101 protein-coding genes, 1 tRNA gene and 3 pseudogenes (1 of these 105 cut by a window edge) are annotated in these 115,343 nt (G+C 63.8%); 45 read left to right on the top strand and 60 right to left on the bottom strand.

Annotation, left to right across the window (positions count from 1 at the left end):
• The 5 genes in view from C450_RS08900 to C450_RS08880 are tightly spaced (each overlapping or abutting the next) and all read right to left on the bottom strand, a layout consistent with a single transcriptional unit that may run on beyond the window.
• Window positions 1-1,232 carry the 5' portion of a lysine N(6)-hydroxylase/L-ornithine N(5)-oxygenase family protein gene (locus tag C450_RS08900; protein ID WP_005042798.1) on the bottom strand. The gene continues 139 nt to the left of window position 1, outside the view, so 1,232 of the gene's 1,371 nt are visible here — the first part of the coding sequence; the start codon lies at window positions 1,230-1,232; its stop codon lies off the left edge, out of view.
• Window positions 1,225-1,881 (bottom strand): GNAT family N-acetyltransferase, encoded by a 657-nt coding sequence (locus C450_RS08895; protein ID WP_005042791.1) that lies wholly within the window; start codon window positions 1,879-1,881, stop codon window positions 1,225-1,227. Before C450_RS08895 ends, C450_RS08900 begins: the two co-directional genes overlap by 8 nt.
• A complete protein-coding gene (locus C450_RS08890; protein ID WP_005042789.1) occupies window positions 1,878-3,692 on the bottom strand; it encodes an IucA/IucC family protein in 1,815 nt (604 codons plus the stop codon). The genes C450_RS08895 and C450_RS08890 overlap by 4 nt, the downstream gene beginning before the upstream one ends.
• Window positions 3,689-5,173, bottom strand: coding sequence for a pyridoxal phosphate-dependent decarboxylase family protein (locus C450_RS08885; protein WP_005042786.1), 1,485 nt, complete (start codon window positions 5,171-5,173; stop codon window positions 3,689-3,691). Before C450_RS08885 ends, C450_RS08890 begins: the two co-directional genes overlap by 4 nt.
• Entirely contained in the window at window positions 5,170-6,543 is a 1,374-nt protein-coding gene (locus tag C450_RS08880; RefSeq protein WP_005042783.1) for a diaminobutyrate--2-oxoglutarate transaminase, read from the bottom strand. Before C450_RS08880 ends, C450_RS08885 begins: the two co-directional genes overlap by 4 nt.
• 485 nt (window positions 6,544-7,028) lie before the next feature.
• On the opposite strand from C450_RS08880, the gene C450_RS08875 reads away from it, so the two are divergent.
• From C450_RS08875 to C450_RS22080, 5 genes are all read left to right on the top strand, one after another.
• Window positions 7,029-7,451 (top strand): carboxypeptidase-like regulatory domain-containing protein, encoded by a 423-nt coding sequence (locus C450_RS08875; RefSeq protein ID WP_152424457.1) that lies wholly within the window; start codon window positions 7,029-7,031, stop codon window positions 7,449-7,451.
• 804 nt (window positions 7,452-8,255) lie between these two features.
• The gene (locus C450_RS08870; RefSeq protein WP_005042775.1) at window positions 8,256-8,726 is read left to right on the top strand and encodes a hypothetical protein; all 471 of its coding nucleotides are present in this window, start codon (window positions 8,256-8,258) and stop codon (window positions 8,724-8,726) included.
• Window positions 8,727-8,954: 228 nt separating this feature from the next.
• Entirely contained in the window at window positions 8,955-9,470 is a 516-nt protein-coding gene (locus C450_RS08865; protein ID WP_005042773.1) for a DUF7342 family protein, read from the top strand.
• Window positions 9,467-9,910 (top strand): hypothetical protein, encoded by a 444-nt coding sequence (locus C450_RS08860; protein WP_005042770.1) that lies wholly within the window; start codon window positions 9,467-9,469, stop codon window positions 9,908-9,910. The genes C450_RS08865 and C450_RS08860 overlap by 4 nt, the downstream gene beginning before the upstream one ends.
• A gap of 468 nt (window positions 9,911-10,378) precedes the next feature.
• On the top strand, window positions 10,379-10,636 hold the full coding sequence (locus C450_RS22080) for a hypothetical protein (RefSeq protein ID WP_161606950.1): 258 nt from the start codon (window positions 10,379-10,381) through the stop codon (window positions 10,634-10,636).
• Between the two features lie 1,016 nt (window positions 10,637-11,652).
• On the opposite strand, the gene C450_RS08850 is transcribed toward C450_RS22080, so the two are convergent.
• From C450_RS08850 to C450_RS23695, 3 genes are all read right to left on the bottom strand, one after another.
• Window positions 11,653-12,126: a hypothetical protein gene (locus C450_RS08850; RefSeq protein WP_241430299.1), complete on the bottom strand. Its 474-nt coding sequence runs from the start codon at window positions 12,124-12,126 to the stop codon at window positions 11,653-11,655.
• 280 nt (window positions 12,127-12,406) lie between these two features.
• On the bottom strand, window positions 12,407-13,969 hold the full coding sequence (locus C450_RS08845) for an acyl CoA:acetate/3-ketoacid CoA transferase (RefSeq protein ID WP_005042766.1): 1,563 nt from the start codon (window positions 13,967-13,969) through the stop codon (window positions 12,407-12,409).
• A 253-nt stretch (window positions 13,970-14,222) separates the two neighbouring features.
• Window positions 14,223-14,381 (bottom strand): DUF7563 family protein, encoded by a 159-nt coding sequence (locus tag C450_RS23695; protein WP_440717292.1) that lies wholly within the window; start codon window positions 14,379-14,381, stop codon window positions 14,223-14,225.
• 726 nt (window positions 14,382-15,107) lie between these two features.
• Here C450_RS23695 and C450_RS20765 point away from each other — a divergent pair.
• Window positions 15,108-15,545, top strand: a complete 438-nt coding sequence (locus tag C450_RS20765; RefSeq protein WP_193790512.1) for a hypothetical protein — start codon at window positions 15,108-15,110, stop codon at window positions 15,543-15,545.
• 322 nt (window positions 15,546-15,867) lie between these two features.
• On the opposite strand, the pseudogene C450_RS08840 reads toward C450_RS20765, so the two are convergent.
• The 7 genes and pseudogenes from C450_RS08840 to C450_RS08810 all read right to left on the bottom strand — a co-directional run bounded on the left by C450_RS08840 (window position 15,868) and on the right by C450_RS08810 (window position 25,329).
• Window positions 15,868-16,578, bottom strand: a pseudogene (locus C450_RS08840) (IS6 family transposase).
• 286 nt (window positions 16,579-16,864) lie between these two features.
• Window positions 16,865-17,089, bottom strand: coding sequence for a hypothetical protein (locus C450_RS08835; protein WP_005042764.1), 225 nt, complete (start codon window positions 17,087-17,089; stop codon window positions 16,865-16,867).
• Window positions 17,090-17,214: 125 nt separating this feature from the next.
• Window positions 17,215-18,921: a sodium:solute symporter family transporter gene (locus tag C450_RS08830; RefSeq protein WP_005042763.1), complete on the bottom strand. Its 1,707-nt coding sequence runs from the start codon at window positions 18,919-18,921 to the stop codon at window positions 17,215-17,217.
• Window positions 18,918-19,346, bottom strand: coding sequence for a DUF4212 domain-containing protein (locus C450_RS08825; protein WP_005042761.1), 429 nt, complete (start codon window positions 19,344-19,346; stop codon window positions 18,918-18,920). Before C450_RS08825 ends, C450_RS08830 begins: the two co-directional genes overlap by 4 nt.
• 98 nt (window positions 19,347-19,444) lie before the next feature.
• Window positions 19,445-21,424 (bottom strand): acetate--CoA ligase, encoded by a 1,980-nt coding sequence (gene acs, locus C450_RS08820; protein ID WP_005042760.1) that lies wholly within the window; start codon window positions 21,422-21,424, stop codon window positions 19,445-19,447.
• A gap of 223 nt (window positions 21,425-21,647) precedes the next feature.
• Window positions 21,648-23,303: a bacterio-opsin activator domain-containing protein gene (locus tag C450_RS08815; protein WP_005042759.1), complete on the bottom strand. Its 1,656-nt coding sequence runs from the start codon at window positions 23,301-23,303 to the stop codon at window positions 21,648-21,650.
• A gap of 112 nt (window positions 23,304-23,415) precedes the next feature.
• Complete coding sequence (locus tag C450_RS08810; protein WP_005042753.1) at window positions 23,416-25,329, bottom strand: acetate--CoA ligase; 1,914 nt, start codon at window positions 25,327-25,329, stop codon at window positions 23,416-23,418.
• A gap of 419 nt (window positions 25,330-25,748) precedes the next feature.
• On the opposite strand from C450_RS08810, the gene C450_RS08805 reads away from it, so the two are divergent.
• Window positions 25,749-26,804 carry a tartrate dehydrogenase gene (locus C450_RS08805; RefSeq protein WP_049910017.1) on the top strand — a complete coding sequence of 352 codons (1,056 nt, stop codon included), beginning with the start codon at window positions 25,749-25,751 and terminating at the stop codon, window positions 26,802-26,804.
• A gap of 9 nt (window positions 26,805-26,813) precedes the next feature.
• Here C450_RS08805 and C450_RS08800 read toward each other — a convergent pair whose 3' ends face one another.
• From C450_RS08800 to C450_RS08790, 3 genes are all read right to left on the bottom strand, one after another.
• Entirely contained in the window at window positions 26,814-28,421 is a 1,608-nt protein-coding gene (locus tag C450_RS08800; RefSeq protein WP_049909987.1) for a BCCT family transporter, read from the bottom strand.
• A 491-nt stretch (window positions 28,422-28,912) separates the two neighbouring features.
• On the bottom strand, window positions 28,913-29,299 hold the full coding sequence (locus C450_RS08795) for a RidA family protein (RefSeq protein ID WP_005042749.1): 387 nt from the start codon (window positions 29,297-29,299) through the stop codon (window positions 28,913-28,915).
• A 9-nt stretch (window positions 29,300-29,308) separates the two neighbouring features.
• A complete protein-coding gene (locus tag C450_RS08790) occupies window positions 29,309-30,691 on the bottom strand; it encodes an aspartate aminotransferase family protein (RefSeq protein WP_005042747.1) in 1,383 nt (460 codons plus the stop codon).
• Between the two features lie 169 nt (window positions 30,692-30,860).
• Between C450_RS08790 and C450_RS08785 the strand changes: the two genes are divergently transcribed.
• Complete coding sequence (locus C450_RS08785) at window positions 30,861-32,039, top strand: M24 family metallopeptidase (RefSeq protein WP_049909982.1); 1,179 nt, start codon at window positions 30,861-30,863, stop codon at window positions 32,037-32,039.
• 16 nt (window positions 32,040-32,055) lie between these two features.
• Here the strand turns inward: C450_RS08785 and C450_RS08780 are convergent, their stop codons facing one another.
• Window positions 32,056-33,018 (bottom strand): D-2-hydroxyacid dehydrogenase, encoded by a 963-nt coding sequence (locus tag C450_RS08780; protein WP_005042743.1) that lies wholly within the window; start codon window positions 33,016-33,018, stop codon window positions 32,056-32,058.
• Between the two features lie 96 nt (window positions 33,019-33,114).
• Here C450_RS08780 and C450_RS08775 point away from each other — a divergent pair, with 96 nt between their 5' ends.
• Complete coding sequence (locus tag C450_RS08775) at window positions 33,115-34,395, top strand: amidohydrolase (RefSeq protein ID WP_005042742.1); 1,281 nt, start codon at window positions 33,115-33,117, stop codon at window positions 34,393-34,395.
• A complete protein-coding gene (gene ilvA / locus C450_RS08770) occupies window positions 34,382-35,632 on the top strand; it encodes a threonine ammonia-lyase (protein ID WP_005042740.1) in 1,251 nt (416 codons plus the stop codon). The genes C450_RS08775 and ilvA overlap by 14 nt, the downstream gene beginning before the upstream one ends.
• A 12-nt stretch (window positions 35,633-35,644) precedes the next feature.
• Here the strand turns inward: ilvA and C450_RS08765 are convergent, their stop codons facing one another.
• Window positions 35,645-36,985 carry a class-III pyridoxal-phosphate-dependent aminotransferase gene (locus C450_RS08765; RefSeq protein ID WP_005042737.1) on the bottom strand — a complete coding sequence of 447 codons (1,341 nt, stop codon included), beginning with the start codon at window positions 36,983-36,985 and terminating at the stop codon, window positions 35,645-35,647.
• 232 nt (window positions 36,986-37,217) lie between these two features.
• On the opposite strand from C450_RS08765, the gene C450_RS08760 reads away from it, so the two are divergent.
• The 3 genes and pseudogenes from C450_RS08760 (at window position 37,218) to C450_RS23465 (ending at window position 39,832) form a co-directional block, all read left to right on the top strand.
• Window positions 37,218-37,868 (top strand): hypothetical protein, encoded by a 651-nt coding sequence (locus tag C450_RS08760; protein ID WP_005042734.1) that lies wholly within the window; start codon window positions 37,218-37,220, stop codon window positions 37,866-37,868.
• Between the two features lie 124 nt (window positions 37,869-37,992).
• Complete coding sequence (locus C450_RS08755) at window positions 37,993-39,354, top strand: NAD-dependent succinate-semialdehyde dehydrogenase (protein WP_005042723.1); 1,362 nt, start codon at window positions 37,993-37,995, stop codon at window positions 39,352-39,354.
• 218 nt (window positions 39,355-39,572) lie between these two features.
• Window positions 39,573-39,832 (top strand): annotated as a pseudogene (locus C450_RS23465) (Glu/Leu/Phe/Val dehydrogenase dimerization domain-containing protein).
• A gap of 151 nt (window positions 39,833-39,983) precedes the next feature.
• Here the strand turns inward: C450_RS23465 and C450_RS22890 are convergent.
• Window positions 39,984-40,079, bottom strand: a pseudogene (locus C450_RS22890) (IS6 family transposase); the annotation flags it as partial.
• A gap of 100 nt (window positions 40,080-40,179) precedes the next feature.
• Entirely contained in the window at window positions 40,180-40,374 is a 195-nt protein-coding gene (locus C450_RS22885) for a hypothetical protein (RefSeq protein ID WP_049909980.1), read from the bottom strand.
• Between the two features lie 286 nt (window positions 40,375-40,660).
• On the opposite strand from C450_RS22885, the gene C450_RS22565 reads away from it, so the two are divergent.
• The 5 genes from C450_RS22565 (at window position 40,661) to C450_RS08725 (ending at window position 45,525) form a co-directional block, all read left to right on the top strand.
• Window positions 40,661-41,248 (top strand): hypothetical protein, encoded by a 588-nt coding sequence (locus C450_RS22565; protein ID WP_193790510.1) that lies wholly within the window; start codon window positions 40,661-40,663, stop codon window positions 41,246-41,248.
• A gap of 192 nt (window positions 41,249-41,440) precedes the next feature.
• Window positions 41,441-43,237, top strand: coding sequence for a S9 family peptidase (locus C450_RS08740; protein ID WP_005042719.1), 1,797 nt, complete (start codon window positions 41,441-41,443; stop codon window positions 43,235-43,237).
• A gap of 177 nt (window positions 43,238-43,414) precedes the next feature.
• Window positions 43,415-43,930, top strand: a complete 516-nt coding sequence (locus tag C450_RS08735; protein ID WP_005042717.1) for an NUDIX domain-containing protein — start codon at window positions 43,415-43,417, stop codon at window positions 43,928-43,930.
• A gap of 95 nt (window positions 43,931-44,025) precedes the next feature.
• Entirely contained in the window at window positions 44,026-44,784 is a 759-nt protein-coding gene (locus tag C450_RS08730) for a CAP domain-containing protein (RefSeq protein ID WP_005042716.1), read from the top strand.
• A gap of 255 nt (window positions 44,785-45,039) precedes the next feature.
• Window positions 45,040-45,525 (top strand): hypothetical protein, encoded by a 486-nt coding sequence (locus C450_RS08725; RefSeq protein WP_005042714.1) that lies wholly within the window; start codon window positions 45,040-45,042, stop codon window positions 45,523-45,525.
• On the opposite strand, the gene C450_RS20750 is transcribed toward C450_RS08725, so the two are convergent.
• Both C450_RS20750 and C450_RS08710 read right to left on the bottom strand, forming a co-directional pair.
• Window positions 45,507-46,381, bottom strand: a protein-coding gene (locus tag C450_RS20750; RefSeq protein WP_085945724.1) for an IS1595 family transposase whose coding sequence is annotated in 2 segments (ribosomal slippage) — window positions 45,507-45,928 and window positions 45,928-46,381 — 876 coding nt in all. Because the reading frame shifts where the segments join, the coding sequence is not laid out codon by codon here. The two genes, C450_RS08725 and C450_RS20750, sit on opposite strands and share 19 nt — an antisense overlap.
• Window positions 46,382-46,978: 597 nt before the next feature.
• Window positions 46,979-49,546 carry an ATP-dependent DNA helicase gene (locus C450_RS08710; RefSeq protein ID WP_005042711.1) on the bottom strand — a complete coding sequence of 856 codons (2,568 nt, stop codon included), beginning with the start codon at window positions 49,544-49,546 and terminating at the stop codon, window positions 46,979-46,981.
• A gap of 161 nt (window positions 49,547-49,707) precedes the next feature.
• On the opposite strand from C450_RS08710, the gene C450_RS08705 reads away from it, so the two are divergent.
• Complete coding sequence (locus C450_RS08705; RefSeq protein ID WP_005042710.1) at window positions 49,708-50,727, top strand: AIR synthase family protein; 1,020 nt, start codon at window positions 49,708-49,710, stop codon at window positions 50,725-50,727.
• A 55-nt stretch (window positions 50,728-50,782) separates the two neighbouring features.
• Here C450_RS08705 and C450_RS08700 read toward each other — a convergent pair whose 3' ends face one another.
• From C450_RS08700 to C450_RS08690, 3 genes are all read right to left on the bottom strand, one after another.
• Window positions 50,783-51,841, bottom strand: a complete 1,059-nt coding sequence (locus C450_RS08700) for an NAD(P)-dependent glycerol-1-phosphate dehydrogenase (RefSeq protein WP_005042707.1) — start codon at window positions 51,839-51,841, stop codon at window positions 50,783-50,785.
• Between the two features lie 131 nt (window positions 51,842-51,972).
• Window positions 51,973-52,920, bottom strand: coding sequence for an ABC transporter ATP-binding protein (locus tag C450_RS08695; RefSeq protein WP_005042705.1), 948 nt, complete (start codon window positions 52,918-52,920; stop codon window positions 51,973-51,975).
• Window positions 52,917-53,780 carry an ABC transporter permease gene (locus C450_RS08690; RefSeq protein ID WP_005042703.1) on the bottom strand — a complete coding sequence of 288 codons (864 nt, stop codon included), beginning with the start codon at window positions 53,778-53,780 and terminating at the stop codon, window positions 52,917-52,919. Before C450_RS08690 ends, C450_RS08695 begins: the two co-directional genes overlap by 4 nt.
• A 219-nt stretch (window positions 53,781-53,999) precedes the next feature.
• Between C450_RS08690 and C450_RS08685 the strand changes: the two genes are divergently transcribed.
• A complete protein-coding gene (locus tag C450_RS08685; RefSeq protein ID WP_005042700.1) occupies window positions 54,000-54,881 on the top strand; it encodes a winged helix-turn-helix domain-containing protein in 882 nt (293 codons plus the stop codon).
• Between the two features lie 17 nt (window positions 54,882-54,898).
• On the opposite strand, the gene C450_RS08680 is transcribed toward C450_RS08685, so the two are convergent.
• Complete coding sequence (locus tag C450_RS08680; RefSeq protein ID WP_005042697.1) at window positions 54,899-55,888, bottom strand: NAD-dependent epimerase/dehydratase family protein; 990 nt, start codon at window positions 55,886-55,888, stop codon at window positions 54,899-54,901.
• A gap of 215 nt (window positions 55,889-56,103) precedes the next feature.
• On the opposite strand from C450_RS08680, the gene C450_RS22075 reads away from it, so the two are divergent.
• Window positions 56,104-56,268, top strand: coding sequence for a hypothetical protein (locus C450_RS22075; protein WP_161606949.1), 165 nt, complete (start codon window positions 56,104-56,106; stop codon window positions 56,266-56,268).
• Window positions 56,269-56,332: 64 nt separating this feature from the next.
• A complete protein-coding gene (locus C450_RS08675) occupies window positions 56,333-56,848 on the top strand; it encodes an SHOCT domain-containing protein (RefSeq protein ID WP_005042694.1) in 516 nt (171 codons plus the stop codon).
• 156 nt (window positions 56,849-57,004) lie between these two features.
• Here C450_RS08675 and gltB read toward each other — a convergent pair whose 3' ends face one another.
• Both gltB and proS read right to left on the bottom strand, forming a co-directional pair.
• The gene (gltB, locus tag C450_RS08670) at window positions 57,005-61,618 is read right to left on the bottom strand and encodes a glutamate synthase large subunit (RefSeq protein WP_005042692.1); all 4,614 of its coding nucleotides are present in this window, start codon (window positions 61,616-61,618) and stop codon (window positions 57,005-57,007) included.
• Window positions 61,619-61,764: 146 nt separating this feature from the next.
• The gene (proS, locus tag C450_RS08665) at window positions 61,765-63,225 is read right to left on the bottom strand and encodes a proline--tRNA ligase (RefSeq protein WP_005042690.1); all 1,461 of its coding nucleotides are present in this window, start codon (window positions 63,223-63,225) and stop codon (window positions 61,765-61,767) included.
• Window positions 63,226-63,379: 154 nt separating this feature from the next.
• Between proS and C450_RS08660 the strand changes: the two genes are divergently transcribed.
• From C450_RS08660 to C450_RS08650, 3 genes are all read left to right on the top strand, one after another.
• Window positions 63,380-64,693 (top strand): TAXI family TRAP transporter solute-binding subunit, encoded by a 1,314-nt coding sequence (locus tag C450_RS08660; protein ID WP_005042686.1) that lies wholly within the window; start codon window positions 63,380-63,382, stop codon window positions 64,691-64,693.
• A 121-nt stretch (window positions 64,694-64,814) separates the two neighbouring features.
• A complete protein-coding gene (locus C450_RS08655; protein WP_005042684.1) occupies window positions 64,815-65,324 on the top strand; it encodes a DUF1850 domain-containing protein in 510 nt (169 codons plus the stop codon).
• Window positions 65,324-68,155 carry a TRAP transporter permease gene (locus tag C450_RS08650; RefSeq protein WP_005042682.1) on the top strand — a complete coding sequence of 944 codons (2,832 nt, stop codon included), beginning with the start codon at window positions 65,324-65,326 and terminating at the stop codon, window positions 68,153-68,155. The genes C450_RS08655 and C450_RS08650 overlap by 1 nt, the downstream gene beginning before the upstream one ends.
• A 37-nt stretch (window positions 68,156-68,192) precedes the next feature.
• Here the strand turns inward: C450_RS08650 and C450_RS08645 are convergent, their stop codons facing one another.
• Entirely contained in the window at window positions 68,193-70,124 is a 1,932-nt protein-coding gene (locus C450_RS08645) for an ABC transporter ATP-binding protein (protein ID WP_049909972.1), read from the bottom strand.
• 114 nt (window positions 70,125-70,238) lie between these two features.
• Window positions 70,239-70,733, bottom strand: a complete 495-nt coding sequence (locus C450_RS08640; RefSeq protein ID WP_005042678.1) for a hypothetical protein — start codon at window positions 70,731-70,733, stop codon at window positions 70,239-70,241.
• Window positions 70,734-71,042: 309 nt separating this feature from the next.
• Here C450_RS08640 and C450_RS08635 point away from each other — a divergent pair, with 309 nt between their 5' ends.
• A complete protein-coding gene (locus C450_RS08635; protein WP_005042676.1) occupies window positions 71,043-72,950 on the top strand; it encodes a beta-CASP ribonuclease aCPSF1 in 1,908 nt (635 codons plus the stop codon).
• A 450-nt stretch (window positions 72,951-73,400) separates the two neighbouring features.
• Window positions 73,401-73,802, top strand: a complete 402-nt coding sequence (locus C450_RS08630) for a disulfide bond formation protein B (RefSeq protein ID WP_005042673.1) — start codon at window positions 73,401-73,403, stop codon at window positions 73,800-73,802.
• A gap of 3 nt (window positions 73,803-73,805) precedes the next feature.
• Here C450_RS08630 and C450_RS08625 read toward each other — a convergent pair whose 3' ends face one another.
• From C450_RS08625 to C450_RS08605, 6 genes are all read right to left on the bottom strand, one after another.
• On the bottom strand, window positions 73,806-74,621 hold the full coding sequence (locus C450_RS08625; RefSeq protein ID WP_049909970.1) for an endonuclease III domain-containing protein: 816 nt from the start codon (window positions 74,619-74,621) through the stop codon (window positions 73,806-73,808).
• A 30-nt stretch (window positions 74,622-74,651) separates the two neighbouring features.
• The gene (locus tag C450_RS08620) at window positions 74,652-75,065 is read right to left on the bottom strand and encodes a DUF371 domain-containing protein (protein ID WP_005042668.1); all 414 of its coding nucleotides are present in this window, start codon (window positions 75,063-75,065) and stop codon (window positions 74,652-74,654) included.
• Between the two features lie 24 nt (window positions 75,066-75,089).
• Window positions 75,090-75,248, bottom strand: a complete 159-nt coding sequence (locus C450_RS22360) for a hypothetical protein (protein WP_005042666.1) — start codon at window positions 75,246-75,248, stop codon at window positions 75,090-75,092.
• 694 nt (window positions 75,249-75,942) lie between these two features.
• The gene (locus C450_RS08615; RefSeq protein WP_005042664.1) at window positions 75,943-76,953 is read right to left on the bottom strand and encodes a zinc-dependent alcohol dehydrogenase; all 1,011 of its coding nucleotides are present in this window, start codon (window positions 76,951-76,953) and stop codon (window positions 75,943-75,945) included.
• Window positions 76,954-77,147: 194 nt separating this feature from the next.
• Window positions 77,148-77,780 carry an HAD family hydrolase gene (locus C450_RS08610; RefSeq protein WP_005042663.1) on the bottom strand — a complete coding sequence of 211 codons (633 nt, stop codon included), beginning with the start codon at window positions 77,778-77,780 and terminating at the stop codon, window positions 77,148-77,150.
• A gap of 22 nt (window positions 77,781-77,802) precedes the next feature.
• Entirely contained in the window at window positions 77,803-78,903 is a 1,101-nt protein-coding gene (locus C450_RS08605) for an NAD-dependent epimerase/dehydratase family protein (protein ID WP_005042661.1), read from the bottom strand.
• 162 nt (window positions 78,904-79,065) lie between these two features.
• Between C450_RS08605 and C450_RS08600 the strand changes: the two genes are divergently transcribed.
• Genes C450_RS08600 through C450_RS08590 form a run of 3 tightly spaced genes read left to right on the top strand, consistent with a single transcriptional unit; the run spans window position 79,066 to window position 81,679 of the window.
• A complete protein-coding gene (locus C450_RS08600; protein WP_049910015.1) occupies window positions 79,066-79,986 on the top strand; it encodes a UbiA prenyltransferase family protein in 921 nt (306 codons plus the stop codon).
• Window positions 79,983-80,639 carry a PHP domain-containing protein gene (locus tag C450_RS08595; RefSeq protein ID WP_005042657.1) on the top strand — a complete coding sequence of 219 codons (657 nt, stop codon included), beginning with the start codon at window positions 79,983-79,985 and terminating at the stop codon, window positions 80,637-80,639. The genes C450_RS08600 and C450_RS08595 overlap by 4 nt, the downstream gene beginning before the upstream one ends.
• Complete coding sequence (locus tag C450_RS08590) at window positions 80,639-81,679, top strand: lysylphosphatidylglycerol synthase transmembrane domain-containing protein (protein ID WP_049909968.1); 1,041 nt, start codon at window positions 80,639-80,641, stop codon at window positions 81,677-81,679. The genes C450_RS08595 and C450_RS08590 overlap by 1 nt, the downstream gene beginning before the upstream one ends.
• Before the next feature lie 39 nt (window positions 81,680-81,718).
• Here the strand turns inward: C450_RS08590 and C450_RS08585 are convergent, their stop codons facing one another.
• From C450_RS08585 to C450_RS08570, 4 genes are all read right to left on the bottom strand, one after another.
• The gene (locus C450_RS08585; RefSeq protein ID WP_005042651.1) at window positions 81,719-83,110 is read right to left on the bottom strand and encodes a hypothetical protein; all 1,392 of its coding nucleotides are present in this window, start codon (window positions 83,108-83,110) and stop codon (window positions 81,719-81,721) included.
• Between the two features lie 108 nt (window positions 83,111-83,218).
• Window positions 83,219-83,542, bottom strand: a complete 324-nt coding sequence (locus C450_RS08580; RefSeq protein WP_005042650.1) for a DUF5785 family protein — start codon at window positions 83,540-83,542, stop codon at window positions 83,219-83,221.
• 221 nt (window positions 83,543-83,763) lie between these two features.
• Window positions 83,764-83,846: transfer RNA gene (locus tag C450_RS08575), tRNA-Ser, on the bottom strand.
• A 26-nt stretch (window positions 83,847-83,872) separates the two neighbouring features.
• Window positions 83,873-84,649 carry a DUF2064 domain-containing protein gene (locus tag C450_RS08570; RefSeq protein ID WP_005042647.1) on the bottom strand — a complete coding sequence of 259 codons (777 nt, stop codon included), beginning with the start codon at window positions 84,647-84,649 and terminating at the stop codon, window positions 83,873-83,875.
• 150 nt (window positions 84,650-84,799) lie between these two features.
• On the opposite strand from C450_RS08570, the gene C450_RS08565 reads away from it, so the two are divergent.
• The 3 genes from C450_RS08565 (at window position 84,800) to C450_RS08555 (ending at window position 85,800) form a co-directional block, all read left to right on the top strand.
• On the top strand, window positions 84,800-85,258 hold the full coding sequence (locus tag C450_RS08565) for a DUF7344 domain-containing protein (RefSeq protein ID WP_005042644.1): 459 nt from the start codon (window positions 84,800-84,802) through the stop codon (window positions 85,256-85,258).
• A 22-nt stretch (window positions 85,259-85,280) separates the two neighbouring features.
• Window positions 85,281-85,478 (top strand): hypothetical protein, encoded by a 198-nt coding sequence (locus tag C450_RS08560; RefSeq protein WP_005042642.1) that lies wholly within the window; start codon window positions 85,281-85,283, stop codon window positions 85,476-85,478.
• 82 nt (window positions 85,479-85,560) lie between these two features.
• Window positions 85,561-85,800, top strand: a complete 240-nt coding sequence (locus tag C450_RS08555) for a DUF7127 family protein (RefSeq protein ID WP_049909967.1) — start codon at window positions 85,561-85,563, stop codon at window positions 85,798-85,800.
• 52 nt (window positions 85,801-85,852) lie between these two features.
• On the opposite strand, the gene C450_RS08550 is transcribed toward C450_RS08555, so the two are convergent.
• The 7 genes from C450_RS08550 to aroA form a co-directional block, all read right to left on the bottom strand.
• Window positions 85,853-87,526, bottom strand: a complete 1,674-nt coding sequence (locus C450_RS08550) for an acyl-CoA synthetase (protein ID WP_005042636.1) — start codon at window positions 87,524-87,526, stop codon at window positions 85,853-85,855.
• Between the two features lie 43 nt (window positions 87,527-87,569).
• Complete coding sequence (locus C450_RS08545) at window positions 87,570-88,043, bottom strand: hypothetical protein (protein ID WP_005042634.1); 474 nt, start codon at window positions 88,041-88,043, stop codon at window positions 87,570-87,572.
• On the bottom strand, window positions 88,040-89,611 hold the full coding sequence (locus C450_RS08540) for a sodium:solute symporter family transporter (protein ID WP_005042632.1): 1,572 nt from the start codon (window positions 89,609-89,611) through the stop codon (window positions 88,040-88,042). The genes C450_RS08545 and C450_RS08540 overlap by 4 nt, the downstream gene beginning before the upstream one ends.
• Window positions 89,611-90,084 (bottom strand): hypothetical protein, encoded by a 474-nt coding sequence (locus tag C450_RS08535; RefSeq protein WP_241430291.1) that lies wholly within the window; start codon window positions 90,082-90,084, stop codon window positions 89,611-89,613. The genes C450_RS08540 and C450_RS08535 overlap by 1 nt, the downstream gene beginning before the upstream one ends.
• A 177-nt stretch (window positions 90,085-90,261) precedes the next feature.
• Window positions 90,262-91,452 (bottom strand): chorismate synthase, encoded by a 1,191-nt coding sequence (gene aroC, locus C450_RS08530; RefSeq protein ID WP_005042629.1) that lies wholly within the window; start codon window positions 91,450-91,452, stop codon window positions 90,262-90,264.
• 335 nt (window positions 91,453-91,787) lie between these two features.
• A complete protein-coding gene (locus C450_RS08525; RefSeq protein ID WP_005042627.1) occupies window positions 91,788-93,053 on the bottom strand; it encodes an alkaline phosphatase family protein in 1,266 nt (421 codons plus the stop codon).
• A 71-nt stretch (window positions 93,054-93,124) separates the two neighbouring features.
• Window positions 93,125-94,417, bottom strand: coding sequence for a 3-phosphoshikimate 1-carboxyvinyltransferase (gene aroA, locus C450_RS08520; RefSeq protein ID WP_005042626.1), 1,293 nt, complete (start codon window positions 94,415-94,417; stop codon window positions 93,125-93,127).
• A gap of 254 nt (window positions 94,418-94,671) precedes the next feature.
• Between aroA and C450_RS21575 the strand changes: the two genes are divergently transcribed.
• From C450_RS21575 to C450_RS08470, 10 genes are all read left to right on the top strand, one after another.
• Window positions 94,672-95,685 carry a hypothetical protein gene (locus C450_RS21575; protein ID WP_005042625.1) on the top strand — a complete coding sequence of 338 codons (1,014 nt, stop codon included), beginning with the start codon at window positions 94,672-94,674 and terminating at the stop codon, window positions 95,683-95,685.
• Between the two features lie 27 nt (window positions 95,686-95,712).
• Window positions 95,713-95,910: a hypothetical protein gene (locus tag C450_RS08510; protein WP_005042624.1), complete on the top strand. Its 198-nt coding sequence runs from the start codon at window positions 95,713-95,715 to the stop codon at window positions 95,908-95,910.
• Window positions 95,911-96,195: 285 nt separating this feature from the next.
• Complete coding sequence (locus C450_RS08505) at window positions 96,196-97,359, top strand: M24 family metallopeptidase (RefSeq protein ID WP_005042622.1); 1,164 nt, start codon at window positions 96,196-96,198, stop codon at window positions 97,357-97,359.
• A 52-nt stretch (window positions 97,360-97,411) separates the two neighbouring features.
• Window positions 97,412-98,200: a hypothetical protein gene (locus C450_RS08500; RefSeq protein ID WP_005042621.1), complete on the top strand. Its 789-nt coding sequence runs from the start codon at window positions 97,412-97,414 to the stop codon at window positions 98,198-98,200.
• Window positions 98,201-98,242: 42 nt separating this feature from the next.
• Window positions 98,243-99,049 carry a prephenate dehydrogenase/arogenate dehydrogenase family protein gene (locus tag C450_RS08495; RefSeq protein ID WP_005042619.1) on the top strand — a complete coding sequence of 269 codons (807 nt, stop codon included), beginning with the start codon at window positions 98,243-98,245 and terminating at the stop codon, window positions 99,047-99,049.
• The gene (locus C450_RS08490; RefSeq protein WP_005042618.1) at window positions 99,046-100,458 is read left to right on the top strand and encodes a small ribosomal subunit Rsm22 family protein; all 1,413 of its coding nucleotides are present in this window, start codon (window positions 99,046-99,048) and stop codon (window positions 100,456-100,458) included. The genes C450_RS08495 and C450_RS08490 overlap by 4 nt, the downstream gene beginning before the upstream one ends.
• A gap of 106 nt (window positions 100,459-100,564) precedes the next feature.
• Window positions 100,565-101,488: a nucleoside hydrolase gene (locus tag C450_RS08485; RefSeq protein WP_005042617.1), complete on the top strand. Its 924-nt coding sequence runs from the start codon at window positions 100,565-100,567 to the stop codon at window positions 101,486-101,488.
• Window positions 101,489-101,571: 83 nt separating this feature from the next.
• Window positions 101,572-102,369 carry a 5'/3'-nucleotidase SurE gene (gene surE, locus C450_RS08480; protein WP_049909962.1) on the top strand — a complete coding sequence of 266 codons (798 nt, stop codon included), beginning with the start codon at window positions 101,572-101,574 and terminating at the stop codon, window positions 102,367-102,369.
• A 168-nt stretch (window positions 102,370-102,537) separates the two neighbouring features.
• Complete coding sequence (locus C450_RS08475; RefSeq protein WP_005042615.1) at window positions 102,538-102,783, top strand: AbrB/MazE/SpoVT family DNA-binding domain-containing protein; 246 nt, start codon at window positions 102,538-102,540, stop codon at window positions 102,781-102,783.
• Window positions 102,780-103,145 (top strand): PIN domain-containing protein, encoded by a 366-nt coding sequence (locus C450_RS08470; RefSeq protein ID WP_005042614.1) that lies wholly within the window; start codon window positions 102,780-102,782, stop codon window positions 103,143-103,145. The genes C450_RS08475 and C450_RS08470 overlap by 4 nt, the downstream gene beginning before the upstream one ends.
• Before the next feature lie 51 nt (window positions 103,146-103,196).
• Here C450_RS08470 and C450_RS08465 read toward each other — a convergent pair whose 3' ends face one another.
• Window positions 103,197-103,502, bottom strand: coding sequence for a chorismate mutase (locus C450_RS08465; RefSeq protein WP_049910014.1), 306 nt, complete (start codon window positions 103,500-103,502; stop codon window positions 103,197-103,199).
• Window positions 103,460-104,350: a shikimate kinase gene (locus C450_RS08460; protein ID WP_005042612.1), complete on the bottom strand. Its 891-nt coding sequence runs from the start codon at window positions 104,348-104,350 to the stop codon at window positions 103,460-103,462. The genes C450_RS08465 and C450_RS08460 overlap by 43 nt, the downstream gene beginning before the upstream one ends.
• An 85-nt stretch (window positions 104,351-104,435) precedes the next feature.
• On the opposite strand from C450_RS08460, the gene C450_RS08455 reads away from it, so the two are divergent.
• A complete protein-coding gene (locus C450_RS08455) occupies window positions 104,436-104,864 on the top strand; it encodes a DUF5796 family protein (RefSeq protein WP_005042611.1) in 429 nt (142 codons plus the stop codon).
• A gap of 33 nt (window positions 104,865-104,897) precedes the next feature.
• On the opposite strand, the gene C450_RS08450 is transcribed toward C450_RS08455, so the two are convergent.
• From C450_RS08450 to C450_RS23190, 3 genes are all read right to left on the bottom strand, one after another.
• Window positions 104,898-105,260, bottom strand: a complete 363-nt coding sequence (locus C450_RS08450) for a hypothetical protein (RefSeq protein ID WP_005042609.1) — start codon at window positions 105,258-105,260, stop codon at window positions 104,898-104,900.
• Window positions 105,260-105,499, bottom strand: a complete 240-nt coding sequence (locus C450_RS08445) for an amphi-Trp domain-containing protein (protein WP_005042608.1) — start codon at window positions 105,497-105,499, stop codon at window positions 105,260-105,262. Before C450_RS08445 ends, C450_RS08450 begins: the two co-directional genes overlap by 1 nt.
• A gap of 126 nt (window positions 105,500-105,625) precedes the next feature.
• On the bottom strand, window positions 105,626-105,760 hold the full coding sequence (locus C450_RS23190; protein WP_005042607.1) for a DUF7128 family protein: 135 nt from the start codon (window positions 105,758-105,760) through the stop codon (window positions 105,626-105,628).
• A gap of 79 nt (window positions 105,761-105,839) precedes the next feature.
• On the opposite strand from C450_RS23190, the gene C450_RS08435 reads away from it, so the two are divergent.
• Window positions 105,840-107,996: an AAA family ATPase gene (locus C450_RS08435; protein WP_005042606.1), complete on the top strand. Its 2,157-nt coding sequence runs from the start codon at window positions 105,840-105,842 to the stop codon at window positions 107,994-107,996.
• A 15-nt stretch (window positions 107,997-108,011) separates the two neighbouring features.
• Here C450_RS08435 and C450_RS08430 read toward each other — a convergent pair whose 3' ends face one another.
• The 6 genes from C450_RS08430 to C450_RS20745 form a co-directional block, all read right to left on the bottom strand.
• Window positions 108,012-108,290 (bottom strand): hypothetical protein, encoded by a 279-nt coding sequence (locus tag C450_RS08430; protein WP_241430290.1) that lies wholly within the window; start codon window positions 108,288-108,290, stop codon window positions 108,012-108,014.
• A 126-nt stretch (window positions 108,291-108,416) separates the two neighbouring features.
• On the bottom strand, window positions 108,417-109,298 hold the full coding sequence (locus C450_RS08425; RefSeq protein ID WP_005042602.1) for a DUF7351 domain-containing protein: 882 nt from the start codon (window positions 109,296-109,298) through the stop codon (window positions 108,417-108,419).
• 98 nt (window positions 109,299-109,396) lie between these two features.
• Window positions 109,397-110,809 carry an aryl-sulfate sulfotransferase gene (locus C450_RS08420; protein WP_005042600.1) on the bottom strand — a complete coding sequence of 471 codons (1,413 nt, stop codon included), beginning with the start codon at window positions 110,807-110,809 and terminating at the stop codon, window positions 109,397-109,399.
• A gap of 97 nt (window positions 110,810-110,906) precedes the next feature.
• Window positions 110,907-113,744, bottom strand: coding sequence for a DEAD/DEAH box helicase (locus C450_RS08415; protein ID WP_005042598.1), 2,838 nt, complete (start codon window positions 113,742-113,744; stop codon window positions 110,907-110,909).
• A gap of 66 nt (window positions 113,745-113,810) precedes the next feature.
• Window positions 113,811-113,948 (bottom strand): hypothetical protein, encoded by a 138-nt coding sequence (locus tag C450_RS22070; RefSeq protein WP_161606948.1) that lies wholly within the window; start codon window positions 113,946-113,948, stop codon window positions 113,811-113,813.
• Window positions 113,949-114,116: 168 nt separating this feature from the next.
• Window positions 114,117-115,145, bottom strand: a complete 1,029-nt coding sequence (locus C450_RS20745) for a DUF2332 domain-containing protein (protein ID WP_005042596.1) — start codon at window positions 115,143-115,145, stop codon at window positions 114,117-114,119.
• Between the last annotated feature and the right edge of the window lie 198 nt (window positions 115,146-115,343).

Raw genomic sequence — 115,343 nt, 5'->3', positions numbered from 1 at the left:
TTGACGAACTTCGTGTTCCGATAGCAACCGAGCCCGAGGTCGGGAACACCGACCCCGTGGGTGTGGAGTTCGGCGTTCTGGAGGAACACGTCGCCCGTCACGTCGATGTCGAGGTGATGGTTCGGCGTCACCTCGAATCGGCCCTTGTCGTCCCAGTTGATCGCTTCCTTGAGCGGTTCGAGGAAGCCCGGAATCGGGCGCTCGTATCCGGTCCCGAGGACGACGACCTCGCTTTCGTGGACGAACGACTCCTCAGCCTGCCACTGGTGGCAGTCGAGGGCGTATGCCTCACCCGTGTCGGCGATGTCCCGCACCTCGGTCATCGCGAAGAGACCGACGTCGGGATCACAGTCGCCGATCGAGCGCCGATAGAGGAGGTCGTAGATTTCCGCGCTCGTTTCCGGGTCGACGCCCTTGTAGAGCAGCTCCTGGTTCGGAATGAGGTCGTCTTTCACTCCTTGAGGAAGGTCGTAGACGTACTGCTCGTACTCGGGCGTGAAGTGTTGCAGCCCAAGCTTGGAGTATTCCATCGGAAAGAAGCCGTCCGAGCGCGTCAACCAGTCCAGTCGATACCGTCCCTCTGGCTGTCGTTCCAGCAGGTCCTGGAAGACTTCGGCGGCGCTCTGGCCTGATCCTACGACGGTGACCGACTCGGCATTCAGTACACGCTCGCGGTTGTCGCGGTAGCGTGCCGTGTGGAAGACGTCCTCGTCCGGATGGCCCTGGAGCGATTCCGGAATCTGAGGCCGCGATCCGATCCCGAGCGCGACGTTTTCGCCGCGGTACTCGAACCGGTCGCCGGTCTCAGGATGGCGGGCCGTGACGACGTAGTGATCGCGCTCCTCGTCCCACCGGAGTTCGGTCACCTCGCGACTGAACCGACAGCTGTCAACGTTCTCGCAGACCCACTGCAGGTAGTCGTTGTACTCGCGACGGAGCGTCTGGAACGTCTCGTAAAAGTAAAACTCGTAGATGCGCCCCGTTTCCCGCAGGTAGTTGAGATAGCTGTGTGGGTTCGTCGGGTCCGCGAGCGACACGAGGTCGGCAAGGAACGGCACCTCGAGGGTCGTTCCCTCGAGCAGCATTCCTTCGTGCCAGTTGAACTCGGGCTCTCGTTCGAGTAACGCGGCATCAACGGATTCCTCGACGCCGTCCAACAGGGCTGCGAGACCGAGATTGAATGGTCCCAGTCCGACGCCGACGACATCGTGTACGAGGTCCGAATCAGTCATCGGGACTCACCTCGCTGCGGTCGTCCGCCCCCGTTCGGGGCGCAGCGGTCGCGTCAACGAGTACATCGGTCTCGAACCGCTCTCGCTCGCAGACCATCAGTACGGCGTCTTTCTCGGCCTCGTCGAAGCGGAACTCCCGTCGCGGTTCGAACCCGCACTGCTCGAAGACGTGGATGACGCGCTCGTTGCGAGCGTCCGGTTCCGCGACGACGCAGTCGGTCTCGGGGTGGCGGAACTGTATCCCGACTACGGCTCGCATCAGGGGTACCGCGTAGCCTTGTCCCAGATACTCCTCGGGGCCAATGAGCAGGTGGACGCCCTGGTCGGTCGGCTCGGCGTCGTAGTGGTTCGCGACGTCGTCCTCGGCCGCCCAGTAGCACTCCCAGTAGCTCATCGGAACGTGGTCCAAACACCCGATGTAGGGCGTCAGATGACCATCCGCGAGTTTCCCGGTGAGGCGGTCGCAGAACGCCGGCAACGGCAGATCGAGCTCCCAGTACGGTTTCACGTGGTCGCTCGCCAGCCAGGCGTGGAGCCGACCGAGGTCGCGGTCGAACGTCGCCTGCCGGAGCGAGATGGTCTTCTCGATCGTCGGGTCGTAGGTCTGGTAGTCGTAATCAGTCGCGATGGTTGCGTCGGGTCCGGTCATGAATCGAGTTCGGTGACGAGGGGGTTCTTCACGTCCGTGTAGACGGACTGGTTCTCAAGGTCGTTCTCCAGTTCGTCCAGTCCCCGGAAGCGCGTCAGTAAGTTGGCTTTACAGGGGACGGTCGGCGACTCCAGCAGCGGGGCGAGAAAGTCCGACGAGGGACGGTCGTAGCGGTCGCGAGCCCGTTCGAGTTCGTCGCGGAGGAGCGCCAACAGCTGCCGCTCGTCGACGAGCCCGGCGCTTCCGAAGGCGTTGACGACGTCGAGTGCGTTGTTCAGGACAACGTAGTAGCGGAGCCGCTCGTCGGCGATGGAATCGGCACAGACGGTATCGGCGCGCTCGCCGACGCCTGGGAGGTAGGCGTCGACCTCGGGATACTGCGATTCGGGGAAGTAGAACCCCTGGTTGTCGCGATAGCGGAACTCGCTCGGGTAGCCGGCCTCGTCGAGCGTGAGTACGGAGTTCTGTTGGTGCGCCTCCACACCGACGCCCTGATCGAGATAGAGCCACAGCACCGGGCGAATAGCGATTTCCAAATACCGGCGGAACCACTCTTCGCTGACCGCTTCGGTATCACGTCCATCGCGTTCGGCGATGGTCGTGACGAGACGACCGAGACGAGATCGACCCACAATAGCGTCCTGACAGAGCGATACCAGGGGTGTAGAACGCTCTGCCAGATCGCCGTGGAAGGGATTGGCCCGGAGAACCGTCTCCAGTCCGGACTCGCGTTCGTCGCCGATGTCGAGCGCGAGGAAGGCGGGGTCGCGAACGATATCGAAGTTCGGGAACCCATCGGCGAGTTCGTCGCCGAACGCGGTGTCGAGAAGTTCCGCGACGGCCACGCCTCGGTCGAGCTCCGGGCGTTTGTTCGTCCGCACGGAGTTGGTGATCTTCACGTGCAACGACGATTTCACCATGAACGGGGCGTCGGGAGCGTAGAGAGTCCGGACCGAGGTCGTCGGATAGAACTCCTGCCCGACGGCACCCAGGTGCTCGATTCCGTCTCCGAGGTGCCGCTGGACGCGTGACTGGTCGAGGAGGTACTCCGCCTGCCAGGGGTGGACCGGCAACAAGGCGTCTCCGCTGTCGACGTGTTCCTCGACAAACGACGTGGGCACGCTGTCGTCGTCGCGGAGGGCATCTTTCACCCAGGTCGTGGCGCACCGATCGAGCGCCGAGTCCGACGTGATGAGGTCGGGATCGGCACGGAAGTAGTGAAGCGGGAACGACCCGCGAAGCTCGGGCGCGAACGTGTCTTGGTTCCGGGTAGCGATGCCCTGACGACTCTTGGGCGTCGGATGACGGTGATGCCCGAAGACGAGCGCCTGCTCGGTGTCGCGGAACGACAGCCGCTCGCCGTAGAGTCGCGCGTCGTCACCCTCACGTGCTCGGACGAAGGTCTCGACGTTTCGCTTGCTCCGGAGGACTCGCTCTAAGAGCTCGTCCGGAGCGGAGCCGTCTGGTCGGTCCAGCGAGAGGTCTTTCACTACGAGTGATGCGAGGGTCGCGGCGTCGGCCCGGCAGACGGTCCCATCGGGGAGACGATACCGAACGGGCATGTCGAACAGATGGCGCTCGGTCGGCGACCGGTACTCGAGGGGTGCCAGTACGTCGATCCGCTGTTCGAGAAGCCGAGTCCGAAGCAGGCCCTCGGGACCGGGCGCGACGTCTGCAACGGACTCGTCGGAGACCGTATAGTCGCCAGTCTCGCGGAGGTAACAGTTGAGGAACGCGTGTATCGCGGCGTCGTCGGCCCGTTCGGCGGGATCGACGTCCCGGTCCGCACGACCGTCGAACGACAGTGTCATGCGACCACCTCCTCGTCTCGGACGACCGCCGCGCCGCAGTCCCTGATGACGTCTAACATCTCGGCGACGTCGTCCAGCGTCGCGGTCGGATTCAGCAGCGTGAACTTCAGACTGGTCACGCCCGTGACCTCCGTCCTGGCGACGACGGCCCGACCGTCGTGGAGCAACTGTTCTCGAACGTTCGCGTTCAACCGGCTCACAGCGGCGTCGGACATCGCTTCGCGCGGGCGATAGCGGAAGACGACCGCGTTCAACGTCGGCTCGTGCAACAGTTCGAAATCGGTCGCCTCCTCGATGAGCGATGCAGCGTCTCGGGCCAAATTCAGGGTCTCCTCGACGAGAGCTGCCATTCCCTCGCGACCGATTGCACGGAACGCGACGTAGGGTTTCAGCGCGTCGAACCGACGCGTCGTCTGGACGGACTTCGCGACGAGGTTCGGAACGCCGGTTTCGTCGTGCTCCTCCGGATTGAGGTAGGCAGCATTGCGCGCCATCCACCCGAAATCATCCCCGTCGCCCAGCAGGAACGCGCCGCAGCTGATGGGCTGGTAGAACAGTTTGTGGAAGTCCACGGCAACAGAATCGGCGCGCTCGATGCCGTCGAGCAGGTCGGCGTGGCCAGTCAGAGCGAGGGCACCGCCGTATGCGGCATCGACGTGGTACCAAAGGTCGTACTCAGCCGCCCGGTCAGCGAGTTCGGTTAGCGGATCGATGCTGCCGAAGTCGGTGGTCCCGGCAGTCCCGACGAGCGCGAAGGGGTTCGCGTCACCGGTGTCGAGTTCGGCGAGTATCGCGTCGAGCGCGTCCGTATCCATCCGGCGGTCCTCGTCGATGGGGACAGTGACGACCGCGTCTTCGCCGAGTCCGAGGTGATGGGCCGCCTGCTTACCCGTGAAGTGGGCTTCCTCCGAACAGAGAACGCGAAGCGATTCGGCTTCTGGTGGAAGTCCGCCCGACTGCACGTCGCGGCCGAACTGTCGATGACAGTAACGGTCGCGGGCCAACAGGAGGGCCTGGAAGTTCGACTGCGTCCCGCCGCTTGTGAAGACGCCGTCCGAGACGTCTGGAAGATCGAACAGTCCGCAAAGGGCATCTACGACCTCTCCTTCGAGGACGGTCGCGGCGGGCGCCTGATCGAAGGAGTCGAGCGACTGATTCGCCGCAGTGAGCATCGCCTCCGCAGCGAGCCCCGGAATCATGGGCGGACACTGGAGGTGAGCCGCACACCGCGGGTTCGAGGTCGCGACGGAATGTGCGAGAATCCTCGTGGCGGCCTCGTCGATAGCGGCCTCGAGACCCGTCCCGGTTTCGGGAATGACGGGGTCTTCGAATGCCCCGGAGAGCGCTTCTGGCGACCGCCCGGAGTAGGGGTTATCGGTGCTGTCGAAGCTACTCACGACGGCGTCGGTCGCCCGCTCCATGGCCTCCCGGTACGCGGTAGTACCTGTCTCGGAGCCGAGGAACAGTTCGTCCCCGCTCATGCGGCCACCTCGGCTGGTTCCGCGTCGGTCTTGGTGACGGCGGCGACGGCCTCCTCGAAGATGGCGGCGATCTCGTCGATCTGGGACACGGAGACGATCAGTGGCGGGAGGAACCGGGCGGTCGCGCTCTCGCGGCCACCGAGTTCGACGATAAGTCCGCGGTCGAAACACTCGGCCTGAACTGCCGCCGCGAAATCGCCGTCCGGAGCGTGCGGACCCGGACCCTGCCAGTCGGCGTCGGTGTCGACGAACTCGACGCCCAGCATCAGCCCGCGACCACGGACGTCTCCTATCGAACCGAACTGCTCGGCCGTCGATTCGAGATGCTCTCGGAGACGTGCACCCGCGTTGGCAGCGTGGGCGTCGAGATCGTTCTCGAGTACGTAGTCGATGGTCGCTTCTCCGGCCGCCATCGCGAGCTGGTTTCCGCGGAACGTTCCTGCGTGCGCGCCCGGCTCCCAGACGTCGAGCTCCTCGTCGTAGACGACGACGGCGAGCGGGAGCCCGCCGCCGATGGCTTTCGAGAGCGTGACTACGTCGGGTATTATGCCGGCGTGCTCGAAGGCGTACGTCTCGCCGGTCCGCCCGAGACCCGCCTGAATCTCGTCTAGGATGAGCGGGATGTCGCGCTCGCGCGTGATGCGACGAATCTCTCGGAGCCACGCATCGGGTGAGGGGATCGTTCCCCCTTCTCCCTGAACGGGTTCGAGAATCATCCCGGCAGGGTCGGTGATTCCACTTTCATCGTCGTCGAGAAGGTTCTCGACGTAGTCGCTTCCGATCCGGTGACCGGTCTCGCCGCCGACGCCGAACGGACACCGATAGTCGTACGGGAACGGCAGGTGGTGGACCTCGTTCATCAGTCCCGGAATGGGCTCCTTGGCGTCGGTGTCGCCCATCAGCGAGAGCGCCCCGCTCGTCATCCCGTGGTAGGCGCCCTGGAATCCGAGGATGCTCCGGTTCCCGGTGGCCGTCTTGACGAGTTTGAGAGCCGCTTCGACGGCGTCGGTTCCGGCCGGACTACAGAACTGCACCTTCGCTCGCTCGCTGAACTCGTCGGGCAGGCTCTCGAACAGCGAGTCGACGAACCGCTCTTTCGCGGGCGTGGAGATGTCGAGCGTGTGGAGCGGTCGACTGGTCTCGAGCGTGCGCTCCATCGCTTCGACGATTCGCGGGTGATTGTGGCCGAGGGCGAGCGTCCCCGCCCCGGCAAGACAATCGTAGTATTCGTTCCCGTCCATGTCCGTTACGGTGACTCCCTGTGCCTCGCGGATAGCCAGCGGGAGATGGCGGGGATACGTCCGCGCGTTCGATTCACGCCCGGCTTGCTGGGAGAGGATGGCGCTGTTATCCTGCTCGAGATAGCTCATCGTGCTCCACCTCCACGACGAGTCGAAACCGTTGCACGGAGTGCGGGTGCTCGCGTATCTGGTTGTCGCATATATTCTTAGGCTAACCTAAAAATGCATAAAACCGTCGATTTTCAGGCCGGCCTAAAACAACCCGGATCCAAATCTCGTAGTGACAGTTGACATGAAACCCGTTCGGACGGGAGGTCGCGGAGACTCCGACGGGAGTTTGTTATAGGGATTATCGGAGCAATCCGTAGTTTTGCACGAGTCCCCTCCAACAGTTGAGAGATGCAGCGTGCGAGATACAGGGCGCGTATCTTGTAAATCGCCCGCGCTCAATACTGTATCCGAATTTGGATACGGTTCGCCAAAGAGTGAGAGTAGTCCAGAATTTGTCCGAGAGAATCGCACGGACAGAACGCAGTTTTCAAGCTATATATCATAAACACAAATATCTTTCTAGAAACATTATTGGAGGAGGAGATCAGTGAATGTATTGAGCTATGACAAACTGGATTCGCTGGGGAGGTGTTTTCGCCTGCACAGCGTTGGTACTCAGCGGAAGTTTCGTCATAGCTGAGGAATTCAGGGTGAGTGCTGCAGGGGTAGTGGATTCTGATCCGAGTACAGGGTCGTTGATCGTGGACATCACCGACCAGAACGGCGCTGGTGTCGGGAACGAGACGGTCGTCATTACGGATGCTATCACGGGCGAGCAGGTGTTCAACGGGGCCACCAACAACGCTGGTCAGATCGAAACCAACCTGTCAGCGGGATCGTATAATGTGGAAGCCGGCGGAACCACGAAAATCGTTACCGTTGTGGGCGGCAGCACGGTTTCGCTGAACTTCAACGTCGCTGTCGAAGATGTTCCCGATCCGACCCCGCTTGAAGGGTCAGCGTCCACTCCCTCTTTCTGCTGTTGATGGTGTAGTGACTACCCCGTAACGTTTGATTACCGTTCATCAGTAAATAGCTGCTATTCGACAGGACGAATGATCTGTCGCAATAGCCCTACACCAGCAGAAATCGAGTAGATGGTGCCCTCATGGCCCTTTTGCTGACTACACGCTCTGTATCTCGCACGCTGGTCTCAGCCAGATGGATTTGGTACGTTAGAAAGTATGGACACCACTGCGAATCCCTATAGGCTAGCCTAAAATAACCCAATGGTTCCAGATCCAAGTGATGCCGTGGCAGATCGCGGTTCGAGGTTTCGCGCAAGATCGGCGAGTGATCGCGGCAGCAGAAGCAGAGGGGCCGACCAGGCTACCAGATCACGTATTCCGTGCGATCGCCGGTAACCGTTCAGTCATCAGTCGAGTATCTTGACTGTGGGCCGGTCGCCGGGGTCTTATCGGGGTTCCACGCGCCGTAATGAATCAGTTCGTCACCGTCGATACGCTCACGCTAACCCTAAAGAAATTCGGTGGGTCGGTGCGTGAACTTGAACGACCACGAACTGTTTTCGTGGAGAAACGTCGTGGTTGAGTTATGAATCCAGAAGACGTCTTCACCCCAGATCGCTATCCGGAGAACAACTTCATCCCCGTGAAGAGCACCAACTGGAGGAAACAATCCAGTGGACGAAGTGAACAGCTGCACCGGTCCATTTAGTCGACCCGGCCGATAGCGAGAAGACGAGTCTCGCCAAGCATACAACAGCAGATCAACCACTTCTCACGATCCGAGGAAGCGAAATCAGTCAGGAGGACGATGTTGCGAGACAGTTGTTCGCCAACCTCATCGCCGAGGGCAGTGCTGTCCCGCCGACGTTGACGCCATCCGAGGAGAGAATCGAGCAGGTACGTGACAAACTCAGAGACCAGATGCGAGTCGTGAAGGACGTTTTTCGCGCTGGCGAGGTTGCCGTCCTCTACGACGATTTTCACGCCATCCTGGACGACCTGCAAGTGTACGTCGCCAACCCGGTCAAGGCCCAGTTTGACCGTGGAGTTGACATATTCGTCACTTCCACGCAGTCGGGGAGAGGTGATCTCACTCTCGCTGATGGGGATCTCTCCGGGCGGGTCTGCTCGGTCGATGTACCGACCTGGACGACTCGTGACCTCGAGTTGATTGGTCGCAATGGCTTCGATATGCTTGATGCCAGCGTCGACGAGGGAACAATTACGAGCGTCGCCGAACGCGCGGATGGCTCACCGACCGAGATGCATCGACTCTGTCTGGCGGCTCTGTAACCGACGATCGTATCCTGCTTGACGACACGGAGAATGCGGGCCATGCATTGAAATCACCAGTCGCAACTACCACTCTCGGAATTCGAAATGGATTGTCTCCCTCATCGAGCGTCTTTACTGTACGATTTAAATCGAATGACGCTATCGAACGCGTTGGCTTCAAGCTGATGGGTAGATATAATCCGATCCGCCTCAATTTATTTCCATTAGGAGTGCGTAGGCAGAGACATGAGTGGTGATCCGAACCGCGACTGGACCGAAGGCCTGTCCGCGGCCGAGCGCGTCGAAGCTGTCGCGCTCACGGTCAGCGAACCACAAACAGCCAATTGGGTCGCTGCAGAAGCAGAAGTTGCCCACGAGACCGCAACGAAGTACCTCAGCCAACTCGCAGACGACGGAAATCTGATCGCCGATTCACAGGGTCAACAAACCACTTACGAGCCCGATCCCGTCGGTCAGTACCTCATCGAAATGCGCGAACTCTACGAGCACTACTCGCCAGATGAGCTCGCTCGGAGTCTTGAGGAGATGAACGAGCAGATTCGCGCGTGGAAATCCGAATACGATGCCGAAACATCCAATCAGCTGCGAGCAAGCCTCGCAAGCGAAGATATCGGAGACGAGCGTGAACGCCGTCAGGCCGCACGTGAGTGGGACCACCTCGCCACGCGTCGCCGGCTCGTCGAAGATGCCCTTCGACTCTACGACCGCTTCCCTGGTGAACCGCGCTCTGCCTCCGCATGAATGAACCAGGAGCAGAAAATCAAGCCCTCTATCGGACGCTCAAGGATATCCTGAACCGCCAAGCCGAGGTGATTTCAGTCTGGTTCGAGCCAGACGCGATTCAAAAACGGTACCTGGCTGCCGAGGTCGACCCACAGCGCGTCGTTCCCTCAACCGGTCCAGAGTCTCCAAGACTTGGGGTCCATTGGAAGCTTACGCCGCCGCATGACGTCTTTCGGGTTGACTACGCCGATCCAAACCTCGATTTTCACTGTGGCTGGCATCAGGACGAAGATCACAGTAACCTCGGCGCAGCGCACTTTCAGTACCAGACAGCGTCGATGGAGACACCACACCACGAAGGAGTCGTCTTCGAAGCAGAGTCGCCTCCGAAACTCCTCTGGGAGTGCTGTAGTGAACTCTTCGAGGAGATTCTTTTCACCGATACGGAAGAATTCTAATCCGAATCGGAGTCGCTGACTCGCCAGCGTACGTACTGACGCGATAGCGTTCGGTTTCGAATAATACCACGATAGCTCGAATCGTCTACATCGAGAGGTAGCCTCATCTACCGTCGCCTGTTCAACAAACCTATTACAGATTATCCGTAATCCATAAATACGGGAGTCACCCCTGTCACAGACCGTCTCACGTCAGGAGGGAGAGATCATTCGCGATTTTCTCTCGATCGCCGACCGCCTCGCGTAAGCGCGGGATCGCCCGCCAACAGGCCCGATCCATCATTTTTGTAGGCTAAGGGCTGCTCCGATAGATACTGTGCTGTCATCTCTGCTTGTGATTCATTTACATCGCTACGGTCACAGGGAGTCGTCTTGCGATCCACCGCCGTCAGCGAATACAGATGGTGATGACACCTATTGCGGCGTATCAAGGGAAGCCGTCAGCTTCTGCTGTGCGTCAAGGCCTGCGTGAAATCGATCAACAATCTCTACTTGGTGCTCCGGACACGCAAGGGCGGCAACTGCTCCGTCCTGCACCGGGATCAGGGGTTGATTCGGGTTGTGGGGCGCGAGGTGACAGCTGGGACAACTGATACCGCCGGCTGGTCGGTGATCCAGGAGTTCAGCTGTGTGTTCAGTAGTGAGTCCACAGACGTCGATGAACTGTTTGAGATGGTTGTCACAGCCAATGAGAGGGAGCGTGAGGTGATCCAAGAGGAGGAATGAGATCGTGTGACTTCTGTGAGAGTGGAGAGCAGACTCGCACGCATCACACGGGATGGGCGGATGACTTTGAAAGTCTTCGTGCTGTTGCTGGGAGTCTTCTGCTGGAGGCACAACTCGGTTTCGCCCGCCAAACGGGTAAGTAATGGGAACCTCACGACCTCACCGAACTCAGTAGCCAGTCCGGCGAGGACGGCATCGCTCTTCACGGTATCAACACTGGACTCCGAACCGGCGAGTGGGCTAAACGCCAACCCAGTCGACTGAAGAAGGACGTTCTGCAAAGCGTAGACGAGACGTCGCTATGTCTCTTTAAGTAGTTCTGGCGACAAGGTGAAGATACGAGAGAGGTACGCTGGGTTCTACGCGGAACAGAAGTCTACAAAATATCTCCTTCACCTCCCAGTAGTCAGTATGCTCTGCGCTCCGTGAACAGCACAGTAAATCCTCGAGATCGAAGCCACGATGAGTGCGTCGGCCTGCTTCCGAAGAGGACCCTAACGGGTGGCTGACTGGAAAATGGGCCGGTCGGTTTGACCCCCGGCCCGTGGTTCGCGTATGCTCCTACGCACGGCATTCCCGTGTTGACCGCACGTAGCACAGGCAAACACACCTGCACGTCTCTATACAGATTCCTATTTCTTAGTTCTTGTTGCCAATTAGCATTGAAACACTGGTAGGAAAGAGTGTGAGAGAAGTACACCGACCACGCAGACATCCTCCGCAACTCGGTGTACCACACGAGCCGAGGAAGTAACACCGTGTTCGTGATGCAGGACCGGTTGTCGGCCGAGCAGGCAGTCGAACAGGGTGCGATACCGCTTGCCGACTCGGACACCAGCTTTCGATTGTAACCCGACAGTTCCAGAGAAACCGGGCGAATCATCACTGGCTCACCCAGAAAGCGTGCCTGAGCGTGTTCATCACGCATCTCGTGAGGGGAAACAGTGGCATACTCGCCCGCAACGGTCCGCTTGACAACGTCACCGCGTCCTCAGGGTGGATGCGACTAACGGCGTTCATGCACTCTCACCACCACCGTCGCAAACGATCCACATCCAGTGGCGTGCGGTCTGGTCCCGCTCGATCGTGAGGTCGTCGGGCTGGGGGCAGTCGCCTTCGGCGATCGCCGTGAGAACTCTGCCGACGCGCTGGGCAGAGATACCGGTTGCGTCCTCGATCTCGTAGGACTTGACACGGATCCGGTCGCCGTCCCACTCGTAACGATCCGCGTAGCGTGCGCGGAGGTCCGTGAGTATCACCTCGCGAGCGGTGGGAACGCCCGCGGCAATGAGGACGTCATTCCACGAGGTGTCGGTGTCGTGACGGTGATCGAGCGTCGAGCGGTTGTGTGGGCCGTACTCGGCAGCTTCGGCCCCGCTCGGTGGATACCCGAGTCGATTGTATGCCCGACGGATCTGTCGGGCGATATCTCCCGCCGGGACGTCCATATCCGTTGTCGCGCTGCCGGAGGTCTTAGTTTCGGCGCTCATCGCCTCAACCCCACAGGGTTCGTCTGTAGTTTGGTGCCTTCATTGTCAGAGGGAGTGAGCAGAAATGCCGTGGGATTTTCATTCGAGCGGTGTCCAGAAGGAATTCCTTCCTGACCCCAGTCCAGAACCCCTGATTTTCATATGGCCATCAAGGGCATCAGAAGGGAACGAATTCAGCCGCTATCTACGCCCGCGCCATCCTCTACGATTCGAGCTCGCATCCGGACTCAGACGCTCGTTCGCTACCCCTGTATGGCCGTCTCAATCGAGAGCAACGCCCTCACTCGACGTAGCCCCGAAGGGCAAACGCCGATTCCTCGAACAGCGCCTGCGGCATCTCTGAAACCTCATCGGCGATGATTGGATCGAATCCCATCTCTCCAAGCACCTCCGTCTCGATGTCGATTCCCGGGGCAACTTCAACCAATACAAGGCCCGAGTCGGTCAGTTCGAAGACCGCCCGCTCGGTGACGTACGTAATCGGCTGGTTGATTTCAACAGCGTACTCGCCACTGAATGTTACCTGCTCGACCTGCTCGACGAACTTACGGTTCGTTCCCTCACTTCGAATGTCTATCTCACCGTCGCCAACAGCAACGTCGAGGTCACCTGTCGTGAGCGTTCCACAGAAAACCACCTGTTCTGCGTTCTGTGTGATGTTGATGAACCCTCCACAGCCCGGGATGTCGGCACCGAAGCGGCTGACATTGACGTTGCCAACGGCATCGATCTGTGCCATCCCGAGGAACCCGATATCCAGCCCACCCCCATCGTAGAAGTCGAACTGTTCGGGCGAAGTAACGAGTGCGTCGTGGTCGACAGCCGTCCCGAAGTTGATACCACCCGACGGTGACCCGCCGATAGGGCCTGCTTCGACGGTTTGTGTGATCTCATCGCCGACGCCACCTTCGGTCGCGACCGTCGGGACCAGTTCCGGGACCCCGACCCCGAGGTTGACAACAGCATCCGGAACCAGCTCCATCGCCGCACGGCGTGCGATGACCTTCCGTTCGGTGAGTGCTGGCCGATCCCCATCGCTATCGCTCTCGGGGACTCGAATTTCACCACTCAGTGCACCACTGTAGTCTTCACCATACGTCTGGCGGTGGTGGGACAACGGAGCGTCAACGACTGCATCCACGAGAACACCCGGAAGATCCACCTCACGCGGGGGGAGCGTCCCCGCTTCGGTTACACGCTCGACCTGTGCAATGACCGTTCCCCCGGAGTTGTGTGCAGCCTGTGCAGTCGCGAGCATATTCGCCGTGAGTGCCTCACGTTCCATCGATATGTTCCCATTCTCGTCGGCCGTTGTCCCACGTACGAGGGCCACGTTGAGCGGAATCGAACGGTAGAAAAGGTACTCCTCGCCGCCGAATTCCATGACCTCGATAAGGTCCTCCGTCGTGGCGTCGTTCACCTTGCCACCGTCCTGTCGCGGGTCGACAAACGTCCGCAATCCGACGTTCGTGATCGTCCCTGGTTTTCCGGCGGCTGTGTCACGGAGCAGGTGGTCCATCACCCCGAATGGGAGATTGTATGCCTCAACGTCACCCGCGGCAATGCGTTCCATTAGCTGTGGAACGAATCCCCAGTGGCTTCCGAAAACGCGTTCGAGCATCCCCTCATGGGTGAGATGTGAGACTCCCCGTCCCTGCCGGTCACCTTCAGCGGCGGGATGATACAGCGTGAGATCACCGGGCGATCCGGTTTCACTGTAGCGGGTCCCCAGCGCCTCAAGAAGATACTCTGGTAAACCAACGGCAACGAAGCCACCAACTCCGATGGTGTCACCCGTATCGACTTGTTCGACGGCTTCGTCGACTGAACACACGATATCCATCATATTTCCCTGTTTGTCGGTGGCCAATATACCTTGCTGTCCAGCAGATTCAGCTCAGTTTTGCACGTTGATGGGGTAACATTTTGATCTCGAAAACGGACATGAGAAACGGTCTCCTGGTGGATCCCCGTAATCAGTGGAACGGTGAGTCGGCCTTCGCTGGGGGACGGGGTTCGGTTGTCACTACCGTCGCGGAGACGTCGAAACTCCTCACCAGCCCTCCGTCCCTACACCCGTCTGCTACTCGTGCGTGTCAGTTGCGCCGTTGGGACTTCGCCTCTCGAACACCGCCGTTCTCACGGATCATATCCGGACAGTTCGGGCACACCCGCACGGTAGCCATCTCGGGCGGAGCAAACACTCGCACGTACTGTTCAGTCACGAAGTCACCACAGTTCTCGCACTCCGGCATGTCCGGGTGCTCTCACAGCGCTCTGATGAGCCTACCGACTCACACCGATCCGTACACCAGGGTGGGCACCGTCCAGGTTTCGAACGCCCACCTTATCGCCTCACTCTCGCAGTATTGCTCTCGGTAAACGACTGGTCGATGGTCAACCGCCGCTTGAGTCCCATTACTACTCGTCCAACTAACGTTCCAGAGTGTATATCGAGACCAGCCGAGCGACCGGCTTGCGCTCGTTCAACGCTATACCCACCACACTCCGGACAGATGTACTGCTCCAGCTCGAGCGCTTCACCGCAGCCACGGCAGATGTACACGGGATCGGCTCCATCCACCTGTTTTCGATTGGTGAGCATCCCCATGACCCGTAGCTATACAGTAACATACGACCATAAAATTTTTTATATATTGTGGGAAAGCACATCAGAGTTCGCGCATTCTCGTTCCCCTCCCACAGACCGATCAGTGCAGGGAGATCGTATATAGATCTCAGAGACACTCGACCCCGAAATCGTATCACTCTGGGACTAATTAGAGTTCAGTAACTGGATCCCTGAGTATGATCACGAGAGCCAATACCGACCGAAGTGACTGATGGAAAGACGAACCTATCTTCGAGTGCTTGGAAGCGTCCCGTTGATCGCGAGTGGAGTCTCGGGATGTCTCTCCAACATAACAGGTGGAAACGGAGCCGACAGCACAGGTGGCAATGCATCGGCGAACGTGACCGGGATGGCAACCCGAGCCATTCAGGCTCGAGATATCGGTGAAGCGTGGACATTCACCGAGTCTGGGACGCCGACAGTCGCTGACAACGGTACTGTCGTTGCAGAATACCGTGCTAGTGACCCGTATTCACGGGCTGTGAGGCTTCGCCTGTGGCCCTGTGAGGGTGAGACGCTTGACGCACTCGGATCCTGTTCGTTGGGTAATCTTCCAGACCAAAAGCGGGCCAACGAAAGCGTTGAGACGGCAGATCGCTCGTTCGGAGAAAACGCCTTCCTCTGGTGGAGTGGCGTGAACACGGATATCGAAGTCGTCACTGCAAACAATGTGTTCCGACTCACGCATATGCCTGCTGTTGAATCCACCCAAGAAATCCCCTCTCGCGATGCCCGGATCGAGGAACTGACCCAAATCGCTCGGTTGCAAGCAAATCAACTCAACTGAATCGTGGGAGGTAGTGTCGATTATCGATCCATCGGGTCGGGCAGTCGGTCTATGATGCTGGTTTCACCTGCCACATGGTCCCTCCCAGAATCATGTGAACACCCTCAGTACGGCTGTGCATCCGCAAGCGTAGAGGGGTGATACGCCGAAAAGAGTGAACCCGATTCCGGTGAGTCGGTTCGAATCCATAGTAACCATTCGCTGGGTGGAATTTTCAGTTTGGTGTTGGTAGTGGTATGGATCGTCACGGAGAAGTCTCGCTCAAGAATGACACATCTGCACATGGGCGTGTTGCTACGCGCGTGTTCTCCATCGGTAGTGTTCAGACAAGCAGATTCCATGCGACGGCGAACGATCGCAACCACTCGTCGGCAGTTGCTGCGCCGGCATGACTGAAACAGTTCGAGAACGAGGCGGTACGTCGTTTCACCTCACAGAAGACACGTCCGGCGCTGTTACGATTTCCGTGTCGTTCGGAGCGGAAATCGAGGCCGTGGCGGCGGCAGGCTTCATGTAGCGGTGTCGCGCCGTCGATGAGAAACGTGGCGTCATCGACGTGGTGCTTCTGACGGAGTTCGGCGAAGAAGCCATGAGCGAGAGCGGTGTTTCTGGTCGGTTCAAGCTTCGTGTGCAGCAGTTCGTTCGACTCGGGATCAACCACGGCGTACAGCCAGTAGCGCTCGTCGTCGAGTCGGATCACGGTCTCNAGCAGTTCGTTCGACTCGGGATCAACCACGGCGTACAGCCAGTAGCGCTCGTCGTCGAGTCGGATCACGGTCTCGTCGACCGCGACGTGATCCGGCGTTTTGCCGGACTCGGGCTGTAGCTCCGCCTTGTGAACCCAGTTATGGATGGTGGATCGAGCGCGACTAACGCCGAATACGTCGAGAATCGAGACAGTGTTCGAAAGCGAAAGGCCGGCGAGATGCAACTGAATACTCTGCTTCATCAACAGCCGCGGCGTTGCTTCTCGCTTAACAAAACCTCACTCGATCCCGTCCAAACAACCGTTGAGGCGGGTGGATTTCCGCATGGATCACTGAAATCACACCGCGCCTCACTGTTCAGCCGTATCTGAACACCGCNGTCCAAACAACCGTTGAGGCGGGTGGATTTCCGCATGGATCACTGAAATCACACCGCGCCTCACTGTTCAGCCGTATCTGAACACCGCCGTTGTGACTCTCGTGTGGGCAACGGAAGCCTCCCGAAGCTCTCAGATCACGGATCGGTGATCCGTCGCCGAATCGCCTCGCCATCGGATCCAATCAACTATCGCAAATATCTTCCTCGGGCGTGTCGACGAGGGTTTCGGACACCTACGAGATCGTCTCGTTGTCTCGTGCGATCGCCACGGACGCGAAAAACCCGTAGTAGGCAACTACACCCGCGAGCATACACAGGTAGTAGGCCCACTGTGGACCATCGAGCAGCCCGAACAGAACGGTGACCATCGTCACCCAACTGCACGCGAACACCAGATCGACGAGCATGCCGGAGCGGTGTTCGCTGACGTGGTGTTCGAGGGCTTCACGGAAACCCATCTCATCGGCCTCCGAGCGGGGCAATCGCTCCGGTCGAGGCCGACGGAGTGCGCCACCGGTGAGGGCCGCTCGTGCCGGCATCGATGGTTGCAGGGAACCGAAGCGCCGAGACGCTTCGACCGTTTTCAACGAGAACGGTCATCGTCTCCCTCATCGGTAGCGCCTCGTGCTGACGTGGCTCGCGCTCTGTCGGTGTGCTCGCCACCGTCGGTGGCAACCTCTTCGGCACTTTCCATCCGGCTCATCGGTTCTGGGCTGTGACACTGGCGAACCAGACGCTTGACCTCTTCTGGCGGATCGTCAGTGACCAGTGAGATCGCGACGATGACGGCCATCACGACCGGCACGCCGATGAGCGCCGTCGACGTCGCGGGCAACACTGCGTTGAGTGCTGGCACGAGAGGACCCTCGCCACCGATCACCTGTGCAGCGTAGTCGTTGACGATGGTCACGACGGAGATCGCCAGTCCGACAAGCATCCCGGCGAGCGCGCCCTCGCGGGTGGTGCGCTCCCACCAGAGCCCGAGGAAGAACACGGGGAACATCACGACACCGGCGATCGCGAACGCCACGGCGACGAGGGAGGCGATGACGCCGACGTCGGCGATCGCCGTCGCCGCGACCAGGATCCCGAGTCCGAGTATCGTCAGCCGGCCCACGATGAGCTGCTCGCGCTGGGTCGCCTCGGGTTTGTAGAGGTTCGTGTAGATGTCGTGTGCGGCAGCCGACGAGCCGGAGATGAACAGCCCTGAAACCGTCGCCAGCGCCGCTGCGACCGCTCCGGCGGCGACGAGACCGACGAGCCACTCCGGAAGGTTGGCGAGCTGTGCCGTGAGAACGACCACGACATCACCCTGCTCCGAGGTGAAGGGGAACGACAGCGCTTCGCTCCGGTCGAACAGCAGCGTGCCGAACGCGGAGTACGCGGCAGTGCCCCAGTACAGCAGGCAGATGAAAAACAGCCCCCAGACACAGGACCACCGAGCCGTCCGCTCGTTGTCGACCGTGTAGAAACGCACCAGCACGTGTGGCAGCCCACAGGTGCCGACGATCAGGGTGAAACACAGCGCCACCCACTCGTAGTAGCCGGCGTTGGCGAAGGGAGCCGTGAACTCGCGAGCGATCTGCTCCGCGACGATCGTCGCCTCGTCACCGAATTCGAGATACGGCAGCACCGTCGAGTAGCCCTGCGTCCAGCCGACTGCGTACAGTCCGCCGAGGAAGGCAATGATGAGAATGACGTACTGTATTGCCATGTTCTTGGTCGTGCCAAGCATTCCCGAGAGGGCAACGTAGACGATGGTGACGCCCATGAGGAGGATCACGCCCTGTGTGTAGCTCGTGCCGAAGAGATACATCGACATCAGCCCCATGCCACGTCCCTGGCTAACGGCGTACACGTACGCGATGAACAGCGTCGTCACCGCCGCGATGGCGCGGCCGGTGTCGGAGTAAAACCGGTCCGCGACGAAATCCGGTGCCGTGTACTTACCGAACCGACGGAACTGCGAGGCGAGGAAGATGAGGAGGATGAAATACCCCGCCGTCCAGCCGACGAGATACGCCAGCCCGAAGTACCCGAGCGTGGCGATGGTCGCTGCGACGCCGAGATACGACGCCGCCGACATCCAGTTGGCACCGATCGCCATCCCGTTCTCGATGTTTCCGATCGAGCGGCCAGCGACCCAGAGATTGTCCGTGTCGGCTACGCGGAAGAAAAAGCCGACTGCGAGGAAGGCCACCAACATCCCGATGGTCGTGAGCGCCGGGATGAGTTTGAAGCCGACGTTGAGTCCGTCGGGCGCGATTTGCAACAGAACATCCATGATCATGCGTTCTCACCGCCGTCAGTTGCTGCCGTCGAGTCTGTCGCTGTCCCCGTCGATTGTCCGTGCTCGATGCCGTATTTCTCGTCGAGTTTGTCGCGTCGGTAGGCGTACACCGCCGACAGGACGAGCGCGCCGAACGGCGCGCCGATACCCGTCAGGAGAACGTGCAACTGAAAGCCGAGAACGATCGTCTCGGTCATCAGGTCGGGAGCGACGAGCGCAGCCGTCACCGGCCCGAAGACCGCGACCGTCCACGCGAGAAACGTCGCCCAGATCAGTTTCAGGTGATCCCGCATGAACGCCGTCTCCGGCCTGAAGATGTTCACTTCCGCATCGAGGTAGTTCGTGGGGTTCTGCTCCGTCGTCACCCCACCATCAGTCTCGACCGTTCCAGAATCGTTCGTCGTCCGTGCGCGGTTATCCGTCATTGGTGAATCTCTCCATCGCTGTGTCCGTCCGGTTTGACCGTCCGTCGCTGTGCGGCGTCGTCCACTCGACGTCGTGGTTTCGGGCGCGACATTTCGACTCAGCTCCCCCCGACGTGCTGCTGAATCTCTTCGACGATCTCCGGGTTGCGGAGCGTGTTCGTGTTGCCCAGTTCCTCGCCGTTGGCGATGTCCTCCAACAGCCGGCGCATGATCTTCCCCGAACGGGTCTTCGGGAGTTCGGGGGTGAAAACGACCGCCTCGGGACGCGCAATGGGGCCGATCCCGTCTTCCACACCGGCGATAATCCCATCCCGCATCCCGTCGTCGCCCGCGTAGCCGTCCTCGGTGATGACGTAGGCGTAGACGGCCTCGCCTTTCACCTCGTGGTCGCCGCCGACGACCGCAGCCTCGGCGACGCCCTCGACGCCGACGATCGCGCTCTCGATTTCCATCGTCCCGAGGCGATGACCGGAGACGTTGATGACGTCATCGACGCGACCGAGGACGGTGAGATAGCCGTCGTCATCGATTTTCGCCCCGTCTTCGGGGAAGTAGACCCAATCGTCGGGGTCCTCGGAGTCCGTATCGGAGTACTCCGCCCAGTACTCCTCGATGAAGCGCTCGTCGTTTCGGTACAGCGTTCGTAACATCCCGGGCCACGGTTTCTGGATGGTGAGATAGCCCGCCTGCCCGGCTGCGACCGTCTCGCCGGCGGCATCGACGATATCGGCATCGACCCCTGGCAGCGGCGGGCCGGCCGAACCGGGTTTCATGTTCCCGACGCCCGGCAACGTCGTCACCATCATCCCGCCGGTCTCGGTCTGCCACCACGTATCGACGACCGGGCACGACTCGCTCCCGATGTGTCTGTAGTACCATTTCCACGCGCGCGGGTTGATCGGCTCGCCGACGGTGCCGAGCAGCCGGAGGCTCGATAAGTCGTGGCGAGCGGGGTACTCCTCGCCCCACTTCATGAACGACCGGATCGCCGTCGGTGCCGTATAGAGCTGGGTGACGTCGTACTCGTCGACGATCTCCCAGAGTCGGTCCTTGTCGGGGTAGTCAGGTGTCCCCTCGTACATCACCGTGGTCGTTCCTGAACTCAGCGGCCCGTAGACGATGTAGGAGTGGCCAGTGATCCAGCCGATGTCGGCCGAACACCAGTAGGTGTCCTCGGGTTTCACGTCGAGCACCGCGTGACTCGTCCACGCCACCCACGAGAGATAGCCTCCGGTGGTGTGTTTGACGCCTTTCGGCTCGCCGGTCGTCCCCGAGGTGTACATCAGGAACAGCATGTCCTCGGCGTCGCGGGCGACCGGTTCGACCTCGCTTTCGGCATGGTCCGCAACCAGCGCGTCGTAGTCGTGGTCCGTCTCCCGCATCGGGTGGTCGTACTCGTCGCCGAGACGATCGACGACGACGCCCGTCACGTCGTGACCGACGCCCGCCACTCCTTCGTCGGCTTTCGGCTTGTGTTCGAGGGCCTCTCCGCGGCGGTAGTAGCCGTCACAGGTCACCAGCACCGAGGAATCGGCGCTTTCCATCCGAGTCGCCAGCGCGTTGGCGGAAAAGCCGGCGAAGACGACCGAATGGGGTGCGCCGAGTCGGGCGCACGCGAGCATGGCGATCGGTAGCTCCGGCACCATCGGCATGTAGAGGGTGACGACGTCGTCCGCCTCGACACCCTGCTCGCGGAGAGCCGCCGCGAACTCGTTGACCTCGCGGTGGAGGTCACGGTAGGTGTAGGTGCGCGTCTCGCCGAGTTCGCCGATCCACTCGATGGCGGTCTCGTCACCGCGCTCGTCGAGATGGCGGTCGAGACAGTTCGCGGATGCGTTGAGTTCGCCGCCGGTGAACCACTCGTAAAACGGCGGGTTCGAGTCGTCCAAGACCTGCTCGTACGCCGTGGACCAATCGAGAAGGGCCGCGGCGTGTTCCCAACACCCCGGCCAATCCTCCGCGAATTCGTCGTAGATCGACGGATCGGACACGTTTGCCTGTTCGACGAACGATCCCGGCGGCTCGAACTCGTCCTGTTCGGCCAGCCGAGCTTCCAGTTCGATGTCTTGCTCCGACATTGACGAGTCCCCCTCCCGATGGATCCATCATAAAGAAAGCTGCTAATTATTCCAACGACCTCGTTGCTACCACCGTTTCCGGGTGATTCGTGGGTTTGGGGACCGCTACCGTGAGCTGAGTCGACAAATCGAACGGTAGTATCTCACACGGGTACCGTTCTCGTGACAACGACCATCCTAGATGCTTAGGTTCGAGTGTCCACGGCTGCATCGTGGCCTCGTGCTACACGCCGTCGTCGAAGAACGAACGAAGCAGTTTCTGCTGGGCGATGCGAAGGTGATGGTGGAGCGTCGGCGACGAGACGTCGAGTGAGTCGGCCAGTTCCTCGGCTGTCGAATCACGCGGCCACTCGAAGTAGCCACCGAAGTAGGCCGATCGAAGCGCCGCAGTCTGTCGCTCGGTGAGCTCGTCGGCCAGCGTCTCGCGAAATCGGATGTCGGTCGTGGCCTCGGGTTCGGTTTCCCGTTTCGCCGTCAGGTGGACCGTGGAAAACGCGTCGGTCACGGTCTCGACGATGTGTCGAACGTTTGCATCGGTCGATACCTCCCCGACCAGTCGTCCACCTTGCGAACTGATCTCGTAGGAGCGAATCTGACCACCGGCCTTCGCGAGCGTCTGGATCGGAGAACGCTGGAGCATGAGTTCGAGCAGCAGGCCCGTCTCGTCGTCGCTGACGAATCGAACGTCGCCCACCGCATCGGTAGCGCTCGCGCGCTCGAAGACCGCATCCGGCGTGACCGTTCGGGTCGTGACGTAACAGAGCACCCCCTCGTCGGCGGGGACGATGCCGACGAGTTCGAACTCACAGTCGAGTGTGGCCGCGGTTTCGGGCAGGAACGCCGCTTCGCGCCCGATATCGAACGTCAGCTCGGTCACTGTATCGGCGAGCAACAGCCGCCGATGTTCGAGCACGGCGAGCGCGTGGCCGACCTGTGCACCGAGTGCGCCGAGTAAGTCACGCTCGATAGCGTTGACGTCCTCTCGAAACGTTCCGATCCCGAGCAGGCCACGGGTCATCTCCCCGACGAGTGGAACGGCGAGTAGCGTGGTGTCCCCGACATCTACGGCGCGGACGCCCTGCTCTCCGACCACGTCGGTGACGAGGTCGCTCCGGTCGGCAAGCGTTCGATCGACACTCTCGGCTGTGGTACCGGCGTGTGCCCGAACCGCGAGCCCGTCGCCAGTCGTCTCCGCGATCCAGGCGAAGCGATAGCCGTCCGTCTCGGCCAGTCGATCACAGACCATCTCGTAGATATCCGCTGCGCTACTGTCGACCGCGAGTGTCTCCCCCACATCGGCTGCGACCCGTGCTGCTCGCCGGAGCCAGACGGGCAGGCCGTCGGCTGTCGGTGTGTCCCCCTCCGCGAGAGCCGTCGCGACCGCTTCACGATCCGGGGCCGGGAGGTAGGGTTCCAGCGCAGCAACCCGTTCGTAGGCGGTCACTGCGAGGACGATTCGTGTATCGACTCCATCGTGAAACAGTTGACGGGCGTGAGCGGCCCGGAGGTCCCGCGTCGAGACGTCCCGGAATCGGTCGTCATCGGTCGCATCAGCGGCTCGCGTGCCGCTCTCGCTGACCAACATCTGGATGCGACGCTCCGAGACATCCACGAGTGGGTCGGTGTCGTCGACCGACTCGGCGTACTTCTGTATCGAATGGGCCACCGCTGCCGGAACGAATGCCTCGCGGTCTCCAACGTCGAGCAGCCGTGTTGTACCTGTCTGGCGAACATCAGCGGGACTGACGGCAACCACTTCACTCGGCTGGAGCCCGACCTCCCCACACAGTCGGACAACGAGGTCGCCACGGTGGGTCCGGGTCGCCCGACGAAGACGCTCGTAGCCACCCGCACAGAGGAACTCGGCTAGCCCATCCATCCTGTTTCGTCTCTATTTGGAGAAGCGAAATAGGTGCTGCGGTCGCTACGCCCGCTCGCCGCTGTTGGCTTCCGAGTGGCTCTCCAAAACTGTATGGATGCTTCGGAATGAGCTATCCATCCGAAATTCCATCGTCATTCGAGCGGAGCTCGCCGACGACTTCGGGGTTGCGGAGCGCGCTGAGGTCGCCGTAGTCCTCATCGTTGGCGACGGATTCCAACAGCCGGCGCATGATCTTCCCCGAACGGGTCTTCGGGAGCTCTGGCGTGAAGATGACCCGTTCGGGACTGGCCATTGGTCCGATCGCCTCCTCGACGGCGGCGATGACCGCCTCGTGGAGTGCATCGTCGGCAGCCTGCTGTGTCGCCGGGTTGACGTAGGCGTACACCGCCGTCTCCCGCGTCGAGTGATCGACGCCGACGACTGCGGCCTCGGCGACGCCCTCGACGCTGACGACGGCGCTCTCTATCTCCGCGATCCCGATTCGCTGGTTGGCAACGGTGATCGCGTCGTCCCGCCGACCGAGAACACGAATATACCCGTCATCGTCGGCGACCGCCTCGTCGCCCGCGATGTACCGCCACTCGCCGTCCGCAGCGGCACTCGCCCCCCAGTCAGTCGCCGCCGCAAGCTCGCGGGGCATTCCCGGCCACGGCGTCCGGATCGCGAGCATGCCCCGCTCGCCGGCCGGCTGCTCGCTGCCGTCCGGGCCGACGACGGCAACGTCGATACCCGGCAGCGGCGGGCCGGCAGAGCCTGGTTTCATCGCGTCGACACCGGGCAGCGTCGAGACGAGGATGGCCCCCGTTTCGGTCTGCCACCACGTATCGACGACCGGGCACGACTCGCCCCCGACGTGGGTGTAGTACCACTTCCACGCTCGCGGGTCGATGGGTTTGCCGACGGTGCCGAGTAGCCGGAGGCTCGATAAGTCGTGGCGAGCGGGGTACTCCTCGCCCCACTTCATGAACGACCGGATCGCCGTCGGTGCCGTATAGAGGACGTCGACAGCGTTGCGTTCGATGATCGAGAAGAGCCGATCTTTCCGGAGGTGATCGGCGGTGCCTTCGTAGAGCATGGTCGTCGTTCCTAAACTCAGCGGCCCGTAGACGATGTAGGAGTGGCCGGTGATCCAACCGATATCGGCCGTACACCAGTAGGTGTCCGTGGACGTGATATCGAGCACGTTGCGTGCGGTCCACGCGACGTGAGCGAGATAGCCACCGGTGGTGTGCGTGACGGACTTCGGCTCTCCGGTCGTCCCGGAGGTGTAGATCAAAAACAACGTCTCCGTCGAGTCGCGGGCGACCGGTTCGACCTCACACCCAGCGTTGGCAGCGAGCAACTGACTGTACTCGTACTGGTTGGCTCCGAGTTGGGCGTCTCCGAGTCGTTCGACGATGACAGTGGCTTCGAGATCGTGGTCGATGGCCAATCGAGCGTTGTCCGCACGGCGCTTCTGGTTGACCGCGTCACCGCGTCGGTAGTACCCATCACAGGTCACGAGAAAGCACGAATCGGCACGCTCCATCCGTGTCGCCAGCGCATCGGCCGAAAAACCCGCGGAAACGACGTTGTGCGGTGCACCGAGGCGCGCACAGGCGAGCATCCCCACCACCAGTTCGGGGACCACCGGCAGATAGAGCGTGACGACGTCGCCTGCCCCGACACCGCGCTCACGGAGGGCCGCTGCGAACTCGTTAACCTCGCGATGAAGGTCGAGGTAGGTGTAGGTGCGCGTCTCGCCGAGCTGCCCCTCCCAGCGGATCGCGAGACGATTTTTCCGCTCGTCGAGATGGCGGTCGAGACACTCGTGACTGGCGTTGAGCGTGCCACCACCGAACCATTCGAACGGCGGTGTTTCGTCGTCGAGAACCGCGTCGTACGATTCGAACCAATCGAGGAGATCGCCGGCGGCGTCCCACGCTTCGGGCCACTCGTCGCTGAAGCGCTCACGGGGGTCACTCGTCAGCGTGGCCCGTTTGCGGAACGTGGGTGGTGGGTCAATCGCGTCGTCGGCGTCCATTGATTCGAGTGTCAGGCGACCCACGACTAAAGTTGTGGGTCTTCCACATACCGCGCCAGCCACCGTACTGTTCCTGGTGAGCGATCGATACGGTGGCGGTCACTGCCCGTCTTTTCCGCCGACGCCAACAAATCGCCAATCGTCGGTGTGGCTGCTCCAACTGTTTCGAGCGGTGCTACTGACGGATATGCGACCGGGGAACTGCTAGATTGAGGCTGAACTGAGCGGAGTTCTTCGAGCATGGTTCCACTTGCCTCGAAGAACTCCGCTCAGCTCAGCCACCCTCAATTTTCACACTAACCTGATTGGCCGTCCAGTCAGGTACTGATCACTCTCTCGACTAGTGGATGGTTATCGAGCGCTTGATTCGATCTGACTCGACGAGAATCTTTTTCACCCGGATCGGCGATGATCGGCGTGTGCCATACGAAGTAGCCCTTCTCCCGGGAGACGGCATCGGCCCGGCGGTCGTCGATGCTGCGCTGCCGGTGTTCGAGGCGGTCGCGGATCGACATGGTTTCACCCTCGAAACGACAGTATTCGACTGGGGCAGCGAACGCTATCACAGCAAGGGAACGATGATGCCCGATGACGGACTCGATCAGTTGGAGGGCTATGACGCCATCCTGTTAGGTGCTGTGGGCGACCCGTCCGTACCCGATCACGTGACGCTCAATGGGCTGTTGATTCCGATCCGGAAGGGGTTCGAACAGTACGTCTGTAAGCGTCCAGCCACTCTCTTTGCTGGCATCGAATCACCCATTCAGAACCATACCGATGACATCGATTTCGTCGTCTACCGCGAGAACACCGAAGGAGAGTACTCCGATATTGGCGGTCGCGAACACCGTGGAACGGATGCCGAACTCGCCGTTCAGAGTGCGGTGTTCACGCGTACAGGTACCGAACGTATCGTCCGACAGGCGTTCGAGGCGGCGACCGCACGTGAGGGAAAACTCACCAGCGTCACGAAATCGAACGCACAGGCCCACGGAATGGTTTTCTGGGACGATATTGTCAATGAGGTCCACGAGGAGTTTCCGGAAGTCGAGGTCGAGCGCCTTCTCGTTGATGCTGCCAGCATGGACCTCATTCGTCGTCCCGAGGCGTTCGACGTGCTCGTCGCTTCGAACCTTTTCGGGGACATCCTCACCGACATCGGAGCTGTCGTCTCCGGCGGAATGGGTCTCGCACCCTCGGGAAATATCAACCCGACAATGGAGTACCCGTCGATGTTCGAACCAGTACACGGAAGCGCACCGGATATCGTTGGACAGGAAATCGCCAACCCGATCGCGACGGTACGTTCGGGAGCGATGCTGTTCGAACATCTCGGCGAGAGCAGCGCTGCGGAGACACTACGAACGGTCGTTGAGAACCATCTTGCGGACGCTGCGGCCCCGCGAACGCCGGACCTCGGCGGGGCGGCATCGACCACCGACGTTACCGAAGCACTCGAAGAGCGGATAGAATAGGGGTAACGCTCAGTCGTCGTTGACCTCCGGTCGCGTGCCGGAATCGGTTTGCTTGCTCGAACGACTCGTGCCGAACAGCACCGTCTCCTCCTGGAGGAGGATGTTACCGGACTGTTCTCGGAACGAGCGCGCCAGTCCGATGACGGCGATGACACCGACGATGGCGAACGGTCCCCCGGTGATGATGGCCGCCGACTGGAGCGCATCGACCCCGCCGATGATCATCAGGATCGAGGCGACCGCACCGAGCATCGCTCCCCAGAACGCGCGGATTATCGTCGAGGGGTGTTCCTTCCCGCCCGTGGTCATCATCGCGACCGCGAGCGTCGAGGAGTCGGCCGACGTGACGAAAAACGTCGTCACGAGGACGACGAAGCCGATGAGCAACAACGAGCCGAGCGGCAACGCACCGTACAGGACGTAGCCCGAGACGGCTTCGCTGTACTGATTTATCGGTCCGAGTAGGTTCGCGCCGCCGGTGTTCTGGAGCCAGACACCGGTACTGCCGAGGATGAGAAACCACGGAACCGTCGCCATCGCGGTCGCGCCGATACCGGTGAAGGCGACCTCACGCACGGAGCGTCCGCGCGAGATGCGTGCGATGAACAGACCCGCAAAGGGCGACCACGCCAGCGGCCACGCCCAGTAAAAGACCGTCCACGCGTTCACCCACGAGCCGTTGTTGGCGACGTCGATGAACAGACTCATCGCGACGAAATCCGAGACGAACCCGCCGAGCGCGTCGGTACTTGTCTGCAGAATAAAGAAGGTTGGGCCGACGATGAGCGTCGCAACCATCAACACGAAAAAGAGCACCATGTTGAAGTTCGAGAGCCGGCGAATCCCCTTATCCACCCCGAGCACCAGCGAGAGGGTGAACAGAACCGTCATGCCGGTGATGACGCCGAACGTTCCGATGTTGCCCATCTGGATGCCCCACTGGAATTCGAGACCCGTGAGGAACTGGCTGCCGATGAACCCAAGTGAGGTGGCCACCCCGCCGAGGGTGGCGAACACCGCGAGGATGTCGATGGCCTTCGCCCAGTAGCTGTCCTTGATGTTGTCGGCCCCAATAAATGGTGTGAGCACCGACGAAACGCGCAGCGGCGCGTCGTAGTTGTAGACGTAGTAGCCGATGCCCAGCCCCATCACGGTGAAACACGCCCACTGAGTGAGCCCCCAGTGGAAGACCGCGTACTGTACTGCAATCGGCATCGCAGCCGTTGATTCGGCGGCCACCCCGCCGTAGAGCGGGGGCACGTTCGCATAGTGGATGAGCGCTTCGGCCGGACCCCAGAAGACGATTCCCGCCGCAAGCCCCGCCGAGTACATCATTGTGAAGTACGAAAAGAAGCTGAACTCCGGCGACTCGTCACCGAATCGGAGACTTCCCCACGGGCCGAGAATCAGGAAAAACAGGAACAGCAGGAAAAACAGCATGATGACGAGGAACGCCCAGTTGAAGTGCGCGAGAACGAACTGGTTGGCCCCCGAAACGACCGTCGCGGCCGTCTCCGGAGCCAGCGCGAACACGGCGACGAACAGCAGCGTGATGCCCGCACCGAAGGCGAAGATCACTGGCTCTACCTCGTCGCGAAACTCCTCAATGGGCCCCATATCGGAGCTGCTCACGGCGCATCACACTCCGTTTCAGACCTCTCGGTTTCGGGACAGTGCCCCCAGCGATTCCTTGATCGCGGGGTCATCCCGGTTCGGGGCGGTCGGTCGCCCGAGGATCCGTGTGAGTCGGGCCAGCGCCGAACGCTCGTTTCGATACCACCGCCGAACGGCCATGTGCCTGTGTACCGTGTCATCTGGGTACCTCTACCACTTCATCGGGAAAGACCCTGTTAAACCTTACGGGATTTCGTACCCGGTGTAAACGCTTCGTGTTAATGAAGCGGCCCGCACGGTCCTCCGGTATCGGAAACCATCGTCGGCGGCGCTATAGAGGCTCCCTGAGATACTCGTCAATTCCTGTTCGCAATCGCTATCATTGCCTACTCAGAGTGACTTCACCGTCGCGTTGCTGGATGCATCGAAGGGAGACTCCGTGAATCAGTGCTAGCCTCGATGGGGGAGGAGACCGGCCGACTACGATCGCAGGCTTACGAGTCGCCGAGATACGCGATGGCGTCCATCTCGATGCCGACGTCGTCCGGCAGGCGGGACACCTCGACACAGACGCGAGCGGGCGGCGTTGCGGCAAACCGGGCCCTATAGGCGTCGTTCATCGCGTCGTAGTCGTTGAGATCGGTGAGATAGACCGTCGTTTTCACGATGTCGGCGAGCGAACCACCCGCGGCCGCGACGGTGCGATCGACGTTTTCGAGAACCTGTTCGGTCTGTGCTCCAACATCACCTGCAACCGCCTCGCTGGTCGCGGGGTCAACCGGGCCGTAGCCCGAGACGTAAAGCGTGTCGCCGGCGCGGACGGCCTGCGAGTAGGGGTTATCATTTCGCGGCGCGTCGTCGGTGGTGATTCGTTCGGTCATCGCGGGATCTCAGGCGGTTGGCTGTTCGGCTGTCGTCACCTGCTCGATGGCATCAGCGACGACATCAAGTGCGGTGTCGGCGAGGTCATGGGTGAGGACCAGCGGCGGCAGGAGCCGCAACACGTTTCCATGACGTCCGGCAGTCCAGACGAGGACACCGTGCTCGTAGCAGTACTGCTGAATCGAATCGACGATAGCTGAATCCGGATCCCCGTTGTCATCCACGAACTCCGCGCCGATGAACAGTCCCCTTCCGCGAACTTCGCCGAGATGGCTGTTGCCGTCGGCGACATCCTTCAGACGTGCGCGGATGTCCGCACCGAGGTCGCGCGCATGGGCGAGTAGGTCGTGTTGTTGGATGTATTCGATGGCACGGCTGCCGGCTCGCATCGCCACGACGTGGCCGCGATAGGTGCCAGCGTGGTCGCCCGCCTCCCACGTATCGAGTTCCTCGCGGTAAATGGTCGCAGAAAGCGGGAAACCGACGCCGCCGAGAGCCTTCGCCGTGGTCATGATATCGGGCGACACACCTTCGTGTTCGCCGGCCCACCACTGACCGGTACGCCCGAACCCGCTCTGAATCTCGTCGAATATCAATGGAACACCGTTGTCGTCAGCGATGTCACGCAGCCCTGAGAGGAAGCCTTCGGGGGGCGTGACGACACCGCCCTCGCCCTGAATCGGCTCGACGAAGATGCCCGCCGGGTTCGCAAGCCCGCTGTAGGGGTCCTCGACGATGGCCGTGACCTCTTCGATCGCGTGCGCGACCGCCTCTTCGGCAGACTTTCCCTGTTCGAACGGGTTCGGATAGGGCGCATGCACCACGTCCGAAAGCAGCGGCGTGTAGTGGCTCTTCGCGCCGGTGTTCGAAGTGAGGCTGAGCGCGCCGCTGGTCATGCCGTGGTAGGCTCCCCGAAAGGCGATGAGTCCGTCGCCGCCGGTGTTGTATTTGGCGAGTTTGATCGCCGCCTCGATGGCGTCGCTCCCGGTCGGTCCCCCAAACACGACGCGGTTGTTTCCTTGAAGATCGCCGGGTGCAATCGCGTCGAGCTTTTCGATGAGCTCGAGGCGCGCTTCGGTCGGGAAATCGACCGTGTGCACCAGTTTGTCAGCTTGTTCGTGAACCGCTTCTAGTACATAGGGATTGGCGTGACCGACGTTCAACACGCCGATGCCGCCGAACATGTCGATGAAGGTGTTGCCGTCGGCGTCGCGTACTGTCGCACCCTTGCCTTCCTCGAAGGCGATGGGGATATCCTCGGGATAGGCCACAGCGCTGCTATCGATGTTGCGTTGTTTTTCGAGCAACTTCTCCGATTCGGGACCAGGCACGTTCCCAACGCTCGGTGCATCGTCGAAGTGCAGGTCGTTGATGGGTGGACTATCGACCATGATAGAGGCCATGACGAACGGACGTAAATAGTTTATCCACAGATACCATTATACGTGTACACAGAAATTGTAATTCTCCGTGGCCATCACTGCCCCGTTTGTCATGAAATCTGTTTCCGACGTACACAAAATTTATGAGTGAATTCGCCGAAGACCGAGTGAGAGACTCATGCCCATGGATGTGTTCGAACAGTCGGAGTACGAGCGGCGTATCGAGCGGACGAAAGAACGGATGCTCGAGCGGGAACTGGACGCACTCGTGATAACTGACCCCTCGAACATGAACTACCTCGCGGGCTACGACGGCTGGTCGTTTTACGTCCCGCAAGCGGTCATCGTCACCCACGAACGCGATGAGCCGGTGTGGGTCGGTCGTGGAATGGACGCCAACGGCGCGCGGGCGACGACATGGCTCGCCGAGGAGAACATTCACTCGTACAGCGACGACCACGTCCACTCTCCGTATGACCTCCATCCGATGGACTACGTCGCCGGATTACTGGACGACCTCGATGCCGGCGACGGGACAATCGGAGTCGAGATGGATGCGTATTATTTCACCGCGAAGTCATACCAGCGCCTGCGCGAGAAGCTCCCCGAAGCGAGTTTCGAGGACACAACGCTGCTCGTCAACTGGATTCGCATCTACAAATCCGAGCAGGAATTGGAGTACATGCGACAGGCCGCGCGCATCGCCGAGAACGCGATGCAGGCCGGACTCGATGCCGTCGGCGAGGGCGTGCCCGAGTACGAGGTCGCCGAGACGATCTATTCGGCGCTTATCGATGGCACCGACGACTATGGCGGCGATTACCCCTCGATCGTCCCGCTGCTCCCCTCGGGTGACCACACCGGCACGCCGCATCTCACGTGGACCGACCGCCGCTTCGAGGACGGCGATCCGGTCATCATCGAGCTGTCCGGCTGTCGCCATCGCTATCACTCGCCGCTCGCGCGCACCACGTTCGTCGGCGACCCGCCTGAGAAGCTGACGAACACAGCAGAGGTTGTCATCGAGGGAATCGAGGCTGCGCTTGACGCCGCCGAACCGGGCGTCACCTGCGAGGAAGTCGAGCAAGCGTGGCGCGAGGTCATTCAGTCGTACGGCATCGAGAAGGAGGACCGCATCGGCTACTCGATGGGGCTTGGCTACCCGCCTGACTGGGGCGAACACACCGCGAGCCTCCGGCCCGGCGACGACACGGTGCTGGAGGAAGACATGACCTTCCACATGATTCCGGGCATCTGGCAGGACGACGTCGGCGTCGAGATCAGCGAAACCTTCCACGTGACCGCGACGGGTGCGGAGACGCTTGCCGAGTTTCCCCGAGAACTGTTCTCGACCTGATTGAAGACACCCTGATTCAGGGCACGCGGACTGCGTTTTCCAACTCCTCGCCTGTATCGAGCCGTTCGACGTTGCGCGCGACGATGCCGGCAAGGCGTTCCCAATGGCGTGGCGTGTGGCCACCAGTATGGGGCGTGATGAGGCAGTTTTCGAGCGTCCAGAGCGGATGGTCTTCAGGGAGGGGTTCGGGGTCGGTCACGTCGATCGCCGCACCACGGATGGCTTCCGACTGGAGAGCGCTCACGAGCGCGTCCGTATCGACGATGCCACCACGGGCGGCGTTGATGACCACTGCTGACGGCGAAAGCGTTGCGAGCGCGTCGCCGCCGACGAGTCCGCGCGTCGTCTCGGTCAGCGGGCAGGCGATGGCGAGGTAATCGGTCCGCGCGAGCGCGTCGTGGAACTCCTCGTCGTCGAACCCACACACCTCGTCGGTCGGGCCACCCTTTGCGGGCGTGTAGCGAACCCCGATAGTCTCTACCTCGAAGCCCTGCAGTCGCTGGGCGAGCGCCTCGCCGATGGCACCGAGACCGACGATGGTCACAGTGCTGTCGGTGAACTCGTGGGACTGGAAATGTCGCCATTCGCGATTTTGCTTTCGCCGCCAGCCTTCGTGGAGTCGCCGGGCGAACACCAGCATGTTTCCGATGGCCTGTTCGGCGATGCCAGGTGCATGAATGCCGCCGGCGTTCGTGACGGCGACGCCACGCTCTGTGAGCGCATCGACTGGCACGTGGTCGGTGCCGGCGAACGTACACGCGAATAGATCGAGGTTTTCGGCCGCGTCGAGGAGTCGTTCGTCGAGGTCGATACCGGTGACGACGCGCGCGTCCCGAATCGACTCGCGTTCCTCCGCCGGAGTTCGGGCGAGTTCGACGTTCGTATCGGGGAGTCGCTCACGGAGTTGCTCGGCGTACGCTGCCATCGACAGTCCTTCCGTTCCCTCACGGAGCACGAGGATGTCGGTATCGGTGGGCATGGTCGCATCCCTCGACCGACGCCGACTTATCGCTTTTGCGTGACAGCCTCAACAGTAATCGTGTACTATTATGATGATGGAGCAGTATTATCCGGTATGACAGCAGCGATTTCCAGCCGACTCACGGACATTCGTCGACGCCTGCACCGATTTCCCGAGCCAGCGTGGCGGGAGTTTCGCACGACGGCCACGCTCGTCGAGGAACTGCGGACCATCGGCGTCGACGAACTCGCCGTCGGTTCCGATGCCTACGATCCCGACGACCGCATGGCCGTTCCGAGCGAATCCGAACTCGCTCCGTGGTACAGCCGCGCCCGTGAGGCCGGCGTTGACGAAGAACTGCTCACGCGGATGGACGGCGGCAACACCGGCGTCGTCGCCGTGCTCGAACAGGGGGCGGGACCCTCGATCGGTCTCCGCGTCGATATCGACGGGCTATTTATCGAGGAGTCAACCGAAAGCGGCCATCACCCACAGGCGGAGGGGTTTCGCTCGGAGACAGGTGAAACGATGCACTCGTGTGGACACGACGGCCACATGACCATCGGTCTCGGCGTGCTCGAAGCCATCAAAGAGAGCGATTTCTCGGGGACGCTTACCGTGTTCTTCCAGCCAGCAGAGGAAGAATCGGGCGGCGGCAATCCGATGGCCCAGAGCCGCTTCGCCGACGGGCTAGACTATCTCTTTGCTGTCCACCTCGGTCTCGACCATCCTTCCGGTGAGGTCGTCGCGGGCATCGAAAAACCCCTCGCGATGTGCCACCTCACCGCCGAGTTCATCGGTACGTCCGCCCACGCCGGCAAGGAGCCTCAGCAGGGCGACAACGCGATACAGGCGATGGCGACCGCCATCCAGAACATCTACGGGATTCCACGCCATCGCGACGGAATGACGCGGGTCAATGTCGGCAGAGCCGACGCCGGCAGCGCGAGCAACGTCATCGCCGAACGGGCGAAGATATGGGGCGAGGTGCGCGGCGAGACGACGCCGCTGCGCGAGTATATGAAGACGGAGTTCGAGCGTACCCTCTATGCGGCAGCCGAGACCCACGACTGTGATGTGGATTTCAACATCGTCAGCGAATCGCCCAGAGCCGACAGCGACGAGGAACTTGCGGACATCGTCTACGAGGTCGCCGACGGCATAGAGAGCGTCGATTCGCCGGTCCGTCGTGCGGCCTTCGGCGCGAGCGAGGACGCGACCTTCCTGATGGAACGCGTTCAGGAAGAGGGTGGACTGGCGACGTATCTCATCGTCGGCACCGACCACCCGACGAGCCACCACACGCCCACCTTCGACATCGACGAGCGGAGCCTCGAAACCGGCATTGACGTGCTGACCGATTCGATTCTTGCGACGGCCGATGAGCGGGTCTGAGCGCGCCGCCGAGGTCGTGACGCTTGCCGACATCGAGGCGGCCCACGAGCGCATCGCCGACGTCGTCCACCGCACGCCGCTCGACACCTCGCGGACGTTTGCGGGGATGAGCGGCGCTGGATCGGTCGGCCTCAAACTGGAGACGATGCAGCGCACCGGCTCGTTCAAGATCCGTGGGGCGTACAACCGTCTCTCACAGCTCTCGATGGCCGAGCGAGCGAACGGCGTCGTCGCGTCGAGCGCGGGCAATCACGCCCAAGGCGTGGCGCTCGCCGGACAACTGCTCGACATCGACACCACCATTGTCGTCCCGGAGATAACGCCTGCGGCGAAAATCGACGCGACGCGAGGCTATGGAGCGGAGGTCATTGTCGAGGGCGACTGCTACGAACAATCGTACGAACACGCGCTCGATATCGCCGACGAGGAGAACAGGGAGTTCGTCCATCCCTTCAATGACGGGGCCATCATCGCCGGGCAGGGGACTGTCGGACTCGAACTCAGAGAGCAGTTTCCCGACCTCGATACGGTCCTCGTCGCCATCGGCGGCGGTGGCCTGATTTCGGGCATCGCAACCGCACTCAAGGCGCACGACCCCGAAATCCGCGTCATCGGTGTGCAGCCCGAGGGCGCGGCCCACGCCAAGCCGTCGCTCGAACGGGGCGAGATCCACCGACTTTCGACGGTCGATACCGTTGCCGAAGGCATCGCCGACGCACGACTACTGGAGAAGACCTTCGCCGTCGTCCGTGAGCGCGTCGATGACGTGGTGTCGGTCTCCGACGACGAACTGAGCGCCGCGGTGGCGCTGATTGCCGAGCGCGCGAAAATCGTCGTCGAGGCCGCAGGCGCAGCCCCGGTTGCAGCGCTTCTCGCCGACGAAATCGATGTCGAGGACGAAAGCGTCGCCGCACTTCTCTCCGGCGGCAACGTAAATCCCAGTGAGCACGCCGAACTCGTCCGCACCGGGTTGATGGAACGCAGTCGATATGCGACCGTGCGCCTCGAAATCCACAACTGGCCGGCGGACATCGCCGCGGTCGTCGACGCAATCGAGGAGCACGGGGCCGAACTCGACGAACTGGCGCGCGCACGCCGCACCCACGAGGACAAGCCGAATCGCACGCCCGTCGAGCTCGCCGTCGCGGGCAGCGGTCGAGATCACCTCGAAGCGGTCGTCGGTAGACTCGACGACATCGAGGAGTCAACGGTACGTTACTGCTCCCTGGCTGAGTAGTGTCGAACGCGCTCAGGCGGCGTCGATAGCGTCGTTGAGGATCGCCGTTCCGAGATCGATTTCACGCTCGGTGACGTCGAGCGGCGGCAGCAGACGGAGGGTTTTCGCGCCACAGCCCAGCGTCAACATGCCACGGTCGAGCGCCTCTTTCACGACCCTATCCCGGCGCGAGCCGGTGTCGAACTCGACGGCAAGCATCAGGCCCTTCCCGCGCACGTCGACGATTTTTTCGGTGGTGTGCTCGGGCAGCGTCGCCGTGGCCTGCTGGCCGCGCGCGACGGCGTTGGCCATGAGGTCGTATTCGTCGATGGCTTCGAGGGTGAACAGTCCCTGCATCGACGCGAGGATGTCGCCACCACCGAACGTCGACCCCAGACGGTTCTCTTCGTCGGGAAACATATCGTGTCGTGCGACCGTCGCGCCGACGCGGAGCGCCTTCGCCGCCGCGATGATGTCGGGTTCGATGGGGTAGTGATCTGACGCCCACATTTTTCCCGTGCGCCCGACGCCCGACTGGATTTCGTCGACGATGAGCGGGATATCGTACGTCTCACAGACGTCACCGATTTCCGCCATGAAGGCGTCGCTCGGGAAACGGTAGCCCCCGACACCCTGAATCGGTTCGAGAATCACGAACGCGATCTCCGCAGGGTCGATGTGACCACCCTCGGGCGCGAGCGTGTTCCGGAACACCGAGCCAGTGCCCGTAAAGAAGCCACAGCTGCAGGTCTCGGCCGCACAGTCACACTTCTCACAGAACGGAATCGTCTTGATGCCGGCCAGTTCAGGATAGTGGCGCGTGTACACCGGCTTCGCGTTTGTCGCTGAAAGCGTACCGAGCGTTCGCCCGTGGAAGCTGCCCGAAAAGCTATAGCCGTATTTGGCCGCCGGACGATTATTGTGCGCGATTTTCATCGCATTTTCGACGGCTTCCGCGCCCGAATTCGAGAGAAAGACGGTATCAAGTCCGTACTGAGTGGAGCACTCGGCGAGTGTTGCCATCAGATGGCTCGATGAAGGGAAACGCGCGTCCGCGGGGTCTTTGCCCGCCCCGAAGTAGAGGTCCTGTCCGGCGATTTTCAGTGGATCCACGAGGTCGAACTTTCGAAGCTTGCCGAGTATCTTCTCGTTGTTGTATCCGAGCGGTGCGGCACCGATGTGACAGGTGAAATCGAGGAGGACATTACCATCGACGTCGGTGACGAACGGCCCGTCGGCCTCACGAGTGATGTCCCAGACGAAATCGTGTGAGTGTTCGCTGGGCGCGGCGTGTTCGCGACTATGTTCGACCCACCGACGCGCCGCCGCCCCCGGAATCGCCGTCGCATCTGGCTTCGCGTTCTCTCGATCCATATACAAAATACGTGTACGCCATAGTCCAAAATCGTTGCGGTTGTGCGGGTGGTCCCGAGCGGTCGGGGGCCAAGTAGTAGCTACACTGTCTGACACCGGTTCGTGAGGACATGGATAGCGTTTCAGTATAAAATGCAATCATCCAACAGGAGTTCGGCACCGGGCACCCCAGTCCAACAGTGTATTCTCCCCCTGCGGAACGCTTAATGGCTGTGATACACGCTATCTGTGTATGAACGACGACAGCGAAAGCGACGCGTCCGAGCGGCTCGCCTACTCGGCCGACCGAAAGCGTGGTATCCTCACACCAAGCGACCGGGAGTTTCTCCTCAAACGAAAGACCGACTATACCGAACACTCAAAAAAGCAGAAGCGAAACCGAATCCGTCGTCGTTTGCGGAACGCGCTGCTCGATTTCACCATCCTGTTCGCACATCTCGAAGAGCGCGACCGCGAGACCGTCTTCGACCCCAACGACGACGCGCGCGAAGCCTACACGCAGGGCATCACCGATCTGCTTGGCTTCCTCCATCTGGGGACTATGGGCTATCACGTGCCCTTCAAGGACATGCTCAGTCAGGGCGTGAGCCGCGCCGAACAGGAACTCTCCGGGTCTGACTACCGGATGGTCAACGTCGAGTTCAACGTCGAGCCGGTCGGCCAGATCGACGTCGACGAAGTCATCGACAAGCTCGATGCGGGCGCACTCGACGACATCACCGACGAGGAACTGCGGGCGTTCATGCGCCTGCTCGCCGACTCCGAGGAGTTCTCCGCGACGGAGCTACGAACGGGGATGAAAGAGCAGATGCTGGAGTTCATCGAGGAAGTGAACGACGCTACCGAGCAGTACGACCAGCGCATCGAGAATCTCAGCGACTGAAACGGTCGATATCCCCACACGACGACGTATCCGATACCGTGGCTGGATTCGTTGCTGTTTGCATCGAACCGAGCGGTTGAGAACTACCAAAACGTTAATGGCGTATACGAATAGTGATTACGTCATGGAGACGATCAACCCGGCCACCGGCGAAGTCGTCGAGTCCTACGAGGAGGACAGCGCGAGCGACGTCGGTAGCGCGCTTGAGCGTGCCGAGGACACCTTCGCGGAGTGGCGCGAGGTGCCCATCCGCGAGCGCGAACAGCTCATCGAAGCCGCTGGCGATGTGCTCCGAGAGAACGAGCGCGAGTACGCCGAGCTCATGACCGAAGAGATGGGAAAACCCATCTCACAGGCACTCGCCGAGGTGCAGAAATGCCAGTGGCTCTGTGACCACTACGCCAAACACACCAGTGAGTATCTCGAAGCCGAAACCCATCCGAGTCCGCCCGGCACCACCGTGAAAACCGTTTACGATCCGATGGGACCTGTACTGGCAGTGATGCCGTGGAACTTCCCGTTCTGGCAAGCGATGCGCTTTGCGGTTCCATACTTGGCTGCGGGCAACGTCGGCCTGCTCAAACACGCCTCAAACGTTCCCGGTAGTGCGCTGGCAATCGAAGAAATCTTCGAAGAAGCCGGATTCCCCGACGGCGCGTTCCAGACCTTGCTGGTCGGCTCGGAGAAGATCGACGATGTGCTCGCCGACGAACGGGTGCGTGCGGCGACGCTCACAGGAAGCGGTCCGGCCGGCCGCGCCGTCGCCTCCACGGCGGGGGAGAATCTCAAGAAAACAGTCCTCGAACTCGGAGGAAGCGATCCGTTCGTGGTGCTCGACGACGCCGACATCGACGCGGCCGCCGAGACCGGAGCGTGGGCGCGCAACCAAAACGGCGGCCAGTCCTGCATAGCCGCCAAACGCTTCATCGTCCACGAAGACGTCTATGACGACTTTCTCGACCGATTCGTCGAGGAGTGCGAAGCGCTCACCGTCGGCGATCCGATGGATGAGGATACCGACATCGGTCCGCAGGCCCAATCCCACCTGATGGAAGAACTCCACGAGCAAGTTGAGCAAAGTGTGGACGCTGGCGCAAACGTCGTCATCGGCGGCGAACCGCTCGACCGTGACGGGCCATTCTATCCACCGACCATCCTCACTGATATTCCACAGGGTTGTCCGGCTGACACAGAGGAACTGTTCGGACCGGTCGCGTCCGTGTTTTCGGTCGCGGACGAGGATGCGGCCATCGAGACAGCAAACGATACGCAGTTCGGACTCGGAGCGAGTATCTGGACTGAAGATCGCGATCGAGGTCAGTGTGTTGCTCGCCGTATCGATGCCGGCTGCACGTACATTAACCAGCTCACGAAATCCGACCCACGGGTTCCCTTCGGTGGGGTGAAAAGCTCTGGATACGGTCGTGAACTCTCAGAAGCCGGTATCAAGGAGTTTGTCAATCGTAAGACTGTGTGGACTGAGTAAACGCTTTAAGCACGACTGAAACCGACCTCGTTGGAACCAGAACTGGTTCAGATACTGAAGTAGACGAACCGGAATCAGCGCTGGCGACCGCTCGTCGTCAACTGAAACGAGCGGCTCCTCACGTCGATGTTGACACGGGTATTGTTGAGCGGCTCAAACATCCAACCAGGATCCAGCGTGTTTCCATCCCGCTACGTCGTGATGACGGATCTCTGGAAGTGTTCTCTGGATTTCGTGCCCAGCATGACGATGTCCGTGGACCCTACAAGGGCGGCATCCGCTTCCATTCGGCGGTGGGAAAGGCGGTATCGCTGTCGATCCGAAAACTCACTCAGAAGGTGAAACCGAGCGTCTCACTCGTCGTTTCGCTGAGGAACGTCGAGACATCGTCGGTCCCAAACAGGACGTTCCGGCACCAGATATGGGGACTGCGCCGCAAACGATGGCGTGGTTCATGGATGCGTACTCGATGCAGTAAGGTGAGACGACGCCGGGTGTGGTTACCGGAAAGCCTCCCGTTATCGGCGGCTCGCACGGTCGTGAGGGAGCCCCCGGCCGCTCAGTTGCTCTCATTACGCGTGAAGCCATAAACTACTACGATCGAGATATCGCAGAAACCACTGTCGCTGTCCAGGCTTCATCAACAGTCGCGGCGTTGCTTCTCGCTCCACAACATCCACGTGTATTTCGTCCAAACAACCGTCGAGGTCAGTGGATTTCCGCATGGATCACTGAAATCACACCGTGCCGCACTGTTCAGCCGTATCTGAACACTACCGTCGGGTGGGCCGTTAGTGCTCACGGACGGTGCGTGACCTGCTCGACTCACTCTCCATCGATCTCTCCCGTCGTCCCCGTTTCGTCGGTCGTTTCCTCTTCGCCAGTCGTCTCCTCCTCGTCAGTCGATTCCTCGTCTTCGGCTTCGTCGGTATCATCGCGCTCCGTGGTCGTGGCCGCCTCCCCACTCCGTTCGCTACTCGTCGATGACAGTGGCGACGTAGTGGTTTGACTCGCTGTCACCGTGTTCGTCGTCGCCGTGGTCGTTGCCGTCGCTGCTGACGTCGTGGTTGTCGACGAGGCGGTTGTCGTTGCGGTCGGCGTACTCGTCGTCTGACTCGCTGTGGCCGTTTCCGTAGCGCTCGGTGTACCTGTATCCGTCGGTGTGTCGGTATCCTCGGTCTCCGATGTCGCCGTAGCCGTCTGCGTTGGTGTTGGTGTCGCTGTCGGCGTCGGGGTTTCCGTCGGCGTCGGGGTTTCCGTCGGCGTCGGGGTTTCCGTTGCCGTTGGTGTCTCGGTCGCTGTCAGTGTGTCGGTAGTCGTCGACGAGGCTGTCGCCGGGGTGTCGCTGGGTGTTGGCGTCGCGGTTGGTGACGGCGTGGGTGCGGTCGTTTGGGTCGCTGTCGGTGTTGCTGTTGGCGTCGGTGACGGCGTGGGTGTCGGTGTAGCGGTGGCGGTCGGCGTCGGTGTGGTCGTCGCCGTCGAGGATGCGGTGGCTGTGGCGGTCGCCGTATCGGTAGGTGTCGGCGTGTCGGTGGATGTCGGTGTGGCAGTTGCCGTTGCTGTCGCAATCGATGTCGTCTGTGAGGGCGTGGACGATGCGGTGACTGTCGGCGTTGGCGACGGTGTCTGCGACGGTCGTTCCGTCGTGGTTGGTCCCGGTGTCGTGGTGGTTTCGTTCGTGGACCGTGCCGTTGGTTCCGTCGTCACGGCCGGCGTGGTCGTGGCGTTCGCGCCGTCGACGATCGGACCAGCTGCGGCCGGGTCGGTTTCACTCCCGCCGGGATCGTCGAGCACGCTCGTGAGGAGAAACCCGACGCTTGCGAGGAGAACGACGATCACGAGGACACCGACCGCGGGTGCCAGCCACCGCTCGATGGCGGACAGGTCGTCCTGATCGAGCAGCTCCGATTCTGGGCCCGGTTCGATCACTTGAAGGACGTACGTCGCTCGACCTTATCTGCCTTGTCGTGGCGTACGAAGGCCCGATCGCTGGAAACAGCTCTCGGTGCACCTCTCGATCGATGGTTCCCGTCGTTCGGTTTTCCCCCAACCGAAACGGTTTGTAAGTGGTCCGTGAACACCGGTCGTGCTCTCTGACATCGAGCGCTACCTCAACGTCCGCAGCGCATCGACCGGGTCGTTCGCGCCCTCGGGTGACCTCGCTTTCCTGCTCGACACCACCGGCACGCCCCAGATCTGGACCCTTCCCGAATCCGGCGGCTGGCCCGACCAGCGAACGTTCGCCGACGAGCGCGTCACCTTTGGGTCGTTTTCGCCGACACGCGACGAACTGATCTTCGGGCGGGACGAGGGCGGTAACGAGCGCGTCCAGCTCTCTCGACTCGATCCCGACGGCTCGGTGACGCCGCTCACCGACCGTCCCGCAGCCAAACACCGATGGGGCGGCTGGAGCCACGACGGCGACCGGTTTGCGTTCACCGCCAACCGGCGCGACGAGTCGGTGTTCGACGTCTACACCCAGGCACGCGACGCGACGGGCGACAACGCCGAACTCGTCCACGAGGGCGACGGCTGGCTCACCGTCGCCGGCTTCGGCCCCGACGACGATCGCCTCGTCGTGAGCGAGGCGCATTCGAGCTTCGATCAGGACCTCTCCGTACTCGATCTCGATACTGGAGCACTCGAACACGTCACGCCCCACGAGGACGACGTGCGCTTCATGGGTGTCGAATGGGGGCCCGACGGCGACGCGCTCTACTGCCTGACCGACCGCGACAGCGACACCCTCTCGCTCGCACGGCTCGATCTCAGTAGCCTGGAAATCGAACCGATCGTCGACGATCCGGAGTGGAACGTCGATCGATTCGTGCTCGACGGAGACACCGGCCGGCTGGTCTACGGGCGCAACGTCGACGGTTATACCGATCTCACGGTCGGGCGACTCACGGACGAGACGACGATCGAGACGTTTCCGACGCCCGATCTCCCCGACGGCCTCGCGGGCGCGATCGAGTTCGACGACGACGCCGAGCGCTTCGCGATCACGGTGACGGGTCCGTGCGAGAACGCGAACGTCCACGTCGTCGACATCGCGTCCGGCGAAAGCGACCGCTGGACGCACGCCTCGACCGCCGGCCTCGCCGAGGATCGGTTTCACGACTCGGAGCTCGTGCAGTTCGAGAGCTTCGACGGCCGGGAGATTCCGGCGTTTTTCTCGCTGCCCACCGATCCCGCTGCGGGCGACACACCGGTCGTCGTCGACATCCACGGCGGCCCCGAGAGCCAGCGCCGGCCACGATTCAGCCCCGTCACCCAGTACCTCCTCGATCAGGGGTACGCGGTCTTCGAGCCGAACGTCCGGGGCTCGTCGGGCTACGGGACGGCGTACACCCACCTCGACGACGTCGAAAAGCGGATGGACTCGGTCGCCGACATCGAGGCGGGCGTCGAGTGGCTCGCCGAGCTCTCACCCGTGGACCCCAACCGGATCGCAGTGATGGGTGGCTCCTACGGCGGGTTCATGACGCTCGCGGCGCTCACCGAGTATCCCGATCTGTTCGCCGCCGGGGTCGACATCGTGGGGATCGCGAACTTCGTCACCTTCCTCGAAAACACCGGTTCGTGGCGGCGCGAACTCCGTGAGGCCGAGTACGGGTCGCTGGAGGAGGACCGCGATCTCCTCGAATCCATCAGCCCGATCCACCGCGCCGACCGGATCGACGCGCCGCTGTTCGTGCTCCACGGCGAGAACGACCCGCGCGTTCCGGTCGGCGAGGCAGAACAGATCGCCGAGCGCGTCCGCGAGCAGGGTGTACCCGTCGAGAAACTCCTCTTCGAAGACGAGGGCCACGGAATCTCGAAGCGCGAGAATCGGATCGAGGCCTACACCGCCATCGCGGGATTCCTCGACGAGCACGTCTGACTCGCTCGCCCTGACCGTGATAGCCCCGATAGCCCCAATGGTCGCGGGCGATAGTGGTTTCATCGACATAAAATCATGTGAAACGAACGAAAACGTCAGAGCGATCTGACACCACCAGACGGGACGGCGATGAAAGATACGGCGGGTTTATTCCGCTGGCGGGAAATCGTCCGTAGTATGGATGCCGCCGGTCGTTCGGAGCAGTGGGTCGAAGATCAGCTCGGGAGGCTGACCGACGAGTACGACTCGTCGTCGGTCCACCAGACGAGCTGGGCGGTGCCGGCGGAGCGCTACGAGCGGATCGCGGGCGTCGCGGCCGACGAGCGCGCCGCGGCAGGGGTGCGCGTCACGAACGAGGACAGCGAGGTGCTTCTCGTTCAGGATCGGCGCGACGAATGGGCCGCCCCGCGGGGACGAGTCGAGCCCGACGAATCGCTCGAAACCGGAGCCATTCGGAACGTGCGCGAGGCGACCGGCGTCGAGTGTGCGATCGAGGACGTCGAACGGATCTCGATCGTGGGCGTCGGCGACGAGACCGACCGCGACCGCGACCGCTCCTCGATCTACTGCCTCGTGGTGCTGTTCGCCGGCTCGTGTGGCCCCGACGAACGCGTCGATCCCGCCGAGACGCCCGTGCGGTGGCGGCGGAGCCGGCCAACCGACGGCCTCGATCCCGGCGTGCTCGCGATCTGACCGCAAACGATTCGTTTTTTCCATAGCTGGACCGGCGGCGGGGGACGGCGAACCGACGGACAGATACATACTCGCGGGGCGCGAACCCCGAACCGATGCTTCGATCGGTCGCCGGGCTGCTCGCGTGGGTGGTCTCGGTCGTGTTGCGGCTCGCGTTCGTGGTCGTCATAATCGGCCTCGCCGCCGGATTCGCGTTCGGTGGGGGCGATCTCCCGACTTCGGTCGACGAGCTGAGCGAGGACGTGCGCGGGCTCGGCGACGCTGCCGCCGACAGTGTCGGCGAACTCGGTGGCGTCGGCGGCGTGAGCGGCGTCGAAAGTGGCGATGTCGCCGGCAACGCGAGCGTCCCACAGATCCCGGATTCGGACGCGAGCGAACTCAACGGAACGCGGGTCGAGTATCTCGTCCATCAGGAGGTCAACGAGGAGCGCGTCGAGCACAACCGTTCGAAACTCACGTTCGACACCGAACTCCGTCCGGTCGCCCGGTACCACAGCGCCGACATGGCGAACCGGAGCTACTTCGCCCACGTCGGTCCGGAGGGCGAGACGCTCGGCGATCGCTACGCGAAATTCAACTACCAGTGTCGCGTCCCCACGAGCGGGTTCAAGTACGCGACCGGCGGCGAGAACATCCTTTACACCTACTACGACGCACCTGTCAGGATGGACGACCGGTCGGTCAACTACGACACGCCCGAGGCGCTCGCCCAGGGGATCGTGAACGGCTGGATGAACTCCACGAGCCATCGGGAGAACCTCCTCAAGCCCTACTGGCGACAGGAGGCGATCGGCGTGTACGTCCAACAGACTGACGGCCGGACCCGGGTGTACGCCACCCAGAACTTCTGTTGAGTCACACGCCGCCATCGCCAGGCAGTTCGCGATTGTTCCAAGACGCCGCGAACTGCGAGTCGAGCAGCGGGGGCTCTTATTCCAACATCCGCTAGTAGAACACCACAAAAACTCAATACACCAACTGGTGTGTTTTAGATACGTCTTCTATATGGTTCATAGCAAGCGCGGAGACTGGTGCTCTGGATGGGGTGTGAGGTGACATTCTGGTTCCACAGAAACTATTAACAGATTGCAGACGATTGCTGGAAGCGTATGCCATTGGATGATTGGGATCCCGAAAACCACCCGGATTCAATTCAAGTCGACGCATTAGACGAGACGGTTGCAATGCCGTTTGGACAGACAACCGATATTTATGGCCAAATTGCCCTAAGTCCCATACAGCAACTGGAGGAATTATATGACAATATGACGAATGTATTGGAGGGTCAAGAATACGCTACCGATGCACACGCGGATACAATAGGTCAGTATAACCGCATCATTGCTGAATTAGACAGTACTGGGGATGAGGCGGATCTTGATGAATTTTTGCTCCGACTCATGAGAGAGGGGTTAGTCTCTGATGTGTATGCCTCTGAAATAGATGCCTACGAGGAACGACTTCCGAAAGAGCAGAACGAAGTCGTAAATGAAATTTCGAAGAGTGTAACCGATAAACCCAGGGAAGAGGTATCAGTAGATAACATCCAAAATTCATTGCGGGAAAACATCCACGCTCATCCCGATACATCGTAACACAGCAGTTTCTCGAACCAATCGTTCGGTGAGTTGAGCTTCAGTTCGAGGAAGCCGAGGTATTTCTGGAGGTGATGTTTCGAGACACCTCGGAACTTCGCCAGCCACTGGCGGAGGAAGCTATGGCGGTTCTCGCAGGTGTTCGTGTGAGCGTCACCGATCACGTAGGTCTCGGAGTGGGTGACGGCCAGATGGCCGTCCACCCCCTCCTTGTCCTCGATGTCGTCGTAAATCGTGTAGCCATCGGTGCAGAGGATGACGCTTCCATCGCCGTACTCGGCGATATCTTCGTCAGCATCTTGTAGGTTCTCACAGACCAGAAACCGAACTCGTCCGTCATCCCGACGGACGAGTGTCAGGACTGGCGGTTTGTCTGATCCGAAGGTTCCGCGTCCTTTTTTGAGAGTCCGCGCGAGCGCGGACTCCCGTTCTCGTCTTCGAGTCCTTTCTCACCAGCCGTGACGTAGACCTCATCGGCTTCACACACGTTGTAGAGGTCGAATTCGTCGATATCACCGCTGACGTCCTGGACTTTGTGGACGAAGTTNGCCGTGACGTAGACCTCATCGGCTTCACACACGTTGTAGAGGTCGAATTCGTCGATATCACCGCTGACGTCCTGGACTTTGTGGACGAAGTTAAGGACGGCTTCGTAGTCTCGGTCAAGGTCCCGAGCGATCTGAGCGGTCGGCTCAGATCGCATCTCCTTGACGATGTAGAACATCTCTTCGAGTCCGAACCGATGCTGCCAGAAGATCGTNACACACGTCACCGTCTCGCCGAAGCGGGCGAGACGGAGACGCTCGAAGCATCGCTCACGCGGTGGAAGGAAGACCTGAGCTGACTCCTCGTCCATCGTTAGCCGATGTTTGATCCTCCAACGGAATTGGCGTTACGATCTATCGAGATGAGCGAACATCCAATCATTGAGAGAGTCTACGTCGTATGATGCGACTTTTATAGGATCTGTCGGTTCAGAGCCGATTCTGACGTATTTTGCGACGGTAGTGGGAGTGATTGAACACCGTACCAGTTGGATCATCCATGAAAGGTTCATTGATGACGAATACAAAGAGGACCCAAAGGACTCCAATAACTCAGAGACATGGGAACTGATTCGTGGTGTTAGCGGCCTAAATGAATCCCAAAGAGAACGATGGCTACTTCGAACCGGAGTCATTGATGAGGGTCTGCACGGAAATTTGGCAGCGATTAGAGGAATGAGGAATGAAATTGTGCATGATCCTCTTGCGCCTGCTATGGTGTTTGCATCCCCTAATGAGATTCAGGAAATCGGAGAAAAGGGCTTGACAGCGGCTCGGAAGTTAACAGAGAAACTGAACGAAGAGGTAGTGGACAGCACGCATTAACTGGGGTGAGCATCCAATTGTTCTGATCTTCTACTATTGGGCCATGAGATTTCTCAGAGAGGAATCAGCGGGGAGATGGAAACTCACTCATATCCCCACTCTGGATGTTCTTCAGCGAATTCTTCTACTAGCTGTTCTAGAAACATCGGCGTCATCGTGGTCCACTCCTCACGCTCCTCGGACGGGAGATACTCGTGGACCGACCGTGGCGCATCGAGGGTGTAGCGCTCGTCGAGAAACGCCCGAACGCCGACCTCCTCGGGCCCTCGGATGACCCGGCCGATGGCCTGGCGTGCGCGCCGGACCGCGGGCACGGTGAGCGCGTACTCGAAGGCCTTGTCCTCCCCGAACGCCGCGCCGTAAGCCCGCCGCACGGCGCGAATCCGCGGCGAGGCGACGTTCACGAGCGGGACGCCGACGACCGCGCAGGCGCTTAGTTTCGCGCCGTCGTAGTCCACGCCCTCGGTCAGCGTCCCGCGTGTCGAGGTGACGAGCACCTTCCCATCGTCGGCGAAGAAATCGCGTTTGAGGGCTTCGGTGGTCTCGGCGCTCGACGGTTCGTCGACGAGGACGGGTTTTGCGACCGACTCCGCGAGGCGCTCGGCTGCCCACGCTGCCTCGCGGTAGCTCGGCATGCAGACGAGCACGTTGCCCGGACTCTGCGCGATCTCCCGGAGCGCGTAGGCGTAGGTCTCGCGGACCTCGCTTTCGGAGTCGGGCGGGCCGCGATTTCGTGCGGTGAACGCCGGCACGTCGACGATCCAGCTCGCGCGGTTTGCGGCGGGGAAGGTCAGATCGTACGTCCGCTCGGTGATCGGTCGCTCGACTTCTGAGTGTTCGTCGCTGGCCGACTCGGCCCCGGCAGCCTCGCCGTCAGCGTTCGCCGCCCCGCCGTCACCGTCGCCCGATTTCGGACCCTGGAGATCGACGCCATCGGGAACGTCCGGGATGTCCGGGGCGTCCGGGGCGTCGGCTCCATCGGCCGAGTCGGTCACGAGTCGGTCGAGCCCGACACACTCCCGAAAGACGTCCATCGGTTCGAGTGTGGCGCTCATCAACACTCCACCACCGAGGTCCGCAAAGCGCTCGCGGAGATCCGCCGCCGGCAGGCAGTCGTAGCATTCGAGCGCCGCGGTGTAGTGGCGTCGCCATTTGTCACTGTGTTCGCGGTCGGTGCGTTCGAGTGTCACCTCCCGAAAGTACGCAGCGTGGTCGTTGGTCCACCAGTTTCTCATCAACCGGCCGACGCTGCCGCAGACACAGCTCCGATCCGGATCGACCGTTTCGAGCACGTCCTCGACTGCCGCACCCACAGTATGAAGCGATTCACAGAACGCCTCGGAGTAGCCCGCCTCGGCCGCCCACTCGGTGAAGTCGTCGGGCTCGTCGACCGCGGGATCGCGGAGCGGGATCTCGGTTCGCTCGGGGAGGTCGCCGCGTTCGGCCGCCCGGTCGAGGTCATCGAACTCCTCGTCGAGGTGGGACTCGACTCGGCGATCGAGCCAGTCGATGGCGTCGTCGTAGAACTCTCTCGTCTGTGCGAGCGCGTCGGTCGAGAGTTCCCAGCTCGCGAGCTGGCTGGCGATCGCCTCGCGATTCTCTCGCGACTGGCGCGCGTACGAGGCGAGCTGGGCGACGTCGTTTCGCGCGCGCCGGAGCGACACGCTACCGATCCGGTCGCTCAGGAGGTCCCGAACCCGCCCTTCTAGCCTGTGAGCCTCGTCGACGATCACGAACGTCCGCTCGTCGACCACGCCGTCGGTCAGAACGCGTGTCCGGGGGTCGAACAGATGGTTGTAGTTGCCGACGACGACGTCCGCATCTTCGAGCAGCGCCCCCATCGCCCGATGGGGGCAGGTTCCTGCGGGGACTGCGCCGGCGAGCAACTCTTCGGTCGTGACGACGCCGCTCTCACCGTCGGCGAAGCTCACTGGCGAGCCCTTCTCGCGGGCGTACCAGTCCGCCTCGAACGGGCAGAACACCTGCTCGCGGTCGCTCTCGGTCATCGCCTCGGGGGCTGCTGGCCGGCCCGTCGAGTACGGTGCGTCGACGCCCGCCGTCGAGAGCCCCTCGTCGAGCGTGCGCCACGAGTCGGCGTCGATCTTGGCCGAGTCGACGAGTTCGGCCGCGCGGCCGGCGTCCCACCACGCCTCGCCGCCGTCGTCGCCCGCGACGAGCCCCGCGGTGGTCTCCCGAAGGTCCTCGCAGGCGTCCTGCACCCCGCGGTCGAACGCGTCCGCGCGCTCGTACGGACAGAGCGCGGGCTTGCCGACGAGTGCGAGTCCCGCAAACGGCTCGTCGAGGTCGGCGTTGATCGCGCGGAGGTCCTGGATGAACTGTCGGCGTTGCTGTTTGACCGGCGTCGCCACCACGACGTTGTCGTAGCGGTCGGTGTTCCGGAGGAGGTGGCCGGCAGCCGCGAGCGCGGCCATCGTCTTCCCGGTGCCGCAGGCACCCTCCATGACGAGGTAGCCCCCCTCCTCGCCGGCGTCGATCGCGGCCTCGATCGCGTCGGCCTGGTTCGCGTACGGCTCCTCGTAGCCGAAGAACCCGTGCCAGTCGTGTTCGCTCTCACGATCGCCCTCGGCAGCGTGGCTGGCGGTCCCATCGCCCGTGACGGCTGTCTCGTCTCGACGTTCGTCGCCGCTCATCGATCGTAGTCTGGATTCCGGCGGCATCCGTTATAGACTGTCGGTCCGCGAAACGGCCACCGCTGTTCGGCGTGACGGTTCGCGCCCTTCTGTCCCGAACGGAGGCCCGGTGCTGGCGCATCGATGGACACGGTTTTGTCGGTACTCGCCCCCGTTTCCGCATGGCCGACTACGGAAAGGTGGACGCCGACTTCTTCGACGAGCACATCTATCCGCGCCTCGGCGCTGATCGGGCAGATGTCGCACTCGGACCGCAGCACGGGGTCGATTTCGGAGTTCTGGAGATCGGTGAACGGGGCGTCGTGGTCGCGACCGATCCGATTTCGATCCTTCCTCAGTTGGGGTTCGAACGGGCCGGCCGGTTCGCGCTCGACGTGGTGCTCGCCGACGTGGCCGTCAGCGGCCTTCCACCCTCGTTTCTCTCGATCAACTTCAGCTTACCCCCGGAGATAACCGACGAGGAGTTCGCGACGCTCTGGGCGGCGATCGACCGCGAAGCCACCGATCTCGGGACGAGCGTCGTGGCGGGACACACGGCGCGGTATGAGGGCTGTTCGTTCCCGTGGGTCGGCGGCGCGACCGCGCTCGCGGTCGGCGATCCCGACGAAATCGTCAGGCCCGACGGCGCGCAACCAGGTGACCGACTCGTGCTCACGACCGGCCCCGCCGTCGAGGCGGTCGGCCTCCTGACGACGCTGTTCGGCGATCGAATGGACCTCCCTGCAACGACACTCGAAACCGCCAGGAAACGACTTGACGACACCGACACCGTTCGGGACGCGCTCGCCGCCGCGGCCGCTGGGCCGGTCACCGCGATGCACGACGTCACGGAAGGCGGGCTTGCCAACGCGCTCTGTGAGGTCGCCGGGAGCGCGGGCGTCCGCCTCGATGTCGACCGCGAGGCAGTGCCAATGAGGCCCGGCGTCGAGCCCGTCTGTGAGTACCTCGACATCGATCCGTGGACGGCGACCAGCTCCGGCTCTCTCCTGATCGCGGTCGATTCGGAAAACGTCGAAAGCGTTCTTGCGGCGCTCGACGATCGGGAGACGACTGCGGCCGTCGTCGGCACCGTTGCCGAGGGAGCCGGCGCGCACGTCGACGGCGAACGGATCGAGCGCCCGGCCGTCGATTCCTCGTGGGGCGTGTACGCCGACTACGCCGCCGGGGAGAAGGAGTCGTAGTCGTAGTCGTCGCGTCGCTCGAAACGTCGCGTCGGCCGACGTCGTTTTCGGTGGCTCAGACGACGCCGGTCACGCTCGCAACCTCGCGCGCGGCGGCCTCGTTCATCCCGTTGCCGAGAATGGTGTAGCGATCCCGGATCCCGTGGGCGGTCGTGAGCGCCTCGATCACGTCGGCCTCGTCGATGCCGAGATCCTCGGCGGTGGTGGGTGCGCCGATCCTGGCGAGCGCGTCGCGGACGTTCCGCCACTGGCCCTCGTCGCCGGTGTGGAGATACTCAGTCAAGATCGAACCCACACCGACCTGGTGGCCGTGGAGCGCCGCGCCCGGCGCGATTCGGTCGAGCTGGTGGCTGAAGAGGTGTTCAGCGCCGCTGGCCGGCCGCGAGGAGTCCGCGATACTCATCGCGACCCCCGAGGAGACCAGCGCTTTCACGACGACCCACGCCGACTCCTCCAACCCCTGCTTGATCGAGTCGGCGTTGTCGACGAGCATCTCGGCGGTCATCCGGCTGAGTGCACCCGCGTACTCCGAGTATTCGACGTTCTGGAGACGGTTTGCGAGTCGCCAGTCCCGGACCGCGGTGTAGTTCGAGATGATGTCGGCACAGCCCGCCGTCGTCAGCTCCCACGGCGCGTCGGCGATGATCTCGGTGTCGGCGATCACCGCCAAGGGCGGCTCGGCGGCGACCGAGTGGCGGGTGTCGCCCTCGGGAACCGAGCCACGCCCCGAGACGATCCCGTCGTGGCTCGCGGCGGTCGGCACCGAGACGAACCCCATGCTCAGCGAGTCACTCGCCATCTTCGCGATGTCGATCGGCTTGCCGCCGCCGACGCCAACGAGAAAGCCCGCCTCCTCCGCCTCGGCGGTCTCGATCACCCGCTCGACTGCCCCGAAGCTCGCCTCCTCGACCACGACCGTCGCGGGCTCCGTTCCCGTGGCGGCGAACCCCTCGACGACACGCTCGCCGGCCACTTCCTGAGCTGTGGGGCTGGTGACGATCAGGGGTCGTCCGGCGAGATGGAGCTCGGCCACGGCCTCAGTGGTTTGCGAGAGGACGCCGTGGCCAACCACGACGTTTCGTGGGAGACGGATCCACGTCGATTTGTCGAACATGACGCGTTCTCGGTGGCACGAGCCAAACCGTTTTCTCTCCGGATCGGGAATTCACCACACAAATCGTCTCCCGGACTCCCTCTCGGTACCGTCCACAGTGAGCGAGAATCACCTGCCGGATCACACAACCATCAGGTTCGTTCGTCCGACACGACGTGGGCGTAGTAGTTGAAGAGATCCGTCCACGACGGCTCCTCGATGTGTATCCCGTCGTCGGCTGCGGCCCGCTCGGCCTCGACATCGGGTCCGAGGAATCCGCGGCGGCCGGCGTCACCCTCGAAAAATCGCCCGGTGCGAACCAACTCACGGACTTTCTCAATGTCAGCACGGGCCGTCGTCCGTACGATCGGCGGTACACCATCAAGCAGCGCCTCCGAGCCGTCGTCCGCGACGATCCGACCGTCCGCGACGAAGACCACTCGGTCGGCTGCGCGGGCGTCCCGGGGTGTGTGACTCGTCATGACGACCGTCGCTCCATCGTCCGCCCGTTCTTCGAGCAGCGCGTGGAACCGATCGACCGTCGTGAGATCGAGTGCCGCGGTCGGCTCGTCGAGTAGATAGAGCGGCACGTCGACGCTCAGCGTGGCCGCGAGTTCGAGCTTGCGAACCATTCCGCTGGAGTAGTCCCGCACCTTGCGGTCGAGATCGTCGGCGAGATCGAGTCGCTCCGCGATCGCTCGCCATTCACCGGTTGCGGCGGGATGGAGGTCGGCGTAGTATTCGAGGTTCTCCCGACCGGAGAGTTCGGGGATGGCGAGGGCGTTCTGGAGCATGAAAGAGAGCTGCGCGCCGGCGAACGAAGGTTGCTTGCCGAACACTCGTATCTCGCCCGCCGACGGATGGAGGCCGCCCGCGAGACACGCCAGGAGCACCGTCTTGCCGACACCGTTCGGTCCCATCAGTACCGTGGTCTCGCCGTTCCGGACGTCGAGATCGATCCCGCTGAGAACCCCTCCGCCGTCACCGTCGAAACGTTTCGTCACGCCGCGAGCCTCGATGACGGCCTCGGAATCGGTTCGGTCGATCTCGTGATCCCCGGCGTCCGTGGCAGCCGTCGTTCGATCGTCAGTCACGTTCATTCACCCCCGTCGCCTGCATAGATGTAGCGGCGCATGACCACCGATGCGACCGCTCCGATGACGACGGTGTACCCAGCGAGCAGCGCGAGATACTCCGGCCCGGTCGGCAGCGGGGGCGGCGAGAGCGGTCCGTTCGGCCCGATCGTCGTGAGGTGATAGATCCCGAGCCGCGCCGCGAGCGCGTTCGGGACGTAGTTGACGAGTCCGGGCAGCGGTTCGGGCATCAGTCCCGGGACGAGGCCGTTGTAGCCCGTCACGAAAAAGAGGCCGAGCACGAGCATGTTCGTCACGCCGACAATGTACTCGCCCTCGTCGATCACCGCCGCGACCAGCACGGCGGCCGCCACCGAGAGCAGACAGAACAGAAACAGGCTCGTCAGCACGATCGGTATCGATAGCAGTCCCCGGAGCGCGAACGACGCTCCGGTGACGAGCCCCACCGCCAGTACGAGCGAAAACGATACCACAGCAAGGGCGAACCCACCCACGAATCGGCCGAGAACGTCGGCTGACGGCGCGATCGGCAGCGAACGAAGCTTCCGATAGCGCTTGTTGGTGAGATCGGCGCTCAACGTGGCAGCGAAGATGACGAGTGTGACGCTGAACGCTCCGAACACCCCGAACGCGACGGCGTTCGACGCCTTGTATGCGCCCGAAGACGGGCCCTGTGGAACGATGACGCCGAACAACACGTAGAAGAATACGGGCGAGACGAGGCCCCAGAACAGGGCGCTCCGGTTGCGGAACAGTTCCCGGAGCGTCCGGAGCGCGAACGCCTTCACCTGGTGAAGCCACGGGACGGCCGTCGTCGGTTCGTATCGGTCCTGGACGGTCGTGGTGGGTTCGGTGTCCGTCGCCATCGTTATCGGTTGGGCCCAGGACAGACGACCGAAACGGCGGTGTCGTCCGTGTCAGTCGGTTCGTCCAGCCTCGCGTCTGTTCGTGCGAACGATCCACATTGATTCATTCGATCAGCACGTCGTTGGTTCGTCACTTATCGCTTTCCGGGAGAGCACTCCAGTTACGGATTTGAACTGTATGCGCAGAAAGGTTTTGCACGACGCCCCGCCAGTTCAGGTATGAGCGCTCAAGCGGAGCGGCGACCCACGCCGACGGAGGCCTTCGAGGTGCTAGGCCACGAGACACGGCTGGCTATCATCGAGGAGTTAGCGAAGCCCCGGCGGACCGAGTGGCGCGTTGCGGGCCTTCCGTTCGCCGAACTCCGCAAGGCGGTCGGTGTCGAGGACGCCGGAACGTTCAACTACCATCTGCAGGCGCTTCAGGACCACTTCGTCGGGAAACTCGACGGCGAGTACGTCCTCCGGAACGCGGGCTTTTACCTCGCCGGCGCGATCCGCGCGGGAACCTACACCGAACGCATCGAACCACGTCGGACGGAGACCGATCAGGAGTGTCCGGAACACGAGGCGGCCATCGAAGCGGTCTACGAGGATGGGTTCTTCCGGCTCGAATGTCCCGAGCACGGGATGATCAGTGCGAACGCGCTGCCGCCCGGTGCGGCGCTCGGACGCACGATGGACGATCTCCTCGCGCTCGCAGACCGAGACACGCGGCGCATGGTCGAAAAGATCCGTGAAGGGTCCTGTCCGCACTGTTGGGGACCGATGGAGACAACCGTTCCCTCTACGCCGTCGCCGCGACTCGCCGAGGGGGAGACCACCGAGGTACTGTTCGCGCGGTTTTCCTGCGCTCGGTGCGGAATGGATGCATGGAGTCCGGTCTCGATCGCCGTCCTCGACCACCCGGCAGTGGTCTCGTTTTACCACGAGCACGGCATCGACATCCGGAAGCGTAGCACGCTCGAAATCAGCTTTCAGGACAGTTCAACCGGCACCGTTCTCACTGAGGATCCGATCCGGATCGCCATCGAGTTCGAACTCAGCGGAGACGTGCTTCGGCTAGTTCTCGACGACGAACTGGCGGTCGTCGACACCGACTGATTGGACGAGCCCGTCGTTCAGAGCGTATCCAACACCGAGAGCACGCGCTCCTCGGCCTCTCGATCGGGGCCGTTCTCACGGCCGGTGCGATCGCTCGCCTGGTGGTCCTCGACCGTCCGTTCGAGCGCCGTCCCGATCGGCGTCGCTTCCCAGCCCAGCTCCGCGAGTTTCGCGGTCGAGAGGACGTGGGGATACGACCGGTAGAGCGGGAAGTCGTCGGGCGCGAGGTCGGCCGCACCGAGTTCGCGCTCGTTCGCCGTCACGATCTCGATCTCGGTGTCGAGGGTGTCGGCGATCAGCTCGACCCACTCCGAGAGCACCGGCAGTCGGCGGTCGCCGGTGTTGTAGGTCTCACCAGGCGTGCCTTCCTCGGCCACCGTTCGGAGGGCGCTCGCCACGTCCGGTGCGAACACGAGATGCCAGAGGGAGTCGCCGTCGCCGGGGACGATCACGCGGTCGTGATTGACTACTCGATCGATCCAGTAGTCGAACCGCTCGGTGTAGTCGTGTGGTCCGTAGACCACGGGCGGGCGGACGCTCATCGCGTTCACGCCCTCGTCGGCGGCCGCGGCGACCGCGCGATCGATCTCGGCTTTTCGGGGGCCGTAGCTGTCCATCGAGTCGTCGGCCGCCTGCTCGTCGGTGCAGCCGTGGAGCGCGGTCGTGTCCTCGCGTTTCGGGATCTCTTCGTCGTCGTAGGCCGACCCGCTCGAAATCACGACGTAGGCCTCACAGTCGGCGAACACGTCGGTCGCGTGGCGCACCTCGCCCGGATGGTAGGCCACGCAGTCGATCACGATGTCTGGATCGACCTCGCGGGCGGCGCGTTCGACCGCGTTCTCGTTCGTCCGGTCGCCCGCGACGTGCGCGACGGCCTCGTCGTCGGCGAACGGGTTCTCGTGGTTCCCGCGGTTGAAGACGGTGACGTCGTATCCGTCGTCGAGTAGCTCCCGGACCGTGTGGCGGCCGATGAAGCGCGTGCCGCCGATGATCATGGCGTGAGACATCGACGACCCTGCGGGCGGCCGCGAGATAACAGTTGTCGGTCGCGACGACTGGTTTCACTCGGTGTGAACGGCTCGTCGTGCTCACGGTTCCGGTGATCGGGGGTCGCCCTCGGTCTACTGTTCACCGTGTGCGAAACTCACTATGTAACCCACTATTTTGCCAATGGCAAACTTTATCTAACAGAAGTTAAATCCCTCCGGAGCTAACCAGGTGTATGGAGAAGCGATCCACGCAGAAGAACGACCGAAACGAGTTCAGACCATATCTTCCGGCGATGCCCCAGGCGTCCGCCGAGCCGACTCGAATCGAGCGGTTCCTGACGCGGCTGTTCCGCCGTCGTGGCGGTCTCCGGCGCGTCGTCCGACCGAAGCACCGCTAGCCGACGCCGCCATCGAACGGCGACGAGCGTGAGATATAGATAGCTGGCCGACGCCGATCACCATATGGACTGGCTTCGGGACAACGCGCTCGCCGTCTGGCTGGGGGTGTTGCTCGTCTCCGGTATTCTTCTGACCGTCGTGCTCGGGTACGTCGGACTCGTGGTCTCGACCGCACTCGGCAGCGGGGCGGGAGCCGTCGGCGTTCTGTCCGGGCTCGCGTTTCCCTATCTCCCCATCGTGGCCGTGCTGGTGGTGACCACGGTGATCTCGGGGCTCGGATTCAGTTGGTCGCTGCTGCGCCGGCTGTCGATCCCACGGAGCAAGCGGCTCCAGTCGGCGGCCGAGCGCGTCGAACGCAAGTACCCGGCGATCGACGGAGTCGGGCTGTCGGGAGTGGTTTCGCCGCCGGAGCCGTCGGCCGAGGACGCCCTCGACGACCTGAAACGCCGGTACGTCGCGGGCGAGATCGACGAGACGACGTTCGAGCGCAAGCTTGACCGCCTGGTGGCGAACGAATCGGTCGACGACGCCACCGCCGCCCGCGAGCGCGATGCCGTTCTGGACGAGCGATCGTCCTGAGCGACAGTCGATTTCGGGGCGTTCGGACAACCGATCCATCACTTTCACACGGAATCAGTCGCGCGAAACACGTCCGCTACGAATCACGGTACAACTGAGAACCGCAGGCCACGCGCTCCCGCGCGCCGGCTGCAAAGTCGATCGTCGCTGGCCGTCTCAGTCCGCGCCGCCCTCGACGACCGGCCGCTCGCCGCCCGCGGTCGTCGCGTGGGCGGGCGGCTGCGTTCGCACGTCGGCGCTCTCGCGCTCGGCGATGACCTCGGCGTAGGCGTCGGGCATCACTTTCACGACGTGTTCTAGCTCCGACTCCCAGTTGTCGAGGACGTACTCGCCCCGATCCGAGCCGGTGTAGGCGACGTGGTTCTCGACCAGTCGACGGAGCATTTCCTCGTCTTTGTCCTCCAGTTCCCGAGTGGTGCTCACCATGCCGTGGTTGACCGACGACTCGAAGTCGCCCTCGCGGTCGAGGACGTACGCGACCCCGCCGGACATTCCGGCAGCGAAGTTTTTGCCTGTCTCGCCGAGCACCGCGATCGCCCCGCCGGTCATGTACTCGCAGCCGTGGTCGCCGACCGACTCCACGACGCCCTTCACGCCGGAGTTCCGGACTGCGAAGCGCTCACCGGCTTTCCCATTGACGTACACCTCGCCCTCGGTCGCGCCGTAGAGTGCAACGTTGCCGATCAGAACGTTCTTCTCGGGCTCGTACGGCGCTCGCTCGGGCGTGTTGACGACGAGCTTCCCGCCCGAGAGCCCCTTCCCGACGTAGTCGTTCGCGGTCCCAGTCAGGTTCATCGTGACGCCCGCCGCGAGGAAGGCCCCGAAGCTCTGGCCCGCGACGCCGTCGAAGTCGATGGTGATGGAGTCCTCGTCGAGCCCATCGCCGCCGTGAGCGTTCGAAATCCGGTTCGAGAGGGTCGCGCCGACCGCACGGTCGACGTTCGAAATCTCCCGGTCGAGATGGACGGGTTCGCCGCGCTCGATGGCGGGCTCGGCGTCGGCGATCAGGTCGTGGTCGAGCTGGCCGTCGATCTCGTGGTTCTGCTCCCTGGTCTTGGTCCGCTGCTCGTCACCACTTTCATCTCCGTCCCTATCTGCGTCGCCATCGGCCCACGGCTCGGCGAGCACCGCGGAGAGATCCAGCTTCTTCGCCTTCTCTTGGGTGACGTCGTCGCGCTGGCGGAGGTGGCTGGGCCGGCCGACCATCTCCTCCACAGTACGAAAGCCGAGATCGGCCATGATCTCGCGGAGCTCCTGGGCGATGAACGTCATGTAGTTCACGACGTGTTCGGGCTCGCCAGGAAATCGGTCGCGGAGCTCCTCGCGCTGGGTCGCTACCCCCACCGGGCAAGTGTTCTCGTGGCACTGTCGGGCCATCACACAGCCCGAGGTCACGAGCGATGCGGTCCCGAAGATGTACTCCTCCGCGCCCAACAGCGCCGCAACCGCGACATCGCGACCGGTCTTCATCCCGCCGTCGGCAGACACCCGGATACGAGAGCGGAGCTTGGTTTCCCGAAGCAGCTGGTTCGCCTCGGCGAGTCCGAGCTCCCACGGCAGTCCCGCGTTCTTGATCGAGGTGCGGGGGCTCGCACCCGTGCCTCCGGAGTGGCCCGAAATGTGGACGACATCAGCGTTCGCCTTCGCCACCCCGGCCGCGATCGTCCCGATCCCCGCCTCACTCACGAGTTTGACGTTGATGTCGGCGTCGGGGTTCGCGGCCTTCAGGTCGTGGATGAGCTGTTTGAGGTCCTCGATCGAGTAGATGTCGTGGAGCGGCGGCGGCGAGATCAACCCGACTCCGGGAGTAGCGTACCGAACGTGCGCGATCATCTCGTTGACCTTCTTGCCTGGCAGGTGGCCGCCCTCGCCTGGCTTGCTCCCCTGGGCCATCTTGATCTGGAGCTCGTCGGCCGAGGAGAGATACTCCGAGGTGACGCCGAACCGCCCCGACGCGACCTGTTTGACGTTGCACTCCTTCTCGGTGCCGAACCGTTCGGGTGGCTCGCCGCCCTCGCCGGTGTTCGATTTCGCGCCCAGCCTGTTCATCGCGATTGCATTGGTCTCGTGCATCTCGGGCGAGAGACTCCCGAGGCTCATCGCCGCCGTCGAGAACCGCTCGACGATCTCGTGGACCGGTTCGACTTCCTCGATCGGAATCGGCTCTCGGGAACTGTCGAACTCGAGGAGGCCCCGGAGCGTCTGGAGCTCCTCGTTCTGGTCGTTCATCAGCTGGGCGAACTCCTGGTACTGCTCGTAGTCGCCCCGCCGGACGGCTTGCTGGAGCGCGCCGACACTTTTTGGATTCCACTCGTGGAAGATGCCGTCCGATCGGTGTTCGTACTCGCCCTGGCGCTCGATGTCGGGGTCGTCGCCGAACGCGACCGCGTGGCGGTCGTGGAGATCGGCCTCGATCTCGTCGAGCCCGATCCCCTCCGTCCGGGCGGCCGTGCCCTCGAAGTACTCCACGACGAAATCCGAATCCAGCCCGACGGCCTCGAAGATCTGCGCGCCCTGGTAGCTCTGGACGGTGGAAATCCCCATCTTCGACATGATCTTTAGCAGGCCGTCTTCGAGCGCGTCGACGTACGACGCGACCGCCTCCTCACGCGCCGCGCCATCCGCGCCAGCCGTGAGGTCCGCGATGGTCTGATAGGCGAGGTAGGGGTTGACCGCGCCAGCGCCGTAGCCCACGAGCGTCGCGAGATGGTGGACTGCCCGGGGATCACCGGACTCGACCACGAGACCGACGTGGTTCCGGAGTCCGTTCCGGACGAGGTGGTGATGGACCCCGCCGGTCGCGAGCAGGCTCGGGATCGGCACCCGCTCGTCGCTCGCCGCCCGATCGGAGAGCACGAGCACGTCGTGGCCCGCCTCGGCCGCGGCGGTGGCCGCCTCGCGGACGCGTTCGACCGCGGTTTCGAGGTCGCCGGCCCCGTCGGTCCCGTCCGCGGGCTCGTACGTGATGTCGATCGTTTTCGTGGTGAGGCCGTTCGCGCCGTCGCCGTCCATTCCCTTGATCGCGGCCGTTGCGGCGTCCGAGAGCACTGGCGAGTCACACACGAGCTGGCAAGCGTGAGCGGGCGACTCGTCGAGGAGGTTGCGCTGGTGGCCGAGCCTGGTTTCGAGCGAGGTGACGAGCTCCTCGCGGATGTAATCCAGCGGCGGGTTGGTGACCTGCGCGAACAGCTGTTTGAAGTAGGTGAAGAGGGGGCGGTTGAACTGCGAGAGAACTGAGAGTGGAGTGTCGTCGCCCATCGACCCCACGGGGTCTTTCCCTTTGGTCGCCATCGGTTCGAGCAGGTTGTCGAGCTCGTCGTGGGTGTAGCCGTAGAGCGCCTGGTGGGCGCGCAGCCCGTCGACCGTCTCGTGTGGCTCGCGATCGGCGTGCTCGTGCGCCGCCTCGCCGGCGATGCCGTCGAGCTGGACCTGCTCCTGCTCGATCCACTCGGCGTACTTCGGATCGGCGAGGTCGTCGAACACCTCCGCGTCGGGGACGACCCGACCCTCTTCGGGATCGGCGAGGAACAGCTGGCCTGGTTCGAGCCGGCCGCGCTCCTTGACCTCGGCCGGATCGAGATCGAGCGCGCCGGTCTCGCTTGCCATCACCAGCCGGTCGTCGGTCGTGACCTCGTACCGACAGGGTCGGAACCCGTTGCGGTCAAGCACCGCCCCGACTCGGGTGCCGTCGGTGGCTGCCACCAGCGCGGGGCCGTCCCACGGTTCCGAGAGCGAGGCGTGGAAGTCGTAGAACGCCTCGCGGTCGTCGCTCATCTCGTGATCCTCGCCGCGGAACGCCTCCGGGATCAGGAGTCGCAGCGCGTGGGGCAGATCCCGGCCCGACTGCATGAGGAGTTCCAAGGCGTTGTCGACGCTCGCGGTGTCCGATTGGTTCTCGTCGGCGATGACGGGTTTCACGGCGTCTACGTCGAACGCCTCCGTGCTGACGTCGGTCTCGCGCGCGCGCATCCAGTTGACGTTCCCTTGGATGGTGTTGATCTCGCCGTTATGGATGATGCCCCGGTACGGATGGGCGAGATGCCACGCGCCGAGCGTGTTGGTCGAGAAGCGCGCATGGACGAGGACGAACGTCGAGTGGAGTCGAGAGTCGGTGAGGTCGGGGTAGTAGCCGGCGACCTGGTCGCCCTTCAGCAGGCCCTTGTAGACCAGCGTCTGTCGATCGAGCGAGCAGACGTAGAAGCGCTCGCTTCCGTCGAGATCGCGCTCCGTGATTCGCTTCTCGATGGCGCGCCGACCGACGTACAGCCGATGGCCGAACGTTTCGTCGTCGATCGAGTTCTCAGGAACGACGAACGCCTGATAGACGGCGGGTTCGGAGTCGAGCGCCGTCTGTCCGAGATCGCTGTTGTCGGTCGGGACCGCCCGCCAGTGACGCACTGCAAGATCGTGCTCGGCGAGCGTGTCGGCGACGAGGGTCTGTAGCTCCTCGCGTGCTCCGTCGTCCTGCGGGAAGAACAGCGAACCGACCGCGTAGGTATCGGGAAGTGAAATATCGAGTTCGTCGGCGAAGAAGTCGTGTGGGGTCTGGACCATGATTCCCGCGCCGTCGCCGGTCGACTCCTCGGCTCCGGTCGTCCCGCGGTGTTCGAGGTTCGTGAGGAGTTCGAGCCCGTCGGCGACGACCGAACGATCGGCCCCGCCATCGAGGTCCATCACGACGCCAACACCACAGTTCGCCCGTACGTCCGTGGGATCGGCGAGGCCTGCAGTGGCCGCCGAACGCTCTCCGGAGAACGGTTGATCGGTCATATGCGGCCCGCTACCCCACTGGCAAATAAGAGGTTGTCCCTGAAAGACTATATGTGTGCCTGTACCAAATAAGGTAGTTTGTATTTCTGACGGACGGCTGTCAAACTCTCTCAGAAAATTCGAAACATGAGGGAGTAGTGACGAAGTCAGTACGACTTGGCGAAGTACGCCGTCTCGACTGCCGTATCGTCACAGACGACACACTCCTCGTGAACGGGGTCGGTGTCGCGCTCCAGCGGCACCATCACTATCTCGGCGGCGATCTCGTCTTTGATCGCGGCCTCGCAGTCCTCGTCGCCACACCAGCCGGTCTTCACGATCCCGCCGTGGCGACCGATGGTTCCCAGCAGCTCGTCGCGGCTCTCTGCCTCGCGAACGTTCTCTTCGAGGTCCTGCTCGGCGGCGGCGTAGAGCTTCGCGTGAATCGTGTCGAGGTGGTCGCTGACCGCCTCGACGATCCCCTCACGGTCCTCGACCGCGGACTCACCGTCGGGGCGGTGGACGACGGTCGCCTCATCACTCTGGACCTCGTTCGGCCCGATCTCGATCCGGAGCGGGACGCCCTTCAGCTCCCACTCGTTGAACTTGAAGCCGGGATTGCGCTCGTCGCGATCGTCGAGCTCCACTCGAACGTCCGCCTCGTCGAGTTCGGCGGCGAGGTCGGCGGCGTATTCGAGCACCTCGTCACGGGTGTCTTCCTGCCAGATCGGGACGATGACGACCTGTTCGGGCGCGAGCGTCGGGGGGAGGCTGAGTCCCTGATCGTCCGAGTGGGTCATGATCATCCCGCCGAGTGCGCGCCACGACAGCCCCCACGAGGCGGTGTGGGCGACGTGCTCGTTCTCGTCCTCGTCGACGTAGGTCACGTCGAACGCCTCGGCGAACCCATCACCCAGGTAGTGACTGGTCGCGGACTGGAGTGCCTTGCCGTCGGGCATCAGCGATTCGATCGCCGCGGTGGTGTGCGCGCCGGGGAACTTGTCGTGTTCGGGCTTTCGACCTTCGAGGACGGGGAGCGCGAGTACTTCCTCGTGGACCCGACGGTACTGGTCGAGGCGGAGCATCGTCTCCTCCCACGCGCTCTCCTCGTCGCGATGGGCGGTGTGGCCCTCCTGCCAGAGGAACTCCTTGGTCCGGATGAACGGCTTCGTATCCGTTGCTTCCCAGCGGACCACCGAACACCACTGATTCAGCCGCATCGGGAGATCGCGGTGGCTCCTGATCCACTGGCTCATGAACGGCGTGATGATCGACTCGCTGGTGGGGCGGACCGCGAGGCGCTCGTCGAGTTCGTCGCTGCCGGCCTGGGTCACCCACGCCACCTCGGGGTCGAACCCCTCGACGATCTCCTTCTCGCGTTCGAGGTAGCTCTCAGGGATGAACATGGGGAAGTAGGTGTTCTCCACCCCCGTCTCTTTGAACCAGCCGTCGAGATGGTCCTGAATGCGTTCCCAGAGCGCGTACCCGCGAGGGCGCGTGACGATGAACCCGCCCATCGGGGCGTAGTCCGCGAGACCCGCCTTCTGGACGACTTCGGCGTACCACTCGCCGGGGCTGTGCTCCTTCGACTCGGTGATGCCGAGTTCCTGTGTTTCCGGCTCGCTCATACGTACTGCTGTTTCCGGGGCGGCTTAAACGCGGTGTGGTTCGGTCGAACGCGGCGAACGCTGGATCGAGACGCGCGACAGTCGATCGTCGTCCTCATACGTCTTGCACTATTTATCCGGTAAGTTGATTTGTGCGCGGACGAATCCATCACGAATGGCAGAGAAAGACGCCAACGACCGACGAGACACGATCGATCGAACTCGGAACACCTCGCGGCGGCGGTTCCTGCAAACGGCCGGCGCGGTCGGCGTCGTGGGTGCGACAGGTCTCGCGGGCTGTAGCGGCGGTGGCGGCGGCGAGAACGGCTCGGGCGACAACGGTTCCGGTGGCGGTGAGACCGCCTCCGGTGGGGCGGACACCACATCCGGAAGCGGCACGGAAAGCGGCGGGGGCAACGAGAGCGGAAACGAGTCCGGCGGTGGCGGGGGCGGCAGCAGCAACCTCGTCTGGGACGCTGGCGGCACCGGCGGGACGTACTTCCCGCTCTCGAACGAGATCAAGCAGGTCGTCGAGGACAACACCGACTTCAGCCTCCAGGTTCGCTCGACGGGTGCATCGGTCGAGAACGTCGGCAGCCTCTCGGACGGCTCCGCCGACTTCGCGCTGATCCAGAACGACATCGCCTCGTTCGCGAAGAACGGCGAGGGGATCGAGGCCTTCGAAGGCAACGCCATCGAGAGCCTACGGGGTGTGGGGACGCTGTACCCCGAAACCATCACCGTCGTCACGCCGGGCGACAGCGATATCGCGTCGATTGCGGATCTGAGCGGCGCGACGATCAACACCGGTGACCTCGGTAGCGGGACGCAGGTCGACGCGCTCACGATCCTCGAAGCGATCGGCGTCTCGGATTTCACCGAGCAGAACACCGACTTCTCGCAGGCGGCCGAGCAGATCCAGAACGGCGACATCGACGCCGCGTTCATCGTCGGCGGCTGGCCGGTCGGCGCGATCGCCGAACTCGCCGAGACGAGTTCGATCGGGATCGTCCCCATCGAGGGCGAGGAACGCCAGCAGGTCAAGGAGGCCGCCAGCTTCTTCGCCGACGACGAGATCCCCGGCGGCACCTACGCGGGCATCGATGAGGCGAAGCCGACGGTCGCAGTGCAGGCGATGATCGCCACGACCACCGAAGTCCCCGAGGCCACCGTCGAGACCGTGACCGCCGCGATCTTCGACAACGTCTCCGATCTCACGATCAAGACGGAGTTCATCAGCGCCGGCTCCGCCCAGGAGGGGATGTCGATCGAACTCCACCCCGGTGCGGCGGCGTACTTCGAGTCGGCCGGTGGCGCTGGCAACGCGACCAACGCCTCGGATGGGAACACGACCGACGGCGGGATGACCACGTCGGATGGAAACATGACCGGCGGCAACGCGTCCGGCAATACGACGGAAGACAGCACGTCGATGGCCGAAACGACCGCATCGGACGCCGGAAACACGACCGACACCAACGCCTCGTAGTCTGCTGACGCGGCCGCCGGACGGGCCGTGAGCTTCACCGGTCCGCCCGGCTCTCGAACCGACGCGATGACCATCATCCGAACACGATCGCTCCGAGAATGACGACCGAACGTCTTCATCGATGACACGACGGCGACGGCTCCAGCGTGGCGTCCGCGTTCTCGTCGTGCTGTTGGCGTTCATCGTCGTGATCACTGCCGTCGCCGCGGCGACGCCCGCCAGCAGCGCGCTCGTCGTCGAAAACGCGAACAGTGGCGAACGACTGCTCGCCACCCCGGTCGACGAAGGGACGACGGTCGCGCTCAACTACACTCACAGCGTCGAGAAAACCCCGGTTCACGACATCTACACCGTCCACAACGGTAGCCTCGAAATGACACGAATGGAGTTCCAGTCGTACGGCTGGGGCCTGCCATCGCGGGCGAACGTGACACGTGAGAACGGGTGGTACGTCTTCGACCCGCCGGGCGACTACGAGGAGCTGTACGTCGAACCGGGACGGGTCGCGGGCCACCGACTCCGCGTCGGCGACCGGACGTATGATCTCGTGGCGCTCTCGAACGCGGAGGGCGTTCGGCTTCACGTCGCCGAACGCTCCGTTCTGCGGACTGCACTCGATAGAATCAACTGATGACCTCCGATCCACCACCGACCGACGATTCCGACGTATCGACCCCCGACACGGCGACCGCCACGCCATCCACCGCTCCGGCGACCGCAGACACCTCGCCGGAGCAGGACGCGGACGAACTCGTGGAGGAACTCGAACGCCGGCGCTCGCTCCGCGGACCCGCCGCCGTCGCCGTGCTCCTCATCGGGGTCACGTTCTCGGCGTTCCAGATGTGGCTCGCCGCACACGGGTTCATCTTCCAGCTCTCGCTCCCGCTCGTCGGTGAGGTCAGCCTCGGCTCGCTCCAGTCGTTGCAGGTCAACAGCCTCCACGTCACGTTCGCCCTCCTGCTCACCTTCCTGCTCTTCCCAGCGACACAGGGTGACGGCGCGCTCTCACGACGGCTGTCGCGGATCGTGCCCGCGCTCGAAACCCGTTTCGGGGAGACGAACCCCGTGACGCGCGGTGCACGCGGCGTCCGTGGTGGTGTTCGCTGGCTACTGCTCGATCCCGACCGCGACCGCGTGACGCCGATCGATGTCGTGTTGATGGTCGTTGCGGCGCTCTCGTCGCTCTACATGCTCACCGAGTTCGACGAGATTCAACAGCTCCGTGCGCTCGGGCTCGATGGCGGGCGTACGACCTCTGAAGTCTATCTCGACGCATGGCGCACGATTGCGGAGTTCGTCCCTTATCTCGATCTCGAGTTCGTCGTGAAGGCGGTGGCCGCACTCGATATCCCGTTCGCCGAGTCGTCGTATGCGTTCGTGCTCGGCGCGCTCGGCGTCCTGCTCGTGCTCGAAGCCACCCGACGAACGCTGGGGGTGTATCTCATGGGGATCGTCGGGATGTTCATCGTCTACGCCCGGTATGGCTTCTTGATCCCACGCGACGCGCCGCTGATCGGCGTGCTCGGCCAGATTCAACAGACCGCGTGGAGCGACGTCGTTCAGAACCTCTGGTACAACACCGCGAACGGCGTCTTCGGCGTTCCGGTCCGGGTGAGTGTTCAGTTCATCTATATTTTCATCCTCTTCGGCGCGTTCCTCGAGATGAGCGGTGCGGGCCGGTGGTTCATCGATCTCGCCTACAGCGCGACCGGCCGGCGGAAGGGCGGGCCGGCGAAGGCGTCGATCCTCGCGTCGGGGTTCATGGGCACCATTTCGGGCTCCTCGATCGCGAACACCGTCACTACGGGGGCGTTCACCATCCCGTTGATGAAGCGGACGGGCTATCGTGCCGAGTTCGCCGGTGGCGTGGAGGCGTCTGCCTCCTCGGGCGGACAGATCCTCCCGCCGGTGATGGGCGCAGCGGCGTTCCTGATCGTGGAGTTCATCGGCGTCCCCTTCGCCGACGTCATCGTCGCGGCGACCGTTCCCGCGCTCGTCTTCTTCTTCGGGGTGTGGGTGATGGTCCACCTCGAAGCCTCGCGAGCGGGGATCGGCGGCGTCGACGCGTCCGAGCTCGTCACGCTCCGTTCGCATCTCCGTCGGGGATGGTTCTACCTCCTCCCGATCGGGCTCTTGCTCTACTACCTGATCGGGGCACGACTGACGGTTGCACGTTCGGCGTGGTTCACGCTGGTCGCGATCGCCGCGCTGATCGCCCTCGTCGCGGCGTACAACGACCGGACCCAGTGGCCGCTGCTTGGCACGATCGCCGGTCTCGCGGCGGTCGAGTTCGTCTCCTACCTCGTCGCTGGGACGACCGTGGTCGGCGCACTCACCGGTGCGAGTGGCGCGGGGATGGCCCCGGCGGCGGCCGCCGCGGCCGTCGTTGGCGAACTCGGCTGGATCGTGCTCGCGGTGAGCTTCTTCACGCTGCTCGCGCGTCCACACGCCGACGCACCGTTACTCGACTACGATGATCAGGTCGACGAAGCTACGGAGACAGCAACTGGGACTCTCGGCCGCCCGCAGCTCGCCGACAACCGGGCTGTCGGTTACTTCTCGTTCGTCGTGCGGTCGATGGAGGCGGGTGCGCGCACCGCGACCCCGGTCGTGATCGCGGTCGCCGCCGCCGGCGTCATTCCCGGCGTCATCAGCACCACCGGCCTCGGACCGAACCTCACCACGCTGATCCTCAACGTCGCGGGCGGCTCGCTCGTCTTGCTGCTCCTGATCACTGCGATCTCCTCGATCATTCTCGGGATGGGGATGCCGACCACCGTGACGTACATCATCCTCGTCGCGCTGCTCGGGCCCGCGATCGCGGCGTTCGAGGTGCCGCTGTTGGCCGCACACCTGTTCATCCTCTACTTCGGCGTGATCGCCGACATCACGCCGCCGGTGGCGGTCGCGGCGTACGCGGCATCCGGGGTCGCGAAATCCGATCCGTTCCAGACCGGTATCGAGGCGTTCTCGCTCTCACTCAACAAGGTCATCGTGCCGTTCGCGTTCGTCCTGGTGCCGGGGATCGTGATGCTCCGACGGATCCCGGGTGTGGATCCGGACGCCGACCAGGTCTATCGGGTCGTCGGATTCAGCGACGTGCTCGATCTGGGTTACTTCGTTCCCGAGGTACTCATCCCGATCGTGGGGGTGTTCCTCGGTGTCATCGCGCTCGGAGCGACAGTCATCGGCTTCCTCTACACTGACGTCTCCCGGTTCGAACGTGCGCTGTTCGCGCTCGCCGCACTCCTCCTGATGGCTCCCGGGCTGCTGTTCAACAGCGTCGAGAGCCTGCTCGGGTTGGTCGAGATGAACGTCGGGTTCGGGACGATCGTGCTCGATCTCGCACTGCGCACCGTCGGCGGAGTGCTGTTCGGCGCGCTCGCGCTCGCTAACCGGCGACGATCGGGATCGGGTGCCGAACCGACCGAGCAGACGGAGCCAGGCGCGTCGGAAGCCTGAATCAGCTCGCGGACGTGGCAGTCGCGGTCTTGCTTACTCAGTCCGTCCCGGCGCTATCTGGGGTCTGCTGGGCGATGCGTTCACTCGCCCGCGCGACGAACTCCTCTGGGAGGTCGCCGATCTCGCCGGCCTGAACCCGCCAGAGGTTGGCGTACAGCCCATCGGCCGCGATCAACTCGTCGTGGGAGCCGCGTTCGGCGATCCGGCCGTCGTCGAGCACGAGGACCGTGTCGGCGTCGCGCACCGTCGAGAGCCGGTGGGCGATCGCAAAGGTGGTCCGGTCGGCGGCGAGGTCGTCGATCGATCGCTGGATCAGGAGCTCAGTTTCGGTGTCGACCGCCGAGGTGGCCTCGTCGAAGATCAGGATGGCGGGGTCTTGGAGGATGGTCCGTGCGATCGCGACCCGCTGGCGCTGGCCACCGGAGAGTTTCACGCCGCGCTCGCCGATGTCGGTATCATACCCCTCGGGAAGATTCGAAATGAACTCGTGGGCTTCCGCGCGCTGTGCGGCCTCGACGACTGCCGCGTCGTCGGCGTCGAATTTCCCATACCGGATGTTCTCCCGAACCGTGCCGTCGAACAGGAAGTTCTCCTGGCCGACGTAGCCGATCGACCCGCGGAGGCTTTCGAGCGTGAGATCCCGGACGTCGTGGCCGTCGAGCCGAATCGAACCTTCGTCCACGTCGTAGAGACGCAGAAGCAGTTTCAGAACTGTCGTCTTGCCCGCGCCGGTCGGGCCGACGAGGCCGACGGTGTCGCCAGGTTCGACGGTGAAATCGATGTCGCGGAGCACGTGCTCGTCGTCGTAGCCGAAGGTAACGTCGTCGTACTCCACTTGGCCTTCGACGGTATCGAGCCCGGTCGCGCCGGGGGCGTTCTCGATCGAAACGGGAATGGACATCAGCCCGAGGATGCGCTTGGTGGAGGCTTTGGCGTCCTCGTAGCGGTCGACGATGGTTCCCATCTGTGAGAGGGGTTCGACGAGGCGCTGGGTTAGGAGGAGAAAGATGACGAGATCGCCCGTGGAGAGGGTTCCCGTGAGGGGCCCGGGGGCCGTGCCGGTAACGACCCAAAGACCGCCGACGACGAACGTGAGGACGAACGAGATCGAGATCAACGCCTCCAGCCCGGGACGATAGATGAAGTTGAGTCGGAGCGCGAGCCAGTCGAGGCGGAAGTAGTTGTACGAGTGCTCGCGCACGCGCTCGTCCTCGTACTCTTCGGTGTTCGAGGACTTGATGACCTCGATCCCGCCGAGGTTGTTTTCGAGGCGGCTATTTAAACTGCCGACCGACGAGCGGACATCGGCGTAGCGCTCCTCCGCGACCCGCATGAACCAGTAGGTGAACGCCCCGGCGACCGGGATCACGGCGAGCGTGACTGCCGCGAGCTGGGGGTTGATCGCGGTCAGGATCGCGGCCGTTCCGAGAATCAGTACCCCGAGCTGGATCGCCTCGCCCATCATCGAATCGAGGAACTGTTCCAATCGATTGGTGTCGTTCGAGAGAATGCTCATGAGCTCGCCAGTCTGCATCTCGTTGAAAAACTCCATGTCGAGACGCTGCATCCGCTGGTAGCTCGCGGTCCGGACCTCGTGTTTGACTCGGTGCGAAAAGAGGTTGAGCGTGGACTGCCGGACGAAGTTCAGAACGGCGGCCCCGACCATCGCGACCGCCATCACGGCGACCGCGAACCAGAACTGTGCCGCTGTGGACTCCGGCAGCCACACCGTCGGAACGTACGGCAGCGTGAACGCCTTGGTGTTCTCGAAGAGCGAGTCGATCGCGACCCCGAGGAGTACCGGCGGGATCAGCGAGAGAAAGCGTGCAATCGTGCTCGACAGCACGCCGACGGCGAACCAGCGGCGGCTCCCCCGACCGAACTCGACGAACAGTCGGAGCAGCGGGTGATCGATCGTCTCGCGTTGCTGTTCGATGTACTCGGCGTCGAGAGTGTGGTCCGAGCTCACGGGTGGCTCTGCGCGGTTGGCTGCCGTCGGTGAAACCGGTTGGGGAAGCCCGCGTGTCTGACCGATACTTTCGGCTTCACTACCGAACGCATCGTGCGCACCGTGCAAACACGATCACGAGCGGGAGTCGTCGAAAGCGACCGCGAACGGACTTTCGCTCGTGGTCCAGTCCCACCCCGGCAAGCGTGTCTGAAAGCCGGCCGCGAGCGCGGCGTCGAGGTCGTCGAGCCCCGCCGTACCCTCGGTGTGGGTCGTGACGTCGGCGTAGTGGAAGGTGGCCTCGCCGAGCAGTCGAAGCGGCTGATTCCCAGCGATGGCCCCGGCAAGCTCGCGGCCCAGCAGCTCGTCGACGACGAAGCCCGGATAGTCGCCCTCGACGTCGAGTTCGCGCAGCAGGCGCGAGAGCGCGGCGACGTTCACCGCGAGGTCGACGTCGGCGAACACCACGTCGACTTCCGCACGGTACGTTTCCGGCGAGACGCTGTCGACCTCGGTATCGAAGGCGGCAGCGAGGTCGGTCCGGACGTCGTTGAGCAGCGGCACCACGGTCGGGGCGCGCTCTGTGATCCACTCGCGCTCGTCGGCGACGGTGGCCGGGGTGAGGCGCATACGGCAGAACGGAGTGCTGGCGGGGTACGCTTTGCGAAAGGTTTTATTACCGTCACCCGATAGGAGCAGATACACGCGGGTTCTCCGGGCTCTCAGCAGTCCACTGTCACGAGTCCGGACCCACGCGTCGTGCGGACCGAACGACCTCCAGAGAGTATTGTATGCCACAGTCCGTGCCTCTCGCGAACGGTTCCCGTCCACCGAACGGACCGACCCACACCGGCGATCAGGGATCGGTCCGACCGGGAGCCGGGGGCGACGCCGGACCGGCACACGCGTGGTCTCTCAGCACATGACCCGAGTCTTACTATGAGTACGGTTGACAAGCAGCTCGACGAGCTACAGGCAACGATAGTCGACGAACTCCCGAACGACATCTCCGTGTCGGACGTGACCTACGAGGGACCGGAACTCGTGATCTACACGCGCGACCCGAAGAAGTTCGCGCGCAACGGCGACCTGATCCGCAACCTCGCGGGTCAGCTCCGCAAGCGCATCACCGTGCGGCCGGTCCCCGACGCGCTCACCGATCCAACGACTGCACGCGAGCAGGTCATGAACGTGATCCCCGAGAAGGCCGATGTCTCCGACCTCGACTTCCACGCCGACACCGGCGAGGTCGTGATCGAGGCCGCCAAACCAGGCATGGTGATCGGCCGGCACGGCTCGACGCTCCGGGAGATCACCCAGGAAGTCGGCTGGACGCCCGAAGTCGTCCGGACGCCGCCGATCGAGTCCTCCACGGTTTCCAACGTTAGAAGCTTCCTCAAACAGGAGCGCGAGGAGCGCCGCGACATCTTGGAGCGGGTCGGCCGCCAGATCCACCGCGAGGAGATGGCCGACGACGAGTGGGTTCGGATCTCGACGCTCGGCTGCTGTCGGGAGGTCGGCCGCGCGAGCTTTATCCTCTCGACGCCCGAGACGAGAATCCTGATCGACTGTGGCGACAAACCGGGTTCGGACGACGCGCCGTACCTCCAAGTTCCCGAGGCGAACCCCCTGAATTCGCTCGACGCCGTCGTCCTCACTCACGCCCACCTCGATCACTCCGCGCTGATTCCCCTCCTGTTCAAGTACGGCTACGACGGGCCGATCTACACCACCGAGCCGACCCGCGACCTGATGGGACTGCTCCAGCTCGACTACCTCGACGTCGCGGCGAAAGAGGGCCGCAGCCCGCCCTACGACAGCGCGATGGTCCGGGAAGCGGTCAAACACGCCATCCCGATCGAGTACGGCGACGTCACCGACATCGCGCCCGACGTGAAGCTCACGCTCCACAACGCCGGCCACATCCTCGGGTCGTCGGTCGCCCACTTCCACATCGGCGACGGATTTTATAACGTGGCCTTCTCGGGCGACATCCACTACGACGATACCAGACTGTTCAACGGCGCAGTCAACGACTTCCCGCGGGTCGAGACGCTCGTGATGGAGTCCACCTACGGGGGCCGGAACGACTACCAGACCGATCAGGCCGACTCCGAAGAGAACCTGATCGAGGTCATCAACGAAACCCACGATCAGGGTGGCAAAATTCTGATTCCGGCCTTTGCGGTAGGGCGCTCTCAGGAGATCATGCTCGTCCTCGAAGAGGCGATGCGCACCGGGAAGATCCCCGAAATGCCCGTCCACCTCGACGGGATGATCTGGGAGGCGACCGCGATCCACACCACCTATCCCGAGTACCTTCGGGACGATCTCCGGGATCGCATCTTCCACGACGACGAGAACCCGTTCCTCGCACCCCAGTTCAACCACATCGACGAGGGCGACGACGAGCGCGAGGAGGTCGCCGCGGGCGATCCCGCGATCATCCTCTCGACCTCGGGGATGGTCACCGGCGGCCCGATCATGTCGTGGCTCGATCATCTCGGAGCCGACACCGACACCACGATGGTCTTCGTTGGCTACCAGGCCCAGGGCACCCTCGGCCGCCGCATCCAAAACGGCTGGGACGAGATCCCGCGCAACGGCCGCGGCCGTTCGGACACGCTCAACCTCGATTTCGACGTCGAGACCGTCGACGGGTTCTCGGGCCACGCCGACCGCCAGGGGCTGGAAAACTTCGTGAAGACGATGAATCCCAGGCCTGAAAAAGTGCTCTGCGTCCACGGCGACGAGTCGAGCGTCCAGGATCTCTCCTCGGCGCTGTATCACAACTACAACATGCGGACGTTCGCGCCGAAGAACCTCGAAACCTTCCGATTCAAGTGAAAGCCCTCGGCGTCTCGCGCGAGTAGCGAGGGACGCTCCGCGTCCCGCGGACCGTGCGAGCGGGCCGTAGGCCCGCGAGCAGACGAAGCGAAACGACGGCGCGCCTCGCCCTTTTCATGTCCACTGGAAGAGCGGAACTCTTCCAAGCCCTGCCTCGTGGTCCGAAAGACGCTTCGCGTCTTTCGTCATTGCAGGAAATCGGTGATTTCCTGCAAGCAGTCAGATTCCGTCGGAATCTGACGACATCACGAAACGGCTTCTTGGCGCGGCTTCGCCGCGCCAACGGTTCGAGGCGCGTAGCGCCTCGTTATCGCCGTTTCGAACGACTTCGCTCGTCAGGACACCAGGCTGCGCCGCACCGCAGTTGCGCGCGCCGGGAGCGTAGCCTCTGCTCACGGGCGGCGACTCGTACCGCAACCACTACGTTCCACTTGTGCGAGAGGTCAGCAAATGCGCCGTATCAATTCTCGACTCTGGCTTGCGGTTGCCACGCTCGTCGCGGCGATCGCCACGATCTGGAGCCTCTATCTCAGCCTCGGTCTCGGGCTGATCCCCTGCGAGCTCTGCTGGTACCAACGCATCCTGATGTACCCCCTGACTGTGATCCTCGGCGTGGCCGCGCTCGAAAACCGCCCCGGCGTCTACCGCAGCGCGCTGCCGCTGTCGGTTCTCGGGGCTGGCGTGGCGGCCTACCACTCGTGGTTCCAGGCCACGGCCGACTCCGCGACCTGCTCGGTCGGAAGCTGCGGCACCGTCCAGTACCAAATTCTTGGCCTGACAGTGCCAAACCTCTCGCTGATCGCGTTCGTCCTCGTTTCGCTCGCGCTGGTCGTCGCCGTCGCTCGCCGGTGATCCCTACTCCGCCGGCGCGTCGGCGGGATCGACCACCTCGCCCGTTTCGGGATAGACACCGACCTGATCGCAGAGATCAGCCATCGGACAGGCGTCGGGATCATCGAGACACGCCGGTTTGCGCGCGGTGCAGTACTCCCGCCCGAACTGGATCGAGGCGGTGTGGCCGAACCCACATTTCTCGGCCGGTACCTGGTCTTCGACGACCGCCCTGACTTCTTCGTGGTCGGCCTCGGGCGGCGCGATCCCGAGCCGGCGGTAAATGCGGTGGACGTGGGTGTCGACTGGAAAGACGCCCGCACGCCCGCCCGAAAACAGGAGCACGCAGTCGGCAGTTTTGGGACCCACGCCCGAAAAATCGAGGAGCGCGTCGCGCACGGTTTCGGGATCTCCCTCGGCAACGAACCCGTTGAACTCCTCCGCCCCACCGTATTCATCGACGATGCGCTCGGCGATGGCGATCATCGTCGCCGATTTCTGGTTGTAGAGGCCCGCCGACTCGATGGTTTCGGCGAGCGTGGGTTGGTCGGCGTCGGCGAGCGTGGCGGCGAGATCGCCGTCCTCCTCGCAGTACCGATCCATCAGCACGTCGTGGGCTGGTTGGCTCGCCTTGTCGCTCGTGTTCTGGCTCAGAATCGTGCGGACGAGACACTCGAAGGCGTCCTGGCCGCCGTAGGTCTTCTGCCAGTAGCGTTCGCCGAGCCGGTCCACCACGGCCTCGGTGCGTGTGTCGGCTTCGCGCTCCTCGAACGCCGTTTCGAGTCCACCGCCATCGGGACCCCCGCTGATGTTCTCGGACGGCTCCGCGTCGTTGCTCATGACGATGGGACGAGTGCCGGCCACAAAACGCTATTCGACCCGGAAGGTAGCCTGGAGATCCGCACCATCGGCGAGCGCCGCCACGAGGTTCCGATCGAGATCGGCGGCCGCCGCGTCCGCATCCACCATCACCGTCCGATCGTCGACGTACTCGCTCGTCCGACAGACCAGGCTCCGGTCGTTCGTGAATTCGAGTTCTGGATGGCCTCGCCCGCGGACCGTTTGGGTGTGATCGCCTGCCTCGAACGTCGCGGTGATCGTCGCGTCGGCGTCGCGACAGGCCGCGACGAACTCTTGATCGAAGTCGGCGGGCGTGCGATCGGCTTCGATCCCGATGATGCAGTCGCCGGCGGGCGTGAGGTAGTCGTCGCTCGTGAGTTCGAGCGTGCTCGCGTGCTGTGCGGTGACGTGTTCGTGGCCGCGCGCGTGGACGACTTCCTTCATGCGTTCCGTCGGCCCCGTCGGCGGTTAGGCGTGTGCCTTCGCGACCGTCACCGTGACCGCACCGCACGGACACTCGTAAGCGCGGCGCTCTCCCGACGGATCACGGAAGACGAGCGACGGCTCGTCCGGAAGGTCGCGGTCGCACTCGGCCGCCTCACACCTCGCGGCGAGATTCTCGAACATGGCTGTCGAACAGTCCCCAACGGGTATCAACCGATGCCATCCCCGGAGTGAAAGTGAAATAGCCCGAGACAAGCGACGACGGTGGCGCGGGCCTGGTGTCCCGACGAATGCCGGAGCACGCTTCGCGCGTGGTTCGAGGGAGCGAAGCTCCCTCGTCATCACGAAAGGCGCGAAGCGCCTTTCGAACGACTCCGAACCCTCGTTCACCTTCGGCTCACGAGAACGCAGCGAGTCGAGGCTCAGGAGAACAGAGTTCTCCTGGCGTCTCGTGTGAGTGAAACGAACACGAGGCTTGTCGGAGGTTTCTCTGACAGCGGATGAAGGGCGAGGCGCGCGAGCACAGCGAGCGCGCCGAGGGCTTCAGCGGTGCGAATAGAGAACGTCCGTGCGAGCGAAGCGAGCACGGTTCGCCGTGAGCGAACGAAGTGAGCGAGCGGGTGTTTTTAGTCCACCGGAAGATTCGCTTCGCTCACGGCTCGTTCCTCGCCGTTCGCATCGAGGTGCTCACTACGCTCGCACCTCGTGCCGCTCGTCTTCCGAGCCTCCGTTCGCCTTCGTCTTCGCGCGGCTCCGCCGCGCGAACGGTCCGCGGGACCTCCGGTCCCGCGCTACTCACGGAAACAGGTTTTTGGAAGGGGTTCGAGGGAGCGCGCGAAGCGCGTGACTGAGGGCTCCTTGTAAAAAAAGTGGGCTTCTAGTAGGTGAGGAGAACCCCAATCGCCTCCCGCGGGCGTTCGTCGAGAAGGCGATAGGCGTCGTCGGCCCGTTCGATCGGCACGCGATGGGTCACGAGTCGTTCAGCGTCGATCCGTTCGAGGAGCCGGCAGGCCTCGCCTAAGCGGCGTTCCTTCGACCACCGGCCGCGGTCGACGGGGTCGATGGTGCTGACCTGACTGCTCTGGAGGCGGATGCGACTCCGGTGGAAGGTCCCCCCGAGATCGAGGTGCATGGGTTTCGTGCCGTACCACGAGCCGATGATCACCTGGCCGGCGGTGCCCACGACGTCGATAGCGTCGTCGAGCGCGTCGGGCTGGCCCGAGAGCTCGTAGGCGAGATCCGCGCCACGGGGCGGCTCGTGGCCGTCGAGACGCGCGTCGAGGTCGTCGTCCGGATCGATCGCGACGTCAGCTCCGAGCGAGATCGAGAGGTCGCGTCGGCGCTCGTAGCCGTCGACGGTGACCAGCGTTTCGAGCGGGAGGTCGGCGAGCAACGCCGTCGTCAGGAGGCCGACGACGCCCTGGCCGAACACCGCGACGCGCTCGCCGAGTGCGGGCCGCCCGTCGAGAAGGAAGTTGACCGCGGCCTCGGCGTTCGCCAGCAGCGCGGCCTCGGCGTCGGAGAGCGTTTCCGGAACTTCGCGAAGCGCCGCCGGCGTGGTGACGAAGTGGCTCTCGTGGGGGTTGAACCCGAACACCCGGCGATCGAGCCACGCGTCGTCGACGTCGTTCCCGACCGCCGTCACGCGGCCGACGGCCGCGTAGCCGTACTGGAGCGGGTACTCGAAGTCACCGTCGAGGGCGTCGATCGACTCGTCGGCCGCCATCGATTCGGGCACCTGGCCGCGGTACACCAGCAGTTCCGTGCCGGCACTGATGGCCGACGCCGTCGTGCGGACCCGCACCTCCCCGTCGGCCGGTTCCGTGATCGGCATCTCGCGGAGCGCGATCTCGGTCTGGCCGGTGAAAAACAGCGAGCGCGCGGTCATCGGCGTCCCCAGCCACGGCCGACCGCCTGGCCGCGTGACGAGCCATCGAGCGGCCTGGGTCCGGCGCTTCGTCTCACGCTGGGGTTGCCCATGTGCGTCATCACGTCACACGATAGGAAGTATCTGTGTGTGTCGGAAGAACGGACGATTAAACGCCCACAACACCGAAGTCAGAACTACGTCAAAACGACGAATCATTGGAACGGCAGACGTCCGTCGGTCGAGAGGACGTCCGGAAGGTCACTGAGCGTCGAAATCCGAACGTCGGGCTCTCGGTACGGCGTCTCCGCGTCGTTTTCGACCCACACTGACGTCATCCCGAGCGTTTCGCCCATCATGAGGTCCTCGTTGTACTCGTCGCTGACGAAGGCGACTGGTTCGTCGCCCTCGGGAAGACACTCGAAGTACCCCTTTGGATGGGGTTTCGACCGTCGCAGGTCCGAAGAGACCACGAGATCGTCGAAACACTCGTGCACGTCGTGCTCCGAGAGAACCGTCTCGATCCATGGGCGCGCCATGTTGCCGAAGAGGACGAGCGTGTGATCGCGTGCGAGCTCCCGGAGGACGTCAACGTGTTCTTCGGGAAACTCGGGGTCGAGCCACGTTTTCTCGACGTACTCACGACACGCTTCGTGGGACGCCTCGGTGAGCGTCGAGAGGAGTTCGATGTACTCCGGGGTGCTCTGGACGAAGCCGTCACGAAACGCGAAGTAGGCGAGCCATCCGGGATACGGGTCGGTTTCGGGGTCGACGCCCAGAACGTGGGCGTGTTCGCGCTCGTCGCCGTGCTCGACGATGACACCGCCGTAATCGACAACGAGATGCATAGCTCTGTTGGATTTTCGGTTATCAGATCCGTTTGAACACGCCCTTCACGAGCGCGAGCGCGCCCTGATCCCACGCGACGCGGTGATCCAGTCCCGTGGCGTCGTCCTCGCGTTCGGGCTCCTCGTAGTTGTCGAGGTACCACTCGTAGGTCTCGACGAGCGCCTCCTTGTTCGAGTAGTTGGGCTCCCAGCCGAGCGATTTCAGCTTCTCGACCGACACATAGGAGTCCTCGTGGGCGGTCTCGTACACCCACGGATACAGCGGCGAGAGATTCAGCTTTTCGAGGACACGGAGCGCGAACACGGTGAGGGGCGTGGGTGTCCCGATCGTGCGTTTGCCGGTTCCCGCATAGTCGATCGGGGCCTGGAAGTCCTCTTTCATCGTGCCGAACTCGTCGGCACCGACGTTGAAGACGGTGTTCACGTCCGCTTCGTCCTTCGCGATCATGAACTCCATCGCACGGACGAGGTCGTAGACGTGCATGAGCTGGTACTTGTTGTTGCCCCAGCCAACCATCGGGACGTTCGCGCCCGATTCGATCCAGTCGAAGAGGACCTGAAAGACGCCGAGACGCTGAGGGCCGATGAACGTCTTCGGGCGGAGGATCGGCACGCACATCCCCATCCGGCGGAAGTCTTCACAGATCTTCTCGGCCTCGATCTTCGCCTCGCCGTACGCCCCGACGCCGTCGAGCGGCGACTCCTCGGTGATCGGGTGGGAGTCGTGGGTGCCGTAGACCGCCGTCGAGGAGACATAGACAACGCGATCGACGCCCTCCTCCTTCGCGGCCCAGAGCACGTTCCGGGTGCCGTCGATGGTGGTCTCGCGGATGCGCTGGTCGTCCCACAGCGGGAGCGCGGCGGCGGTGTGGACCACCGCGTCCGCGCCGGTCGACGCGATCGCCTCGCGGACGCTTTCCTCGTCGCGGACATCGCCTTCGACGTACTCGACGCCCTCGATCTCGTCCTCGTCTTTGAACGGCTTGAGATCGAGCGCGGTCACGTCCCAGCCACGCTCTTTGAAATACTGGCAGGTGTGGAGTCCCAGGAAGCCGGTACCGCCGGTGACCAGCATCGATCCTGGCTCCGCGAGTCGCTCGTCGCCTTCGGAGGGAGATGACATTATGTCGGCGTTGACGACCCGGTTTCAACTATCTACCGATACGACTTCGAGCACTCGTTCGGTGATTTCACCCGTTCGACCGCCCGACGGAGGGACGAAACGATCCGGAACGGTGCGTATCGATCGGTCAGGTTTATGGCTCGCGACGACACACGAGGGACAATGGCCGAGGCGCAGACACATCAGGCGAGCCTCGCACGGACCGCCGCCGGGCTCGCCCGCGAGATCCGCCCGTGGCAGTGGTACAAGCAGGCGGTACTCCTGATCGCGATCGTGTTCTCGGGCCGGCTGTTCGATCCCGTCGCGTGGGGGCAGGTCGCGATCGGCGTCGCGGCGTTCTGTGCGGTCGCCGGCGCGACGTACATCTTCAACGACATCAGCGACGTCGAGGCCGACCGCCGCCATCCCGAAAAGCGAAAGCGGCCGATCGCCAGCGGCCAGGTGAGTGTGCCAACCGCGGCCGCGTTCGGCGTCGGCCTCCTCCTGTTCGGGTTCGCGCTGTCGTACACCCTTGGAGGGTTGTTCGTGGTGATCGTGGCGACCTATCTCGTCCAGAACGCCGCGTACTCACTGTATCTGAAGGACGTCGTCCTCGTCGACGTCCTCCTGATCGCCTTCGGGTTCGTGCTGCGGGCGGTCGCGGGCGTGGTGGCGATCGGCGTCGCACTTAGCCCGTGGCTCGTGGTCTGTACGTTCCTCGCCGCACTCCTGCTCGCGCTCGGCAAGCGCCGCCACGAGTTCGCGGCGAGCGCGAACCCGGCCGAGACCCGCGCAACGCTCGACGAGTACACCCCCGAGACGCTCGATCAGCTGCTCGTGGTGGTCATCTCCACGCTCCTCATTTCGTACTCGATCTACACGTTCACGGGGGCGAAGCTCGCGATGATGCTCACGCTCCCCTTTGCCTTTTTCGGCGTCTTTCGATACCACCATCTCGTTCACACCACGAGCGGGATGGCCGCATCGCCGGGCACGCTCCTGTTCGACCGTCAGTCGCTGCTCAACCTCGCGCTCTGGGGGGTCGTCGCGGTCGTCGTGCTCTATGGACGCCCGCGGGCGTGGCTCGTCGGGCTGGTCGGATGAGTCGGTCGCGCTCGCGGTACGATCTTCAGGTCCACACCGACGCCTCGCCGTGCTCGGCGACATCGCCCGCAGCGGTCGCCCGCGCTGCCGAGAAAGCGGACCTCGATGGGATCGTCGTCACCGATCACGACACGCTCGAAAACGTCGAGCGCGTTGGGTCGTGTGCGCCCGACGATATCGATGTCGTCTCGGGCGTCGAGGTCACGACCACACAAGGCCATCTCCTCGGGATCGATGTCGAGCGCGCGCCCCCGCAAACCGACCCGCTTTCGGTGATCGACGACATCCACGACCAGGGCGGACTCGCGGTGCTCTCCCATCCGTTCGACGCGCTCCGCCAGGTCTACGACACCGATCTCGCCGAACTCGCGGCGGCGGTCGACGGCGTCGAGGCGGTCAACGCGCGGTGCGTCCGCGAGTCGTTCAACCGCGAAGCGCGCGCGTTCGCCGCCCACCACGACCTCGCGACGACCGGCGGGAGCGACGCCCACTTCCCGATGGAGGTCGGCCGCGCGTACACCGAGTGTGAGGGATCGCTCCGCGAGGCCATCCGATCCGGCACGACCGTCCCGCGCGGTCGCGGGCGATATCTCTCGGGCCACGTCGCCACCAAACTTCACCAGGCGCGCCGCGCGGCCGCGGGGTGGCGGTGATGGCGGAGTACCGCGAAACGGGCGGCTCATCCGATCAGCCGGGTGGCGCGGACCCCAGCGACGAAGCTGACGATCAGCCCGGACGGCTTCGGCGGTGGGTGAGCGAGCACGGCGTCCAGGCCACCGCGGTGCTCACGCTCGTGGTGTTCGGCGCGCTCTTCCTCTACGCCGACGCCGGGAGGGTCGTCGAGGCTTTCTCCCGGTTCGAGTGGCCCGCATTCGCCGCGGTGATCGGCCTCACTACCGTCGGCTACGCCTTCCGGTTCGGGAAGTGGGAGTTCTACCTCCGGGAACTCGGGGTCGACATCCCGCTGAAAACCAGCCTCACGGTGTTTTTCAGCGGGCTGATGATGGTCGTCACCCCTGGCAAGGCCGGCGAGGTCTGGAAGGCGTGGCTGCTGCGCGACATGGAGGGAACCCCAGCGAGCCTCACGACCTCGGTGGTCGGGGCCGAGCGCGTGACCGATCTGGTCTCGCTCGCCATGCTCGCCGGGGTCGGCGTCGTGGCCTACGGCCGCTCGCCCACGGTTCTCGTGGCGCTCGCAGTCGCCTTCGCCGCCGGAATCGGGCTGCTCCAGTGGCGCGCGGGCTGCCTCCGACTGCTCGATGCCGCCGAGTCGCTCCCGGTCGTCGGCGACTACGCCGCGTCGCTCGAACGGTTCTACGAGAGCACCTACGCGCTCTTCCGACTCCGGCCGCTTTCGGTGGCCACTCTGTTAGGGATCATCGCGTGGGGGCTCGAAGGCGTCGCGCTCTGGATCGTACTCGCGGGATTCGGCGTTGAGTCCGCGCTCCTCGTGGGAGTGTTCGTCTTCGCGCTCGGCTCCGTGATCGGCGCGGTCAGCATGCTTCCGGGGGGGCTCGGCGCGGCCGAGGCGAGCATGGCCGGTCTCCTGCTCACCTTCGGGATCTCCCAATCCGTCGCGGCGGGCGCGACGATGGTGATCCGGGTCGGCACGCTCTGGTACGCGGCGATCCTCGGGTTCATCGTGTTCTCGGCGCACAAGTATCTCGCCGACGAGCCGAGTCCCGACGCATGAGCGACGTGGTGACGGCGACAAACCTTGCTATCGCACCCCTCACCAGAGGTAGTCCCCGACGAGCTGCATCAGGAGTGCCTGTCCGAACACTGCGGCCGCGAGCAGCGCCTCACGCCGTCTCGTGGGGTCGGCAGCTCGGATCGCGGCGGCGACTGGAATCATCAAAAACGGATAGATGAACATCGCGCCGCGAGCGGTTTCGCCGGTGTGATAGACACCGACGGCGAACAGCCCGAGTAGCGATCCGGCCGCGAGCCCGAAGATGACGAGCGGCTCGCGGTCGAGCCTGCTGAGACCACGTGCGGACCGCCACAGCACACCCACCCCGCGAACCGCGAGCACCGCGAGCATCGGCGTGAAAAAGAGCGCGATCTCGGCGACGTTCTCGACTCGCGTGGTGAGATAGCGCAGCGGCTCGGCGAGCGGGAAAAAGCCGTTCGGGTTCTGCTGATGGGAGGCGGTCAGAAACGAGGCGATGTAGTCGTAGCCGAGGACGACGTTCACGAGGACATAAATTCCGAGCGACGAGAGGCCGATCACGACGAGCGGTGCGATGCGGTCGCGGCGCAAGAGTGCGAGCCCGACGAGTACAGGCCCCAAAAATACGGTCATGAACGTCTGGGAGGCGGCGACGAACAGGCAGACGAGCGTGCCGAACGTCGCCACGATCGGCGACTCACGGGTGAAGCAGTAGATCGCGCCGAGCGCCGCGACGGTGATGAGCGCATCGAGGGTCGTGAGGGAGTAGATCTGAACCGCGGGCAGAAGGACGAACAGATACGTGGTGTATTGGGCGACGTCGCGGGGGTAGTACGTCACGAGCAGTCGATGGAGGAGAAGTGCCGAGAGCGCGAGCGAACCGATCCCAACGGTGAGCGAGACGGCGCGGGTCGACGGGAGAAGCGTATCGAGCACCCAAAACGAGAGTACGGCCCCCGGCGGATGAGTCCGCGCGTGGAGCGGGAGCCCCAACTGGTTCGCCTCGAACGTCGTGACGAACGCGACCGGATCGGTGACCGTGACCGCCGCGCGGTAGTACGACCCGCCGTTGGCAATGGGTCTGATGAGTCCGGCCTGATGGCCCTGCGTGAGCGTGGTGAGTACGAGCAACACCGCCCCGGCGACGACGACCGGCCAGAGGCTGGTGCGATCGAACCAGAGGAGATACGCGGTCGCCACCGCGAAAACGACGACTGCGAGTACGACCAGCACCCCGACACGCGAGATATCGAGACGACCGAGCCGAACCGCGAACTTGCTGATCGGCCAGTGGATCGGCACCCCGACGTCGTTGTCGAGGATCGTGCGGTAGAAAAACCGGACGAAGACGTTGAAAAAGATCAGTGACGTGACCGTCACCCAGCCCGCGACGAGGATCTCACGGAACGAGAACAGTCCCGGGCGCGACCTGGAATCGGTGCCGCCAGCCATGTCCACCCCTCCGATCGATGGGGTTTAGGCACTTCCGTCTCGCCGCAAACACGATCGATCGAACGGTGCGGCCCGCCCGTGACTCAGGGACGGAAAACCCGTCCGTCGTTAGGCTCCGCCGCGACTTGCCGCGTCGGAGCCGGGCGTGTACTCCCACAACCCGTTCGCGCGCATCGCCTTGCCGACCCGCCGGTGCATCGTCTGAATGTCGTCGATCTCCTCGTCCTCGACGCCGTCGAAGACCTCGCGGAGGCTCACGACCCGTTCGTGGTTGAGCCGGATCGGATCGTCGCCGTGTGCATCGACGAACGCGGCGACGTCGAGCGGGAAGTCCTCTTCGTCGTCGACTTTCTTCGCCACGATCGCCTGTCCGTACTTGCGCATTCCCTCGCTGCCCTCCTCGCCGTCGGGATCGTGCGGCCAGTCAGCCATACCGGTCGATGGATCGGTCGGCGCAAAAGGGTTGCTGCTCGTCGTGCGTGGTCACGAGAAACGCGGTGGGGATGGGATTCGAACGACGGCCAGACGTTCCTGCTCGCTCACTTCGTTCGCTGTGCGGGCTGCGACTGGTCTACTTCGAATCCCAACGTCTCGATTGCTTGCTCACGTGGTTTGCTCGCGCACGAGGCGCTCACAGGATGTTCGCAAGCCATCGGTGGGGATGGGATTCGAACCCATGAGGCCATAGGCCACCTGTTTTCAAGACAGGCGCGATAGTCCACTCTGCCACCCCACCGCGATCGGGTCTATCGACCCACGCACCTAATCGCTGTCGGTGTCCGGTTTCGAAAGCGCGAGGTCGCCCTCGTTTTCGACGACTTCCAGACCGAGATCGTCGAGACACGCGGCGGTTCGCGCCGGCACTTCGCGGCCGGCACGCCGGCGCGCCCGGATCAGCGAGAGCGCGCCGATCATGTCTTCGCGGGTCTCGATGAGAGGGGCCATTGGGCCGAAGTCGACCTCGTGGCCGGCGTCGTGCGCACGATCGGTCAGTGTCTCGATCGCGGGCGGTGCGTCGGCGTCCTCGAAATCGATGGGCGACGCGAAGCCGGCGTAGTGAACCCGACCTGCCGACGCCGGCCCGAGCACGACGTCGCTCCGGCGAAGTTTCATCGCCATCCCGTCGAGGGCGCTGCGCGTCAGGAAGGGGACGGTGGGTTCGATCACCGCCACCGAGCCCGCGTCCTCGGTGTCGAGCAGATGGCTCACAGTGTTACCCATCCGGGCCGCGAACGTCGAGCCGATCTGGACCTCGTAGCGCGCTGCCCCTGGATCGTCGAGCGCCACGTCCGCGAGGTTGCGCACCGCACTCTCGGCGTCGTCAGCGTCCTCGCCGTCAGGCTCCCCTGGCAAATCTTCGTCGGATCGGTAGTTGACGAGCAGTTCGCTCGCGCTGGCTTCGACCGCCCGAAGGGTGTCGGCATACATTGCGGCGTAGAGATCGGCGGTCTCGGCTTTCGAGAGCGGTGTCGTCGCCGCCAGTTCGGTGAGAACGAGTCCTTCGTGCGGCGGATCACAGAGCACGGCGGTGGTGGGCATGGTCGGTATCGGCGTCGTGGTCCCTTCAACGACGCGGCTCGGGCGCGGTGGGGCCGAACTGTGGCTGCAGTCGCTATCGGTGCGACTGGTGGCGGTTTCGGCGGACCGCGAATCTTATCAACGATGGCCGTGTCCGAACGCGTGAGAACAATGGTCTCCGACAACGCGGCCGGTTCGTCGTGGGGCGTCCCACAGTGGCTCCTCTCGGGACTCAGCGCCGCCGACGAGACCGATCGGCCGACCGGGTCGATCCCGCTCTCGACCGAGACCGTCTGCGAGCTGATCAGCAACGCCCGCCGACGCGCGGTCATCCGCCACATCTCGGCGCTCGATCGCGACGAGAGCGTCCAGATGGGCGATCTCGCACGAACGATCGCCGGCGAAGAAAACGACATCGCGCCCACGGCGGTCTCGGCCGAACAGCGAAAGACCGTCTACGTCTCCCTGCTTCAGAACCACCTCCCGAAGCTCGATTCGGCCAGCGTGGTCGACTGGAACGACCGTTCGGGCGACATCGCCCACGGCCAGTCCGTCGACGAACTGGCGGCGCTGGTCGAGTCGATCGAACACGCCTGCGAGCCAGAACGCGAACACGAACCGGTCGCCTGATCGACCCCCAACAGCATCTCCGATGCACGCTTCACAACTCGCCGCCGCCGTCGTGGTTGCCGCGACGCTTCTTGCGGGGATCGGTGCGCTCGTAACGCTCGCGCTCTCGGCGCTCCAGCTTACGACCGTGATCGTCGTGGCGCTCGCCGCCCTGTACGTCGTGGCCGCGAGCGCAGTCGGCAGCCGTTCGCGGCGGTGGCTCGCGAACCCGTACTGGTGACTCGACGCGGAGAACGGCCGATCCGGACCGCCCGGCATCCGCGAGCAGAGTGCTTACCCGTACCGAGAACCAACACACACCTGTGAGGACACCCCAAGAACTGCGGACTGCCGACGATCGGGGTACCGTGGTCACTGAACACGACTACGACGACGGCAGCCTCGTCGCCGTGGATTTCGGGACCGCTCGCGGCGATCTCGCGGTCGACATCCTCGACGACACGGCGATCGTGATCGCCGGCGACGAGCAGTTCGAGTTCGAACTCCCCGCCGAGGCGAGCGAGGTCGCCGCCAACAACGGCGTGCTCACGATCACGGAGTGAGGCGGCGACGGGCGAACCGAACGCCTGCTTTCGCCAACTCCGCCGGTTCGCCTCAGTCGGTTTTCGTCGTCGCGTCCCCGTCCCTGGATTCCTGCTCGCGAAGTTTTCGGCGCTGTATCTTGCCGGTCGTCGTCTGGGGAAGATCCTCGACGAACGCGATCGCCCGCGGGTACTCGTACTTCGCGAGACGATCACGGACGTGTTGTTGGATTTCTTCACGCAGCCCGTCGGAACCCGACACACCCGCAACGGGCTGGACGAACGCCTTGATGATCTCGCCGCGGGTCTCGTCGGGGACGCCGATGACGCCGACCTGCTCGACGGAGGCGTGGTCGAGGATCGCCGCCTCGACCTCGCCCGGCCCGACGCGGTAGCCGCTCGTGATGATGAGGTCGTCGTCGCGGGACTTGAACCAGAGATACCCGTCCTCGTCGCGTGTTCCGAGGTCGCCGGTCAGATGCCAGTTTTCGACGGCGGCGGCCGCAGTCTTCTCGGGTTCGTTCCAGTATTCCTGAAAGATCACCGGGTCGTCGCCACGCCGGACGGCGATCTCGCCGGTCTCGCCGCGTGGATGCTGCTGGCCGGTTTCGGGATCGACGATCGCCACGTCGTGACCCGGCACCGGTTTGCCCATGCTGCCTGGCTGGGCTGGAAACCACTCTTGACTGTTGGTCACGAGCAGGTTCGCCTCGGTCTGGCCGTAGAGTTCGTTGACGACCACGCCAGCGAGTGTCTCGTCGGCCCAATCGAGGATCTCGGGTGTGAGCGGCTCGCCGCCCGAGCAGATCGCTTCGAGCGAGAGATCGTACCGCTCGGCCGGATGGTCGATCCCCATCAGCATCCGGATCGCCGTCGGCGGCACGAACGCCCCGGTCACGTCGAACTCCGCCAGCAGCGAGAACGCGGTCTCGGCGTCGAACCCTTCCATCGGGTAGCCGACGACAGGCTGGCCGTAGTGCCATGCGGGGAACACGAGGTCGCCGAGCGCACCGATCCACGCCCAGTCGGCGGGCGTCCAGTAGACACCATCGAGATCGTGCTCGAAGTACATCGCAAAGGCCGGACAGTGCCCGACCCAGACGCCGTGACCGTGGAGCACTCCTTTGGGTGGGCCGGTCGAGCCGCTGGTATAGAGGATGACCGCGGGCGTATCGGCGTCCGTTTCGGCGGTCTCGAACCCCTCGTCAGCGAGGAAATCGGCGAACGCGATCGCACCCTCGGTCGGCGTTCCGGCGTCCGCAACGTCACCGGGCGTGGCCTCGACGACGTGTTCCAGCGCATCGCAGTCGGGGGCCACGTCGAGCGCGGTCTCCGTCACGTCAGGGTCGGTGACGACGACCCGCGCACCGCTGTCGTCGAGGCGATAGCGCAGCGCATCAGTACCAAAGAGGACCGACAGCGGGAGCGAGATCGCGCCGAGCTTCCAGCACGCGAGGTGGGTCAGGACGTTTGCGGGGCGCTGGGGGAGAACGACCGCCACGCGATCGCCACGTTCGATCCCGCGCTCGGCGAGCCCGTTCGCGAGGCGATCCGAGAGCGCGTCGAGGTCGCCGAACGTGTACGTCTCGCGGCGGCCGTCGGGATAGGCTTGATAGAGTGCCGGCCGATCGGGGTCGTGCTTCCCGACGAGATCGTATGCGAGGTTGTAGTCGTCGGGCAGTCCCCACGCGAACCGCTCGCGCGCCGTCTCGTAGCTGTCGTCGTCGAGGGTGAGTGTCCAGGTCATTGGTCGTTGGTAACGTCAGTTGGGGTCCAGAAAACGGTTCGCCTCAGAGAAAGGCGAGCCGTGGTGATTCGATCTCGACTTCGGCCTCGGCCAGCGCGTCGCGCTCGGCGAGGATCTCGACGAGATCGGCCTGTTCGTCGCCACGGTTCGTGTTCGAGAGCGTCCACGACGTTTCGCCCTCAGCGTCGTCCCACGCGAGCGTCAGCCGTGCCCGTCTGGTCCGAGTGCCCTTGCGGAGTCGGAGTACCGTCACCGACGACAGCGGGACGACGAAGTTCCGTTCGTCGAGCCCGACGGCCGCCTCGATCGTCGAGCAGTCGTCGAGTGCGCGACGGGTCGACTCGCCCATGTCGGCCCGGAGGAGATGGGAACTGAACGACTCGCCGGCGAAACAGCAGGCGAGTCGATCCTCGCCGATCAGCACCTCCCAGAACTCCAGCGAGGTCGGCCGGTTCCGGAACCACTCGGTGAACCGTCCCTCGATGCCTGTCGATGGCTGCATCTCGCGCTGGCTCATCGCTCCATGATGGCGGCGACGTCCTCCGGAACGGACGAGTCGGACTGGGTGGCGAGCGAGACGCCGACGAACGCGACGATGGCCGCGAGCAGCGCGGCCGCGCCGACCGGCAGACCGGTGAACAGCCCGTCGTAAAAGTCGGTGATCGCGCCCCCGAACGCCTCGGCTCCCGCGGCCTGGCCGATCCGCGGCACCGCACTGAACACGATGTTGATCGCCATCCCGACGACGGCCGCGGCGATGGCTCCCTGCTTCGTCGCGCCCTTCCAGTTCATCCCGAGCGCCGCGATCGGGAAGATGGCGGCGGCGAAGAAGCCCCAGCCGATGGTGCCAAGGATGCCGACGAGTTCGTCGGAGAAGAAGACCACGAGCGTGGCCATCACGGTGAGCCCGGCGAGCGCGCCCTGGGTGACTCGGAGCTCGGTCCGGTCGTCGTCGATGGTGCGGCCCAGCGCGCGCGGGATGTCTCGGGAGATCGCCGCCGCGCCGATGTTGAGGAACGAGTCGCTAGTCGACATAATCGCGGCGAGCAGCGCGGCGAGGATCAGGCCGGCGACGACACCGGGTGTGTGTTCGAGGACGAACACCGGGCCAGCGATCGAGGCGCTCGCGGGGGCGGAGGTCTCGCCCGCCTCGACCATCGCGCGCAGCGATAGTCCTGTGGAGAGCGCAAGCAGGCTCGAAATCGCATACGAGATGGCGGCGATCGGCGCACCCCATCGGAGTATCTTGAGGTTCCGACTCATGTAGAACTTCGTGATGAGGTGGGGCTGGCCGGCCGCCCCGATCGAGAACATGATCCACCAGCCGAACGCACCGAAGATCGGCGCTGCGAGCGCCGCGTCGACGCCGAGGGAGCCAAAGGGCGAGATCAACGACGGATCGGCGGTCGCGAGGTTCCGCGAGATGTTCCCGATCCCGCCGCCGAAGGAGATCGCGAAGAAAAAGACGATGACCGCGCCAACGATCATCGTGATCGCCTGGACGAAGTCGGTCCAGACGCCCGCGATCATCCCGCCGAGCGCGCTGTACAGCAGGAGGATGAGTGCGCCGCCGAACAGCCCGTAGATGACGGGGATCCCGAAGATGGCGCGCATCACGTACTGGAGCGCGGCGAGATTGGTAGCGAGATACGCGATCACGCCGACGACGACCGCGATCGCGGTCAGTCCCCGGACCCACGCGCTCTCGTAGCGGACGTACATCCCGTCGGCGAGCGTGAGCACGTCTCTGACGTCCGCAAGGATCCGCATCCGCTTCGCGAGGACGACCCACGTGACGAGGAATCCGAGTGGAGCGGTCAGGAAGATCCAGAAGGAGGTGGTCCCGTAGGCGTAGATCAGCTCCGGCCCGCCGACGAACCCGAAGCCCGACTGGATGACCGAAAAGGCCGTCAGCGCGAGCACCCACGTCCCGATCGACTTCCCGGTGATGAGGAAATCCTTCGTCGATTCGGTTTGGAGATACCCCCACGCCCCGATGGCGAGCACCATCAGGAGATACACCGAGCCGAACAGCAACACGAACGGATCGTCGGCGACCGGGATTTCTGCCTGGAGGGGCAGCATTAGTCGTCACCCTCCCGAGCGGTCCGGTCGGGCACCAACGGGAGCCGCCGTCCCTCCTGGGCCGACCGCGCCCGCTCCATGATCCCGTCGACGATCTCGTCGCCGCCGATCGCGGGAAATCGTAGCGAGTAGAGGATCGCCCCGGCGAGCGGGACGAGCCAGATCAGTACGAGATACGCGAGCGTCGCCTGCGGGATCCCGAACACGTAGGTGTACTCGGTCTGGCCAGGCGACCAGAGCAGCCAGATCGCCGTCACGCCGGCGAGGAGCGTCGTCGCAAGCAGTGCTATCAGCCCCCTGTACGGGGCGAGATCGAGTTCGCGAGATCCGCGTTCGATCGACGAACTCGCGACGACACCGACGATGAGGAGCGCGGCGATGTACGAGAGGGCACGGAACGACCCCAGGATCGTGGCCACCAGCGCCCCGAGCGCGAGGACGCCGACCGCCGTCATGACTGTATTACGTGACACGGCCGTTCGTCAACGGATAGCGTGTTAAAGATGCGCATTAACATGTTAACCCACGATCGCAGCGCGATCGACGCCGCTGACGGCCGACAGTTTTGGCGACTGTGACCAGAACGAACCGTTCTCCGGAGAATGTCGTCGGCAGTCGATACCGAACCCGGCCGGCGGTCGATACCGATCTCAGTCCTCGGTCGACTCGGCGCTCGTCGGCGCATCGGCGGGGTCGTTCTCCGGGCTGCTTGGGTGGTAGTCGGTGTCGTACTCGCCGGCCTTCCCGTCGAGTCGATCGGGGTTGATCCGTCCCCCCAGGAGCATGAAGTCCACCATCGTGAGCGCGCACATCGCCTCGACCACGGGGACGCCCCGCGGCGGGAGGACGGGATCGTGCCGGCCGATGACCTGAGCGGTCTTCTCCTCGCCGGTCTCCCAGTCGACGGTGGTCTGCTCTTTCGGGATCGACGTCGGGGCGTGGAGGGTCACCTCCCCGGTGATCGGCTGGCCGGTCGTGATTCCTCCTTGGAGACCACCGTGGTCGTTGCCGACCGGAATGGGATCACCGTTCTCGTCGGTGGTCCAGTCCTCGTTGCGCTCGCTTCCCCGATACTGACGGGCTTCTTTCCCCAACCCGAACTCGAAGCTCGTGGCGGCGGGCACGCTCAACATTGCCTGGCCGAGTCGCGCCGGCACGGAGTCGAACCGTGGTGCGCCGAGGCCCCGGGGCGTGCCGCGGATCTCGAAGGCGATCGAGCCGCCGATCGAGTCGCCTTCCTCCTGATACTCGGCGATCCGCTCGCGCATCCGCTCGGCGGTCTCGGGGTGCGCACACCGGACCTCGTTTTCCTCCGTGTGTTCGCCCATCGCCTCGAAGCTCACCTCAGGACTCTGGATATCGCCGATCTGGTTGACGTGCGCTCTGATCTCGACCCCTTCGCTTGCGAGGATCTGCTTCGCGATTGCGCCGGCGGCGACCCAGTTCGCGGTCTCGCGGGCGGAGGAGCGCCCGCCGCCGCCCCAGTTGCGGGTGCCGAACTTCGCCGAGTAAGTGAAGTCGCCGTGACTCGGTCGGGGGGCGGTGATGAACGGCTCGTACTTCCCCGAGCGAGCGTCCTTGTTCTGGATCACCATGCCGATGGGTGTTCCGGTGGTGTAGCCGTCCTGGAGACCGGATTTGATGGAGACAGCGTCGGGCTCGCCTCGGCTGGTCGTGATCTGTGACTGGCCTGGTTTCCGCCGATCGAGTTCGCGTTGAATGTCTTCCTCGTCGAGTTCCAACCCTGCCGGACAGCCCGACACCGTGACTCCCATCGCCTCGCCGTGACTCTCGCCGAACGTGGTGACGCGGAAGAGCCGCCCGAACTCGTTGCCGTTCATGGATCGGAGTTGGCGCGCAGGGATTTGAAGGTTGCAATCCCACTTTTTTACAAGGGGTCCTCGGTCGCTCCGCTCCCTCGAACCCCTTCCAAAAACCTGGACTAAAAACACCCGCTCACTCGCGCTGCGCGCTCGTTCGCGGAACGCAGTCGCTGGAGTTACCGCACCGCGCCGCGACCGCCGGAGCCTTCACTCGATTCGTTTTACCCTTCGAGTTTACCAAGGACCGCACCGCCCACACGCCTCCCCAACCGATTCCTTCGCTCGGGCTTCGCCCTCGCTCACTCATCCCTCGCACGAGTCGCGCGTCTCCGACGCGCTCCCGCGCGCCACCATCAGTCCTGCAACAAATCGACCGTAGCGGCTGCGAACGGCACGAGCATCTCGTCGGGGTGCATCCCGCCGTGCATTCCGACGTAGGACAGCCCCTCGTCGGTCACGTCGGCGAACCCGTCGCGCGGAACCGCGAGCACGTCCGGACACCGCTGCTCGAACCGGTCGCTCGGCTCACGGTCGCCGAACAGGTCCGCGTCGAGCAGCTCCTCGCGGGTCATCACCACCGGGTCCAGCGGATCGAGACCCGCTTCGATCGCCTCGACGAGCGCGTCGCGGTGGCCCTCGCGGGCGTGGAACTGGAGGTTGCGGGGTCCACCGAGCGGCCGCAACGGATCGCCGTTCGCGTCCCGGCGAAGATGCTCGTCGAGGGCGACGTCTCGAAGATCGACGGTCGTCTCGGGCGTCGCGTCGACCTCGCCGTGATCGGCGGTCACGACGAGCAACGTCCGTTCGGCCACCGTAGGAGCAAGCAGTTCGACCACCTCCCGTTCCAGTGCGTCGAGGACGGAGCCGAGCTGGGCGTCAGTTTCGGGGTGAGCGACGCCGGCGTGGTGGGCCAGCGAGTCGACGCTCGGCACGTAGAGATAGCAGTACGTCGGGTCGGTCGCGGCTTCGAGTTCCTCGCGAACGCGGTAGGCACCCTGGGCGACGTTGTGGTAGTCGCGGTGGCGCGCGCCGCGGGTCGCCTGGCGAGAGTACGACGAATCCGCCTGGCCCGTCGGGGCGACGATCACCGAATCGCCGGACAGTCGGTCGTACACCGGTCGCTCGTCGACCAGCACCGAGGCGTCGGTGTCGTGGGTCTGCGCGATCGGGTCGTCGCCCGCGTCGGCGAACGGGAGCGTCTGGACCGTCGTCCCGAGTTCATCGAGATACGCCCACCAGCCGAGCACGCCGTGCTCGCAGGGCTGGGTCGTGGTGTTGTGCGCGGTGATCGCCGCCGCCGTCTCCGAGGGGTAGATGCTCGTCAGCGGCGTCACCGTCGCCCGCTCGGCGAGCGTGTCGAGGAACGGATGATCGGGCTGAGCGCGCCGGAAATGGTTCCAGCCGAACCCGTCGACCAGCGCAACGACGACGTGCTCCACTCCCTCAGTATCGACACCGTCGAACACGTCCTCAGGGAGCGGCCGCCTCGCGTCGTCGCCGAACAGCGACAGCACGGTGTCGGCGACGTTGCCGAAGCAGTAGTCCTCCCACGCGGGACGAACGAGGCCTGGCGCGAGTTCGTCCTCGCGGAGGGTGGCGGCGAGATCGGTTCGGAGCACGAGTCGAAATCACCTCGGTGGACAAAGAAGACACCGATCGGACAGATATCGCTGCCGTCCGCCTTCGCTGCTCACTCTGTGGTCTGCACATCCGCTCCCAGCCCCGCCAACTCCCTGAAGAAGTCGGGGAAGGAAACGTCGACGTGCTCCGCGCCCGCGATCGTCGTCTCGCCGTCCGCAATCAGCCCGGCGACCGCGAGCGCCATCACGATCCGGTGGTCGCCACGGCCGTCGACGCGCGTCCCACGGAGATCGGTGTCGCCACCGTGGACGGTGAGCGAACCGGGTGTCTCTTCGACCCGTGCGCCCATCTTTTCCAACTCCTCGGCCATCGCACTCACTCGATCGGTCTCCTTGTATCGGACGTGCTCGGCGTTCACGATCCTGGTTTCGCCGTCGGCCGCGGCCCCGAGCACCGCGAGCGTCGGCAGGAGGTCGGGGGTGTCGCCCACGTCGACCTCGACGCCCGCGAGTTCGGATCGGCCGACCGTGATGACGCCCGCCTCGCGATCCCACTCCACAGCAGCGCCCATCCGATCGAGGATTTCGACGATGGCGGCGTCGCCCTGGGCGCTCGGGGACGCACCGTGGACTTCGAGTTCCTCGTCGGCCGCGAGCGCACCCGCCGCGAGCAGATAGGACATGGAGGAGAAGTCGCCAGGCACGCGATACCGGCCGTCCGCCGCCGCGTAGGCTTGGCCGCCAGCGACCGCGAAGCCCGCGTCCGACGATCGGGTGTCGATCCCGAAGTCGGCGAGCACCTCGCGGGTGATCTCGACGTAGGGCGCGGACTTGAGTTCGGTTTCGAGGTCGATCTCGATTCCCTTCTCAGTACGTGCGCCGGCCAGCAGGAGCGCGGTCACGAACTGCGAGGAGACGTCGCCAGGCATCGCGACCGTCCCGCCCTCGATCGGCCCGCCGACGACGAGCGGTGCCTGGCCGTTCGCGCGCGTGCTCTCGGCGCGGCCCCCGAGATCCTCGATCGCCGAGAGGAGCGGACCGTGCGGGCGCGAGCGCAGCGATTCGTCGCCGGTGAGCACGGTGAGACCGTCGCCGAGCGCCGCCGCCGCGGTCACGAGTCGGATCGTCGTGCCGCTGTTGGCGCAGTCGATCACGTCCGCGGGCGTTTCGGGTCGCCCGCCGAACCCCTGGATCGAGAGTCCGTCGTCGGTTTCGGTGACGTCTCCGCCGTAGGCCTCGACGGCGCGCATCGTCGCCCGGGTGTCGGCGCTCACGAGCGGGCGTTCGACCAGGGTCTCCCCGTCGGCGTAGCCCGCCGCGAGGATCGCCCGGTGGGTGTAGCTCTTCGACGGCGGCGCGTCGACCCGTCCCCCGACCGCGGATTCGCGGATTTCGGCGTCCATGATCGCCCGCACGGACGGGGATGGTATAGGGATTGGCAACAGAATTCGTATTCCGATTTGTGTGCTCTCTCCAGCGGCCGTCAGAAACGGCGTGCAAGATACAGAACGTATACTCAGCAGAATTTCCATTTGAGTTTATGCGACAGTAAGACAGAGCTTCCTCCGTCGATATTGTTGATCAGACAGACATCAACGATATCTCGAATTAACCCTCTTGTTATAAGTCTTGAAACTACTAACATCGACACGATTCGATGCCCTCCGAATGCGCACTCTGTGGTGACGAAGCGGAACTCAGAGACAGTCACATCATCCCCAGATTTGTCTTCAAACAACTCAAAAACAGTTCGGCATCACCATTCCTTCGGGGATATGAAAACCCTGACGAACGAATACAAGACTACAACGAGAAGTTGCTGTGCCCAGACTGCGAAGAGCACCTCAACAAGTTCGAGAGTCCCGTTGCAGGATACATATACCACCCATATCAACGAGGAGACTCAACCTCGTTCAGTCACGACGACTGGCTCCACCGATTCCATATTTCCGTAAACTGGCGACTCATCCACTCGGATCTTTCAGAGTGGAAAAATCTGCCAAGACATCAACGAGAAGCCGTCAAGGATGCGCGAGACATCTGGCACGACATCATCCTGAACGACGAACCGGTTCACAAAGACCCATTCACGCATCACATGATTTTATTTAACGATCTAAAGTTGAAAGCAGATTCGTCCGAACTCACTGACCGATGGGAATTCTATCGGGATCGTGCGATAGACGCCACAGTCGTCTGCGGCGCGGGAACATACTATTACATCAAACTGCCCAAGATAGTGTTTATGACGTGTATTCAACCCCCTCACGCCGACGGATTCAATAACACGAAAATAGAGGAATCAGGACGAATCCGAACACCCCAACGAATCCCACGCGACATCGAGAATTTCCTCGTTCAACGTGGCACACTCGTGTTAGAGCGTACAGCGTCCGAGCAGAGTCAAGAAAAAATAGCGGAGCGAATGCTGGAGAACCCTGAACAGACTCTCGAATCCGGTTCGTTTCGTGCTTACGCAGAAAGCATGAAGCGACGGATTGAGAACCACAACCCCCTAGATTATCTCGATCAGGAATGCGAGGTCTGTTTCACCGATCATCGAGTGATAAAATCACTCCCCGAACGCCCGGTTGAAAATGTGGAACTAGATGAATGGAGTGAAACGCAGGACGAGTGGGACGGTGGGTTCGTTTACTTCGAACCAATCTAATTTGAAGACGAGTTGACCCATGAGGACATGTCTGAAACAGCAACGGTAACACTCGTGTTCGGAACTGAGGATAACGTCGTACAGGTCGCGCTGTATAGCGACGCAGGGTGGGTAGTGGAGAAAGAAATCGAGATGACTGACGGAAGAGACCCTGTGGAGATGGCTAAGCTGTTACGCGAAGAAACCCGCAGCGGCTACGTTGAGTTCGCAAATCAGCAACAGTAGCGATTGACCAACCAGCCGATCTAGTAATCTCTCCTGCCCTATTGGAAGCCCGACGCAAACGAGAACCGTAGGCCACACGCCTCCCCGGCCGATTCCTTCGCTCGGGCTTCGCCCGTCGCTCAGTCATCCCTCGCACGGGAGTTGCGCGCCGACGTAGCGGCGCGCAGCCGTGCGTCACCACAACAAACCATGTTCCAGACGAAAAAGTATTGACGATCGTCACAATCTCAGGCCGAGGGTCGCCGAAGCACTACCGTTTTGTTCGCGCCTGACGAGGGTTCGTGCATGGACCCAGACCTCTCCGCGCTCGACGAAGCGCTCGACGCGGCCGGCGTCGACGGCTACCTCCTCGACGCCGACTCCGACGTGCCGGACCAGCGCTACCTCTCGGGATTCGACGCGCCAGACCCCTTCGTGACGCTCTACGACGGCGACACGCACCTCCTGGTCTCGGCGCTCGAATACGGCCGCGCGACGACCGCGAGCCGGGCCGAGACCGTCGCGCGCCACAGCGATTACACCGATGGCGCTGGCAGCCGTGAGGCCGCCGGCGAAGTGCTCGCGGCTTTTCTCAACGATCACGACGTCTCGTCCGTCCTCGTCCCGCCGCGCTTCCCGGTCGGGGTCGCCGACGACCTCCGCGAGCGCGACGTCGCGGTGCAAAGCGAGGACGACGGTGCGGGCGTTCTCACCGACATTCGAGCCGTGAAGACCGACGAGGAGATCGACCACGTCCGTGGTGCCCAGCGCGCCAACGAGCGCGCGATGGCCGCCGCCGAGGAACTCCTGCGCGAAGCCACGATCGATGGCGATCGACTCGTCCACGACGGCGAGACACTCACCGCCGAGCGCGTCAAGACCGCAATCGAGACCACGCTCATCCGCGAGGGCTGTGCGCTCTCGGAGACCATCGTCGCGAGCGGTGCGGACGCCGCCGATCCCCACGATCGCGGCAGCGGCCCGATCGCGCCGGACGAGGCGGTCATCGTCGATATCTTCCCCCGGGACAACGAGACCGGCTACCACGCCGACATGACCCGAACGTTCGTGAAGGGCGAGCCGAGCGACGCGATCGAAGAGTGGTACGACCTCACCGAGGATGCATTCGACGCGGCGCTCGACGCCGTCGAACCGGGCGCGACGGGAGCCGAGATCCACGACGCGGTCTGTGACGTCTACGAGGATTCGGGCGAGCCGACTCTCAGAGCAGACCCCGAGACCGAGACGGGATTCATCCACGGCACGGGCCACGGCGTCGGGCTCGCGGTCCACGAGATGCCGAGCCTGAGCTTCGAAGGCGAGGAACTCGAAGCCGGCAACGTCGTCACGATCGAGCCTGGCCTCTACGATCCCGCCGTCGGCGGCGTGCGGATCGAGGACTTCGTGGTCGTCACCGAGGACGGGTACGAGAACCTCACCGACTACCCGAAGACGCTCCGGGTCGAGTAACGAATCAGATTCGATCACCAACATTTTCAACCAGGTGACTTTTGGGGAGGACATGCGCCGCCCGCCGATCGACGCGTTCGATCTCGCGCTCGGTGTCTACGCAGGGGCAGTCGTGCTCGTCACCGCCACCGCGGCGACCGGGCGGGGTCTCTTCACCCGGCTGCCGTTCGTGGCTGCTATCGCCGCCCTGCTCGTCGTTTCCGGCGTCGCAGCGTCGCGGACGGATCCCGACGTGTGGCCGGTCGAACGCCGCCTCCATTCCGTGCTCGGGTTTGCTCCGACGGCTCCCCTGCTGGCCGTCATGGTCGGAGCTTCGTTCGGCGTCATCTCCTTTTCAGCCACCCTCGGGTGGCTCCGCTACCTGCTTCCGCCCGCAGTTGCCGGACTGGTCGTGGGTGTCGTGGCGATGCGCTGCTACGTGGCGCACGTGCGGGTCCTCGTCGAGTGGAACGCCGAACCCGACGCCCGCTACAAATGGGGGGTCCGGGCGGCGTGGCTCGTCGGCGCCGTGGTGGTCATCGTCGGTAGCTTCGTGACCGCCCTCGAATTCGAGACGGAAACGACGTTCCTCGCCTCGTTCGGCGGCGTGTTTGTCGCTTACGCACTCGTCACGGGCCGCGAGCGACAGTACGCGCTTTTCGAATCCGGCCTCGTGGTACGCCGCTCGGGAGCGCTGGGTGAAGCCTTTGTCCCGCTCGAACGGCTCCACTCGATCGCACGATCCGACCACGCGCTGACGATTCATCGCCGCCTTCCGTGGCCGATACCGTTCCGGTGTTCGATCGCGACCCTTCGAGATCCCGACGCCGTCGAATCGATGCTGCGCGAGCGACTCGAATAGCGGTCGGACAGGCTTTTGCCGCCCGCCGGGAAACGACGGCCAATGAAGTTACTCGTCGTCGGCGCTGGCACGATGGGCCGGTGGTTCGCCGGAACCGTCGCCGCGAAACGGACGGCCGACACGGAACTCGCCTTCGCCGACGCCGATCCCGACGCCGCGACGGCCGCTGCCGACGCGATCGACGGACGGACGATACCACTCGACAGCGACGAGCACTTCGATGCGGTCTGTCTGGCGGTCCCGATCTCGGCGGTCGAGGAACGCATCGCCGCGCACGCCACGCAGGCCGACCGCGCGATCTTCGACATCACTGGAGTGATGACTGACCCCGTGACGGCGATGGCCGAGCACGCCCCCGACCGTGAGCGGGTGAGCTTCCACCCGCTGTTCGCACCCGAGAACTCGCCCGGTACCGTCGCCGTGGTCGCGGACGCACCCGGTCCGGTGACCGACGAGATCCGCGCGGCGCTCGCGGCCGAGAACGATCTCTTCGAGACCACGCCCGACGAGCACGACGAGGCGATGGCCACAGTTCAAGCCCGCACCCACGCCGCGGTGCTCGCCTACGCACTCGCCGCCGAGGACGTTCGTGAGGAGTTTCACACCCCGATCTCCGGTCCGCTCGATACGCTCGCCGACCAGATCCTCTCGGGATCGCCAGACGTCTACAGCGAGATCCAGACCGCGTTCGACGGCGCGGAGGCGGTCGCCGACGCCGCAGCGCGAATCGCCAACGCCGACGACGAGGAGTTCGAACGGCTCTATCGAGAGGCACGCGACGCCCACGCTGGGGGATCGGACGACGAACCGAGCGACGATCCGGCCGGCGGCCGTGAGGGCAAGCGATGAACGACGAGCAGCGCGAGGCGGTCCGCGCGAACGCGAAGTATCTCCGCGAGATCCGCCCGATCGACCCCGAAGAGATCCACGAGTACGTCGACGGCCAGCCCCACCCCGCCGCCGTTCGGACCGTCCTCCAGGAGTCGGCGGTCGATCTCGGACTCGTCGAGCGGGCTGACGGGATCTTCGTCCCCGTCTCCGAGGAACCGATCGCCCTCGACTTCGACGGTGTCGAGCGGTTTCCCGAGTCCCACGCCAGACGGCTCGAAGACCTGCTGGTCGAACGGTGCGGTCCAGGATGGCCCGACGGCGAATCGGGCAACGGCCTCCGTGAGCGCATCCGGACGTTCAAGGAATCGTACTTCGCGGGCGCACAGGTAGAGTACGACGCCGAGACGGCGCTCGCGTACGCGATCTACCACCTCCCGGATTACTACGCCGCGATCCAGTACGTGCTCGCCGACCTCGCCGCCGACGGACTGCTTCCTCGCCGGTTGCGGGTTCTCGACATCGGCGCTGGTGTCGGTGGCCCGGCCATCGGCCTCGCCGACCTCCTTCCCGACGACGCCCTCGTGGAGTATCACGCGGTCGAGCCGAGCCCCGCGGCCGACGTGCTCGACGCGCTGCTCGACGGCACAGGGAAAAACTTCCGTCCAACGATCCACCGCACTCCGATAGAGGAGTTCACGTTCGAGGACGAGTACGATCTCGTGCTGGCGGCGAACGTCCTGAGCGAGCTCGACGAACCAATCGGAATCGTCGAGCGCGCGCTCGATTCGCTCGCGGCCGACGGCTCGGTGGTCGCGCTCGCCCCCGCCGACCGCGAGACGTCGATCGGTCTTCGGGAGATCGAGCGAAGCGTGGCCGACGAGGGGCCAGCGTCGATCTACGCGCCGACGGTGCGGTTGTGGCCGGGCCACGCGCCCACCGATCGCGGTTGGTCGTTCGATGTGAAACCCGATCTCGCCGTGCCGCCGTTTCAACGCCGGCTAGACGATGCAGCGAGCGGTCCCGACGCTGAACCAGGCGAGTTCGTGAACGTCGACGTTCAGTACTCTCACTCGATCCTCCGCACCGACGGCCGGCGACGGATCGAGTTCACGCCCGACGCCGGCCGCACGGCGAAGATGGCGGACGCCGAACGCCACGTCTCTGAACGGGTGGATCTCGTGGCCGCGAAGCTCAGCCACTCGCTCGCGGCGGGCGACAACCCGCTGTTCAAGATCAGCGACGGCAGCGAGCGAACCGATCACTACGCGGTCTGTGTTCGCGAGTCGGCACTCAATCGTGACCTGCTCGCGGCGGAGTACGGCTCACTCCTCCGGTTCGAGAACGGTCTCCTGCTCTGGAACGACGACGAGGACGCCTACAACCTCGTGGTCGACGCCGAGACGGTCGTCGACCGGATTCCCGTGTGATGTGTGGTCGGCGAGTGCGCTGAAATCCAGAGAGGCTCGTCGAATGGTCGGCCTGAAACAGAGCCCTCGTCCCACAGTATATATCGATCGCCCACGAGGGCGGGACATGACCCAGAAAGTCCTCTTCGACACCGATCCCGGCTGTGACGACGCCGTCGCGCTCTCGATCGCGCTCGCGAGCGACGAGATCGAGGTCGTCGGCGTGAGCACCGTCGCCGGCAACACCGCCGTCGAAAACACCACCCACAACGCTCTCTCGATCCTCGAACACCTCGATCGAACCGACGTGCCCGTGGCGCGGGGGTGTGAAGGCCCGCTGTGTCGTGACCTCGAAACCGCCGAGGAGATCCACGGCCCAGGCGGGATCAGGGGCGACCCGCCCGAACCGACGGGCGAGCCCGTCAGCCAGCACGGCGTCGAGTTCATCCGCGATCGAGTAGGTGAATACGGCGACGACCTCACGATCGTCGCGATCGGTCCCCAGACCAACCTCGCAACCGCGCTTGCCATCGACGAGGACCTCCCCGCGACCGTCGACGACATCTACCTGATGGGCGGCGCGGCGCTGTGTCCCGGCAACGTCACCCCGGCGGCAGAGTTCAACTTTTATGTCGATCCCGAGGCCGTCTCTCGGGTGTTCCGCGGCGCGACGCCCAAGGTGGTCGGCCTCGATGTCACGGAGGCAGCGACGGTCCCGGCGAGGACGATCGAGGAACTCGCGGAGGAAGACGAACCCCAGCGCACGCTCGCGGCGTGGCTCGGATACAGCGAGGTCGAGGCGATCCGGGACGGCGCGCTCGCCGGCGATCAGGCGATCCACGACGCGACCGTGATCGTCGACATCCTCGACGACGTGCTCGACTACCGGGAGGTTCCCGTCGCGGTCGGGGCCGGCGACGGCCCCTTCCGCGGGGCGATCGCCCCCGACATCGAGGGGGCGACCGACGATCTCCCGACCGCGCAGATCGCACTCGACGTCGACGAGTCGGCCCACCGCGACCGGATCGTCGACGCGATCCGCGGGCTGTGAGCGACTCGCGGGCCGTGGGCGGTCGTTCGATAGTGTAGCCGTGGGCGATGGTTCAGCGGTGCGCTTTTGCGACCCCCGTCCGGATGCAGCGCATGCACGTCCTCCTGACCAACGACGACGGGATCGAGAGCACGGGTCTCCGGGTGCTCTACGACGCACTCGACGACATCGGCGAGGTCACGGTCGTCGCGCCCGCCGACGATCAGAGTGCGGTCGGGCGCACGCTCTCGAACCGCGTCACCGTCGAGGAACACGAGCTGGGCTACGCGGTCGCCGGGACGCCCGCCGACTGCGTGGTGGTGGGGGTCGGCTCGCTCTGTCCCGATGTCGATCTCGTGGTCTCTGGCTGCAACCAGGGCGCGAACCTCGGCGAGTACGTCCTCGGCCGTTCTGGTACTGTCAGCGCCGCAGTCGAGGCCACCTTTTTCGACGTGCCCGCGATCGCGGTCTCGCTCTACATCCCCGGCGGCGACATCGACTTCCGGGAGTACGCCGCCCGCGAGTCCGAGTACGACGAAGCGGTCCGCGCGACGACCCACCTCGTCGACAACGCCACCGGCAACGGCGTGTTCGACCACGCCGACTACCTCAACGTGAACGCACCGATCCCCGCACGCTCGACCGGCGAACGCGCCGCGATGGAGACCACCCATCCCTCGACGGTCTACGAGATGGACGCCGTCCGCGACGGTTCGACCATCACCCTCAGCGACCACATCTGGCAGCGCATGGACGAGGGGAACGTTCTCGACCCGGAAGGGACCGATCGGCGCGCGGTGGTCGAGGGCCGGGTGAGCGTCTCGCCGCTGACCGCGCCCCACACCACCGAACACCACGACACGCTCGATACCGTCTGTGCGGCGTACCGCGACGGCGAGTGAGCCTCTCGAAGCGGAACGGGACGTGACGGCTGTGGCACTCCTACCGTCCCGCTGTTCGATTCGTTCTACCGATCGAACGCCGTCGTCCGACGACCCTGAAGCCGGCAACCGAAACTCATCAACAAATCAGTGGGAAGATTCATTCAGGACACCACCGTAGCTTCGTCCATGTCAACGGAGACGGACGCACAGGGACGGCTGTACATCCCGAAAGAGGTGCGGGAGCAGTACGGCGAGCAGTACCATCTCGTCACGTACGAGGACCGCATCGAACTCGTTCCAGTCGCGGACGACCCGCTTGCGGCCGTCCGTCGGGCAGCAGGTGACCTCGACGACGCAGCCATCGAAACCATCGAAGCGGATATCGAAGCGGCGGCGAAGGCCGACGCTCGGCGGAGAGACGACGACGGATGACGGTGTACGTCGAAACCGACTTCCTGCTCGCACTCGCGAAGGACAGCGATTGGTTGCAGGGTTCGGCCGAAGAGGCGCTTGATGAGCACGAGGTCGAAACCTCGGCGTTCTCGTATCTCGAACTCGTCCTCGCGCGCGAGCGTTACGAGTTCGATTTCGTTCCGCTCGTGGCGAACCTCCTCGAACTCGTTCCCGTACGTGACGAAGAAGAGAAACAAGTCGTTCTGAAAGCCGTCAACTACTACGACGAGGGCATGACGCCGTTCGACGCGTTCCACGCAGCGACGGCGGAAACACGTTCGCTGGACGTACTTTCGTCAGAAACCGATTACGAGAACATCGACGTCGAGAGAATGCCATAGGAACCGGAAGACGAGGGGTGAGTCAGATTCTCTCGTCCGGGGCAGCCGTTCTCAGCGCTGCTCGCGCTGTTCGACCTTGTTGAGTTCGATCAGTAGTCGAAAGGTCGCCTTCACGAGGTTGTCGTCGACGCCGAAGCGCTTTGCGTTCTCACCGGCGCGCTCCATCACTCGCTCCTCCTGGCGCTCGTCGGTCGTCGGAAGGTCACGCTCGCGCTTGACGTCGGCGACCGTCTCGGCGACGTACGTGCGCCGCGCGATGAGTTCGACCAGCTCCTGGTCGATGGATTCGATCTCCGCTCGCAGCTCGTCGAGGCTCATCCCGTCCATGCACCGTCGGTCCGGGTCGTCGTCAGCCATGTATGTCCCTCGTACTCGTCCCACGCCTCTTGTACCTTCTCGACTTCGGATCGCTCGCCGACCGCGACGTAGCTCGGCCCGGTGCCCGACAGCGAGACCCCCTCGACGTGGGCGAGCGCCGCGATCGCGGGTTCAGTCGGGAAGTCGAGCGCCGCACAGAACGCCAGCCCATTCACGGTCATCGCGCGCTCGTACTCGCCGGCGAGCGCGAGGTCGGTCGTCACCTCCACGACGGGCACGACCCGCTCGCACCGCGCGACATCGGCATCGGCGCTGAACGCACGCTCGTCGGGCGTCCAGACCGCGACCGCCCACTCGACCGTCTCGCGCGCGAGGAGTTCGTCGCCCGTGTTGTCGGTGACGGTGACGCCACCGAGCATCGAGGCGCTGGCGTCGTCGAACGCGCCCGTCACGGTAACGCCAGCCTCGCGGGCGGCGCGCACGCCGAGCCTGGCGGCCGCCTCGCGTGACACCGCGGCCGCGCTGCTCTCCGATGTGCGTCCTTCGCCGTCGTCGACCGGCACCCCGAGCGCATCGAGCGTCGCGAGAACGGTGGCGTTCGCGGCGGCACTCGAACTCTTCAGCCCGGCGGCCATCGGAACCTCGCTCTCGGTTTTCACCTGTGCTCCCTCACCGTCGCCGTACTCCGCGACGACGAGTTCGACGCACCGCTCGATCAGTCGGGTGTCGGCGTCGGGTGCGCCGTCGATCTCACCGGTGACGTCCCCCTCGTCGTGGAGTTCGACCGTCGCGGTCGTCTCGCGGTCGATGGCGAACGCTGCGCCGCGGCCGGTGGCGAGCGCGTTGATGATCGTGCCCGCTGCCGGTGCGCTCGCACGTCCGTTCATGGGGAGGCTCTCGGACAGTCGCACTTACCGCTGCCGGTCGGCGTTCGAGCACGTCGCTTTTGCTGGTGGCGGCGCTATCGCTCGCATGAGCCAGCGCAGCGAGTTCTCGCCGGACACCCTTCCAGTGGACCTCACCGATGCGGGGATCGTGGTGGAGTACACCGACGGCCGCGAAGTGTTCTACGGCGGCGTTCCAGAGACGGTCACCGGCGAGCTCACGACCGCACCGGGCAAGGAGGTCCACGTCCTCGTGACCGACCCCACCGAAACCGAGGGCGTGCTGGTCTACGTCAACGACCGCACGACCGCCGACTCGATCATCGCGGACACCGGCGTGGGACGCGTCCTGCTGGATCAGGACGAGGAGACCACGCTGTTCCCCGGCGTGAGCGTCCGCGAGACGGGCTATCGGACGATCGTCGACGCCGATCCCCAGTCCGCCCGTGGTCGAGTGTTCGTCTTCGAGGAGGACGACATGGGCGAGCGCGCGTTCGAGATCGTCGCCGAGGACTGAGTGCCGGCCACGAAAACCGAAGCACCGGACGGTTCAGATTCCGGGGACGCCGAGCGCGTCCGGCGTGATGAACCCGACCGTCGCGAGCACGTACGCCACGATGAAGACCACGACCCAGGCGACGAGACCGATCCCGGCCGCGGCGACCCAGCCACCTGGATAGCGCCAGTTGATGACGCCGATCCAGATGACGAGCATCAGCAGCGGTCCGAGAAGCGGGACCCAGCCGATGAAGAAACTCACCAATCCCCACACCAGCGCACCGATCAGGGCCGTGATGGCGGCGTTGGTGTATCCGACGTCGCGGTCGGCAACGAGTCGAACCCCGGCGTAGATCCCGACCGTCCCGAGGATCAGACTGACGAGGAAGATGACGACGCTGTCGAGAATCGCCATCAGTCCGGCCTCCAGTCCATCGTGATCGTCACCGACTCACGCCGGCCACGGAGGATCGAGGAGCTCTCTCGCGCCCCGACCTCGAAGCCGATGACCGAAGGCGGACGAAGCGAGATCGTCTTGTTGCGGATATCGACGTCGAAATCCTCGCCAGATTCGAGATCGTCCGCGATCTCGCGGAGGCGGTCGGCGGCTTCGGCACGGTCGAGTTCGTCCTCGTCGATGTTTTTCTCCGCCATACTTCCGACTACGCGACGATTCCGATTAAATATTCCGCCGGTTGATGGTGATGGTCCGATGACTCGTGTCGATACAGCCCCGACGACGCTGCCGGCCGAGCAGTAGGGGTCCGAGAATCCCCGTCGTTACTGGATGTAGTTCGGGTCTTCGGCGTCGCAGTTCGCCTCGTGCTGTGTCGCGTCGTCGGTGTCGTCGAACATGAGCCCGCACTCCTCGCACTCGTACCACGTCGTGCCGTCGCGCTCGGTTTCGACCACCATGTCCGGGTTTCGATCGCCGACAATGAAATACGTTACTCCGACTGCGAACGCTGAAGACGGTCGGCCCACAAGCCGGAGTATGTCCGGTGCGGACGACGACGGCGTCGAACTCACGGTGTCTGGCGCACAGAAACGCGACGCGGGGCGGGGGGTGGCGCGGCTCCCCGAATCCGCGCGGCGCTCGCTGGGCGTCCTCAGCGGCGACACCGTCGTGATCGTCGGCGAACACGCCACCGTGGCGAAGGTCTGGCCCGCCGGGGGCGATCTCGCTGGCGACGCGGTCCGGGTCGACGCCGACACCCGGACCAACGCCGGCGTGAACGTCGGCGACACAGTACGGGTCCGCCCCGTTTCGGTCGCCGACGCCGACCGAATCACGATCGACGTTCCGGGCTCAGTCGACGCCGCAGCCGACGATCTCGCGGCGCTGCTCAAACGCGCACTGCTCGACCGACCGATCAAGGCGGGCGAGCAGTTCCGGATCGAACGTCTCGGCCCGACGGCCTTCTCGATCGCCGCGACCCGCCCAGAGGGTACCGTTCGCGTGACTCGGGAGACACGAGTCACGACCCGCGCCGGGAGCGCGGCGTCGAGCGAACCCGCACAAACAGGGACCGCCAGCGGAGTGGAATCGGCTCCCGCGACCGACGCGACCGGCGGCGACGGCACACCCCGCGTGGCCTACGAGGACATCGGCGGGCTCGACGACGAACTCGATCAAGTGCGAGAAATGATCGAGCTTCCCCTCTCCGAACCCGAGCTGTTCCAGGAGCTGGGGATCGATCCCCCCTCCGGCGTGCTGCTCTACGGGCCGCCCGGAACGGGGAAAACGCTGATCGCGCGGGCGGTGGCCGGCGAGGTCGACGCCCACTTCTCGACCATCTCGGGACCAGAAATCGTCTCGAAGTACAAGGGCGAGTCCGAAGAAAAGCTCCGCGAGGCGTTCGACGCCGCGGCCGCGAACGAGCCCGCCGTCGTCTTCATCGACGAGATCGACTCGATCGGGGGCGCGCGCGGCGACGACGCCGACATGGAGACCCGCGTCGTGGCCCAGCTACTGACGCTGATGGACGGGCTGGAGGACCGCGGCCGGGTGGTCGTGATCGGCGCGACCAACCGAGTGGACGCGATCGATCCCGCACTCCGGCGGGGTGGCCGGTTCGATAGGGAAATCGAGATCGGCGTGCCGGGCGAGGCGGGACGGCGCGAAATCCTCGACGTCCACACCCGTTCGATGCCGCTCGCCGACGACGTCTCGCTCGATCGGCTCGCTGGCCGCACTCACGGGTTCGTGGGTGCTGACCTCGAATCGCTCGCGGTCGAAGCCGCGATGGCGGCGCTCCGGGGCCGCGACGAACGCGACGCACTCGACGTCACCCGCGCGGACTTCGAGCGCGCGATGGCGGCCGTCGACCCCTCGGCGATGCGCGAGTACGTCGCCGAGACGCCCGATGTGGGGTTCGACGACGTGGGCGGGCTCGACGCCGCGAAACAGACGCTCACGGAGGCGGTCGAGTGGCCGCTCTCATACGGTGCCCTGTTCGAAGCGGCCGCGACCGATCCGCCAGCCGGCGTGCTGCTCCACGGCCCGCCCGGAACCGGGAAGACGATGCTCGCCCGCGCGCTCGCCGGCGAGAGCGACGTCAACTTCATCTCGGTCGCGGGGCCCGAGATCCTCGATCGCTACGTCGGCGAATCGGAAAAAGCGGTCCGTGAGGTGTTCGATCGGGCGCGCCAGGCCGCGCCCGCGATCGTCTTCTTCGACGAGATCGACGCGATCGCCGGCGGGCGCGGCGAGAAACACGAGGTCACCGAGCGCGTGGTCTCCCAGCTCCTCACCGAGATCGACGGGCTCGCAGAGAACCCCAATTTGATGGTGCTCGCCGCCACCAACCGCCGGGACGCGATCGATCCCGCCTTGTTGCGTCCGGGCCGGATCGAATCCCACGTCGAAGTCCCCGCGCCCGACGAGGCCGCGAGGCGCGCGATCCTCGACGTCCACACCCGCGAGAAGCCGGTTGCTGACGACATCGATCTCGATCGGTTGGCTGCCGACACCGCGGGATACTCAGGGGCAGACATCGAGGCGCTCTGCCGGGCGGCCTCGATGCGCGCGATCCGCGAGATCGCGGGCGCGTACGACCCGGAGGAGGCCGAAACTCACGCCGACGAGATCAGTATCACCGAAGAGCACTTCGAAACCGCACGCGAGTCCGTCGAGCCGACCTTCGAGTGAGGCCGGCTCGCCGATTCAGTCGGCTGTCTGGCCGCTCGTGCCGCCCGCTTCGCTCGTTTCGTCGGTCTTGCTGCCGACCGATTCCCGGACGAGTCGTGCGCCGATTCGCGCCAGCACGTACGCGCCGACCGCGAGTGCGCCGACGCCCGCTGCGAGCAGCGGGTTGGTGATCGTCCACAGCACCAGCGGGATGCACAGCGCCATCCCGCTCACGACCACCAGCTCGCCCCATCCGATCTGCCTGTCCAGCCGCGGTTCCCCAGTCCGCCCGTGCCGAGTGGTTCGTCGCCTCATACAGGTAGAGACACGGCCCCGATTCCAATAAATATAATCTGAAAATCATTTCTGTAACAATGGCTACTGAAATCGAGTTCAGTAGCTACCGGGGCCGAACACACCGCGAGAGAATCGCCGTGAGAGTTAGGCGTCGATGCGCTGGCTATCGACGAGCGCCAAATCGCCGTCGAGGGTCGCTCGGAGCCGTTCGTCGTCGAGCACGATGTCGATTTCGAGCTCCCACGGCTCGTCCGACCGAACAGTAGTATAATCGTCGCTCACACACCAGCCGAGCTGCCAGTACGGCTGCGCCCCGAGATCGATCCCGTGGTCGCGGTAGAAGGCCACGACGGGCGAACGATCGAGCAGACTCAGCCCGATCGCCGAGCAGAGGCTGTGATCGCAGTGCTCGCAGACGTGATCCGCCCGGAGCCCGACGCCGAGACAGCACTCGCCCTCCTTCGAGATCGTGGTCTCCATTCGGCCGCTGCACTCGGGACAGACGCCGTCTTTCGCGAGGCAGTGGAGATGGCGCACCCGCTGGTCGAACGCGTCGAGCACCTCCTCGTTCGTGCGGTCGTGGAGCCCGCCGGGCGGGAAGGAGTACTCGCCGTGGGCCCGGCCGCAGTCGGGACAGTCGAGCGCCAGCATCTCGTCGGCGTAGCTCGCGACGAGCGCCTCGCCACACCGGGTGCAGCCGTCGTCGATCGCGAACGAATCGAGGTGCGGGTGTTCGTTGAACGACCCCGCGATCACCGCTCGGACGACCTTCGCGCCGGCGTTCCGGAGCTCGTAGCCGTCGTCGGTCTTCCGGACGTACTGGTCGGTGAGCTTCCCGAGGTGGTAGTTGAACTGCGCGCTGTCACGCATGCCGACCGCATCGTTGAGCGTCGAGAACCGCACGGGTTCCTCGTCTGTGCGCCAGAGCGCTTCGAGGATGCTCAGCCGGGTCTCGTTCCCGATGAGCGCGAACGCGTCGGCCGGTGCGACGCACTCGACACACTCCTGGATGTCCGGCTTGCTCATACGCGGACTACTGGCAGGGAAGGTAAAAACTTTCTCGGGCAGTCGATCGGCGGCGACGAAATGCTGTCGTCGACGGTCGGTATCGCGTCAGCCCAGCGTTACCGACCGCGTTCCAGTCGGTGGCGGATACTCCCGAGCGACCCCGCGAGTCGCTGCTGGATGCGCCGGCGCTGATAAACTCCCTCGCCGACGCCCCAGACCAACAGCACGCTCAGCGAGACCACCACGATCGAAAACGCCCAGATCGGCATCCACGTCGGCTTGAACCACGGCGAGACCCGCCGCCAGCTCTCGGCGAGAGCCGTCGCTCCGGCCGGCAGCGGTGTTTTCGCAACCACACCCTTGACGGCGCTCGGAATCGTCGGTGCACCAGAGACACCCGTCTCGCTCCCGCCGTAGAGCGTGACGTTCCCCGAAGCGTTCTGATCGGTGATGGTCGGTCCGCCTGGCTCGTCGCCGTGGGCCACCCGCTCGGCGTCGTAGGTGGCCCACGGAGCGTCCATCTCCCAAACCACCTCACCGGCCGGTGTGACCTCGATCACCCGGTGGTTCATCGAGTCCACCACGAGGGTGTTGCCGTTCGGGAGGCGATCGGCGTCGCGCGGCCAGTTCAGATCGCCAGTCAGGGTCCAGGTGCGTTTCCACTCACCCTCGCCCGGTGGTCCGCCGACGCGGGCGTACTCCACGATTCGATCGTTCTCCGAATCCGCCACCAGGATCGTGGGCGTCCCGTTCTCGCTCTCGAAATACGTCGGGTTGTGCTGTTCGTACAGCGTTTCGTGATCGTCGTCCCGACCGAGACGCAGCTCGATGTCCTTCGTCGAGCGGTTGATCGAAATCACCTGATCCATGTTGCGGACCGAGACGAGGAACTCGCCATTGCGGACCGCATCGACGTCGTTGACGTGGGTCCAGTCCTCGGTTCGGACCCCCTTGTCCGCGTCGGCGGGGTAGTGGTTCTTGAACAGCCACTTCCACGTCACGTCGTTGGTGGTGCGGTTGTAGACGAACACCCGATCCCGGCTCGGGCGGTCCTCGTCGTAGTTGATGCCCGCGACGAGGAGCTCGTCGTCGTTGATGAGATCGACGTCGTGGATGTCGACGAGATCGAACCGCTCGGTCCAGACCCGTTTCTGCGTGTCGGGATCGAACTCGTAAACCACGGTGTTGTCCTGGACCGGGTTCACGACCAGCAGATTGCCGTTCGGCAGCGGGTCGACGTCGTAAAACCAGTTGTCGGTCCCGTTCGGTCCGCCGTGTGTCCACTCGACGGCACCCGACTGATTGACCGAGACGAGCCGGGCCGGACGGCCGGGCAGCGAGACGTTGCGTGCGTTCCAGCCCTGACTGGCGACCACCGTATCGCCCTCGGGCGCGGACTCGGTGACGCTGGTTTCGAGCGTCGGCTCCTCGTACGAGAGCGTCAGCACACCGCTGAACAGCAACAGCGAGACCACGATCACCCCCAGTAGCCCACGAACGAGCCACCGACGGGGCGGCAGATCGGCCATACCAGATTATGTCCGAATCGAACAATAACAGTTGCGAAACGGATGGGGTCGCAGTACGTGACCACGGAGGATCGTCCAGGGATACACCGCCTCCCCATCAGTCCCAGAACGACTGGGTGCGAGCGTACTGACGTTCCTGGGCCAGAATATCGCGGTAGAAATCGTCTTCGTTCTCGCGGAGCTTCGCGATGATCCGGGCGGCGTTGTGTGGGCCGACCCCGCGGGCGGCGAGCGCGATCACGGCCTGCTTGCCGTGACTCTGGACGAGCGTCGCGGCCTGGTGGGCGCGCTGGGTCTGTTTTTCCTGCTCGTCGTCCTTCTCGTCGGCCCGAACCGCCGCCACGACCTCCTCGGCCCACGGATTGAGCGCCGCGACCCGAGTCGAGCCACACAGCGGGCACTCGGGCTGGTCGGGAATTCGGCCCACCTCCTGGGTGCGCTCCCACTCCTCGCAGTGCAGACAGAGCAGACGCATCCGGTCCTCCCGGATCCGCTCGCGGATCGTCTCGATCACGCTCGCGTCGGCGTTTTCGGGGGCGAGCAGTTCGGTTCCGGACGACCGCCCGTCGATCCCGATGGGCGTGCGACCGCCGTGAGTTTCGATCGCGATCTCGCCGTTCTGGATGGCCGCGAGGATCTCGCCGGCGGTCTCGACAGCCAGATCCTCGTGGAACACCTCGCGGACGGCCTCGTCGTAGACGGGGGTACCTTCGAGCGCCGCGAGCAGCCGATCCCGGCCGAAGCGCTCGTTTCCCTGCCACGACTTGAGCGCGCCAAAGGTGGCCGCGACCTGGGCGAGCTTGAACTTCAGCGCGTCGGAGTTCTTGAGACTGAGTTCGATGATCCCCTCGACGTGTGCGGGGTCGGTGTCTTCGAGGATTTCGACGATGTCCCGACCCGCCACGCCGCGAGGAACGTCGAGTTCGATCCGGTAGGGGTCGATCTCCATCCCGACCGACGAGCCGGTCTGCTGGCCGAGCAGCGCCGACAGCACGCGCCCCAACGTCTCGTTCACGGTGTGGCCGAACGCGGCGTTCACCACCGCGTCGCGGTTTGCGTACTCCACCACGATCCGGTCGTCGGTCGGCATCGGCGCGTCGGTCTCGGCGTGGCGTTCGATCGGCCCGAGCGCCTCGCTCGCGGTGTACTCGTCGGTTGGGTAGCGATCGACGAGGTCGCGCGCCACCGACTCCTGCGACGCACCGCCGGCGAACGATTCGCCCGCCCGACCCTGGATCGCGCCGACCTCGCCCGCGACCGGCCGCGGCACCGGGATCTCCTGGCCGGTCCACGAGGGAACTTCGCCAGCAGGGTCCTCGATCGGGCTCACCTTCACCTCGCTCTCCTCGTCGTCGACCTCCGCGATCCGCCACATCTCGCCCCGTTGGATGAACACCTCGCCTGGCCCCGCGAAGTTGACCACGAACCGCTCGTCGAGCGTCCCGATCGTCCGTCCCGAGGCCATGTCGGCGACCGTGTAGGTCTCCTCGTCCGGGATCATCGAGAGGTTCGCGTAGAAGTACTGCCACGTGCCGCCCGATTTTTCGAGCCGGTCGGCCTCCTCGTCGAGCCAGAGGATCCGATTGCCCGAGAGCTCGCGGACGACCGCCTTGAACCGCTCGCGGGAGAGGTCGCGAAACGGATAGGCACGAGTCACGATCTCGTACGCTCGTGCGGCTGCAATCTCACCGAAGTCCATGACGAGCCCTGCGATCTGGTTCGCCACCGTGTCGAGACTGCCGTGGTGGATTTCCGCGGGTTCGACGAGGCCCTCGTGGGCGCGCCGGCAGATCGCGAGCGCTTCGAGGGTGTCGTCCGGCCGCGTGGTGAGAACGGTCCCCGACGAAAGGCGATCGGCGCGGTGGCCCGCACGCCCGACGCGCTGGAGGAGGCGGGCGACCTCGCGAGGGCTCTGGTACTGGATCACGTGATCGACTCGCCCCACGTCGATTCCGAGCTCCATCGAGGACGTACAGAGGAGTCCGTCGAGCTCGCCGGCTTTGAACGCGTCCTCGACTTCGATGCGGGCCTCCTTCGAGAGCGAGCCGTGATGCACCCCAATAGGTAAATCGAGCGCGTTGCACCGCGAGCCGAGCGCTTCGGCGGTCTGGCGGGTGTTGACGAAGATCAGCGTCGACTCGTTGTCGGCGACGAGATCGCGGATCGCACGGACGTGGCTCGCAAGCGGGGGTTCGGTGGCGAGTTCGCCCGCGAGTCGCTCGTCCTCGTCGGTGACGTGGGGCTCGCGCACCCGGACGTCGAGTCGGCTGCCGACGTCGACCTCGATCAGCTCGCAGCCCCGATCACCGGTGAGGAATTTGCCTACTTCGCCGGGGTCGCCGACGGTCGCCGAGAGCCCGATCCGCTGGAACGCGTTCGCGAGCTCGCGGAGGCGTTCGAGCCCGATCGTGAGCTGTGCGCCGCGCTTCGATGCCGCGAGTTCGTGGACCTCGTCGATCACGATATGTGAGACGTCAGACAGGGCTTTCCGGAGTTTCTCGCCAGTCAACATCGCCTGGAGGGTCTCGGGCGTCGTCACGAGCACGTCGGGCGGATCGTTGGCCTGCTTTTGTCGCTGGTACTGGGTGGTGTCGCCGTGGCGAACGTCGATGTCGAGATCGAGCTGGTCGCCCCACCAGTCGAGTCGGTCGCGCATGTCGCGGTTGAGCGCCCTGAGTGGCGTGATGTAGAGCACCGAGATACCGAACCGCTCCGTCCCGGCGACCGCGTCGAACACCGGCAACATCGCGGTCTCGGTTTTGCCGGTTCCCGTCGGCGCGATCACGAGGCCGTCCCGGCCGGCGGCGAGCGGCGGGATCGCCTTGCGCTGTGGCTCGGTGGGTGTCTCGAACCCGCGCTCGGAGAGCGCCGTCCTGACCGCACTCCCGAGATGCGTGAAGGCCGCCGCAGGGCCGGCGGCCTCGCTGTCTGCCATTGAATAGGGAAGGGGCGCGAGCCGATTAAGAACTCCGTCTCACCGACGTTTCGCCGGAACCGGCAGTCAGCTTTCGAACGCGCGTTGTCGCTCCCGCACCGCGTCGGCGACCGCCTCGTAGTTCGGGATTCCGGAGAAGCTCAGCATCGAACTCCCGTCGGTCCGGAACGCGACAGTTCCCAGGCCGCGGAGCCGCTTGATCACGTCTTGTGGTGCGGTGAGTTCTGTGTCATAAGTTCTGTCGGGTTACCGAACACGACCCGTGATTGAGACACAAATAGTTCGGTTTCGTCTGGAATCGAGTCCCATCAGACAGATCTCAGCAGATCATCCATGGTGGATTTCTCCGGCCAACTTCAAGATGTTTAGTAATCAGTGACACCACTCTATCCACCGTCCATGTGCATCGTAAAGCGCCAGAACACCAGTAGATTTCGCCCCATTAGTATACTCGACAAAGCGTACTTCGGGTTCATCGCCATGCCACTCACAGTTCGCCCAGAACAGATCTCGATCCCGTCCGATCCCGTCGACGAGTTCCGCGAACGTTTCTTGTTGTTGAGAGGTGAATTGGTAGAGAACGTGGGTGTTGAAAAGACATAGTTGTTCGTCCTTTGGGACTTTGTTGCAGATGTTTCGCAGCTCAGTCAATGCATTTCCTTCCACAAGCTCCGGCGGTGATTCACGAGCTACGGAAACTGCTCCTTCGATCATGTCCCGTCGCTCTTCGTGTTCAGGCCAGATGAGGGCACGAAGCCAGCGTACATCGTCTTCATCTCGAACGTCAAGCGTATTGAGGTCGATTCCAAGTCGTTTCCCTACCGGTGGCAGTTTGTCAGGGAGCGGCAGGCTGTTACCACCACGGACATCACACGACAGTTGTACTGGATTCTGGCGGTCTCCACACTGTGCGTGTCCTCCGTAGCGATAACCGTATCTGTCCCATAGCAGATTCAGGCCAGCGCTTGAACCAATCTCGACGAGTCCGATCTGTGTTCGATTGCACTGACGAGAAACATACTCGAAGACAGGGAGAAGAATCGAGCTCCGTTGCACGACATTCGTTTGAACACGACGCGAGTGGAAAAGTGAGACGAGTTCGTCTCGATGGTCGAGACAAAAGTTTCGAAACGTCTCGTACGTGTTTTCTTCGGGAGGTTTTCGAGAGGTCTGGATGCTTGGAAAACGGTCTGCAAGCGGTTCGGCCGGCCGCTCGAAAAGGAGATACTGGGTTGCAGCAAAAAGGAGATTGGGAGCAGGTTGGTCGTTTGGAACCTCGCCAGCAAGCACGAGAAGCTCCTCGTCGCCTGCGACTCCAAGTGAGAGCGTTTCGTATAGTGGGGATGATCCCCTAGCCTCAACACGAGCGAATTTATCGAATGCATTCTTGTAGCCAGTCATCGACTAGAGAAGATCGTTTTAGAAACGCGATAAGTATTCCTGTGCCCGGAAGTAGCTATTTTGTACCAGTACCAATCATGAATTTAAATTTTAGTGTCCTCGAATGGTTTGCGTATGCGATAAGTGACCGTCTGAATATAGGAAGTATGTTTTCGTTGCCGACCGGCGGAGACAAAACGATGGTGTTCGTGGCCTAAT

Source organism: Halococcus salifodinae DSM 8989 (genome assembly GCF_000336935.1).
Classification (GTDB): Archaea; Halobacteriota; Halobacteria; order Halobacteriales; family Halococcaceae; genus Halococcus; species Halococcus salifodinae.
Note: the sequence above shows the minus strand (reverse complement) of the source record. Positions and strands in the feature narration are given on the sequence as shown.

Coding starts and splice junctions, on each gene's coding strand:
- C450_RS08890 (WP_005042789.1), bottom strand. CDS start 3,692: ATGACACTGTCGTTCGACGGTCGTGCGGACCGGGACGTCGATCCCGCC.
- C450_RS08415 (WP_005042598.1), bottom strand. CDS start 113,744: ATGGCAGACAGCGAGGCCGCCGGCCCTGCGGCGGCCTTCACGCATCTC.
- C450_RS08860 (WP_005042770.1), top strand. CDS start 9,467: ATGAATGAACCAGGAGCAGAAAATCAAGCCCTCTATCGGACGCTCAAG.
- C450_RS08505 (WP_005042622.1), top strand. CDS start 96,196: ATGGACCCAGACCTCTCCGCGCTCGACGAAGCGCTCGACGCGGCCGGC.
- C450_RS08780 (WP_005042743.1), bottom strand. CDS start 33,018: ATGCCCACCGATACCGACATCCTCGTGCTCCGTGAGGGAACGGAAGGA.
- C450_RS22360 (WP_005042666.1), bottom strand. CDS start 75,248: ATGTTCGAGAATCTCGCCGCGAGGTGTGAGGCGGCCGAGTGCGACCGC.
- surE (WP_049909962.1), top strand. CDS start 101,572: ATGCAGCGCATGCACGTCCTCCTGACCAACGACGACGGGATCGAGAGC.
- C450_RS20765 (WP_193790512.1), top strand. CDS start 15,108: ATGGCAACCCGAGCCATTCAGGCTCGAGATATCGGTGAAGCGTGGACA.
- C450_RS08475 (WP_005042615.1), top strand. CDS start 102,538: ATGTCAACGGAGACGGACGCACAGGGACGGCTGTACATCCCGAAAGAG.
- C450_RS08615 (WP_005042664.1), bottom strand. CDS start 76,953: ATGACCGCGCGCTCGCTGTTTTTCACCGGCCAGACCGAGATCGCGCTC.
- C450_RS08810 (WP_005042753.1), bottom strand. CDS start 25,329: ATGGACGCCGACGACGCGATTGACCCACCACCCACGTTCCGCAAACGG.
- C450_RS08705 (WP_005042710.1), top strand. CDS start 49,708: ATGGCCGACTACGGAAAGGTGGACGCCGACTTCTTCGACGAGCACATC.
- C450_RS08455 (WP_005042611.1), top strand. CDS start 104,436: ATGAGCCAGCGCAGCGAGTTCTCGCCGGACACCCTTCCAGTGGACCTC.
- C450_RS08775 (WP_005042742.1), top strand. CDS start 33,115: ATGACAGCAGCGATTTCCAGCCGACTCACGGACATTCGTCGACGCCTG.
- C450_RS08495 (WP_005042619.1), top strand. CDS start 98,243: ATGAAGTTACTCGTCGTCGGCGCTGGCACGATGGGCCGGTGGTTCGCC.
- C450_RS08695 (WP_005042705.1), bottom strand. CDS start 52,920: ATGAACGTGACTGACGATCGAACGACGGCTGCCACGGACGCCGGGGAT.
- C450_RS08510 (WP_005042624.1), top strand. CDS start 95,713: ATGTCTGAAACAGCAACGGTAACACTCGTGTTCGGAACTGAGGATAAC.
- C450_RS08895 (WP_005042791.1), bottom strand. CDS start 1,881: ATGACCGGACCCGACGCAACCATCGCGACTGATTACGACTACCAGACC.
- C450_RS20745 (WP_005042596.1), bottom strand. CDS start 115,145: ATGACTGGCTACAAGAATGCATTCGATAAATTCGCTCGTGTTGAGGCT.
- C450_RS08585 (WP_005042651.1), bottom strand. CDS start 83,110: ATGGCTGGCGGCACCGATTCCAGGTCGCGCCCGGGACTGTTCTCGTTC.
- C450_RS08885 (WP_005042786.1), bottom strand. CDS start 5,173: ATGAGCGGGGACGAACTGTTCCTCGGCTCCGAGACAGGTACTACCGCG.
- C450_RS08610 (WP_005042663.1), bottom strand. CDS start 77,780: ATGCATCTCGTTGTCGATTACGGCGGTGTCATCGTCGAGCACGGCGAC.
- C450_RS08570 (WP_005042647.1), bottom strand. CDS start 84,649: ATGCCCACCACCGCCGTGCTCTGTGATCCGCCGCACGAAGGACTCGTT.
- C450_RS08830 (WP_005042763.1), bottom strand. CDS start 18,921: ATGATCATGGATGTTCTGTTGCAAATCGCGCCCGACGGACTCAACGTC.
- aroA (WP_005042626.1), bottom strand. CDS start 94,417: ATGGACGCCGAAATCCGCGAATCCGCGGTCGGGGGACGGGTCGACGCG.
- ilvA (WP_005042740.1), top strand. CDS start 34,382: ATGAGCGGGTCTGAGCGCGCCGCCGAGGTCGTGACGCTTGCCGACATC.
- C450_RS08490 (WP_005042618.1), top strand. CDS start 99,046: ATGAACGACGAGCAGCGCGAGGCGGTCCGCGCGAACGCGAAGTATCTC.
- C450_RS08725 (WP_005042714.1), top strand. CDS start 45,040: ATGCCATTGGATGATTGGGATCCCGAAAACCACCCGGATTCAATTCAA.
- C450_RS08675 (WP_005042694.1), top strand. CDS start 56,333: ATGGACTGGCTTCGGGACAACGCGCTCGCCGTCTGGCTGGGGGTGTTG.
- C450_RS08710 (WP_005042711.1), bottom strand. CDS start 49,546: ATGAGCGGCGACGAACGTCGAGACGAGACAGCCGTCACGGGCGATGGG.
- C450_RS08735 (WP_005042717.1), top strand. CDS start 43,415: ATGGATGCCGCCGGTCGTTCGGAGCAGTGGGTCGAAGATCAGCTCGGG.
- C450_RS08460 (WP_005042612.1), bottom strand. CDS start 104,350: ATGAACGGACGTGCGAGCGCACCGGCAGCGGGCACGATCATCAACGCG.
- C450_RS08485 (WP_005042617.1), top strand. CDS start 100,565: ATGACCCAGAAAGTCCTCTTCGACACCGATCCCGGCTGTGACGACGCC.
- acs (WP_005042760.1), bottom strand. CDS start 21,424: ATGTCGGAGCAAGACATCGAACTGGAAGCTCGGCTGGCCGAACAGGAC.
- C450_RS08420 (WP_005042600.1), bottom strand. CDS start 110,809: ATGGCCGATCTGCCGCCCCGTCGGTGGCTCGTTCGTGGGCTACTGGGG.
- C450_RS08700 (WP_005042707.1), bottom strand. CDS start 51,841: ATGTTCGACAAATCGACGTGGATCCGTCTCCCACGAAACGTCGTGGTT.
- C450_RS08565 (WP_005042644.1), top strand. CDS start 84,800: ATGGTCTCCGACAACGCGGCCGGTTCGTCGTGGGGCGTCCCACAGTGG.
- C450_RS08630 (WP_005042673.1), top strand. CDS start 73,401: ATGCGCCGTATCAATTCTCGACTCTGGCTTGCGGTTGCCACGCTCGTC.
- C450_RS08600 (WP_049910015.1), top strand. CDS start 79,066: ATGGCCGAGGCGCAGACACATCAGGCGAGCCTCGCACGGACCGCCGCC.
- C450_RS08800 (WP_049909987.1), bottom strand. CDS start 28,421: ATGGGGCCCATTGAGGAGTTTCGCGACGAGGTAGAGCCAGTGATCTTC.
- C450_RS08465 (WP_049910014.1), bottom strand. CDS start 103,502: ATGGCTGACGACGACCCGGACCGACGGTGCATGGACGGGATGAGCCTC.
- C450_RS08635 (WP_005042676.1), top strand. CDS start 71,043: ATGAGTACGGTTGACAAGCAGCTCGACGAGCTACAGGCAACGATAGTC.
- C450_RS08560 (WP_005042642.1), top strand. CDS start 85,281: ATGCACGCTTCACAACTCGCCGCCGCCGTCGTGGTTGCCGCGACGCTT.
- C450_RS08835 (WP_005042764.1), bottom strand. CDS start 17,089: ATGGGTTTCCGTGAAGCCCTCGAACACCACGTCAGCGAACACCGCTCC.
- C450_RS08680 (WP_005042697.1), bottom strand. CDS start 55,888: ATGTCTCACGCCATGATCATCGGCGGCACGCGCTTCATCGGCCGCCAC.
- C450_RS08640 (WP_005042678.1), bottom strand. CDS start 70,733: ATGCGCCTCACCCCGGCCACCGTCGCCGACGAGCGCGAGTGGATCACA.
- C450_RS08790 (WP_005042747.1), bottom strand. CDS start 30,691: ATGGTCGATAGTCCACCCATCAACGACCTGCACTTCGACGATGCACCG.
- C450_RS08450 (WP_005042609.1), bottom strand. CDS start 105,260: ATGGCGATTCTCGACAGCGTCGTCATCTTCCTCGTCAGTCTGATCCTC.
- C450_RS08425 (WP_005042602.1), bottom strand. CDS start 109,298: ATGAGCAAGCCGGACATCCAGGAGTGTGTCGAGTGCGTCGCACCGGCC.
- C450_RS23190 (WP_005042607.1), bottom strand. CDS start 105,760: ATGGTGGTCGAAACCGAGCGCGACGGCACGACGTGGTACGAGTGCGAG.
- C450_RS08760 (WP_005042734.1), top strand. CDS start 37,218: ATGAACGACGACAGCGAAAGCGACGCGTCCGAGCGGCTCGCCTACTCG.
- gltB (WP_005042692.1), bottom strand. CDS start 61,618: ATGACCGATCAACCGTTCTCCGGAGAGCGTTCGGCGGCCACTGCAGGC.
- C450_RS08765 (WP_005042737.1), bottom strand. CDS start 36,985: ATGGATCGAGAGAACGCGAAGCCAGATGCGACGGCGATTCCGGGGGCG.
- C450_RS08500 (WP_005042621.1), top strand. CDS start 97,412: ATGCGCCGCCCGCCGATCGACGCGTTCGATCTCGCGCTCGGTGTCTAC.
- C450_RS21575 (WP_005042625.1), top strand. CDS start 94,672: ATGCCCTCCGAATGCGCACTCTGTGGTGACGAAGCGGAACTCAGAGAC.
- C450_RS08785 (WP_049909982.1), top strand. CDS start 30,861: ATGCCCATGGATGTGTTCGAACAGTCGGAGTACGAGCGGCGTATCGAG.
- C450_RS08655 (WP_005042684.1), top strand. CDS start 64,815: ATGACACGACGGCGACGGCTCCAGCGTGGCGTCCGCGTTCTCGTCGTG.
- C450_RS08795 (WP_005042749.1), bottom strand. CDS start 29,299: ATGACCGAACGAATCACCACCGACGACGCGCCGCGAAATGATAACCCC.
- C450_RS08550 (WP_005042636.1), bottom strand. CDS start 87,526: ATGACCTGGACACTCACCCTCGACGACGACAGCTACGAGACGGCGCGC.
- C450_RS08685 (WP_005042700.1), top strand. CDS start 54,000: ATGAGCGCTCAAGCGGAGCGGCGACCCACGCCGACGGAGGCCTTCGAG.
- aroC (WP_005042629.1), bottom strand. CDS start 91,452: ATGAACGGCAACGAGTTCGGGCGGCTCTTCCGCGTCACCACGTTCGGC.
- C450_RS08875 (WP_152424457.1), top strand. CDS start 7,029: ATGACAAACTGGATTCGCTGGGGAGGTGTTTTCGCCTGCACAGCGTTG.
- C450_RS08620 (WP_005042668.1), bottom strand. CDS start 75,065: ATGAAGGAAGTCGTCCACGCGCGCGGCCACGAACACGTCACCGCACAG.
- C450_RS08660 (WP_005042686.1), top strand. CDS start 63,380: ATGGCAGAGAAAGACGCCAACGACCGACGAGACACGATCGATCGAACT.
- C450_RS08580 (WP_005042650.1), bottom strand. CDS start 83,542: ATGGCTGACTGGCCGCACGATCCCGACGGCGAGGAGGGCAGCGAGGGA.
- C450_RS08825 (WP_005042761.1), bottom strand. CDS start 19,346: ATGACGGATAACCGCGCACGGACGACGAACGATTCTGGAACGGTCGAG.
- C450_RS23695 (WP_440717292.1), bottom strand. CDS start 14,381: ATGCCGGAGTGCGAGAACTGTGGTGACTTCGTGACTGAACAGTACGTG.
- C450_RS08650 (WP_005042682.1), top strand. CDS start 65,324: ATGACCTCCGATCCACCACCGACCGACGATTCCGACGTATCGACCCCC.
- C450_RS08880 (WP_005042783.1), bottom strand. CDS start 6,543: ATGAGCTATCTCGAGCAGGATAACAGCGCCATCCTCTCCCAGCAAGCC.
- C450_RS08445 (WP_005042608.1), bottom strand. CDS start 105,499: ATGGCGGAGAAAAACATCGACGAGGACGAACTCGACCGTGCCGAAGCC.
- C450_RS08430 (WP_241430290.1), bottom strand. CDS start 108,290: ATGAGGCGACGAACCACTCGGCACGGGCGGACTGGGGAACCGCGGCTG.
- proS (WP_005042690.1), bottom strand. CDS start 63,225: ATGAGCGAGCCGGAAACACAGGAACTCGGCATCACCGAGTCGAAGGAG.
- C450_RS08730 (WP_005042716.1), top strand. CDS start 44,026: ATGCTTCGATCGGTCGCCGGGCTGCTCGCGTGGGTGGTCTCGGTCGTG.
- C450_RS08470 (WP_005042614.1), top strand. CDS start 102,780: ATGACGGTGTACGTCGAAACCGACTTCCTGCTCGCACTCGCGAAGGAC.
- C450_RS08850 (WP_241430299.1), bottom strand. CDS start 12,126: ATGAGCGCCGAAACTAAGACCTCCGGCAGCGCGACAACGGATATGGAC.
- C450_RS08755 (WP_005042723.1), top strand. CDS start 37,993: ATGGAGACGATCAACCCGGCCACCGGCGAAGTCGTCGAGTCCTACGAG.
- C450_RS08690 (WP_005042703.1), bottom strand. CDS start 53,780: ATGGCGACGGACACCGAACCCACCACGACCGTCCAGGACCGATACGAA.
- C450_RS08545 (WP_005042634.1), bottom strand. CDS start 88,043: ATGAGCCAGCGCGAGATGCAGCCATCGACAGGCATCGAGGGACGGTTC.
- C450_RS08815 (WP_005042759.1), bottom strand. CDS start 23,303: ATGGATGGGCTAGCCGAGTTCCTCTGTGCGGGTGGCTACGAGCGTCTT.
- C450_RS08595 (WP_005042657.1), top strand. CDS start 79,983: ATGAGTCGGTCGCGCTCGCGGTACGATCTTCAGGTCCACACCGACGCC.
- C450_RS08865 (WP_005042773.1), top strand. CDS start 8,955: ATGAGTGGTGATCCGAACCGCGACTGGACCGAAGGCCTGTCCGCGGCC.
- C450_RS08625 (WP_049909970.1), bottom strand. CDS start 74,621: ATGAGCAACGACGCGGAGCCGTCCGAGAACATCAGCGGGGGTCCCGAT.
- C450_RS08845 (WP_005042766.1), bottom strand. CDS start 13,969: ATGGATATCGTGTGTTCAGTCGACGAAGCCGTCGAACAAGTCGATACG.
- C450_RS08590 (WP_049909968.1), top strand. CDS start 80,639: ATGGCGGAGTACCGCGAAACGGGCGGCTCATCCGATCAGCCGGGTGGC.
- C450_RS08605 (WP_005042661.1), bottom strand. CDS start 78,903: ATGTCATCTCCCTCCGAAGGCGACGAGCGACTCGCGGAGCCAGGATCG.
- C450_RS08435 (WP_005042606.1), top strand. CDS start 105,840: ATGTCCGGTGCGGACGACGACGGCGTCGAACTCACGGTGTCTGGCGCA.
- C450_RS08540 (WP_005042632.1), bottom strand. CDS start 89,611: ATGCTGCCCCTCCAGGCAGAAATCCCGGTCGCCGACGATCCGTTCGTG.
- C450_RS22075 (WP_161606949.1), top strand. CDS start 56,104: ATGGAGAAGCGATCCACGCAGAAGAACGACCGAAACGAGTTCAGACCA.